The sequence below is a fragment of the Paenibacillus intestini genome, assembly GCF_030803945.1.
In the GTDB taxonomy this organism is placed as follows: Bacteria; Bacillota; Bacilli; order Paenibacillales; family Paenibacillaceae; genus Paenibacillus; species Paenibacillus polysaccharolyticus.
On record NZ_JAURUN010000001.1, the window covers coordinates 1,095,546 to 1,210,888 of the forward strand.

General features: G+C 45.1%; 81 protein-coding genes, 1 riboswitch and 1 other annotated feature (2 of these 83 cut by a window edge). Of the genes, 17 read left to right on the top strand and 64 right to left on the bottom strand.

The window, feature by feature from the left end; translation table 11 throughout:
• The 3 genes from J2T16_RS04685 to J2T16_RS04695 all read right to left on the bottom strand — a co-directional run.
• Positions 1–337 carry the 5' portion of a sulfite exporter TauE/SafE family protein gene (locus J2T16_RS04685; protein WP_154984141.1) on the bottom strand. Its footprint begins 461 nt before the window's first position, so the window shows 337 of its 798 coding nt (coding positions 1–337); it begins with the start codon at positions 335–337; its stop codon lies off the left edge, out of view.
• A gap of 489 nt (positions 338–826) precedes the next feature.
• On the bottom strand, positions 827–1,582 hold the full coding sequence (locus J2T16_RS04690; RefSeq protein ID WP_154889381.1) for an SDR family NAD(P)-dependent oxidoreductase: 756 nt from the start codon (positions 1,580–1,582) through the stop codon (positions 827–829).
• A 365-nt stretch (positions 1,583–1,947) separates the two neighbouring features.
• Positions 1,948–2,388, bottom strand: a complete 441-nt coding sequence (locus J2T16_RS04695) for a DUF6376 family protein (RefSeq protein ID WP_090924035.1) — start codon at positions 2,386–2,388, stop codon at positions 1,948–1,950.
• A gap of 172 nt (positions 2,389–2,560) precedes the next feature.
• On the opposite strand from J2T16_RS04695, the gene J2T16_RS04700 reads away from it, so the two are divergent.
• Entirely contained in the window at positions 2,561–3,529 is a 969-nt protein-coding gene (locus tag J2T16_RS04700; protein ID WP_221788606.1) for a bile acid:sodium symporter family protein, read from the top strand.
• A 100-nt stretch (positions 3,530–3,629) separates the two neighbouring features.
• Here the strand turns inward: J2T16_RS04700 and asd are convergent, their stop codons facing one another.
• The 4 genes from asd to J2T16_RS04720 form a co-directional block, all read right to left on the bottom strand.
• Positions 3,630–4,715 (bottom strand): aspartate-semialdehyde dehydrogenase, encoded by a 1,086-nt coding sequence (gene asd, locus J2T16_RS04705; RefSeq protein ID WP_221788604.1) that lies wholly within the window; start codon positions 4,713–4,715, stop codon positions 3,630–3,632.
• 164 nt (positions 4,716–4,879) lie between these two features.
• Positions 4,880–5,175: a binding site (T-box leader), on the bottom strand.
• A gap of 157 nt (positions 5,176–5,332) precedes the next feature.
• A complete protein-coding gene (locus J2T16_RS04710; protein ID WP_154958700.1) occupies positions 5,333–5,632 on the bottom strand; it encodes a hypothetical protein in 300 nt (99 codons plus the stop codon).
• A 144-nt stretch (positions 5,633–5,776) separates the two neighbouring features.
• A complete protein-coding gene (locus J2T16_RS04715) occupies positions 5,777–7,585 on the bottom strand; it encodes an ATP-binding cassette domain-containing protein (RefSeq protein WP_499017900.1) in 1,809 nt (602 codons plus the stop codon).
• Positions 7,582–8,439, bottom strand: a complete 858-nt coding sequence (locus tag J2T16_RS04720) for an energy-coupling factor ABC transporter ATP-binding protein (RefSeq protein ID WP_336122601.1) — start codon at positions 8,437–8,439, stop codon at positions 7,582–7,584. The genes J2T16_RS04715 and J2T16_RS04720 overlap by 4 nt, the downstream gene beginning before the upstream one ends.
• Positions 8,440–8,552: 113 nt before the next feature.
• On the opposite strand from J2T16_RS04720, the gene J2T16_RS04725 reads away from it, so the two are divergent.
• Complete coding sequence (locus tag J2T16_RS04725) at positions 8,553–9,140, top strand: biotin transporter BioY (RefSeq protein WP_221788598.1); 588 nt, start codon at positions 8,553–8,555, stop codon at positions 9,138–9,140.
• A gap of 152 nt (positions 9,141–9,292) precedes the next feature.
• Here the strand turns inward: J2T16_RS04725 and J2T16_RS04730 are convergent, their stop codons facing one another.
• From J2T16_RS04730 to J2T16_RS04745, 4 genes are all read right to left on the bottom strand, one after another.
• A complete protein-coding gene (locus J2T16_RS04730; protein ID WP_336122600.1) occupies positions 9,293–11,218 on the bottom strand; it encodes a beta-glucoside-specific PTS transporter subunit IIABC in 1,926 nt (641 codons plus the stop codon).
• 210 nt (positions 11,219–11,428) lie between these two features.
• Positions 11,429–12,259: a BglG family transcription antiterminator LicT gene (licT, locus tag J2T16_RS04735; RefSeq protein WP_090924027.1), complete on the bottom strand. Its 831-nt coding sequence runs from the start codon at positions 12,257–12,259 to the stop codon at positions 11,429–11,431.
• 294 nt (positions 12,260–12,553) lie between these two features.
• On the bottom strand, positions 12,554–13,996 hold the full coding sequence (locus tag J2T16_RS04740) for a 6-phospho-beta-glucosidase (RefSeq protein ID WP_221788594.1): 1,443 nt from the start codon (positions 13,994–13,996) through the stop codon (positions 12,554–12,556).
• Positions 13,997–14,285: 289 nt separating this feature from the next.
• On the bottom strand, positions 14,286–15,116 hold the full coding sequence (locus tag J2T16_RS04745) for an amidohydrolase family protein (RefSeq protein WP_260510863.1): 831 nt from the start codon (positions 15,114–15,116) through the stop codon (positions 14,286–14,288).
• Positions 15,117–15,327: 211 nt separating this feature from the next.
• On the opposite strand from J2T16_RS04745, the gene J2T16_RS04750 reads away from it, so the two are divergent.
• A complete protein-coding gene (locus J2T16_RS04750) occupies positions 15,328–17,055 on the top strand; it encodes a cellulase family glycosylhydrolase (protein WP_418792751.1) in 1,728 nt (575 codons plus the stop codon).
• Positions 17,056–17,113: 58 nt separating this feature from the next.
• Positions 17,114–18,013, top strand: coding sequence for a manganese catalase family protein (locus J2T16_RS04755; RefSeq protein WP_090924024.1), 900 nt, complete (start codon positions 17,114–17,116; stop codon positions 18,011–18,013).
• 161 nt (positions 18,014–18,174) lie between these two features.
• On the opposite strand, the gene J2T16_RS04760 is transcribed toward J2T16_RS04755, so the two are convergent.
• The 19 genes from J2T16_RS04760 to J2T16_RS04850 form a co-directional block, all read right to left on the bottom strand.
• Positions 18,175–20,163, bottom strand: coding sequence for a sucrose-specific PTS transporter subunit IIBC (locus J2T16_RS04760; protein WP_336122598.1), 1,989 nt, complete (start codon positions 20,161–20,163; stop codon positions 18,175–18,177).
• Between the two features lie 26 nt (positions 20,164–20,189).
• Positions 20,190–21,680, bottom strand: a complete 1,491-nt coding sequence (locus tag J2T16_RS04765) for a glycoside hydrolase family 32 protein (RefSeq protein ID WP_221788588.1) — start codon at positions 21,678–21,680, stop codon at positions 20,190–20,192.
• Between the two features lie 176 nt (positions 21,681–21,856).
• Positions 21,857–22,840 (bottom strand): LacI family DNA-binding transcriptional regulator, encoded by a 984-nt coding sequence (locus tag J2T16_RS04770; RefSeq protein WP_221788586.1) that lies wholly within the window; start codon positions 22,838–22,840, stop codon positions 21,857–21,859.
• A 233-nt stretch (positions 22,841–23,073) separates the two neighbouring features.
• Entirely contained in the window at positions 23,074–24,747 is a 1,674-nt protein-coding gene (locus tag J2T16_RS04775) for a ribonuclease J (protein ID WP_221788585.1), read from the bottom strand.
• A 161-nt stretch (positions 24,748–24,908) separates the two neighbouring features.
• Positions 24,909–26,168, bottom strand: a complete 1,260-nt coding sequence (gene rhaA, locus J2T16_RS04780; RefSeq protein ID WP_499017857.1) for an L-rhamnose isomerase — start codon at positions 26,166–26,168, stop codon at positions 24,909–24,911.
• Positions 26,169–26,182: 14 nt separating this feature from the next.
• Positions 26,183–28,252, bottom strand: coding sequence for a bifunctional aldolase/short-chain dehydrogenase (locus J2T16_RS04785; RefSeq protein ID WP_341180827.1), 2,070 nt, complete (start codon positions 28,250–28,252; stop codon positions 26,183–26,185).
• A 244-nt stretch (positions 28,253–28,496) separates the two neighbouring features.
• Positions 28,497–29,432 carry a glycoside hydrolase family 5 protein gene (locus tag J2T16_RS04790; RefSeq protein WP_260510882.1) on the bottom strand — a complete coding sequence of 312 codons (936 nt, stop codon included), beginning with the start codon at positions 29,430–29,432 and terminating at the stop codon, positions 28,497–28,499.
• 354 nt (positions 29,433–29,786) lie between these two features.
• Positions 29,787–32,162, bottom strand: a complete 2,376-nt coding sequence (locus J2T16_RS04795; protein ID WP_341180826.1) for a beta-galactosidase — start codon at positions 32,160–32,162, stop codon at positions 29,787–29,789.
• Between the two features lie 61 nt (positions 32,163–32,223).
• Positions 32,224–35,547 (bottom strand): DUF5107 domain-containing protein, encoded by a 3,324-nt coding sequence (locus tag J2T16_RS04800; RefSeq protein ID WP_499017858.1) that lies wholly within the window; start codon positions 35,545–35,547, stop codon positions 32,224–32,226.
• A 236-nt stretch (positions 35,548–35,783) separates the two neighbouring features.
• Positions 35,784–36,494, bottom strand: a complete 711-nt coding sequence (treR, locus tag J2T16_RS04805) for a trehalose operon repressor (protein ID WP_154889417.1) — start codon at positions 36,492–36,494, stop codon at positions 35,784–35,786.
• Between the two features lie 57 nt (positions 36,495–36,551).
• Positions 36,552–44,057 carry a fibronectin type III domain-containing protein gene (locus J2T16_RS04810; RefSeq protein ID WP_499017859.1) on the bottom strand — a complete coding sequence of 2,502 codons (7,506 nt, stop codon included), beginning with the start codon at positions 44,055–44,057 and terminating at the stop codon, positions 36,552–36,554.
• A gap of 176 nt (positions 44,058–44,233) precedes the next feature.
• Positions 44,234–45,256 (bottom strand): SDR family oxidoreductase, encoded by a 1,023-nt coding sequence (locus tag J2T16_RS04815; protein WP_154958717.1) that lies wholly within the window; start codon positions 45,254–45,256, stop codon positions 44,234–44,236.
• Positions 45,257–45,403: 147 nt separating this feature from the next.
• Positions 45,404–45,829 carry a cupredoxin domain-containing protein gene (locus J2T16_RS04820; RefSeq protein WP_154984154.1) on the bottom strand — a complete coding sequence of 142 codons (426 nt, stop codon included), beginning with the start codon at positions 45,827–45,829 and terminating at the stop codon, positions 45,404–45,406.
• A 102-nt stretch (positions 45,830–45,931) separates the two neighbouring features.
• Entirely contained in the window at positions 45,932–46,897 is a 966-nt protein-coding gene (locus J2T16_RS04825; protein WP_499017861.1) for an EamA family transporter, read from the bottom strand.
• Between the two features lie 105 nt (positions 46,898–47,002).
• Positions 47,003–47,113, bottom strand: a riboswitch (purine riboswitch).
• A gap of 135 nt (positions 47,114–47,248) precedes the next feature.
• Complete coding sequence (locus tag J2T16_RS04830) at positions 47,249–49,456, bottom strand: DEAD/DEAH box helicase (protein WP_154984156.1); 2,208 nt, start codon at positions 49,454–49,456, stop codon at positions 47,249–47,251.
• Complete coding sequence (locus J2T16_RS04835) at positions 49,453–50,844, bottom strand: ATP-binding protein (RefSeq protein WP_499017862.1); 1,392 nt, start codon at positions 50,842–50,844, stop codon at positions 49,453–49,455. The genes J2T16_RS04830 and J2T16_RS04835 overlap by 4 nt, the downstream gene beginning before the upstream one ends.
• Positions 50,845–50,849: 5 nt before the next feature.
• Positions 50,850–52,430, bottom strand: a complete 1,581-nt coding sequence (locus J2T16_RS04840; protein ID WP_499017863.1) for a TerB N-terminal domain-containing protein — start codon at positions 52,428–52,430, stop codon at positions 50,850–50,852.
• Positions 52,431–52,647: 217 nt separating this feature from the next.
• Positions 52,648–55,188 (bottom strand): diguanylate cyclase domain-containing protein, encoded by a 2,541-nt coding sequence (locus tag J2T16_RS04845; RefSeq protein WP_499017864.1) that lies wholly within the window; start codon positions 55,186–55,188, stop codon positions 52,648–52,650.
• An 87-nt stretch (positions 55,189–55,275) separates the two neighbouring features.
• Entirely contained in the window at positions 55,276–55,872 is a 597-nt protein-coding gene (locus J2T16_RS04850) for a biliverdin-producing heme oxygenase (RefSeq protein WP_499017865.1), read from the bottom strand.
• A 381-nt stretch (positions 55,873–56,253) separates the two neighbouring features.
• Here J2T16_RS04850 and J2T16_RS04855 point away from each other — a divergent pair, with 381 nt between their 5' ends.
• The 4 genes from J2T16_RS04855 (at position 56,254) to J2T16_RS04870 (ending at position 59,106) form a co-directional block, all read left to right on the top strand.
• Positions 56,254–57,078 carry a Nif3-like dinuclear metal center hexameric protein gene (locus tag J2T16_RS04855; protein ID WP_260510859.1) on the top strand — a complete coding sequence of 275 codons (825 nt, stop codon included), beginning with the start codon at positions 56,254–56,256 and terminating at the stop codon, positions 57,076–57,078.
• 357 nt (positions 57,079–57,435) lie between these two features.
• The gene (locus J2T16_RS04860; RefSeq protein ID WP_090924008.1) at positions 57,436–57,861 is read left to right on the top strand and encodes a DMT family transporter; all 426 of its coding nucleotides are present in this window, start codon (positions 57,436–57,438) and stop codon (positions 57,859–57,861) included.
• A gap of 33 nt (positions 57,862–57,894) precedes the next feature.
• Positions 57,895–58,593, top strand: a complete 699-nt coding sequence (locus J2T16_RS04865; protein ID WP_499017866.1) for a Crp/Fnr family transcriptional regulator — start codon at positions 57,895–57,897, stop codon at positions 58,591–58,593.
• Between the two features lie 15 nt (positions 58,594–58,608).
• A complete protein-coding gene (locus J2T16_RS04870) occupies positions 58,609–59,106 on the top strand; it encodes a DMT family transporter (RefSeq protein ID WP_499017867.1) in 498 nt (165 codons plus the stop codon).
• A gap of 228 nt (positions 59,107–59,334) precedes the next feature.
• On the opposite strand, the gene J2T16_RS04875 is transcribed toward J2T16_RS04870, so the two are convergent.
• The 6 genes from J2T16_RS04875 to J2T16_RS04900 all read right to left on the bottom strand — a co-directional run bounded on the left by J2T16_RS04875 (position 59,335) and on the right by J2T16_RS04900 (position 73,462).
• On the bottom strand, positions 59,335–60,816 hold the full coding sequence (locus J2T16_RS04875) for a hypothetical protein (protein ID WP_499017868.1): 1,482 nt from the start codon (positions 60,814–60,816) through the stop codon (positions 59,335–59,337).
• 682 nt (positions 60,817–61,498) lie between these two features.
• Positions 61,499–62,215, bottom strand: a complete 717-nt coding sequence (locus tag J2T16_RS04880) for a YebC/PmpR family DNA-binding transcriptional regulator (protein WP_090924069.1) — start codon at positions 62,213–62,215, stop codon at positions 61,499–61,501.
• 152 nt (positions 62,216–62,367) lie between these two features.
• Positions 62,368–64,089, bottom strand: coding sequence for an assimilatory sulfite reductase (NADPH) hemoprotein subunit (gene cysI, locus J2T16_RS04885; protein WP_221788567.1), 1,722 nt, complete (start codon positions 64,087–64,089; stop codon positions 62,368–62,370).
• Positions 64,090–64,142: 53 nt separating this feature from the next.
• Positions 64,143–65,972, bottom strand: a complete 1,830-nt coding sequence (locus J2T16_RS04890; protein ID WP_499017869.1) for an assimilatory sulfite reductase (NADPH) flavoprotein subunit — start codon at positions 65,970–65,972, stop codon at positions 64,143–64,145.
• 273 nt (positions 65,973–66,245) lie between these two features.
• Complete coding sequence (locus J2T16_RS04895; protein WP_499017870.1) at positions 66,246–71,498, bottom strand: S-layer homology domain-containing protein; 5,253 nt, start codon at positions 71,496–71,498, stop codon at positions 66,246–66,248.
• A 407-nt stretch (positions 71,499–71,905) separates the two neighbouring features.
• On the bottom strand, positions 71,906–73,462 hold the full coding sequence (locus J2T16_RS04900) for an ABC-F family ATP-binding cassette domain-containing protein (protein ID WP_090924001.1): 1,557 nt from the start codon (positions 73,460–73,462) through the stop codon (positions 71,906–71,908).
• Positions 73,463–73,655: 193 nt separating this feature from the next.
• On the opposite strand from J2T16_RS04900, the gene J2T16_RS04905 reads away from it, so the two are divergent.
• Positions 73,656–74,111: an SET domain-containing protein gene (locus J2T16_RS04905; protein ID WP_090924000.1), complete on the top strand. Its 456-nt coding sequence runs from the start codon at positions 73,656–73,658 to the stop codon at positions 74,109–74,111.
• A gap of 357 nt (positions 74,112–74,468) precedes the next feature.
• On the opposite strand, the gene J2T16_RS04910 is transcribed toward J2T16_RS04905, so the two are convergent.
• The 5 genes from J2T16_RS04910 to J2T16_RS04930 form a co-directional block, all read right to left on the bottom strand.
• Positions 74,469–75,383 carry a phosphotransferase gene (locus J2T16_RS04910; RefSeq protein WP_499017871.1) on the bottom strand — a complete coding sequence of 305 codons (915 nt, stop codon included), beginning with the start codon at positions 75,381–75,383 and terminating at the stop codon, positions 74,469–74,471.
• A 193-nt stretch (positions 75,384–75,576) separates the two neighbouring features.
• Positions 75,577–76,185 carry a DUF1349 domain-containing protein gene (locus J2T16_RS04915; protein ID WP_499017872.1) on the bottom strand — a complete coding sequence of 203 codons (609 nt, stop codon included), beginning with the start codon at positions 76,183–76,185 and terminating at the stop codon, positions 75,577–75,579.
• A gap of 184 nt (positions 76,186–76,369) precedes the next feature.
• On the bottom strand, positions 76,370–77,224 hold the full coding sequence (locus J2T16_RS04920) for an NmrA family NAD(P)-binding protein (RefSeq protein WP_499017873.1): 855 nt from the start codon (positions 77,222–77,224) through the stop codon (positions 76,370–76,372).
• On the bottom strand, positions 77,214–77,660 hold the full coding sequence (locus J2T16_RS04925; protein ID WP_499017874.1) for a nuclear transport factor 2 family protein: 447 nt from the start codon (positions 77,658–77,660) through the stop codon (positions 77,214–77,216). The genes J2T16_RS04920 and J2T16_RS04925 overlap by 11 nt, the downstream gene beginning before the upstream one ends.
• An 80-nt stretch (positions 77,661–77,740) precedes the next feature.
• Positions 77,741–78,325 carry a TetR/AcrR family transcriptional regulator gene (locus J2T16_RS04930; RefSeq protein ID WP_154958734.1) on the bottom strand — a complete coding sequence of 195 codons (585 nt, stop codon included), beginning with the start codon at positions 78,323–78,325 and terminating at the stop codon, positions 77,741–77,743.
• A gap of 164 nt (positions 78,326–78,489) precedes the next feature.
• Here J2T16_RS04930 and J2T16_RS04935 point away from each other — a divergent pair, with 164 nt between their 5' ends.
• Complete coding sequence (locus J2T16_RS04935; protein ID WP_499017875.1) at positions 78,490–78,855, top strand: iron-sulfur cluster biosynthesis family protein; 366 nt, start codon at positions 78,490–78,492, stop codon at positions 78,853–78,855.
• A 642-nt stretch (positions 78,856–79,497) separates the two neighbouring features.
• Positions 79,498–80,274 carry a M15 family metallopeptidase gene (locus J2T16_RS04940; protein WP_499017876.1) on the top strand — a complete coding sequence of 259 codons (777 nt, stop codon included), beginning with the start codon at positions 79,498–79,500 and terminating at the stop codon, positions 80,272–80,274.
• A 207-nt stretch (positions 80,275–80,481) separates the two neighbouring features.
• Here the strand turns inward: J2T16_RS04940 and J2T16_RS04945 are convergent, their stop codons facing one another.
• Positions 80,482–80,721, bottom strand: a complete 240-nt coding sequence (locus tag J2T16_RS04945; protein WP_154889456.1) for a hypothetical protein — start codon at positions 80,719–80,721, stop codon at positions 80,482–80,484.
• A 137-nt stretch (positions 80,722–80,858) separates the two neighbouring features.
• Between J2T16_RS04945 and J2T16_RS04950 the strand changes: the two genes are divergently transcribed.
• Positions 80,859–81,491 carry a nitroreductase family protein gene (locus tag J2T16_RS04950; RefSeq protein ID WP_339838571.1) on the top strand — a complete coding sequence of 211 codons (633 nt, stop codon included), beginning with the start codon at positions 80,859–80,861 and terminating at the stop codon, positions 81,489–81,491.
• Between the two features lie 129 nt (positions 81,492–81,620).
• Here J2T16_RS04950 and J2T16_RS04955 read toward each other — a convergent pair whose 3' ends face one another.
• Positions 81,621–82,799 (bottom strand): leucine-rich repeat domain-containing protein, encoded by a 1,179-nt coding sequence (locus tag J2T16_RS04955; RefSeq protein ID WP_499017877.1) that lies wholly within the window; start codon positions 82,797–82,799, stop codon positions 81,621–81,623.
• Between the two features lie 228 nt (positions 82,800–83,027).
• Between J2T16_RS04955 and J2T16_RS04960 the strand changes: the two genes are divergently transcribed.
• Positions 83,028–83,504, top strand: coding sequence for an AraC family transcriptional regulator (locus J2T16_RS04960; RefSeq protein WP_260511151.1), 477 nt, complete (start codon positions 83,028–83,030; stop codon positions 83,502–83,504).
• A 178-nt stretch (positions 83,505–83,682) separates the two neighbouring features.
• Here the strand turns inward: J2T16_RS04960 and J2T16_RS04965 are convergent, their stop codons facing one another.
• From J2T16_RS04965 to J2T16_RS04975, 3 genes are all read right to left on the bottom strand, one after another.
• Complete coding sequence (locus tag J2T16_RS04965) at positions 83,683–84,927, bottom strand: aminopeptidase (protein WP_336122572.1); 1,245 nt, start codon at positions 84,925–84,927, stop codon at positions 83,683–83,685.
• A 114-nt stretch (positions 84,928–85,041) separates the two neighbouring features.
• Entirely contained in the window at positions 85,042–86,583 is a 1,542-nt protein-coding gene (locus J2T16_RS04970; RefSeq protein ID WP_434349242.1) for an acetate--CoA ligase, read from the bottom strand.
• Positions 86,584–87,183: 600 nt separating this feature from the next.
• Positions 87,184–88,188, bottom strand: coding sequence for an aldo/keto reductase (locus tag J2T16_RS04975; RefSeq protein ID WP_336122570.1), 1,005 nt, complete (start codon positions 88,186–88,188; stop codon positions 87,184–87,186).
• A 213-nt stretch (positions 88,189–88,401) separates the two neighbouring features.
• Here J2T16_RS04975 and J2T16_RS04980 point away from each other — a divergent pair, with 213 nt between their 5' ends.
• Positions 88,402–89,238: an AraC family transcriptional regulator gene (locus J2T16_RS04980; RefSeq protein WP_336122569.1), complete on the top strand. Its 837-nt coding sequence runs from the start codon at positions 88,402–88,404 to the stop codon at positions 89,236–89,238.
• Between the two features lie 44 nt (positions 89,239–89,282).
• Here the strand turns inward: J2T16_RS04980 and J2T16_RS04985 are convergent, their stop codons facing one another.
• From J2T16_RS04985 to J2T16_RS05025, 9 genes are all read right to left on the bottom strand, one after another.
• Positions 89,283–89,681: an Asp23/Gls24 family envelope stress response protein gene (locus J2T16_RS04985; protein WP_090923986.1), complete on the bottom strand. Its 399-nt coding sequence runs from the start codon at positions 89,679–89,681 to the stop codon at positions 89,283–89,285.
• A gap of 373 nt (positions 89,682–90,054) precedes the next feature.
• Positions 90,055–92,019: an FtsX-like permease family protein gene (locus J2T16_RS04990; protein ID WP_336122568.1), complete on the bottom strand. Its 1,965-nt coding sequence runs from the start codon at positions 92,017–92,019 to the stop codon at positions 90,055–90,057.
• Positions 91,994–92,764 carry an ABC transporter ATP-binding protein gene (locus J2T16_RS04995; RefSeq protein ID WP_090923984.1) on the bottom strand — a complete coding sequence of 257 codons (771 nt, stop codon included), beginning with the start codon at positions 92,762–92,764 and terminating at the stop codon, positions 91,994–91,996. Before J2T16_RS04995 ends, J2T16_RS04990 begins: the two co-directional genes overlap by 26 nt.
• Before the next feature lie 274 nt (positions 92,765–93,038).
• On the bottom strand, positions 93,039–94,022 hold the full coding sequence (locus tag J2T16_RS05000) for a sensor histidine kinase (protein ID WP_221791180.1): 984 nt from the start codon (positions 94,020–94,022) through the stop codon (positions 93,039–93,041).
• Entirely contained in the window at positions 94,019–94,723 is a 705-nt protein-coding gene (locus J2T16_RS05005) for a response regulator transcription factor (protein WP_221791178.1), read from the bottom strand. The genes J2T16_RS05000 and J2T16_RS05005 overlap by 4 nt, the downstream gene beginning before the upstream one ends.
• A 75-nt stretch (positions 94,724–94,798) precedes the next feature.
• The gene (gene nagZ, locus J2T16_RS05010; protein ID WP_260511154.1) at positions 94,799–96,133 is read right to left on the bottom strand and encodes a beta-N-acetylhexosaminidase; all 1,335 of its coding nucleotides are present in this window, start codon (positions 96,131–96,133) and stop codon (positions 94,799–94,801) included.
• Between the two features lie 437 nt (positions 96,134–96,570).
• Positions 96,571–97,674 carry an NADH:flavin oxidoreductase gene (locus tag J2T16_RS05015; RefSeq protein WP_221791176.1) on the bottom strand — a complete coding sequence of 368 codons (1,104 nt, stop codon included), beginning with the start codon at positions 97,672–97,674 and terminating at the stop codon, positions 96,571–96,573.
• 324 nt (positions 97,675–97,998) lie between these two features.
• Positions 97,999–99,312, bottom strand: a complete 1,314-nt coding sequence (locus tag J2T16_RS05020) for a Kelch repeat-containing protein (RefSeq protein ID WP_221791173.1) — start codon at positions 99,310–99,312, stop codon at positions 97,999–98,001.
• Between the two features lie 171 nt (positions 99,313–99,483).
• On the bottom strand, positions 99,484–100,533 hold the full coding sequence (locus J2T16_RS05025) for a 2,3-butanediol dehydrogenase (protein ID WP_499017878.1): 1,050 nt from the start codon (positions 100,531–100,533) through the stop codon (positions 99,484–99,486).
• A gap of 372 nt (positions 100,534–100,905) precedes the next feature.
• Between J2T16_RS05025 and J2T16_RS05030 the strand changes: the two genes are divergently transcribed.
• A complete protein-coding gene (locus tag J2T16_RS05030; protein ID WP_499017879.1) occupies positions 100,906–101,949 on the top strand; it encodes a LacI family DNA-binding transcriptional regulator in 1,044 nt (347 codons plus the stop codon).
• A 60-nt stretch (positions 101,950–102,009) separates the two neighbouring features.
• Here J2T16_RS05030 and J2T16_RS05035 read toward each other — a convergent pair whose 3' ends face one another.
• Positions 102,010–102,627 carry a TetR/AcrR family transcriptional regulator gene (locus J2T16_RS05035; RefSeq protein WP_221791167.1) on the bottom strand — a complete coding sequence of 206 codons (618 nt, stop codon included), beginning with the start codon at positions 102,625–102,627 and terminating at the stop codon, positions 102,010–102,012.
• Between the two features lie 250 nt (positions 102,628–102,877).
• Here J2T16_RS05035 and J2T16_RS05040 point away from each other — a divergent pair, with 250 nt between their 5' ends.
• On the top strand, positions 102,878–104,107 hold the full coding sequence (locus J2T16_RS05040) for an MFS transporter (RefSeq protein ID WP_221791165.1): 1,230 nt from the start codon (positions 102,878–102,880) through the stop codon (positions 104,105–104,107).
• Positions 104,108–104,194: 87 nt separating this feature from the next.
• On the opposite strand, the gene J2T16_RS05045 is transcribed toward J2T16_RS05040, so the two are convergent.
• The 4 genes from J2T16_RS05045 to J2T16_RS05060 all read right to left on the bottom strand — a co-directional run bounded on the left by J2T16_RS05045 (position 104,195) and on the right by J2T16_RS05060 (position 111,147).
• Positions 104,195–105,307 carry an HD-GYP domain-containing protein gene (locus J2T16_RS05045; protein WP_090923975.1) on the bottom strand — a complete coding sequence of 371 codons (1,113 nt, stop codon included), beginning with the start codon at positions 105,305–105,307 and terminating at the stop codon, positions 104,195–104,197.
• Between the two features lie 321 nt (positions 105,308–105,628).
• Positions 105,629–107,464: a UbiD family decarboxylase gene (locus J2T16_RS05050; RefSeq protein ID WP_499017880.1), complete on the bottom strand. Its 1,836-nt coding sequence runs from the start codon at positions 107,462–107,464 to the stop codon at positions 105,629–105,631.
• A gap of 287 nt (positions 107,465–107,751) precedes the next feature.
• Entirely contained in the window at positions 107,752–109,686 is a 1,935-nt protein-coding gene (locus J2T16_RS05055; protein WP_336122566.1) for an S-layer homology domain-containing protein, read from the bottom strand.
• A 66-nt stretch (positions 109,687–109,752) separates the two neighbouring features.
• Positions 109,753–111,147, bottom strand: coding sequence for an Ig-like domain-containing protein (locus J2T16_RS05060; protein WP_221791156.1), 1,395 nt, complete (start codon positions 111,145–111,147; stop codon positions 109,753–109,755).
• Between the two features lie 487 nt (positions 111,148–111,634).
• Here J2T16_RS05060 and J2T16_RS05065 point away from each other — a divergent pair, with 487 nt between their 5' ends.
• Complete coding sequence (locus J2T16_RS05065) at positions 111,635–112,057, top strand: hypothetical protein (protein ID WP_499017881.1); 423 nt, start codon at positions 111,635–111,637, stop codon at positions 112,055–112,057.
• Positions 112,058–112,107: 50 nt separating this feature from the next.
• Here the strand turns inward: J2T16_RS05065 and J2T16_RS05070 are convergent, their stop codons facing one another.
• The 4 genes from J2T16_RS05070 to J2T16_RS05085 all read right to left on the bottom strand — a co-directional run.
• Positions 112,108–113,400, bottom strand: a complete 1,293-nt coding sequence (locus tag J2T16_RS05070) for an amidohydrolase (RefSeq protein WP_336122564.1) — start codon at positions 113,398–113,400, stop codon at positions 112,108–112,110.
• A 72-nt stretch (positions 113,401–113,472) separates the two neighbouring features.
• A complete protein-coding gene (locus J2T16_RS05075; RefSeq protein ID WP_090923969.1) occupies positions 113,473–113,766 on the bottom strand; it encodes a hypothetical protein in 294 nt (97 codons plus the stop codon).
• 126 nt (positions 113,767–113,892) lie between these two features.
• Positions 113,893–114,999 carry a saccharopine dehydrogenase family protein gene (locus tag J2T16_RS05080; protein ID WP_336122563.1) on the bottom strand — a complete coding sequence of 369 codons (1,107 nt, stop codon included), beginning with the start codon at positions 114,997–114,999 and terminating at the stop codon, positions 113,893–113,895.
• Positions 114,983–115,343: the end of a class I SAM-dependent methyltransferase gene (locus tag J2T16_RS05085; protein ID WP_336122562.1), read on the bottom strand. 407 nt of this gene lie beyond the right edge of the window; 361 of the gene's 768 nt are visible here — the last part of the coding sequence; its start codon lies beyond the right edge, outside the window; it ends in the stop codon at positions 114,983–114,985. Before J2T16_RS05085 ends, J2T16_RS05080 begins: the two co-directional genes overlap by 17 nt.

Below are 115,343 nucleotides of genomic sequence, written 5' to 3' on the forward strand. Positions count from 1 at the left end.
CAGCCAGCATGCCTGAGATAAAACCACCAATTAAACTGCCCACCAGAATACTGCTTCCCATGTACAGTACCAGTTTGGAATCGATCACAGCGCCGCTAGTTTTGCCTGCTTTTGCTTTTCTGCGAAATGCAACTACGCCCGCAAGCGAAGCAAAGAACACTTGAAACATGCTGATGGCTGACACCTGATGAGCCGTGAACGGTTCGAGCCCTGCCATTTCCGGCACATACAGCAGGAGAGGGAAATTGATGATCGCCCCACCAATGCCAAGCAATCCGGAGAAAAATGAACCGATTAGACCCAGTATAAACATGATGAAGAACAGCAAAAGATCCATCGGCTATAACCTTCCTTTCATGAAGATAATACGAAGATACGAAATCAAAAAAAAGATAAAATTTCATTCCAAAAAACATATACAGGACACTTGGATTCGGGTATAATACTTTAAAACCAAGTAATTTAATCAGAAATGAGTGATTAAGCATGTTGAATGTGTTGAAGGCACTTTTTGTGAATACATGTCCTCGCTGTAACGAAAAATTACAAACACATCATGATGAATTATGCTCAGTCAAAACCTGCACTCATTGTCACTATAAAGAAGAAAGTTATGGCTCACTCGGAGTCCGTATTGTGTACGACACCACAAATGGATAAAACGAGCAGCCCTTATATTGTATCATGAACTCCTAAATTTCGGGATGATTCGACACTATTGTATGATGAATTTATTACAAGAGTGAACATGAAAAGGCACAGGATGATTACATCCTGTGCCTTTGGTTCATTTTAAATGCAATATGATTTAGAGTTAGATAACCCGTTATTTCGTTTTGAAACTCAGGAAGCCATCATCAACTGCCACTGTTGTACCGTTCATTGCATTCGCGGCATCACTGAACAGGAAGGTCACCACACTTGCTACTTTTTCCGGCTGGATCAACTCTCCGCGCATATGTTGAGTGGCCAATGCATCCTTCATGGCTTTGTCATTTCCCAGAATGGGAGTTTCGATGAACCCAGGCGCCACACCCAACACGCGAATTCCATGCTCGGCCAGTTCAAGTGCACCCGATTTGGACATCATCACTACTGCTGCTTTCGCCGCATTGTAGTTGAAGCTACCTACAGCTGCCACGCTTCCATAGATCGATGCTGTATTAACAATTGTGCCCCGTACGTTTAATTCAACCATTTTCTTCGCGCCATAATACATACCGTAGTATACGCTGTGTTGGTCTACATCAATAACTTTGTGATAGGATTCCGGGTCCATCTCCAGAAACGGCTTTACAAGACCGATCCCAGCGTTATTGAAAATTCCGTTGAATGTTCCATACTTTTCGACAGTCCAGTCAATCAAAGCTTTAATCTCATCACCTTTGGATACATCTACTTTATAAGCTCCGGCTGTGCCACCGGTTGCTTCAATCTCGGTCGCAACCTGTTTGGCTCCTTCTTCGTTAAAATCCGCGACAACGATTGTTGCTCCCTGTGCAGATAGTTGCAGTGCTGTTTCTTTTCCGATCCCGCTTGCTCCACCTGTGATAACAATGACTTTTCCCGTATGTTCGGACATAACATAGATCTCCTTTGCTAAATAAAATTGGTTTCAATTTACTGAACTAATGTTAGTTACTAAATAAACGTTTATATAATAACCATACTAGTCTATCATTCATTTGTCAAATGGGTCGATCATACGATGGGATTACGATAGACCGCATGTTATCCAACAAACAATTAATCACTATCATGGTATTCCTGATTGATACACGGCCAGCATTTTGGATCTTTGTCGTGATCCATATAGTTTTTCTTTCTTCAAAATAAATATGCAGAAAAGACGAGTAACCCTTCCAGATCACCCGTCTTCTGTAACTTTCCTGTTCAAATGCTCCTTAAGGAGAAGGAAAGATTATTCTTATATTTGAATTAAACCGATTATTCCGTTTGTAATCCACTCAGTGGTTCCTTCAAGCTGTTGATGTTGTTGATCAATTCCGGAATACCTGTTTTTTCCCAATTCTCTGCGGTAATCCCTTGCTCCGCAATGGATGTTTCAAATTGGTTCATTACCTCTGTCAGCTGATTATTATAACTAACCAGATTCTCATGAATGTTTTCTCCAATAGCAGGCGCACTCATCTCCGAAAATTCTGCGGCTTCTGCTTGAATCAGATCAATCTTCTCTTGAATCTGACCCGTTACATCTGGGTTGTTGATGGCATCCGTTGCAAGTTGTTGTAACTCGGTTCCAGCACTCGATACCTGATTAATATAATCCGTAGCACCGCTTACATAACTCAAACTTTGATTGGCTTGCTCTACAATCGAACAAGCGGATAGCATCAACATACTGGAGGCCACAATGGCTGTGATCATCGTCCTGTGTCTTCTTTTTCGCCTTCGCATGATTATCTTCCTTTCTTCATCTCAGAATGATGGTACCTTACTTCATGATACTTGTTCACAAAGCTACATTGCAAATCAGCCTGCATAGCCGGACATTCCGATGTATAATAGGAGAATCACACAATAAAGGGATGTCGACATTATGCTTCAGGCCTTGAATCAACGCTTGAACCGCATCATGCCACTGATTACCCCCGCTAGTATTATCATTGGTGTTTTATGCGGCAGTTTTTTATCTTCTTACACGTATTTGTCGCCTTGGCTATTTGCCTTCATGACGTTCGCGGGCAGTATTAGTCTGAGCGTACGAGACTTTGTAAATGTCTTAAAAAAGCCTTTTCCGCTGTTTGTTTGCCTTCTGATCTTGCATTTGGCCATGCCTCTTATTGCGCTGGGCATGGGTCATCTTGTGTTTCCAACCGATGCTTATACTATCACAGGACTTGTTCTCGCTGCGGTCATTCCGACGGGTATTAGCAGTTTTATATGGGTAAGCATCTACAGGGGGAATATTGCGCTTACGCTTTCGATTATTCTGATTGATACCTTGCTGGCTCCGTTTGTTGTGCCCGGCGTGTTATCCCTGCTTGTTGGCACAAGCGTCACACTGGATACGGCAGCGATGATGAGCAGCCTATTCTGGATGATTGTTTTCCCTTCACTGCTGGGTATGCTCCTGAATGAATGGACTAAAGGTGGGATCGTTCCTGTATGGGGACCTCGGCTTAATCCATTATCCAAATTGTTTATGGCTTCGGTCGTTGCCATTAATGGCTCGGTTGTCGCACCCTATCTGGCTGACTTCAACTGGCGCTTGGCTGGGCTGGCGGTAATTATCGTTTTTCTGGCATCCTTCGGCTATGCACTCAGTTATTTCATTGCGAGATGGCTAGGTTGGAATGAAGCGGATCAAGTGGCTCTTGTTTTTAACGGAGGAATGCGTAACATTAGCGCTGGTGCCGTTCTTGCAGTTACTTATTTTCCGCCGCCCGTTGCTGTCCCCGTCGTACTTGGGATGGTATTTCAGCAAATGCTTGCTTCCCTTTCAGGGTACTTACTCGGCAGACGTTCTCAGCTATTGCGCAACACGGATAAAACCTCAGCAGCTTGATATCGATTTCACTTGCAGAAAATGGAATAAAAAAGGCTCCTGAACTGTCACTTGGAGACGACAGATTCAAGAGCCTTTTCACATTATATAAAAAAATCGCTTATTTCGGTTGAATATATCCTTCTGCTTTGAGCAGTTCAGCAATCAATACGGCTCCACCAGCTGCTCCGCGCAGTGTGTTGTGGGACAACCCAACAAATTTATAGTCATAGAGTGAGTCTTCACGCAAACGGCCTGTAGAAACGCCCATGCCACGCTCGATATCACGATCCAGCTGAGTCTGCGGTCTGTTCTCTTCCTCAAAGTACGTAATGAACTGCTTCGGCGCGCTTGGCAGAGCCAGCTCTTGAGGACGGCCTTTAAACTGAGACCAACGCTCCAGAATTTCATCTTTGCTCGGTTTTTTCTCGAAGTTCACAAAAACCGTTGCCAAGTGTCCGTCTGTTACCGGCACACGAATGCATTGTGTTGTAATCAATGGTGCAGATGCTTTAACAATCTGATTATTGTCTACACTACCCCAGATGCGAAGTGGCTCCTGCTCACTTTTTTCTTCTTCGCCACCAATGTAAGGAATTACGTTATCCAGCATTTCAGGCCAGTCCGTAAAGTTTTTGCCTGCTCCAGAAATCGCTTGATATGTGGAAGCTACAACCTGTGTCGGGTTAAACTCACGCAATGCATGTAGAGCCGGCACATAACTTTGGATGGAACAGTTTGGTTTTACAGCGATAAAACCTGTCGTTGTACCCAGACGTTTTTTCTGAGCTTCAATAACCGCCAAGTGACCTGGATTAATCTCAGGAATAACCATGGGCACGTCTGCTGTCCAGCGGTGTGCGGAGTTGTTGGACACGACAGGTGTACCTGTTTTGGCATAAGCCTCTTCCAGCGCCTGAATTTCATTCTTTTTCATATCCACCGCACAGAAAATAAAATCAACCTGGCTTGCAAAAGCTTCAACCTGAGATGCATCTTGCACCACAATGTTTTTCACAGGCTCAGGGATTGGAACCGCTAGTTTCCATCTTCCCTTTACAGACTCTTCATACGTTTTACCTGCCGAGTTGGCACTTGCTGAAATCGCTGTTACCTCAAACCACGGATGTTGATCCAGCAGGTCTACGAAACGTTGACCTACCATTCCTGTTCCTCCGACAATACCGACTTTTAATTTTGCTGACATGGAATCATCATTTCCTTTCAATTTAAGTTAGATCATCTGTTACTGTCATCGTACATGGGATATTTGAAACTTGATTACCCTATCATTCACACTATTCAGGTCCATCCAAAGCGTGTAATCCCAGCTCCGGAAAAACCAAAAAATCCCATCCCCAAGACAAAAGTCTCAGGGACGAGATTGAACACTCGTGGTACCACCCAGATTCGCAAATATGTCGCCATATTCACCTCTTCAAGTATGTGAAGGATGACCAGATCACATCTTAGAAAGATGCTGTCTTCATTCGTTTATACTCTAGCTCTATAACAGGAGCGCCTGTCACACCATCCTTCAGCGTAAGCCGATTCCGATGTGCTGCTCAGAGTCTTTATTCGATAAAAGGTTCTTTGCTCCTTTTCAGCTACCGGAGCTCTCTGATGAAAGAATGATTTTTATCTACTCGTCTCGTCGTTGCATTTGATATTGCGATTATAATATCAAAATTCCAGTACGGAAGTAAACACATTTTTTAAATTTGCTTGAATTGGATGTAATAAGACAGAATGAAAAACAGCCCTCGCACGAACCGTTCACGCCGAAGGCTGCGTATATGGATTTCAATTGGACAAAAAACGTTATTACATTTTACCCGGGTATTGAGGTTCGTGCACATCATCTGGCACCGTTTCGTCAAAGACATCCTGACCCGGATAATCCCGTTCTTCACCCTCGTGCAACTCATGGTTCTCATAGTCAAAACGGTGTGCAGTTCTCTGATCTGCTCGCCACGGAGAGCTCTTCCCAAGCGACTCAGACAGCAAGGTTGAACCGTAAGGACCCTCCGGAAATTCTTCAAGCGTAATGTCATTCCGCTGCGACTCTACAGTGGACACGTCTGTGTATTCTCGTCTATCTTCCTGCAAAAACTTCTCTTCCATCACTCGTCCCTCCTGATCGTCTTGAGATGATCAACGCACCTTTAAGGTGAGCGAAACGTGAAGTTTTTATGCATTTTTTCAATGGAAAACACTACGTTTCTGCTGCTGATACGACAGCGAAATCAGCACCTTCATCTACGCCACTTACCAATGGCGCAACGATACCAGCACAACAAACACAAGCAGTCCAAGGATACTGATCCAGGTATCCCGCCTGCTCCAGGACAGAAGTGAGGAACGAGCGCCAAGCGCGCCGTTTTCTCTCACCTTGCGCATCTCCATCGCAATGGTCATGTCCTCAGCGCGCTGGAACAACGCCATGATCAGAGGAATAACCATAGGTCCTAAATCTCGTACCCGAACCGTATTTGGCTTCAAAGCCGCTTTTCCGCGTGCCCTTACGATCAGTGAGAACCGTTGCCACTCACTCCAAATCATTGGAATAAATCTAAAAACCAAGGATACAGCCAGTGCAAACGAAGCTACAGGTAGCTTGATTTTTCGCCCGTAAGCCAGCACCCAGTTCAGTCCTTCAACCATGCGTCCATATGGCGTCGTAAGTGAGAACCACAGACTTGCAAGGGTTACGATGAACAAGCGGTAGAGATTAAGTAATGTTCCCTCGGCCTGAGTCAAGGAAAAGCCCAGTTGAATCCCGGTTTCTCCTGTCGTCAGGGTACTGCCCGATAACGCTGTAGAAAGAACAAAAAACAAAACAAGTGGTTTCATCAACTTGATACATCCTATCAGCATCTGACGAGGCAAGATTGCCAAAGCACCAGCCACAGGAATCAGAGTTAACGTTAGTCCTCCCCAATGATGCTGAAGCATCGCCGCTGTAACAAGCAACATATACAATATCCATTTCAGACGCGGGTCCATTATGCTTTTCAGACGGCTGGAAGAACTGAAAGAACTCGAAGAAGGGACTGTACTTTCAATACCGTTCAACAAAGAATCTGTTACGGCAGAAACAACAGACCCACGTCCATCTGCTTTGGAATTAACCGTTCCAGATGTCCTTGTACATGTCTCTTGTGTCATCGCAACGGTGTCATGGCCACTCTCCGCGTTGAGAGAAGCATCCTTCATCTTCAACTCCATCCCGGATCGTAAAATGGATTCTGCCATCTCTTCAGGAGTCATGGGTTGAGAACTAATCGGTATGCCTGCCTCCCTCAGCTGCGCCGCTAGTCGCATGGATGGAGGCAGACCGATTCCCGCTTGCACTAATATCTCCGGCTGCTGATGCAGTTCCAGCGGCGTCAGGTCTGCTTCCAAACGCCCTTCCCTTAATAAAAGTACACGATCTGCATGCGGCAGGAATGTATCCAGGTCGTGCGTCGCAATGACCGCTCCTCCGCCTTCCACACGATGCTCATGCAATGAATCAAGCAGCAACTTGATACTCTGTGCCTCAAGCCCTGCGCTAGGTTCATCTAACAAAAGCCAGTCTGGCTGGGTCACATAACCAAGTGCAAGTCCTAATCTACGCTTTTCTCCACCACTAAGTGCAAAGGGCGACCTGTCCAAGTGAAAACGTCGCTCTGCATCATCTCCTCTATGCGGGTCCCAGTGTGCCAAGGTTGCTTCGATCCGCTGTTCTTGCTCAGCTTCACTCAAACGATAAGGGCGAAGGGAATATAACAGCTCTCGCTTAATATTTCGGGCAAACAATTGTTGCTCTGGAAACTGGAACACAAGTCCCATCTGAAACAAAACGGACTTAGGTACCTTGCCGTCATGCCACATCGGCTCTCCTGCAAGCGTAATGTCCCCGGAATCCGGCTGCTTAAGACCAGCTATCGTCTGCAGTAGCGTTGTCTTGCCAGAGCCAGTGCAGCCCAGAAGCAGTGTGATTTCACTACGGTTCATTGTTACCGAAATATGATCAAGTAAGGTTCGTTTCGTTTCGTCATGAACTCGCACGTATATATTATTAAGTGCAATCACCAACGCGCAGCCTCCTTCGCAAGCTGCTCAGGCCGGAGGGGGTTAACACCCTTCAGTCTTCCCCGCTGTTTCAAGATCAGGCATGTCTTCACTGTGAAAGGCGGTTCCAGCCCGACCTTTTCACAAGGAGATTCAAGCCTTTCATACGGCTTCGTATCTGATGATGTCTCCATAGCTGTAGCCTCTGGATAAAAAAAAGATTCCGGTATGCCGTCATAGATACATTTCCCCTTACTCATAGCCATAATCCGATCACATAAGGTCGCTTCCTCCAGATGGTGAGTAATCCAGATTACTGCCGTACCGTTCCTCGTGACGGACTGCACAATACGTTCTATGCGGTCTCTCGCATCAGGATCAAGCATCGCTGCAGGTTCATCCATAATCAGTACATCCGGCTTAGCCGCAAGGGCTGTAGCAATATTAAGTAACTGTTTCTGTCCACCGGACAAACGGGCAATCACCATATCCAGCGGATAGTGAAGTCCCACAAGCTGTAGTGCTTCTTGTCTACGTCTAGCTTTCTCCTCGCTCGATATATGTAAATGCGATAAAGCAAAATGAAATTCTTCTTCAATCGTATCTCCCAGCACCTGTGCATTGGGCTGCTGTAACACACCTCGAATGGTCAGGTTTGCAGGCATATTTCGCTCTCCAGCGGATAAGGGAATGAAACCAAGCAGCAATCCGGCTAACGTGCTTTTCCCACTGCCATTAGCGCCCACGATACTTAACCACTCTCCCGCTTTGAGATTAAGCGAGACACCGTCCAGTGCCTTTTTAACTTCACCGCCTTCAGTAGCGTAGTGAACACGGACATCTAGCAATGAAATGATAGGTAACTTGTCTTGCATTTCGAAATTAGTCCTTTCACATTCTGAAATTATATGATAATATCCTAATCGTCAACCACATTCATTTATTTGGTTAACAATAATTCTATCAAAATCGAAAGGATTGTACAAACATGAAATTATCTTTGCGAGGCATTGTATTTAGTGCACTTATGGCTGCCATTCTCGTTATTTTCGGATACATAAGCATTCCTCTTGGCTTTTCACCTGTACCCATCACATTACAAACTTTAGCCGTAATGTTGGCTGGTGGACTGCTCGGGCCACTCTATGGCTTTCTCAGTATAGCCCTTGTCGTTGTTCTTACAGGACTTGGTTTCCCTCTATTACACGGTACAGGCGGTCTTGGTGTACTACTGGGACCAACCGGGGGATACGTAATGATGTGGCCGTTTGCCGCATTGCTCATGGGTCTATTCCTCTCCAAAGTGCAAATCCGGGGATTTAAAGGATTTTTGTTTGCTTTTATCATCATTGAGTTGTTTGGTTCCCTGTTAATCTATGTTACAGGTGTTCCTTGGCTGGCTTATCGATTCAGCATGTCGTTATCGGATGCGATGATTCAAGGTTTCTACCCTTATATTATCGGAGATCTGATCAAAGCCATCTTCGCCACAATCATCATTGCTCCAGTTCGCATCGTATATCCGCCTTCGCGGCTGACAGGTCATATGCACTCTAATGTAGTAAAAGCAAGTTAACAGCAAGCTTCCTTCCCTAACCAACTATTTATTATGAACGAACCACAAACAACCGCTACATTTTTCTTGAGCGGTTGTTTGTTTAATATGAAGATAAATTATTGCAATTCTTCCATTAGTGAATCATCGAAATGTGTATCGTTAAGCTAGACTTAGGCTTTACTTGCTTCTGTTCCGACAATTTTCAAAAGCATATCCTTGTTGCTTACTTGTCCAGTAACTTGCGGAAGAACATCATTGTAATCTGCCGAATTCGTTACAATAATCGGTGTTACGGTATGATAACCAGCCGCTTTAATTTGTTCAATATCGAATTCCAGCAGCAGATCACCTGCCTTCACTCTGTCGCCTTCCTCAATGTAAGAGATAAAATGCTGCCCATCAAGTTTGACCGTGTCCACACCTACATGCACCAAAATCTCAGCACCTGAATCCGAAACAACAGCAAGCGCATGTTTCTTTTTAAAAGCAACGGTTACCGTTCCATCAAAAGGAGCAACAACCCGTCCTGTTGACGGCTCAATTGCAATCCCTTTACCCATTGCGCCTGAAGCAAACGCCGGATCTGGAACCTCGGCCAAATCAACAATTTTACCTTCAATCGGGCTTAATACCTCTTGATCGGAAGTAGCTGTAGCCTGAGCAGATGATTTCGAAGAAGTATCTTTACTAGGTGTAGCCGCTGCTACAGCGGATGGTACGGATTCTGCCTTTGTCTCTTCATCATCGACAGGGTCTTTGAAGCCCATGATATACGTTAATACTGCGGAAACAATGAAAGATGCGACGATACCCATAATCAAGCCTGGAAAACCTTGACCACCCGGTCCGTAAAAGATTGGTAAAGTCAGCAATCCAGGCGCACCGGAAGCAAAAGCCTGCGTACCTGCCTGACCGATAATGGCACCACCGACGGCACCACCGATAACCCCTGCAATAAACGGACGTTTTAGCGGCAACGTTACACCGTAAATGGCCGGTTCTGTAATCCCGAACAGAGCTGTAAGTGTTGAAGAACCAGCGAGTGTTTTCAATTTTTTATTTTTTGTTTTGAGCATGACACCAAATGCTGCACCCGTTTGAGCAAAGACAGAAGCTGTCGCTGCTGGCTTCACACCGTCCTGACCGTGTACGGCAATGTTATTAATAAATACAGGCACCAGACCCCAGTGTACACCGAAGATCACGAGCAGTTGCCAGCTTGCACCCATTACCGCTCCGGCAAGTAGCGGGCTGAATCCGAATGCAGCCACCATCGCGGATGCAATGCCGTTACCGACATATACACCGAATGGTCCGAAGACAAGCAGTGTGAGCGGCACCATAATAACAAGCAAAAATAGCGGTGTAATAAAGTTTTTGAGACTTTCATGAAGAAGCTTGTTGAAGAATTTCTCCAGCTTGCTCATCACAATAACGGCTAGAATAATAGGAATAACAGTCGAAGCATAACTCATCAGGACTACGGGAATACCGAAAAAGTCTGTTGGCGTTCCGTCCGTTTTCAACTGAATAATCGTTGGATAGATCAATGCACCTGCTATGGTCAATGCAACAAATGCATTACCTTGGAACTTACGTGCTGTTGTAACCGCTAACAGCAACGGCAAGAAGTAGAACAAACTATCTGCTGCAGCATACAGAATGATATAGGTCGTGTCTGTCTTTTCAAGCCAACCGACATTGTTGGCAATCAGCAACAGCCCTTTTAAAATACCGGCTCCCGCCATTACACCAAGGAGCGGTGCGAAGATGCTGGAGATGACGTCAATGATACCGCCTAACCCTTTAACCTTTTTGCTGCTTTTTTCTTTACTCGATGAATCATCCAAAATATTGCTGATTTGACCAATCGCCTGGTAGACTTCAGGAACCTTGTTCCCCACGACAACCTGGAATTGTCCACCGTTCTCCTTAACGGCAATGACACCTTCTGTTCTCTCCAAACCTGCTTTGTCAGCCTTGGAGTCATCCTTCAATACAAACCGCAACCGAGTTGCACAGTGTACCAGTGATTGTACGTTTTTCTCACCGCCAACCCGTTCAACAATCTCTCTAGCCAATTTCTCTTGACTCATGATATGCCCCCTACGTTTAGTCTAACAGGCTTTTTACCGATTTTTTTGCACACAAAAAACCTAAGCCTTGCGTAAATGGACATAAAATGCCGAAATACACATGACTTAGGTTTTGCCTGCATAACCAGTAACAATCCCAGTTAAATCGTATTCAATTCCTGTTACAAACATAATATTATAATATACCCATTTATGTCAATAATTAAAATGTTAACGGTTCACAACACGTTCGATGTGTACCGTAAGATATAACTTTTCCTCATTGGTGAGTTCATGATCATATTCTTTTTTGACAAACAATGCGATTTTCTCTACACATGCTGCTGCTTCGGGATGTTTCTCCTTAATCATGTCGTAAAAATGATCATAATTGTTGTCATAATGCGTCCCACTAAGCACTCGCTGGGAGAAAAACTTCAGATGAGTGATAAAACGGAAGTAGCTGAGAGACTCCTCATCAAACTCCATTTTGAAATGATACTTGGCGATATTAATAATCTGCTGGATAAACTTCGTAATATTCATCGTCGTAATCACTTCTTCGTTCATTTCCGCATTCACAATATGTAGCGCAATAAAAGCCGCTTCATCTGGTGGTAGCTCGATATTCATCCTACTATTGATCTGCTCCAGCATGCGAAGTCCCAACCCGAATTCCGCTTTGTACAATTGCTTGATCTCCCACATCAAGGCATTTTTAATTTCGATTCCCTCATGATAACGCTCGATGGCAAAATGAATATGATCTGTAAGCGAGACATAGATGTTCTCGTTCAATTTCCTCCCCAAATTGTCACGCGCATGGGCAATCATTTCCTCCACAATCTCAACAAGTTCCATCGGAACTTCACGCAAAAGCGTTTTGAAATTATCGGATGTCTGTTTGTTTTTCAAGGCAAATACTTTTTGAATGCGGGTCTCGTCTACTTTATCTCCCGGCTTCTTCTTAAAGGCAATCCCACGTCCCATCACCACAAGCTCTGCCCCGTCGGCCTGATAGATGCTAATGACGTTATTGTTGATAACCTTTGCTATTTTCACTTCAATCCCCCCGTCACGTTCCACTCTCTAGTCGCCAAGATATATCCAATTATGGGCATGCAAAAAAAACCTGGAGCATCACAAAATAAACAAGACGTGGCGGTCTGCTTTTTTTGGTGCTCAGGTTTTGCCTACGCGTGTGATGTAGTAACAATCCCAGTAACGATATATTTGCGTCAAGTATAGCGTTAACTGCGTTATATGTCAACGCTTTCAACGGTCAGACATGAGGAAGTTGCATGTATCCTGCAACTTCCTCATCCTTGGAGACAGCTGTTTTAAAAAACAATGAGATTAATTGTCTCCCAGGTCTGTACCGCCAGACGCAATGACATTTTTATACCATTCGAAGCTTTTCTTTTTGATCCGAGTCAATTCGCCCTTACCTTCATTGTCACGATCCACATAGATGTAACCGTAACGTTTTCTCATCTCCCCAGAAGAGGCACTGACGATATCGATAGGCCCCCAGCTGGTATAACCGATGATGTTACATCCATCCTGAATGGCTTCACCCATCTCAGCTACATGGCGTTTCAAATAATCAATTCGGTACGAGTCATCGATTTCACCCTCAGCATTCACCTCATCATGTGCACCAAAGCCATTTTCCACCACAAACAGCGGCTTCTGATAACGGTCATGTAGCTGATTTGCCGTAATACGGAAACCTTTGGGATCAACCGTCCATCCCCATTCCGATTTGGCCAAGTATGGATTCGCTATGGAACCGAACACGTTGCCACTGGTCATATTTTTGTTCACTTCTGGGTCAGTACTGGTTGTCCGACTTGAATAATAGCTGAAGCCGATATAGTCTACCGTGTGATTTCGCAAAATGTCTGCATCCTGCGGCTCCATCACAATGTTCAAATTGTGATCCTTGAAGAAACGTTTGGCATAACCCGGGTACTCCCCGCGTGATTGCACGTCAATGAAGAAATAGGACTCTCTGTCCTTCTCCATCCCCTGGAATACATCTTCCGGGTTACATGTGTACGGGTAGAAGCTACCTGCTGCGAGCATGCAGCCAATCATGGCATCAGGAATGATCTTGTGGCAAGCTTTAACGGCAAGTGCACTCGCAACGAGTTGGTGATGTGCAGCCTGGTACTGAATTTCTTTAATGTTGTCACCTTCATTAAACGCCAGTCCAGCACCAAGAAAAGGAAGATGAAGCAACATGTTGATCTCGTTGAACGTCATCCAGTATTTCACCTTGTCTTTGTAACGAGTAAATACCGTTTTGGCGTAGTTCTCAAACAAATCCACCAGTTTGCGACTTCTCCAGCTGCCATATTTCTCAATCAGATGTACAGGCACATCGAAGTGAGCAAGCGTAACCACCGGCTCGATGCCATGTTTCAAAAGTTCATCGAACAGATCATCGTAAAATTGTAAACCCGCTTCATTCGGCTCTGCGTCCTCACCTGTCGGGAAAATCCGTGCCCAGGCGATCGATACACGTAATGCTTTGAACCCCATTTCGGCAAAAAGAGCAATATCTTGCGGGTATCTATGATAGAAATCAATCGCTTCATGTGATGGGTAAAACTCGCTAGCGAGCGGTGTAAACGCTGGAACGTTGCCTTTCATAATGCTTCTACGGTTTTCTCCCGTTGGCAACAGGTCAACGATGCTCAGCCCTTTACCACCTTCAAGGTATGCTCCCTCTGCCTGATTGGCCGCAATCGCTCCCCCCCACAGAAAGTTTTCAGGAAATTTAAATGTTGTCATTTTTATTCTCCTTTCAAATATGTAACTCCATGATCCGCCCCTTTTCTGCCCTCCAGATCTGCCACTTGGAAAATAGAAAAAACCCGAACCAGCCTGTATACACGATTGCGTGTATCACAAGCCAGCTCAGGTTATGCCCGTATTCGGTAACATTCCCAGAAAACATTATGCGGATTAGATAAAACATTACCAAGAAACAGGAAATATGTCAACGCGCGCATTTTAATTAGACATATCTGTTGGCTCATCAAAGGTTTACTTTTTTATGTCAGCCCCGTTTCTCAAATGCTTATAATTTGTAAAATGTAGCACAGTTATCACCAAAAATCAGCTGCCGCTCCGCTTCTGGCAAGCTCTGAACATGCGTTTGCAACAGATTGAAGACCTGTGCGTATGTACCAGCTACGGTACATACCGGCCAGTCTGATCCATACATCACTCGCTTTGGTCCAAAGGCTTGAAGCACGGTATTTATATAAGGCGCAAAGTCTTCCTGTGTCCACTGGTTCCAATCCGCTTCGGTGACCATGCCAGACAATTTGCAATAGACATTTGGATATGCCGCAATCGCTTCCATGGTTTCCTTCCAAGGCGAACCGATTCCAGCCTTAATGTCCGGTTTAGCCAGATGGTCAATGACAAAGCGCTGCTGTGGGAACTTTTGAACCAATTCTACCGCATAAGGAAGTTGCTCCTTCGATACGAGCAAATCGTAGGCTAGATCGTGCTGTTCCAGTAGGGCAATGCCTCGTTGGAAGTCCTCACGCAACACGAACTTTACATCAGGCTCGTCCTGAATGACATGACGAACCCCCTTCAGCCACGGGTTAGCCGCAAACTTTTCCAGTTGAGATGAGGCTTCCTCAGAGCGTAGATCTACCCAGCCAACTACGCCTTTAATGAAACCATGCTTGTCCGCAAGTTCGAGAAGCCACTCGGTTTCTTCAAGAGTTTGGCGCGCTTGAACAGCTACACAGCCCGAGACGCCGGAATCCGTAAGTATTGGCTCTAGGTCTTCTGGCAGAAATGAACGCTGAAGCACACTCATCTCTTCACCGATCCATCCATAATCACGAATGTTATAATTCCAAAAATGTTGATGTGCATCGAGTTTCATCATAAGTGCCCTCCTGTATTGTCCACGTTAGTTCAGTGTACTACATTCATATAAATATAAATCAAATGCAGCAGATAAGCACTAATTATCGAATGAATTTTATTCCAATTGTAATGGTATTTCCTTCCTGTTAACTGTGATATATTTACTGTTCAGAAAACGCTTTCAGTATTTTAGGTTCATCATCTTGATTTTAAAAAAGGAGATGTTATTGATGCCAAAAAAACGAAAGTCCATCCTCTCGATCACCGTTGTTGCCGCCTTGGTTCTGTCTATGTTCTCCACGGCCATGGCCTCTGCTGCAACAAGCTCCCACGAACCCGACAGTAAACCAGCCCCCGTAAGTAAAATGCAAACTTATGTTAATGCAATGGAACCAGGCTGGAATCTGGGTAACTCGCTGGATGCAGTCGGGGATGATGAGACGGCTTGGGGCAACCCGCGCATTACGAAAGAGCTGATACAATCGATTGCCGATCAAGGGTACAAAAGCATTCGTATACCCGTTACCTGGGAAGCGCACATCGGTGACAAACCGGATTACAACATTGACGCGTCTTACATAAATCGGGTTCAGGAGGTCGTAGGCTGGGCGCTTGATGCCGAACTCTATGTCATGATCAATCTGCATCATGATTCCTGGCGCTGGATCAGCACCATGGAGAAAGACTATGATCACGTTCTTGCGCGTTACAATGCCATTTGGACGCAGATTGCAAACAAGTTCAAGGATGCACCCGAGAAACTGATGTTCGAGAGTGTCAATGAACCCCGCTTCACCGAAGGTGGCACTACGAATGCAGATACCGGATACCGCATGCTGGATACGTTAAATACTTCTTTTCATCATATCGTAAGATCGTCCGGCGGTAACAATGATACCCGTCCACTTGTATTACCCACTATGCATACTTCATCGGCTCAGCCTGATCTGGATGCGTTGAGTCGGACGATTCAAAAGCTGGATGATCCTAATCTCATCGCTACCGTACATTATTACGGGTTCTGGCCTTTCAGCGTGAACATTGCGGGATTTACCAAATTCAACGACGAAGTACAAAAGGACGTTACCGACACGTTCGACCGTGTGCACGATGCCTTTACAGCCAAAGGTATTCCAGTCATCATCGGTGAGTACGGTTTGCTCGGATTTGACCAGCATACAGGTGTGATTGAACAAGGTGAAAAATTAAAGTTTTTTGAATTCGTTGGACATTATTCCCGGCAAAAACAGATGACCACCATGCTTTGGGACAACGGACAACATTTTGGACGCACTAGCTATACTTGGTCAGATCAACAACTGTTTGATATGATCCGGGCGAGCTGGAATGGACGTTCCTCCACCGCAGAGACCGATCAGGTTTATCTAAAACAACATGAACCCGTTCAGGAGGTGAAAATTAATCTCCATTTGAATGGAAATCGCTTCTTTTCTCTGAAGAATGGCTCAACTGCACTTCTACGAGGTAAAGATTACTCGATTCGAAACGGTGTACTCACTTTAAAATCAAGCCTGCTAACCCGATTAACCGCTGAAAGCAAGCTGGGGGTAAATGCCACACTGACAGCCGGGTTCAGTGCAGGTGCAGACTGGACGTTGAATATTATTCAATACAACACACCTGTTTTAAATGACGCGCAGGGTACAACCAGTGCTTTCGCTATTCCTGTCACATTTGGTGGCGATCAGCTCGCAACGATGGAAGCGACCTATGCCAATGGAGAAAATGCCGGCCCTCAGAATTGGACGTCATTTAAGGAATTCGCCTATACGTTTAGCCCGGATTATGATCGTAACGTCATTGAACTGAAACCTAACTTTTTTAACGAAACCAAAGATGGCGAAATCCAGCTCAAGTTCCATTTCTGGAGTGGTACTGTCATTGAATATACCCTTACGAAAAAAGGCTCCATCGTAGAGGGCGTAACATTAGATTGAATAACGTACAAGTCAACCTTCATACCTTGATTGTAATGAGGATTGAGGAGGAATTGACATGTTTAAACGTGTAGATCGTCTTGCCATTGAATTGCCTATATCGAATAATCCCGACCCCAACGGAGCCAGTGCCGTACAGGAATTGCTCGGTGGAAAATATGGCGAGATGTCAACGCTGAACAATTACATGTATCAGTCGTTTAACTTCAGAGGCAGATCCAAGCTACGTCCCTTCTATGACATTGTTGCCAGTATTACAGCAGAAGAATTCGGTCATGTCGAACTTGTCGCGAACACGATTAATTTGATGCTTGAAGGTTCAACGTCACCTGGCGAACCAGACTCCACACCGCTTCGCATAGCTAAGGATTTACGTATGACTTCGCATTTTATTGAATCCGCGCAGACGGCACTGCCCTATGATTCCATGGGAAGACCTTGGAATGGCTCGTATGTTTTTAGCAGTGGTAACTTGATTTTGGATCTGCTGCATAATTTCTTTTTGGAATGTGGTGCAAGAACACACAAAATGAGAGTGTACGAAATGACCGACAACAATACTGCTCGTGAGATGACAGGTTATCTGCTTGTCCGGGGCGGTGTGCACATTCTGGCATACGCCAAAGCGCTGGAGATTGCGACCGGGGTTGATGTGACGAAGCTGATTCCCATCCCCTCTCTTGACAACAAAGCGTTTGAGACCACCCGCAAATGGGAAGCGATGGGTGAACAAAGACGATTGTACACGTTCAGTGACAAGGATTATCAGCAGATTGCCCAGATATGGAAGGGTGTGCATCCTACCGACGGAGGTAAACTGGAGGCCTTTGCAGGTTTACCGGGTTACGGAGGGCCCATTCCCGAGCTTCCTGATCTACCGGAAGAATTTGCTCCTGGAATATCACCGGAGGACTTTCTTCAGATTGCTGAACGACTTAAACGGAATGCCGGACTGTAATAACATTAGAAAAAGGGAAACCCGTGGAGGATGTCTCCAACCGGTTTCCCTTGATTTTTGTAATTCTTTTCTTATAAAACTGAATACAATTCTTATTATATATTCATCCGAGAATGTTCTCATGGTAATATAACGGTTAAGCTGCTATCCGAGACATTTACTTATTGCGGCTCCGTAAACTCCGCCGTCAGTACCTTTTTCTCATTCGCCTGCACGATACCACTTGTTATCGCTCTCACAGAAGCAATAAACTCATTCCCGCTCGGGATCAGCACAGGAGTAATCAACGGCAGTCCAGCCTCCTCGATGATATCCATATCAAATTCAATGAGTAGTTGTCCAGCAAGTACGGAATCCCCGCTTTTTACATGAGTAACAAAGCCTTTTCCTTTCAGACCGACGGTATTGATACCGATATGAACCAGCAGTTGAACTCCTGTCTCGTGCTCTAAAATAACCGCATGTTTACTCTTATCCATGACATGGGCAACAACGCCATCAAACGGAGCATATACTTTGCCTTCGGAAGGCTCGATGGCGAAGCCCTCTCCCATATGTTTTTCCGCAAATGCCGGATCAGGTACCTGCTCCAGTTCAACGAGTGTACCATGGATCGGGGATGCAATCTCAAGTAGTTTCACTTTGGGACGAGATGCGGTGTTGACCGATTCCGTTACCGATGTAGAAGTAGATGAAGTTACGTTCGATGCGGATGACTCAGTCGTTGATTCCATATTTTTCGAACCAGTGTCGGAAGTTGTCTCAACAGATTGATCTTTATAACCAAAGAACCATGTCAGTGCAAAAGCAATCGCCATTGCCGTTACGTTGGACACAATGTACAAAGGCAATTGACTATTCAGATATAGCAGTGTCCCGGGAATTACCGTTACTGCCATACCCGTACCTTGCAGATGAAAGAGTGAAGCGATGAAACCACCAACGGCTCCCCCGATCAGGCCCATTACAAATGGTTTCATATAACGCAGATTCACACCAAAGATGGCGGGTTCAGTGATACCAAGGAATGCAGATAACGATGAAGGAAGCGCGAGTGCTTTGAGCTTCATATTTTTAGTTTTCAGACCCACCGCAAGACATGCCGCTCCTTGTGCAGCCATTGCACATGTAATAATCGCGTTAAACGGATTGAAGCCCGTTTTTTCAAGCAATTGAATCTCCAGAAAGTTAAAGATATGATGTACACCCGTAACCACAATGATCTGATGGAAGAAACCGATAATAATGCCTGCGATTCCGTAAGGCAGATCGAGTACAGCCGTTGTTCCATGTAGAACCCACTCTTCAAGTGAGTGAAATACAGGACCAATAGCGAATAGTCCAAGTGTAATCATCACCGTTAGCGTAATGAATGGAGTCAAAATCAAATCCAGTGCCTCAGGCACACGTCTACGCAGTACTTTTTCAAACTTTGCACCGAGTAAACCTACAAAAAAGGCAGGCAGTACCGATCCCTGATACCCTACGACGGGGATAAACCCGAACATATGCAAGGGTTGCGCCGAGCCATCGGCTACAGCATAAGCATTCGGCAGCGCTGGATTCACCAGCATCAGACCAAGTACAATCCCGAGCACGGGGCTCCCGCCGAATACGCGGAATGCAGACCAGGCAACAAGTGCAGGCAGAAATGCAAAAGCCGTATCCGTTAGAATCTGCGTGAACAGCAAAAAGTTTGGCGATATGTCATCAGGCGTTGCGCCGAACCATGCCAGAATTTCATTTTGCGTAAGCAGACCGCGCAGACCCATGAATAGCCCTGTCGCTACCAGTACAGGAATAATCGGAACAAAGACATCACCAAATGTGCGAATAGCCCGCTGGAATGCATTGCCTTCCTTTTTCCCCTGACTCTTCACATCTTCTTTCGATGTCCCTTCAATCCCCTGCTTCTCAACCTCTTCAAAAATTCGGTTGACCGTACCTGTGCCGAAAATAATCTGATATTGGCCCGAGTTGAAAAAGGCACCCTTCACCTTGTCAATATTCTCAACTTGTTTCTGATCAATCTGCTCTTTATCCTTCACCATGATGCGAAGCCGCGTTGCACAATGTGCAAAGGAGGCGATATTGTCTTTTCCCCCGACAGCCTGGATGACCTCTTTAGCAATACGCTGATTATCCGACATGTTGTCTCATCCCTCTCTCATTCAATCTAAACATTCCACATAACCGCTCTGAAATCCGCCTTGCCTCCGTGTGCAAAAAATCGAATATCCGTACTGTCCCGGCTTGGGAAGATTCGGCTAGTGAAGACTTCCTGTCCATCGTTGACAAATATCTCAACCGAGGACGAATCCACGAACATATGCAGCTTAATAACAGCATCTACATCTATATCTTCATTTAAAGTACAGGTGCGAATGGTACCACTCGCTTCGGATAGTGCCGCACCAGACTGACTGCGATCCAATATAAGTTTGCGCTGAAGGCGATCATACTGAATGACCGTTTTCTCCGTATCGCTCGCCCGGAACTCAATGCCCACAAGGTCTGCATCGTTCTGGCTAATCTCACATTGGAGTTCGTAAGCGATACCATTAAAGCCTGCAAAGGATCGGCTTTCATTGCTAAGCGAGTCCTGAATCCGAATACCTTGCTGATCCTTGCGCAGCTGAGCCATTTCAGGAACGGGTTGCTGAATAAGCTTGCCGCCTTGAATCGATAATTGCCGTGGAATCGTTAAACAATGGGCCCAGCCACTGTCATCTGTGGGATACGCCAGATCAGGAAGTCCCATCCATGCAACCATGATTCGTCTTCCGTCTGGGGAATGCATCGTTTGCGGCGCATAAAAGTCAAATCCACGATCCAGTTCCTCAAACTCCCCATGTGTGAATTCTCTCGTCTCCAGGTTCAGTGGTTCACCAATGAGGTATCCCGATTGATAGATGTTTTGGTATCGGTCTGATTCGGCCGGAATGCCTTGTGGTGAGAAGATGAGTACTCCTTGGCCTTCCAGCTCCAGATAGTCGGGGCATTCCCACATGTAACCGAAGGAAGACAATGTTGTGCCGATCTCACCAAGAAACTGCCAATGTTTCAAATCTTCCGAGCAATACAGTACCGTGCATCCTGTCTCATCCGTACGCTGGGCTCCAATGACACCATAATAGACATCTTCGTGCAGCCACACCTTCGGATCTCGGAAATGCTCGGTATATCCAGTCGGTACGTCAGAAATGACAGGATGCTCGAATTTTGTGATTACATTCTGCTCATCCATGAACGCCAAGCACTGAAACGGATGTCTTATCCAATTCTCATCTCGCGTATTGCCTGTATAGATCAGGTTTAACTTGCCATCTTTTTCAATCGCACTTCCGGAATACGCTCCATGAGAGTCATAAGGAGTTCCGGGTTCAATCGCAATACCAACATTCTCCCAAGTCACCAAATTTTTCGAACGGGTATGATACCAGTATTTCATGCCGTGCTCTGTTCCAAGAGGGAACCATTGATAAAATAGATGGTAGTAACCTTCATAAAAGGAAAATCCGTTCGGATCGTTAAGCAAACCGGTTACGGGCTGAATATGGTAACCCTGTCTCCATGGACATGCAGCGATCTTAGCTTCCAGTGCGGCAATCTCTCCCGGTTCAGCTTGCTCAATCCGCCGATAGAGCTGCTCTCTTGTCATTTTCATACGTCATATCAATCTCCAATCATGATGCAAAATCAGAAGTTCAACTTTTAGAGGAACCGGTTCCAAATTAGACAAAAAAATAATTCCATACAACCATTGTTGCTGACCGGTGTCATCATTCTCGAACTAAACACTAGAATGGAACCGGTTCGATGGAATTATCATAAAGGATCGATTTATATTTTGTCAACGCTTTCTCGGGGAATTAATTCAACATCCATAACGGTGTACTGACTTACACTCTCCCCTTTAACAAGCTTGCTAATATGACTTGCGGCGAGTTTTCCGGCCTGCAAATAATGATATTTTACCGTAGTCAATGTCGGATGAATCATTTCCGTGATATCGTATCCGCCGAACCCGGCTACTGACATTTGCTGCGGGATGCGGACTTTTTGAAAGGACGCGGTTTTCATGACGCCCATCGCAATATTATCTGTCGCTGCAACGATAAGAGAGGGCCTGTTTTCTTGCAAAATCTCCGCTGCCGTAAGCACTGCCTCTGACATTTTGAAGCTCGTTTCATAATACCTCACCGTGCAATCACTGCACTCTTCAATGGCACGTTTAAACCCTTGTTTACGATGGATACCTACAGCCTGGTCCTTCTCGCTTACCCCCATGTACACGATGTCCCGGTGTCCTTGTTCCACAACATATTTGCCCATCAGATACCCGGCTTGTTCGTCGTTGTGAATGAGACTATGCAGTAACTCATGCTGCTGTCCTACCAGTAACACGGGAAGCTGGATGTCTTCTATGGCCTTCAGATGTGCATCCGTTATTTCAGCGGCAAGCAGAATGATCCCGGACACTTTTTGTCTGGCAAAATCATAAATAGCATCTATCTCACGCTGCATATCCTGACTCGTATTGGCAATGAGCATCTGATATTGCAGCCCTCTTAGCTCCTCATCAATGCCGATTAGCGTCTGTGATGTCGCATAGGAATCCAGCCTTGGAACCACTGTACCGATAATGCTGGTCTTTTTTGCTTTGAGACTCTGCGCAAAGGTATTCGGAACATAATTATATTCTTTAATAATACGCTCAATCTTCTGACGGGTATCCTCACTGACCGAACCGCCATTCAGGAAACGAGATACGGTACTCTTCGCCACGCCTGCCATTTGAGCAATATCTGAAATCGTTTTATTCATAAGAAACTCCTCTAGTGTCAATAAAATCATTCATTTATGTATTATAACGCAAATCGCAAAGCTCATCGAATATGGGCAGGATAACATAGCAAAAAAGCCCGGTTCACGCAGAAGCACACGACGTCGTGTGCTCCATACGAATCGAACCGAGCTTGGCAAAGTCATTTTGTAAACACATACGTATAAAGAGATCAGGAACGGATAGCCTTCCGTTCTGCCAGCAAACATTGAGTTCAAACCTCAATAATAATCGGTAAAATCATCGGTCTGCGCTTGGTTTGTGCATAAATGTAATGACCGATCTCATCCTTCAGCTTCCGTTTGATCACATTCCACTGATTGACCCCGGCACCCGTTAATTCATCCATGCGGTTAACGACCCGTTCGTGAATCTCCTTCATGAATTGTTCTGAGTCCTTCACAAAAACAAAACCTCTAGAGATGATCTCCGGGGAGGCAACCATTTGTTTTTCTGTTTTGCTAAGCGTGGTTACAATGACTAGCATCCCATCCGATGATAGCTGCCTGCGATCCCGAAGCACAACATTGCCAACGTCACCGATAATAAGCCCGTCCACCAAGCTGTTACCTGAGGCAATCTTCGGACCCAATGAAGCTGTTCCGTCTCTGTATTCCACCATATCTCCATTATTGACGATAAACACATGACTTTGCTCAATTCCTACAGATTCCGCAAGCAATCTGTGCTGGTACAGCATCCGGAATTCGCCGTGAATCGGTACCAAATAATCCGGTTTCATCAGTGTAAGCATCAGTTTCAGCTCTTCCTGACTTCCATGACCGGATACGTGCATACCCGCCGCTCCGCTGGAGCCATAAATTACGCGAGCGCCCAGAACATACAGGTTGTCGATGACATGGGCAAGGTTTCTTTCGTTGCCAGGTATGGCTCCTGCTGCAATAATAACCGTATCTCCAGATTCAATGCTAACTTGAGGATGTTTACCCGCAGCTAACCGGGACAAAGCCGCCATCGCCTCTCCCTGGCTTCCCGTACATAGCACAACCACCTGCTCCCGCGGAAACTGTCCTGAATCAGCGGCCTCAATCAACAGTCCATCCGGAACGTCGAGATAACCGAGTTCACTTGCAACATTCACGACGTTAATCATGCTTCGTCCAAGCAGTGCAAGCTTGCGACCAGTCTGAAATGCAGCATTCACGATCTGCTGAACTCTGCTGATATTGGATGCGAAGGTAGAGATAAACACTTTTTGCTTCGCACGAATAAAGGCATCCAGAATATGATCTCCGACTACACGTTCTGAAGGAGTGAAACCCGGTCTTTCGGCATTGGTACTCTCGGAAAGAAGCACATGCACCCCTTGTTTCCCAATCTCAGCCATGCGGTGTAAATCCGGGAAAGGGCCGTTTACAGGGGACATATCAAATTTGAAATCGCCCGTGTGAACCACATTGCCTGCCGGCGTCTGAAAGAAAATACCCAGACAGTCCGGAATACTGTGACTCGTTGCGAAAAATGAGACGGCGATACTCCCAAGCGTGATCTGAGAGTTTGCGTCAATGGTGTGCAGGTCAGATTGGCGCAACAAGTTATGCTCTCTTAATTTCAACTCAATTAGACCTCGTGTAAGCCTGGAAGCGTAGACCGGAATATTGATTTGTTTTAAAAGATACGGAATTCCGCCAATATGGTCTTCATGTCCATGCGTGACAACAAGGGCCTTTACTTTGTCCTGATTTTCGAGCAAATACGTCACATCCGGCACGATGAGATCAATGCCCGGCATCGTTTCATCGGGAAACTTCGAACCACAGTCAATCACAATGATGTCTTGATCATATTGAATCAAATACATGTTTTTACCGATTTCATTCACGCCGCCAAGTGCAGCTATATATAGTTTGTTATGAGCAAGTTTCAAAATGCTTTCACGCTCCTCTGTATAGTGATTCTCAATTTCTTTATGTGTATTCCTAGTATGGAAATAAACGCTTTGGTTATGCATAACAGCGGATATACGCAAAAAAACCACGTACGGAACGTTCGTTCCGACGTGGTCTATGAGATTCCATCATATAACAATTATGTTCTTTGCAAAAGAACGTCCTGCTCGTAGGATTTAACTTCTTTAATCCACTGTTCACGGACAGGCACACCTTGCTGAGCACAATAGTAGTCCCATACTGCGCCAAATGGATAGGATTTGAACTCCTCCGTCAAAGCCAGGCGTGTCGTGTAATCTCCATCCAGTTCCGCCTGTTTTAAAGCGTCTACCGGTTCCAGCATAGCTCGCAGCAAAGCTTTAATTGTATTACGGGTGCCGACCACCCATGCTGCCACACGATTAATACTGGCGTCAAAGAAGTCCAGTCCGATATGGGTTGTGCCGAGAAGCTCATGACGTACCAATTCACGGGCAATTTCAAGCAATTCGTCATCCATAATAACGACATGATCGCTATCCCAGCGCATCGGACGACTAACGTGAAGCAGAATACCACTCGTAAACAATGCCAGAGAGGACAGCTTGTTAGATATCACTTCTGTTGGATGAAAATGACCAGCATCCAGGCAGATTAACGTATCATTTTGCAAACCGTATCCCATATAAAACTCATGTGAGCCGACAACGTAAGCTTCAGAACCAAGACCAAACAGCTTGCTTTCAACCGCATCCAGATTATGCTTCGGATTCAGTGGTTCTGCAAATACTTCGTCCAAGGATTCCTTCAAACGTTTGCGGGGAGCCATCCGGTCAACAGGGGTGTCCTTGAATCCATCCGGTACCCATACGTTGGTCACACAGGTTTGGCCCAATTGTTCGCCGAAATACGCACCAATTCGCCGTGAAGCTTTGCAGTGATCAATCCAGAATTTGCGAATCTCCGGATCAGGATGACTAAGTGTGAAGCCGTCGCTTGATTTTTCATGTGAGAAACACGTTGGGTTGAAGTCCAGTCCAAGCCCGTGCTCTTTCGCCCACTTTACCCAATTTTCGTAATGTCTTGGCTCGATCTGATCCAGTTCCACTTGTTCGTCTGTATCCGCATAGATCGCGTGCAAATTGACTTTATGTTTACCGGGAATGAGAGCAAAAGCTTTCTCCAGATCCGCACGAAGCTCCGCAGGGGTTGTTGCTGCGCCCGGATAGTTTCCCGTAACCGATATACCACCCGTCAGTTCACCTTCCTGGTTGAGGAAACCTCTGACATCATCTCCTTGCCAGCAGTGTACGGATACTTTAATATCTGCAAGCTTATTTAATACATCGTCTGTATTGATGCCGTGTTGTGCATACAAAGTCTTCGCAGCTTGATACGCTTGTTCCACTTGATTTTGCATCAATCTAACCTCCCTTAACGTGTAAATGCTGCTGGTACACCACCATCAATGGTCAGCATACAACCTGTTGTTTTCTCCGATTTCGATGAAGCGAAGAAGGCGATACCTTCCGCGATATCTCTCGGATAGATGTTAACGAGCAATGTCGTGCGTTTGCGATAATATTCTTCCAATTGATCCGGTTCAATGCCATATGCGGCCGCACGCTCGTTTCTCCATGAACCGTTCCAGATCGCGGAACCTTGCAAAATGGCATCCGGCAGAATAGTGTTGACACGAATACCATATTCACCGCCTTCTGCTGCAATACAGCGCGCCAGATGGGCTTCGAGTGCTTTCGCTGAGCTGTAAGCAGAGGCACTTTTACCTGCATATACCGAGTTTTTGGAGCCGATGAAGACCATGCTTCCACCGATGCTCTGCTCTTTCATTAATTTGAACGCTTCGCGAGCGACCAGGAAATAACCTGTGCCCAGCACACTCATATTCAGATTCCATTCCTTCAATGAAGTTTCGTCAAATGGACTGGATGTGGCCAGGCCCGCATTATTCACGATGATATCCACACCACCGTATTGCAGAGCCGTTTCTGCATAAGCTGCCTGTACCGCTTCTTCATCTGTCACGTCCATCTTGAGCGCGTATGCACGATTGGCACCATATTGATCGTTAATTTCCTGTGCTACCTTCTGCGCGCCTTCCAAATTCAAATCTGCAAGCACAACATGGGCGCCTTCCGAAACGAGTCTGCGTGCTGTTTCACTACCGATACCACCTGCACCACCCGTAATAAACGCTACTTTGCGAGAAAACTCCGTCTCTGCAGGAGCCAGCGACAATTTATATAACTCCAGCGGCCAGTATTCCACATTGTAAGATTCATTCGCACTGAGCGAAACGAATTTACCGAGGCTTGTTGCCCCACGCATAACTGCAATTGCCCGATGGTACAGCGCACCGCTTACTTGTGACAACGCCCAGCTTTTGCCGGTATTAATCATCCCTACGCCCGGAATGAGAATAACGCGAGGAGCGGCTTCGAACATTACGTCGCCTTCATTTTTATTCTCCTCAAAATATTGCTTGTATTGCTCTTTGTACGTAGCAATGCCTTCCGCCAGCTTGGCTTTCAGTCCGTCAATATCATCCGCATTCGGCGTCCAGTCAATGAACAGCGGCACCACTTTGGTATGCACCAGATGATCCGGACAAGCCGCGCCAACCTGAGACAACTGTGGAGAATCCGTTCCACCTGCAAAAGCAAGCACATCATCCTGATCGTCAAAGGACAAAATCATTTTTTTGCTGTCCGACACCGCTCCGCGAATGACAGGCATCACCCGAGCAGCAATCTGACGACGAACTTCAGCAGGAAGTGCAGGATGCTTCACGCCGCCAAACAGATTAGCTTCATTGACACGTGCCTCGATGAATGCTTCCGCTTCATTAATGATTTTGATCGTCTGAGCGTAACATTCCTCAGAGGTCTCTCCCCAAGTCACCAGACCATGTTTCTCCATAAGTACAAGCTCGGCATTCGGATTGGCGAATACGCTTTCAGCAATCATCTTGGACAGTGTAAAACCTGGGCGCACATAAGGAACCCATACAAAACGATCGCCATATATTTCACGTGCCAGCTCTTTCCCGTTATCCGCACAGCAGAGGCTGATAATTGCATCCGGGTGTGTATGATCCACATGTTTGTACGGAAGGAACCCATGTAACAACGTTTCAATGGAAGCTCGCGGATGTTTCGCATCAATCATGCAATGCCCAAGGTATTCAACCATCTCTTCATCCGACATCGAGTCACGTTCCATGAGGGGGCCGATATCTTCAAGCGCCAGTCCGGTAAAATGTTTTGCTTCCATGGAACCGAGATCCGATCCGCTCCCCTTCACATACATCACTTCGACATCACGACCACGAAAATCCTTTACTGTTGTTTTAGTAGATGTGTTACCCCCATAAATATTGCAGACCCGACGATCTGCTCCGATCAGATTAGAGCGGTAGACTAATTGTTCAAGCCCTGTTGTTTTCTCTGATGCCTTCGCTGCATTCCATAAACTCTGTACCATTTGTTCCCCTCCGATAATGTTTGTTTTCTTCCTAAAACGAGTTTATCATCTTTGTTTTGTTTTGAAAACAAAAACTTTATCAGGAAAAACAAAAATATACAAAGAATCTAAATAGATATCTCCTTCAACGGTGTTCCTTCTTTAGAAATGTGCAAAAAACAAACAGGACATCGCACTATAGTTCATGCTTTGTCCTGTTCTTTGCCGATCACATTTTGTTTTATTTTTTCATTAAATTTGTTATCTATTGAAATATCCCTGCTTTTTGGGACGTATTTTTGATTCCGTATGTGTCATTAACTACCGTATTGCCATAACTTGTGAGACTTCCGTTCGGACCGGTAGCCAGATCCAGATAACCCAGACCGGAACTGTTGCCGTACCATGACCATGCAAGCCAGCCTACACCCTTCTCTTGTCCATATCTCATAATGGCATATTCATCCACATCACCATTTGTGTGATATCCACCGAACTCACCAATGATTACTGCAAGTCCTTTGTTCAGCACATTCTCCATATTAGCTTTCACCGTTGCCGCATCCTTACCTGCATATTCATACATATGAATGGAAAACACCGTATTTTTGAGCGTATCTGTTGCGAATACGCTTTGACCATAATCGACAATCGATTGTGGATATTGACCCCAGCCTGCAGCATCAACAATCAAGGTATTTTTGATGCCTGCGTTTCTGAGCTTCGGAATAGCCTTTTTGTAACCGTCTGCCCAAGCGCTGCCGTTCCAGGTTCCATACCATTCGTTGGCGATATTAACGATCACTCGATCTTCCTTGCCAATCAACGCTTCTTTGATGCTGATCCAGTAATTCACGGCTGCATCCAGCGAGTTATAATCGTCTTTGCCTGTTGCATCATGAACTTCAAGCACGGCGATCATCTTATTCTGATTGACCAGATTGATTATGTTTTTAACTGAATTCAGATCATCTTTGGTGTACAGTGTTCCATTCGAGAGAACAATTCGTACCGTGTTGGCGCCTGTTTTCGCAATAGCAGGTATGGCTGTATTCAGATCATTTTTGAACCAGGAATGGCCGTGATTGATTCCTCTCATGACAAAAGGCTTGCCCGTCGAGTCATATAACTTGTTCCCGCTTACATAAAAACCGGATGCAGCAGCTGCCTTGGGCGTAACACTCCCCAGAGCCATGAACATGAGCGCAGCAATCAACGTAAAGATCGTACATTTCTTCAGATTGACCATTCGTTTGAAACCTCCTGTTATGTTTTTATTTTAATTCACTTTGCACTAACAAAGCGAATCAAAACCATGAGCGTATTTGCACCTTCGCTGAACAAAATCTTTTCAAATTAACTTTAGAAGCAGAATCAATATAAAGTTTTTAAATTAAAAAAATTACTGTCTAAATAAACTTATCGTTAAAGTAATATATTTATCTTAAAATGAAAACGCTTACCAGTCAATTGTTTTTTCCATTTTCAGGTTTTTGTTTGAACAATAAAAAGACTTTTACTCCATACGGACAGAGTAAAAGTCTTTGGAACACACTCAGGAAAACTTTAGAGCCACTCGGTAATGCGGTACAATTCGAATGTGCTCAAACCTGCCCAGTTCTACACCGTGGAACCTCTCCACATACGCTTGATTCACAAAATGCTCTGTCTTTCCCTTACGAAGAGGTGTTATTAATAATCTCAGAGCGTGGTCATGTAATAAATGCCGGGATTGCTTCAGTCCAATGTTCCAAGTGTGACCATACTGGATATGATCCGTCAATAACTGTTGTTGAATGTAGGCTGCCGCCACATCCCCTTCATAATCAATCTCCACAAACAGGTCATGAACCTGTTCAGGCCAGCAGGTATTTATTTTTAAAGAAGCTGCATGCTCTTTCGGATAATTGATCTCCACTTCCGGCTGATATACAGGTACCTGCAAAGTATAGGTTACAAACCACTGTTGCTGCTGCATCCGGGAGATGATTGTATATTCAGGGGCCGTTATCCTCTCAGGTGCAGGATATATGGAAACCTCGATCTCACTCTGTTCAACAGACGTGCTTATCAACTGCTCATTTTGTTGGTATATATGACTGCTACTGATCACCAATCTTTTTTCTCCACCTAGTTCAAAAAGATAACTTTGCAAGGCTTCCTCACGCGTTAACGTAACGATACGAATCACTTTCCCATCCATCGTGCTAACACTAAAGCCATCATTTTTGCCAGCCACCGGATGAAGGACGTACTTCCCATCCTGTTCACGGACTGTACCTGCTGTCATTTGCACACTTTCTACAGAGGATGCATCAATTACATATTCGGGAGTCATGCCTTCATGAGCATAAAAGACAGCCGTAAGCTCCTCTTTTACCAGAAATTTAGTCAAAGGTTGAACCGTAGCACTTATAAGCTTTATCTCCCCGAGATCCAGATGAAAAGGCAAGATTACTGCTTTGCCAGAATTCAATTGCATGGTGCCCTCTTCATAAGGATACACCGCATATCCTTGAGAGGTAAGAAGCTCCAGTCGAATGTCACGCGCCGGCATATGAATATGATCCTGATAGTTATTTATAAAAAGAAATCCTGCTCCTGACCGCTGGCGGACCGACCAACGCAGATCCATCGTATTTTCTGGCGCAATAGTCAACTGATCCTCAGAAATGACACACCCCATAGGTGCCAACTGCTCCCCATATGCATCCAAGAACATGGACAAACTTCGGATTCGATCATACGATTCTCCGATACGTCCAAACTCTCCAAGGGGTGCTTGATAGTCGTATGTCACCTTCGGTAATCCACGTTCGTTCATGTACGTTTTGCGACCAACGGGATTGGAACCTCCGTGATACATATAATAACCCACCATATTGCTACCATTCGCCAGCTTAACAATAGTCATCGCCTCTACACTGTCTGCATCGACCACAGGGCGGGCATGATAACTAACCTGCATTCCGCCGGCAAGTTCGCAATAGGCCGCTGGGTAGTGTTTACTATCATAATCCACTTCTTCTGCAGGATTCAGATGCAAGTCACGAAACAGATACTCTTTGCTGGGAGGCTGATTAGGTATCCATGGCGTATATGCATATCCTGCAAGCATAGGGAGCGTTCCTTGCTCAGGTACTGCCGCTTTGCCCCATGCTGTTGCTGTGTAGAATATGGGATTCATACCCGCGTTTTCCGCAATACGGCGAAGCAGCTCCATATGTTCTTTTCCATCACGTCCTGAAGAGATATATTTATCCTGCGAATAACTCCACGAATCCATTGGCGCACCAGCATGCATATATTCATTCTCCAGCTGAATACCGATAATCGGCCCGCCATCTTGATAAAAACAGCCTTCAATCTGACGAGTAATCTCCTGATATAACCGTTTCGCATAGAATAAATACCCCTCGTCATTAGAACGGACCTCAAATGCATAGTTGAACAGCCAATCCGGCAAACCGCCATTCCGAACTTCTCCGTGACAGAACGGACCAATCCGAAGAATTAAAGCCAGCTCATGTTTACCACATAACTCCACAAACTGCCGCAAATTCAAGTTACCCGACCAATTAAACTCTCCCTCCTGCTCCTCATGAAAATTCCAAAAGATATAGGTTGCTACGATATGCACTCCCCCTGCTTTCATCTTCAACACTTCTTCTTCCCATTGAAGATAAGCAAATCTTGAGAAATGAAATTCCCCGACGACCGGAATATACGGTTTATCATTATGCATCATATAAAAATTAGTGAAATCATAGGACTCTCCGCGCGTGTTGTAACCTCCATAGCCTTCCATGTGACCCGGTTGGATCAGTTTATCCTCGGCTTCCAATGTGTAGCGAATACAACGATGTGAACAAAACTTGTCGTCTGGTTCGTTGATGTGCTTACACATATCGGCGTTTATCTTATCTTTCATTTTGGGAGATCAACTCTTTCTTCAATAGAATAGGCAGGATGTCACGATGTGAAAATCCAATTTAAATCCCTTTTGCCAAAAGTAAAAATGCCTGCTGATGATTTGCATTGTTTTCCAGCACTCGTTGCAATTCCTGTGAAGCTTCCTGTTTCTTACCCAGACCGAGGAGGCCTAAAGCCCGCATATAATGGCAGTGCTCTTTGTTTCGCTGATCCAGATCATCATCGAATACAAGGAAGTCTGGCAAAGATACGGCAAAATAATCGATCTGAATGGAGTCATGCATATGCCGTTCGGCGTAATCAATCAGTTTGTTAAAACGTCTGTTTGTTTCCTTGATATCGCCCAGTTTCTTCCAGGCAAGTCCCTGATAAAATATAGATTCTGGTGGCTGGTCGTTATAAAACATCGCACTTGCTGGTTCATGCAAACCTGTGCAAGCTCTGCGGAAGCTCTCTTCAGCGGCAGCAGTCTGCTGCATCTGTTCATATGCACAGCCCAGAACATAATAAAGTGCATTGTCTGCACTGCCTTCAAGCTTGCCTTCCCCCAGATTTTCAGGATACTTCTGAGCTCGAAGCAACAATTCTATAGCTTCTTCTGGATGCTTTTCCGTGAGTTTTTGCTTAGCAAGTTCCGTCAGAGCCGTCACATACTGACCCGTAACTTTACCTTCTCCGCCCTCCCATGGATGAAATGTTCTTGTTTGCAGTGCATTGTAAGCCTCCTGATGATGACTTAACATATTCAACAACGTAACCCACTCGATGTATAAGTCATCCCGTTGATGTACCAGCTCCATCTGAGCCTCAAACCGCTGCAATCGTTCTGCTGGAGGGCATCCAAGCTTCTTCTGTAATTGATCCAACTCGTAGAATACACGGGCATCCTGCGGCTCCAGCCGAAATGCTTCCTCCAGCGAGATCAACGCTTTATCAGGCTGATTCATCTTGTTGTAATAAGCCAGACCTAGATTTCGGTGTACCGTAGGGAAGGCCGGGTTTATTTTACAAGACATCTCCCAGTGGTTTATCGCATCCTCGTAACGTTTGTGGTCGTAGAGCCAGTTACCCATATAATAATGTGCATGTGCATCCTCTGGGTCCGCTTCAAGCGCATCTTGAAGAATCATGCATTCGAACGGTGTATTCGGAAAACAATACTCCGTCTCTGCGGCACTCGCCTGTGCCTGACATTGAGATGCCTGATCCAGTTGATCCAACTGCCGATACAGATATGCCTGAGCATAACCAAGCATCGGGTATGGTCTAGTCAAATCGGATTCAATTGTGGAAAGTACACTTCGTGCTTCCTCCCACATGCCACTCTCTGCATAATCTGCAGCCAAGTGCAAGTAATTGTGAACATCCCCGCTCATCATCCGCAAGAAATACTCCTTCGCCTGCTCCGCAGACAATAACATCAGTTCATATGCCGTGCCATATTCCATCGGGTCTATATCCAGTGTTTCACGAGCAAACGAAATGGCTTGTGAGTTACACCCCCTTTTTCGAAGCAATGATGTCTTCAAGTGACGTGCTTTGAGATTTCTACTGTTTCGAATTAGCGCACATTCAATGTGTTCGAGTGCCTGTGCATACTGATCCTGAGCTACATCAATCTGGGCGAGAGTAAAATATCCGATATCCTGAAACTGTGCCGACCAAACGGATTTATATATTGCATCATAGGCTTCTTTCATCTTTCCTTGAAGCTTCAAACTCAAACCAAGCTGGTAATAAGCCTCACTATCATACGGATTGGTGTTTTTCCATGTGAGGGACTGAACGGCCTGTCTAAAATGAGTCTCTGCCTCCTGAAATAGGCATCTTCGTAAGAGTAAAGTCCCATATGCAACATTCAAGCGGATGTCAGTACGATCACGTTTCAGTCCTTCTAGATAATATAATTCCGGTTCATAGGTTGCATGTCGATACTGCTCCAGATGAAGACCTGCGAGATAGAGCTGTTCGTTGGTCTGGATCTCTGAGGGGAGCGGTAGCGGCTTCGCAGGATCAGGCACTTCCTGAATGCGCGTCTGTTCTGGCTGATACGCCACAAGTACTCTTCCCTCTTTTGTACATACACTCAGTTTTAATTGATGCCATTCTTCCTCTTCATTCCATGGGAATGTACCTGTATAAGATTGTGTTGGCGAGATATCGCATATGTCTTCAAAATAATTCCCTGCAGCACCCTTTACTTTAATAGAGACTTTCTCATAATTAGCTGTCGCGTAAACCAGAATCTTGGCCGTTCCCGTCTGCTTATCCAGCGCCAGATTAACCGCTGCGTCAATCGTTGCATTTTTTACTACACCGACATCTTTGTAAGGCATGAAATATTGAGTAAAAGACTTGCTTTCATATGGCTGTAGCCAACTAAAATCAGGCTGATTATCCGTAAAAATGCCTGTCATCAGTTCAATATACGGCCCATCTTCATCCGTCAATTGCCTGTCCCATGCTTTGCCGAAATCCCCATTACCCCAGGTCCATTGTTTCTTGCCTGGAGAGATATGATGATTGGCAACATGTAACAGCCCTGCCTGTAAACGATGATCATATCCACCTACAAAGTTATATTCGGACTTGTATGCCATGTAGGAAGTAGGCACCGGAATATTCTTGTACCGCGAAATATCCACCCCCTCCGAATAATCCATCTTATAATACGTTCCTGTAGCAATGGGAAATCGGGAAACATCACGTTTACCATGATCCAGTACGGCGTTTACATCTGGTGGAAACACAGATTGCGTATCATCGTTCACAGCGACCGCTGGATTAGCCCACCATAGAAACGTCTGGGGTTCACTTGTCCGATTGTATACTTGGGAATGAATCTCCAGGTAAGCTCTCCCGGGATACAAAGTAAAACCCGTCGTCACCTTGGTACCGTACATCCGATCGATCTCACTTACCCATACAGTAGCGCTTCCGTCCTTATTGCTACTATACGTACAATCTACCTTGCCAAATGTGTTTGGCCTATGGTGCTGTGGCCAGTTGAATTCAATGCCTCCTGATATCCAAGGCCCTGCAAGACCAACCAAAGCAGGTTTGATCACTCGGTTGTAATAGACGAAATCATACTGGTTTGTCAGATCCTGCGCACGATAGATGCGGCCACCGAGTTCTGGCATGATCTCAATGCGGACATATTCGTTTTCAAGAATAATCAATCGATACGATTGCAGTTTCGCCTCATTCTCGATTCGATCAATGACGGGATAAGGATATACCTTGCCCGAACTGCCCTGATAGATTCGTTTTTCAAGAAACATTGGATTTTTATCGGGTTTACCTGTGCTATAGGTTGGAATGTCTCTATTCTCTTCCCAGATCCGAACGGACGTCTCTGCACTAACCTGCTTCAATTCCAAATTCGCTCACTCCTTGCTTCGAGATAGGATGATCATACGCTTAGATAAGCAAGACTGACATTGACATTTAACGGTTATTGATGGACGATCTTCGGATCATGACTGGAATGCCGCAAGCCAAAAAGAGTACCCGATCACCTCTGATTACAGTGACCTGATACTCTTTTCTTGTCGACATTAGGTTATGCGTTCAATTACTGAATTCGCATTACATATATTCTACCTTTCTACCCCGTTTACTTGCGTCTGGCAAAGTCCACAAATGTGAACTTGTCCGGTCGATGCCGTGATTCCGTATACTGGAACTGGCTAGTATCTTCTAGATACACCTGACTTCTCACGACAACAACATTGTGAAAACCGTCAAGATCAAGTAACTCGCGATCCTCAGCCGTAGGCTCCTCCACCAAAATTTCTTTCTTGGCATAAGAAATCGATAGCCCAAGCTTCTGTTCAATATACTCATAGATGGAGTCATTACAGATTTCCTGGTTCAGCCCCGGAATTAAGCGCTGACTGATGTAGTCTTTGTCCAGAATGACATGTTCTCCATCCACAATGCGAACACGATTGATCTGCCACACTTGTTCATTCAGACCAAAGCTGGTCTTTTGGCTGAGCGTCTGATCAATCCCTTGTTCCTCAAACAGCTTCACAACCGTTTGTGCGCGGTGTCCCATCTTTTGTGCGAGCTCCTTAAAGCTAACGAGACCTGACACGGGAAAATCAATTTTACGGATATCCAGTACAATGGAACCCTTACCTTGAATCTTCTGAATATAACCTTCTTCATATAGCATTTTCAGTGCTTTACGTATCGTTTCTCTGGATGTTTGATATCGTTCTGATAAATCCAGTTCTGATTGAAGCAGTGTGCCCGCTTCAATGTCTCCGTTCCGAATACGTCCAGCGATATCTTCGTATATTCGGATAAATTTATTATTCATTTTTCATCACCATAATTCATTACCTTTTTTGAAACCAATCATAACATTAAAACCAATTCAAAGGGAATCTGCGTCGCTGGCAATAACCTGCATCAGTTTATTCAAACGGAATATTAACGCGGCCGCTTCAGCTCTACTCAACGCTTGTAATGGGCGGAAACTGCCGTCCTCGTATCCGTTAATCATATAAATACCTGCTAACTCCGCGACCTCCTCCTTAGCCCAGTTGGAGACATCGACCTGGTCAGTGAATGTCTTATGTGAGGTGATCGGCTCGCTTCTAATCTGATGAACCACATTGGCTATAATTTTGGAGGCTTGCTCGCGAGTCACCAGAGCATGTGGAGCAAATTTTCCATTCCCCATACCTTGTACAACATCACGCTCGGCTGCTGTGTTGATCTCAGGTGCAAACCAATCCGTGTCATTCACATCCTGAAAAACATGTGATGGTTTCAACGAGATATCCAGCCTCATTAAACGCACAATAAGTGCTGTAAACTCTGCTCGAGTAATGGGGCGACGCGGTTCGTAACGCGTTGAGCTTACCCCCTGTATAATATTGTGCTCAGCAAGCCAAGTAATCTGGTCTTTATTAAAGGTTTGGTCAATATCCAAAAAAGCAACTCGCTGACTTGTTATTCCTCCAGACTGAGTATTCGTTGTATCCTTATTTTGTTCCTCATCCTTGTTCTTGGAATTTTCATCCTGATCTTTTGAATTAGTTGTATTGGTGTTATTTCCTGCACTTCCACCGTTCGATGAAACTACTGGAACCGAAATGGTTACTGCTGCTGCGCTTTTCTTCTCACTTGCCTCACCAGCCGTATTTTCTGTCCACGCTGAAATCTCATAATGACGTTCTGCATCTAAGCCTTTCCAGACATATTCTCGCTCTTGACCGCGATAAATCTCCTGATCCTTATAAGCAATTACAACAATCTCATTTTGGGTTTCCAATCTCCACGTAAGCAGGATATGATCAGGCCCTTTTGCGGTGGTTGTAATCGATTCAAGCAACGAGGGTAACGTTTCAAATTCCCGCACCTTCATGCCTTCACCTTCACCGGCCTCATTATAAGGAATAATACTAAAATCATCATATTTTGCAGCACTATTCAATCCGGAGATTTGAAGTGACGTTTCAGCTGTTGTTCCGACTACTTCTTTATTTTGATAAATCCGATAACCCTCTGCACCGGGTACAAGTTCCCAAACGAGCGTCGCACCAGATACGGAACGGTCCTGCACAATTGGCGGTACATTTAACTTACCAGGTAAAGTCACAGCTTGCAGCATAAATCCGTCATCACTTGTGCCCGAAGCGTTGATCGCTCGAATAACATAGTTGTATCGTGTTCCGCGCTCAAGATCCGTATCTTCATACCTTGTCTCCTTAGCGCTAATACGGGCAATCTCCAGACCATTCCTTTCAATTGAAAACTGCTCGGCACCAGCCGCACGTGTTTCTTCCAATAGAAGATGTACTTGATCCTTGGTGGCTTTATATGCAACTTTTATCGGGGAACCCGGCTTGGTTAAGAAGGAATAGCTTCTTTTGTCCGATGCAGTCTGCTCACCATTTTCCGTGTATACCTCAAGCTGATATTGTTTGCCCGCGTCCAGTCCATCAACTACATATTCTTGATTCCGTCCCCGATATCGCTCCACACCATCCAATACAATCACAAACGTTTCGTTAGGATAGGAAAAGTCCCACTCCAGTTTGATATGATCAGATTCTGGAAAGACTCTCATATCGAGCGAATCAATGCGAGGCAATGTATAAAAAGGGGCAACCACAATTGCGGCGCCTTCTCCTGCCGAGTTGATCGGAATGACTTTAATTTTGTCGTACACGTCCGCACTACTCAAATTCGTTAACCTGAACTCAGTCGTGTTCGCGTCATCTAATCTAGTAACTTCCTCATTATTAATGCGAACAATGTAGCCTTCTGCCCCCTGTATCTTAGGCCAGACCAGTACTGCATCTTCTTCCCCAATCTCTTGTGCACTCAACACTTCATCCACCGTTGCTGGCAAGGTTCTCACATCAAGGTTAAATCCGGTTTCACTCTCACCCGATGTATTAAATGTATGAATGGAATAAGTATAGTGCTCTCCAGGGACGAGCCCACTGTCTTCAAACTGCTTCTGATCTGTCTGATTTGCAGAAATTCTGGCAATCTCGACACCATCCCGCCGAATGATAAATTGCTCCACACCTCGAACAAAAATTTCTGATAAATCCAGCTTGACTGACCGATCTGTGAACTGCTCTACACTGGCAGTCTGCGGCGCTAAAGGCTTCGTTAACGTTTCAATCTGAACAGGTTTGGAGCGCTGTCCCTGCTCATTTACAGCCACAATTTCTAATCGATACAACGTGCCGTCCTCCATACTCACGAGATGTGCATGAGGATCAGATACACTTGTGACCTCACCTGTGGCCTGGTTTCGAATTTCATAGGCAACAGCCCCAGTGACCGCTTCCCAGCTTATGTCTTGTGAATAGGTTCCTGAAATCACTTCAATCGTGTCTGTTGTGAGCGGTAGCGTTTGTGTCATCGTTCTGATCGTCAACGGTGCACCGGTACCGCTTGCATTCACTGCACGGATAACGTAAGTGTACATTGTGCCCGGTTTCAAATGTTCTTCTACAAACTGAGTTTCGCTTGCTTCCATACGAGCCACTTCTCGCCCATTACGTTCAATGATATATTGATCAGCTCCACGTACACCCGTATGAGTAAAATCGAGTGAAAGCCCATTCTCGGTTACGTCACGTACATCCACCTTCTCCGGTTTAATAGGCAATGTCAGAAACGATACTTCTGCTGCTTCAGAACGGGAGGACTGCCTGTTGACCGCGAATAGCCTATAATGATGCCATCGCCCAGCTTCAAGCCCTGTAATTACGGCATCTGTATCCATGCCTCTGTATACTTCTTTATCCTCTTGCAATATGACATATTCAGAAGCTCCCGGAACGGCAGACCATGACAAGCGGGTGACATGTACATCTGGTTGCATCGTAATGTTCGTTGGACGACGTGGTTTGGACAATCGCACAAGCTCTGCTTGTGCACCAGCACCCGCTGCGTTTACCGCTTGCACCTGCAACGTGTATTCTTGGCCGGGTAACAATCCCTCCGCCCTATATTCGAGATCGGACGTTCTGCCTGTCTCTGCACCATTAATCATAACGATATACATCTCCGCTGTAGGAACAGCTTGCCAGCGAATACCGATCTGCGTTTCTTCCGTTAAGCTGACCTGTAATCCTTCCGGCCTCCTTGGCAGCGTCAGAACAGTGCTCGTTACGCCCTCACTATACCCCGCAGCATTCCCTGCTTGCACTTCATACGTATACAGATTGCTACCTGACAGGTTCTTAACAGTCAGCTCTGTACCCGACATCTCGTATGTTTGCCCATCAATGGTCACGCGGTATTTGTCTGCTCCAGCCACAGCTTCCCAACTCAACGTCGCTCCCTGTTCCGTAGCCCTTACAACGTGAAGTCCTATTGGACTTTTGGGAATAGTTAGTCCCGTTATTGAACTACTCATTCCATGCCCAGCTCTGTTTACCGCCCGAACTTGCAGTTGGTACGCCGATCCCGGATTCAGATTCGTCAGTGTCCATGCATTCTTGTCAGCTGTAATCTCGCCCACTTTCTCTCCATTACTCCATACCTCATAAGCTTCTGCTCCACGAACGGTTTCCCAGTTCAGATGCAAACTTGAGTGCGAGGCATCCGTGACGTGTAAACCCGTCACCTGCGCAGGCAACGTTCTTAGCAATGGTAAACTCGCATAAGGACCTGAGCCTGTTTCATTTTCTGCAACAACGGTATAACTGTAATCTGTTCCACTTTCAAGTCCAGCATCTTTGTAGGAGAGTCCCCCTCCCTCGTAGATCATATCCCCGTTACGTGCAAGTGCATAATACGTAGCCGATGTTACGGTCTCCCACGTCATGGAGATATCATGCTCACGAATCTGCACTGCAGCGAACTCACCCGGAGCGGCAGGTAGACTCATAAATGCGGCTACACAACTTGCACCAGCACCACTCGCATTCATAGGCGTAACAGATATCGTATGAACCATTCCGGGAGCAAGATTGCTAATGTAAGGAAGACTTTCCGGATCAGAGATGGTTTCTTCAAAAACGATTCTTCCGTTAGAATCCGTAGCCGTCACCCGATATGCTGTGGCTCCTTGTACGTGATCAAAGTCTACTTTAGCCAGACTTGGCTCTGCGTCCACTTTTTGTATGCGCACCTCAGTTGGAGATGGCGGTAAAGTTAAAACACTCACAATCGCCGGCTCACTTACACCCGTATGATTTCTTGCTCTCACTTCATACTCATAAACTCGCCCTCCGCTCAATGTGTCATTAACTAGACTATTGTTCGGATATTGCAGTGTCCAGGATTGCCCGGTCGTTCTATTTTTGATTTCATATTGGTAACCTGAAGTGTAAGTTTCACCTGAAGGTAAATCAGCTGTTAATGTTACCGATGTTTCACCAACCGCACTCCACTGGACTTGAGTTGGTTGATTAGGCTTCCGTTGAATTCGATAAGGAGAAGATGTCACCTGAACGGTATTGCCTGCTCTGTCAGCGGCCTTGGCGTGGAGATACCAAGTACCTTCAGACGATATGGATATGCTCTGCTGATCGGATTCAGCCTCCAGCCAGTCTCCTTGAGCTTCTGCCTGAGCTGTGATCTGATAGAAACGTTGTGTTCCATCTATGCCAGAATGGCTGTCTGCGAATTGTACGGTAGCCGTTATATTTTCATCTGTCCAAGCCGCTCCCTCAGGAGTAAAGCTAATATTCGGTAGAGTTTTATCCACATACACCGTCCTGCTGACTTCTCTGCTCACATTACCGACTGCATCTTTGGCCCGAGCATAGATTACAGTTGCTCCATCGGTATTGACCGTACCTTTATTTCCGGTCGTATATGGCTCATTTTCCAATCGATATTCATATGTAATTTCTCGATCATCCACACTTCCAGCGATCGTAAACTGTACAGCTTCTTTACTCCAGCCGGTTTGGCTCAACGAGATCTCCGGTTCTGTCGGAGCCGTCTTGTCGATCCGAGCCGTGGCTTGCGCCAACATACTTACATTGCCTACGCGGTCAAATGTACGAGCATAAACTACGGTTTCACCTTCATCTTTAATCGTGACCTCACCTAAATAATCTAACCAAGGCCCATGCTCTGTTAACTGATACTGCGTTTTGCTTGTCCCGCTTCCTTCATCTGTACCACTTGTAATGACAAAAGATACATCCTCTCTCGTCCAGTCGGCTTCACTTAATTGGATCACAGGTTGTTCAGGTGCTGTTTTGTCAATTCGGGCAACGGTTGACGTCACTGCACTTACGTTCGACGCCCGATCTAAACTACGTGCGTAAATTTCGGTTACGCCCTCATCTTTCAGAATGAACGGTGTTTTGTAATCGATCCATTGCGCACTCTCACCAACTTTATATTGTGTTAAGGCGATACCACTTGCATCATCCGTACCTTCCGTCAAGGTAACGACAACCGATTCCTTCGTCCATTCCGCTGGATTCAAGGAAATCAACGGCGGGGTTGGAGCCGTCCGGTCAACTCGTGCAGTCACACGGCTTTCCTGACCCAAGTTCCCGAATGCATCCACGCTCCGTACTTTGATTGTTGTACTTCCCTCATCGTTCATCGTGAATGGCCCGGTATATTCTCTCCATTCACCAGTGAGGCCAATCTTCACTTCCGTCTTCTGTGTTCCACTCCATTGATCCGTCCCCGCTTCAACCGTGACAAGAACCTCTTCTTTTGTCCACGTTGAAGGGGTGAGGGTAATGGAAGGAGCAGAAGGTCCGGTTGTATCTTTCATAATCTGCCCTGCCAAGACAAAGGCTGTCTGAATACCTTCAGCATTCAAAGCTGCTACATGCAGTTCATAACGTCCATCCTCCAGTCCTGTTAAGGCTGTAGTCATCGAGGTAGAAGTTGTCGTTGATGATTGAAGCACTTGTCCATTCACATTGCGGATTTCCGTTTTGTATCTGGTACCGACAGGATTACCGTTTGTGGTCCAGCTGGCTGTTACGTTATTTCCGATTTGTGAAGCAGCAACATCCGCAGGTGGATTCGCAAGTGTGTATTTGGAGGATGTAGCTGAATAGCCCGTATAAGCACCGCTTGAATTTTTCGCGCGTACGGCAAACGAATAACTTGTATTGGGTGTTAGACCCGTCAGCTGTCTCGTGTTGGATGTGCCTGTATCGTAGGTCTGATTCGTTGTCATATTTTTCAGTTCATACGTTACAGAAGCATCATTTACTCTTTTATCCCAGTTCACCGTCAGATTATTATTATTCACCAGGGTATACGTCGGAGTTCCGGGTACGACAAAACTTCTGACCAAGAAGTTAACTGTTCCCGCGGAGGATACTCCGCCCTTATCGTCCATAACCCATACTTGCAAGTAATGAGATCCGTCCGGCAATGTATCAGGCAAGGTATAGCTGGTGTTAAAAGCCTGGTTCGAACCTGTTGCCGTTATTTGCGTCAGAACATTCTCAGGCCCGCCATCAATGGACCACTTGACCGTTAACAGATCGCCTACGTCGTTATCCCGTGTTGTACCTGAAATCTGCAACTGTTCCCCTTTGTAATACGTTTGACCTGATGCAGGTGCTGTTAATGTAAAAGAAGGCGGAACGTTTTGTGGCCCAATGCCTACAATGGTTGAAAATTTCCGTGATCCCTGATTAGCCGTTGATCTCGCATCCCACCAGAACTGAGCTGCAGTATCACTCGCATTCACGATCTGTCCAGGTGTATAGGCTGATGGAGCTGAGCCCCCTGTCAACTGGGCACTATCCGGGCTTTGATATTGTCCCATGAATACACGATCAGCATTAACGACGTTGTACGTGTTGGCATAAAAAGCCGTCACCTGTACGCCTCCGCTATAATTGCGCCACCCGTTCTGAATGACTTCAAAAGGAGAAGCATCGTTGCCGTTCACCATCGTATCCCAATAAAAAGTCCCCCCAAGATTCAGCGCTGAGCCGCTTCGATTTATCGCTTCCAGTTCCACCTTCATATATCCGCCTTGAGATGTCGCATTTACGATGGAGACTCGCAAAATATACTCTACATTGTCTTTTTGTCTGGACATCTCGATGACATTGTTGTTAATTCGATAATAATTCAGCGGCAATGATTTGAAATTGATTGCTGTGCCATGATGGTCAATAATCGTCGATACATTACCGGTGTCACCTCCGTAAAAAACGTTCGTACTTGGTAGTAATACGATTCGGTATTTTCCATCACTGTTCATCTCCACTTTCACTTTGGAGGATTGTACCGCCTTTAATGAGGATGTATCGGATACCACCCCAATATTCTCTACCGTTGCTGCCATTGCCGTGCCCGCTTGGCTCCATTCAGGTATTAATGACTGAGGCGACAATAATGCAAACGCTAGCATCACTTTAGACATTTGCTCCGCTTGCTTTTTCAACCGTTTTCTTGAGTTTTTCAATACCTTGCTCTCCTTTTTATGCACACAAAAAAAAGGAGGCACCCCAACCAAGGAACAATGTCCTGAGTTGGGGTGCCTCCCCTAAAGTGTTATTTTTTATTGATTATAACGATTCGGAAATCGAATGTAAATACCTGGAATGGGGACGTATATAAAAAGTTATTCTCTATCTAGTTTTACTTTCCATCTCTGATTTTCAGCAACGCCTCGTCCAATGTGCTAACAACAAGGTCACACCATTGATCAAACTCAGGGTCCTCCATCTGTAATTCCGGGTGCTCCAGAATATGCTCAATCGTGCTGCGAATGCCCTGGTCAGCCCTTGTTGTAGCTACAAATTCAGGAACCAGTCGTTTCAGTTTGCTGTTGTCAAAAACAACCGTGTTGGCCTTATCTCCAAGCAAACCACCCCTGAAATCCAAATTACTGCTAGCCGCCAAAAAATCCGATGGCACATGAACTGCATGTAACTTGACCCCGAGCACATCAGCAATGATTTCATGAATCTGGTTCCATGTGACAGACTCATCCGAAGTGATATGTACAGCCTCTCCGATGGCGTGGATATTGCCCATTAAGCCGATAAAGCCTTTGGCAAAATCGGTGTTGTGTGTAATCGTCCATAACGAAGTGCCGTCACCGTGAATGATCACTGGTTTATTTTCAAGCATACGCTTCAGAACCTGCCAGCTTCCCTTCTCGCCATGTACACCAAGCGGTACGGACTTATCCCCGTAAGTATGGCTTGGACGAACTATGGTCACGGGAAAACCTTCATCCCGATATAATTTCATCAGGTAGTCTTCACACGCAATTTTATTTCGGGAGTATTCCCAGAATGGATTGGATAATGGCGTTCCTTCGGTAATTCTGTAATCCGACAGCGGCGTTTGATAGGCCGATGCGGAGCTTATAAAGATGAACTGCTTGGTCTTGCCTTGAAACAAACGATAATCTCTCTCCAGCTGAGCGGGTACAAAAGCAATAAAGTCCGCAACGACATCAAATTGTAAATCGGCAATCAGATCGGCTACCCGCTTTTCGTCATTAATGTCGGCTTGAAGAACCTTGACTCCCGCAGGCAAATTGTCATTATGATTCCCGCGATTCATCAAATACAATTCACAGCCTTGCTTGGCAAGCATGTCGGTAATCGCTGTACTTATAGTGCCTGTTCCTCCGATAAATAGCGCTTTCATTGCAACACCTCCAGATCGATTATGTTCCCCGTTCATGATATCATGCAGGTGAAAAAGGAGCAAAGTCCGGTTGCCCAAACTCTGCTCCTCTGTATGAGTTGAACTAATGATATCTGGCGTACATTCCCTATCCGTTACGCTGACTCTTTAAATAACCTTAATCGTACCATAGATCATGTACATCCCGCAGTGAAGCTCGTATTCCCCTGGAGCGACGTTCTGATCAACCGTGTAGTAGTTATCTCCCTTTTGCATATAAAGATCCATGCCTAACTTCTCTGCAGCGACAGATTTGACGTGTGTCACGCTTCGGGTCAGGATAAAATTAATTTTCGTAGGCACTCCAGATTTCACCTCAATGACATTCGGCTCAAATCCATCGTTGCTCACGTTCACATTAATGACCTCATATCCTTTCAAATCCTCCGGTGTCTCGATCTTTGCTGTTACTGAACCGCCTGATCCCGGGGATACGTCCTTACCCATGAAATATACAAAAAATCCACCGAGCAGAGCAACTACAGCCACGCCCAGAGTTAAGAACGGCCACGCTTTTTTAAACCAGCTATTCATATACACACTCCTTATTCCGTTGTCCCATCTTCATTCGTAAGTGGATGGATGTACTCTACAAGCATACCCCATTATGCACTTAATGAAAATGACCCCTCTGGGCTATCCGGAATATACAGGTGTGCTCCGACTTCGCCGTGCCCTCATTTTATACAATTCTGGCAGAGCCACACCAATCAGTACGATAACGACACCGAACCATTGTAGAGCGCTAACATGCTCATGTAGTACGATGGAGGATAATAAGACGGCAACCGGAAGTTCGACCGCACCCAGAATCCCCGCCATATCTCCACCAATATGAGGTACGCCGATGGCGAACAGCACTGGCGGGATAAAAGCTCCAAAGAATCCAAGTAACAATCCAAACACAAGCAGTTGACTCCAGATTAGACCGTTAAAGAGGAACGTCGGCGGGAATAAAATGCAAAGCAAAATCAATCCGCCTGTAACCATCCAAGCACTCCGAAATGCCGGGTGTGCAGAAGGAACTGCTTTACCGCTGAATAGTACAAACAAGGAGTAGCTAACTGCTGCCATTAATCCGAGCGCAATCCCGATCCCACTTACATTACTAATGCCCTGTTCCAGAAAACCTGCTGCCAGCAAGGTTCCCCCAAACAGAATAAAGAGGGTCAGGAACGTGATTTTGTCTGGACGCTGACGTTTGCTAATCGCCTGAATCAGCACACTGATCCATGTAAATTGGAAGAGCAGGATGATTGCAAGCGATGCCGGAATATAACGTAATGATTGATAATACACGAGTCCGGTAATTACCGTTGGCGTTCCAGCCGCCATCAGCATCAAACGCTGTTTCCAAGTTAAACGTATGAAGACGTTTGAAGGACTAGCCGATGTAACCTTTACTTGGCCACCAGCCAGTGCTTTGCGTTTAGCTCTAAAACGCGTGTATAAAGCCAGCATCCACGACAAGATGAAACCGGTAATCAGCTGTGTTCCCACAACCTCACCAAGTTGATATCCCTGGCCATACGCCAGTACAACAATGGTGGACAGAATACCATAACTCATCGCGCCTGCAAGGACTGACAAATAATATTTCATGTGTAATTAACCTCCCGATGATTCAATAATGCGCCCCGTGTCCGGGTTCATGTAAGGTCACAACCACGTATTAAATGCAAAAAATCCTAACTCCGAGCAAGGAATGTGTTGATTCCTTTGCTTCGTAGTTAGGAAGTATAGGCTTCCCGTAGAGACCCTCGCCCTGTGTACACTTTCGGCCTGCGAGGTTATACGAAATGAAGTATGCAATTTAAATATCGCTCATGTGTGACGACTTTTCATATATTACATGGGAGGTCAAGTGGTGTCAACCCATTTCTTTTCAATTTTAAACGTTAAAAAATGAAAGCTTAACATGGCCACTCTCATTTGTTCACTCCAATGTCTCCTCTAGCTGTCCCACTCCAGCGTCTTTTGCAATCCTGATTTCAATCCTTCGAGATCCAGACCATCTACTGCAAAAGCTTCACGAATCAAGGGAGGTGCAATAAACTCATCATATTTGCCAAGATACGGTGCTTCATCCTCAGCAAGCAGATCAGATGCATCCTGGGCCGTTCGACACTCACTCATCATCTCGGCTAACAAGGTTCGTTCGTCCACTTTGCCTGATACTACAAAATAGTATGGTTCCATTGGCACAACGGAACGCAAAGCGAGCCTTTCAGACAAATTATGTTTCATCAAACGCTCCAGCGTGCGAAACGATTTGCTACCCACCCAAGGCAACACATACATGGAATCCCCGCCTGCCGGAATGACAACCTGTTTGAGCAATCCGCTCTCGCGAGCCAAGCGACGTGCACGCTCCAAGCGGTTCACCGCTTGTGGAGACAGATACGGGTAGATCACGGATTCGGACAGCACCTCGCGCATTTTTTGTACAACCGCCGTATGAATATCTCCTCCTGCACCAAGCCACAGTGTATCGACTTTGCCTTTCGCGGACTTCACGTACACGGCCTTATGCTTGTGATCCACTTCTTCTACCTTCCACAGCTTGCCTGCCAGAGAGAAACAATAACCGGGCGGCGGCACGGTCGTGATTGACCCGATCTCTTCCGAGCCGCTCAGCACTTTATGCTCTTCATCGTCCTTGAACACGGCATAGAAGCGGTAGTTGTTTACAATCTTTTCACCCGTGAGTCCGATAATCAGCGTCTGTTCTTCCGTCCATTGCAGATGATCCGTCGCGATCAGGTAATTCAGGAACGTTTGATATTGATCCGGTGTAATCTCTGAAAAAGGCGCCAAGGAGAGGATTGCGGCTGCAAGCTCTCTTGGTTCAGCCTCCCCCATACTTTTCAACATGCTCATCGTCTGGTGATAAAGAACCCCAATAGGCATTTTCCGAGCTTCAAGTGGCTCTACCCATTTGGTTTTAACGTACAGCTCAATCACCGCTATTGCACGCATTAATGTCCATGGCATACGGGCCGGCAGCTGTGCTTCCTCGTCTTCTTCCTCCGGGCATACAAAAAGCATCTCCGATGCCATATCATCACGCCTACCCGAGCGACCCAGCCGCTGAACGAAACTCGAAGCACTATAAGGTGCCCCAAGCTGAACGACACGCTCCAATTCTCCCAGATCAATGCCAAGTTCCAGCGTAACCGTCGCAGCAGCGACAGCCGGACCCGGACCTGTCCGCAAAGCCGCTTCGGTTTCTTCTCTCAGCATGGCCGATATACTTCCATGATGCACATGGAACACATCCCGTTCTTCTCTACGTGCTGCAACACGGCGCATCTCCAGAATCGTGACTTCCGCATCCGTGCGGCTGTTGGTGAAAATCAGAGCCTTTTTGCGATGTGTGCTCTCATAAATGAAGTCGTAATAGGCTTTACGCGCATGATGAAGCTGCTCAGCCTGCTCTTCGTTCTGTGCATCCGGAAATGAAAAATGCTCCACCCTGAGCCGCAGCTTACGTCCGCCCGGGGAGGATACGACATCGACTCCTTGCCGTGTTCCTGCTGCAAGCCAAGCTGTCGCTGCTTCATAATCGCTAAGTGTAGCGGATAATCCAACTCTTCTAGGAGCACAGCCAGCCATGCGTTCAATTCGAGCCAGCTGGCTTAACACCTGAATGCCCCGATCCGCTCCCATAAACGCATGCACTTCATCGATAATGATATAGCGCAGATCATGAAAAAGCGCAGGAATCGCATTCGGTCGATTCATCAACAGCCCTTCCAGCGATTCGGGCGTAATCTGCAGCACACCTGACGGATTTTTCATCAGCTTGGTTTTCTCAGCCTGCGGCACATCCCCATGCCAGTGCCAGACAGGAATATTGCCTTCCGTGAGCAAGTCTTTGAGTCGTTCGAACTGGTCGTTAATCAATGCTTTTAAAGGGCCAATATACAGAATACCCACCGACTTGGAAGGCTGATCATAAAGCTCAGTCAACGCTGGAAAAAAAGCGGCCTCCGTCTTGCCGGAAGCCGTCCCCGCCGCAATCAGCATGTGGTGCGGAGTGTGAAAACAAATGTTACACGCTTCAATCTGCGCAGGACGTAGCGATTCCCATCTTTTTTTATAAATAAATTCCTGCACAAACGGAGCCAGTCTATAAAATGGATTTGGGTTCTCACTCATAGTTCGAACTCCGCAAGAAAATCATCAAGCTCATCGGATTCCTTTTGGGAACCCTTGGCTCCACGAGCCAAACCATCGGAAAGAGCCGCACGCTCACCAAGTAACTGCTCGTAAGTCACATCAGGATTCTGATGTAGCGTATGCAACACATCCATAAAGTCACGCACCACTTCTCGTGTTGTCAAAAGTTCATCCGCACCCAAACGATTCACAGCCATTTGCATAAAACCTACTAATTGTTCATCGCTCAAGCTAGCGGTATATGCAAAATGAAGGGCATGAATCTGGCGTAGCTTTTGTAGCAAAATCAAAATTTCTTCATGCGACAACATCGCGAGTTTGATAATGGGGCCCGTATAATTCGCATACGCACTTGCGGCATAACGACCGTCAATAAGTCTGGATCGAAGCGCTTCATAGCTGTACAAACCACGGCGTTCATCCTCCACAAATTGAGGGGTTCCCCCCACAAAAATGCCCAGATGCTCGGCTTTCCCCTGCATCGTATCATTAAACATCGTTAGTAACTTCTCGTAGTTGCTTTGACGCGAAACGCTGTTTGTAATTTTATACAGATTCACAGCTTCGTCGATAAAGAGTAACAGCCCTTTGTAACCGATACGTGCCGTAAATTCAGACCATAATTTGAAATAATCATACCAGTTATCATCATCGATAATGACACCCACGGAAAGCTCTTTCTTCGCCTCCGTTTTGGTCGCGAATTCACCCCGAAGCCAGCGGAGTGCAGACTGTTTCAGGTCATCATCAGCAAGTTTGTAACCGTTCCAGTAAGAGGCCAGCACTTTGGCAAAATCAAAACCGTGAACCAAGTTCTGCATTTCACCCGTCACGAGGTAAATCTGTTTTTCTACCTCCAGCGGTAACGCAGGATCATCTGGACGTATATTCAACTGGGTCATCGCTGTTTGCTGCAAGCCTGCAATCCATTTTTGCAAAATAGGCTCCAAAGCCCCACCATCCGGGCGTGTTCGTGTAGACAAGCGTGTCATCAGCTCACGATAAGTTGCCAGACCTTGCCCTTTTGTGCCGACAAGTCTACGCTCTGGAGAAAGATCCGCATCCGCAACCACAAACTCACGATCCATCGCATAATTTCGAATCATTTGCAAAAGAAAGCTTTTACCGCTACCATAACGGCCAGTAATCAGTTTAAATGCTGCACCGCCTTCAGCAATGTTATCCAAGTCTCGCAAGATCGCTTCCACTTCCGGCTTTCGCCCTACAGCAATTTGCTCCAGTCCAATCCGTGGCACGACGCCTGCCGTTAATGAATTCACAAGTGCGGTGGTCAAACGTTTTGGAATCTTAAGCTGGTTTGGTTGATGTTCTGTCTTTTGATGTTCATTCACTGTATGCTCAGTCATGTCAATCACCTCTTCACATGTTCAAATACATCAATATAATCAGCAACGATTCGGTCACCATCCACCAGCAGATCTCCGATGGTTTCCATAGCGATATCGTTCATTTCATCTAGCAAAAGAGCTGGCATCGTTCCCGTTTCTTCGGCAAGCCGCATCAAATCACCATCCGGATGTTCACCAAGCAAAGCATGGATGGCTCTTACATGCCGGGCATCCAACCTCTCGGCAAATTCCCGCCACTCCTCTGGTACATGGGCTTCCGCAGCTTCGTCCCATATAAGCACTTCATTCCAACGATCCGAACTCATGGATGGCTGACTCCCGTTGTCTAGGATCGATAGTGAACCACTTTGCTGTTCTTGGAAAAGCGGCTCATCCATTCCGTGTCTTTCATTCTCGTCTGCGTTTTCTTCAAGGTCAGATTTAGCATTATCCGATTCGGAATTTGCGCTATCTTCAATGCTCAACGCCTTACGCACATATTCGCTATCCTTCTGCAAAGAAGCCAGTTTGGCCGTATCAATCTGAATGACTGGCGCAGTTACAGCCTCAGCTTGTTCCATGGCAAACGCTCTTTCCAGATAACGCTCAATCACACTGGCAAGCTCAGGCTCCAGCGTTTTACCTCGCAGACGGCCCCGGAAGCCTAACAGTTCACGCAGCTTATTTTCCGTACAGCGGTAAATCCCGATTAACCTCTCCACAAATTCACGTTCCAATATGAGAGGAACATGAGTGAACGTAACAAATCTGCCGTAAATGGACTCGTCATATACCGCTTTATGAAACAGCGTGCGTTTAACCGTCTGCTCGGCTTTCGATTCAAGCTCAGGCAACAGCCCTCTTTGTTGCGTTCGCTGCAAATACGAATCCATCATAGCCATCACTTTGGGCACATATCGTTCCATTAATTCTTTGCCGCCATCCCGGTAAAAGGCATTTAGCGTAACATCATAGTCAAAATACCATTTCAGCATATCCAGCGTTACCTCAGCGACATTATCCTGTAACACCCGTTCTAATTCCTTGTCCATCAATGATGCTGGCAAATAACCACCCGAGAGCATCATCACATCATGAAGCAATGTATGAAGATCGTGAACCAGAACGTAATCGACCATCCACTCCTGCATATAAACATGAAGCTGAGGAAGCCGCTCTCGGTAATTCAACCATAATTGTTTTAATTGGTGATAACCATCCTCTGGATGTAACCAGCCGATCCCGTTAATCAACTCGTAAACATGAACAAACAGATACGACAGGTCGACATCCAGGTATCTTTCCTGGCGTACCTGCGTTCTCCAGTACAAATACCATTTCAGCTGTGCGTCATTCATCACCCCATACGTCGGCCAGTAACTCATAAATGGAACAGGTGAAGTTTCTTCTCCCGTAACTTCTGCAAGGCGTCTAGCTTCCTCCACAAATCGCTTCTCCGAAGACAATACAGCTCCCTGCGACTTGTGTGGTTGACGAGTCTGGTTCTCTATAGATGAACGATCAGGTATACGAATCGAGGTTGTCTCTGTATCTTCACTTAGATCAATCTCCATGAATTCCAGCTGTTCCGAATGATCTCTCATGGAATTGAATCCACCTCTTTCAGGGCAAAATACGAACACGTGTATCCATACGCAACATTATAACACTTGTCCAGCTTCTATGGGCGGCAAAATCATACTTTCTTTTCACACAAAAAAGAAGGCATCACTGCCCTCTTCTCTATTTTGTATTTCCTATCTATTTTACAGGTAATTGAATCTCTTTTTTTGATACACAGTGCGGACTTATCCGTTCAACTCAAACCACTCGCGTACGATTTTTGCCTTCTTCCTTGGCTTGAGACAGGGCTTGAGTAGCCAGCTCGATCAAATCACTTGCGACAGTATTCTCATCAGGAAGCAGAACCGCCCCGCCAACGCTGACTGTAACCACACCACTCTGACCCGTGAGCTCTCGCTGGATATGCAGAGCAAGCACATGTTGCCTGATCTCCTCAGCCAGTTCCATTAAATGCGCTGACGTTGTGTCTTTTATTTTCAACATAAACGTACCTCCGCGCTGGCGGGAAATGAGAGCATTATGCTGCTCACTAACCACCGTCAGCACCTCTCCAATCCACTGTAAACACAGGTCGCCACCTTGCAGGCCATACGCAGTATTATAAGAACGGAAATCGTCAATATCAATGATCAGCAGCCCCAGACTACAGTTATCCTGCAAGCAATCCTTCCAATCCCCTTCGAGTTGTTGCTTGAACACCGTTTGAACAGGCATATCGGTTAACGGATCGGTGGTCAGGTAATTGCGTAATTGGTTTGTTGTATCGCTGTAATCATCCTGCCCCTGTTGTGATGTTCTGCTGCGAAGCAACAACATGACGGAAGGTTTGCCTGCATGAACAACGGAGGCCATTGTAATCTCAAAGAGCGAAGACATGCCAGAAGCTGTTGTAAAATACAACTGATTGTTCATCAAACTTGTGATGTCGAGCTGCAATTTTTCAAAGTCTTGCCGTATTATGTCCCGTGTATTATCAGGCAAAAAATCGTTAAAACTCTTCCCGATCAGACTGGCTGTATTTTCATATCCAAACAGTTCGGCCGCCATCCTATTACAGTAAATAATCCGCCCTTCGGTAAGTGTGAAAAAGGCAACAGGCGAGAAGTCCATCAATTGCAAATAACGTTGCTCGTTTCGCTTCAAAATACGGGCATTCTGAAAAGCGTGCTCCTCCGCTTGAGCCAGCTGATTTTCCGTCTGACGACGCACAATAGACTTTAGCAAAGGTAATATGCTCAGTTCTCTCGTTGTCCATGGATAGGAGGTCGATTGCACAACCTCCCTCCATTTTTCAAACGATTTCCGCGGAGACAAACGTACACCATCATCCGTCTTCAGCACGGCTTTCGCCGGATCACCAGCCCATTCGACCACCTGAACTACCTCGGGACGGAACCATAACATATAGTTGTGGTGACCCGGTGAGATGGCAACATAAATAACCCCGGAGGCTACATCTTGATATCGCTTGGCTGTCTCGTATTCCAGACTCAGCTTCGACGTGTGATAGCTGTGATCCTCTGCCTGTCCAGCCAGCCATCCGGCCAATTCACGAATCTGTCCATTTGTCGGAGTCTCACCGAATAACAGCAACTTGTCCTGGTAACAAATTGCCGCACCGGATGCATTCATTAACCTAAGAATGGTTTCCTGCTCTCCTTGCAGCTCTTCCACCACTCGCGCCGGGCTTGTATTGCCGATGAAAATGTTAACGATCCGCGTAGCAGCCTCACGGGAGTTGATCTCTGCCTGGTAATCATCCAGCTGTTGACGCTGGAACAATTCATTAGAGAAAAAGGCTCCCAGGAAGTTACACAGATTACGAACACGATGCGGGACGTATCTTGCAGAATAATGATGACACGTAATGAGTCCCCAGAGTTGATTATCATGGATGAGCGAAATGGTCACGGTAGCTCCCACGCCCATATTTTGCAAATATTCAATATGAAGCGGAGATACACTCCGCAACACAGACAGACTTAAATTCAAAGGTTTGCCTGTAAGGGGCTGCAACGTTGGTACGATTTCAACAGGCGTATAATCCACGTTGACAATGGTACGTAGCCAGTTACGAAGATACAGTTCCCTTGCTTGCTTGGGAATGTCCGAGGCCGGATAGTGATGCCCTAGAAATGGTTCGAGTTCCGGTTCGCGCGCTTCCGCAATCACTTTGCCGTTCCATTGCTCGTCAAATTCATAGATCATGACTCTGTCATATCCAAGCATTTCTTTGACTTGTTCAGCCGCAATCTGGCTCGCATCCACGCGGCTGTCCGTGCTTTTGATTCTTCCGAAGAAACGGGATATCCATTCAAAATCGTTCGATTCGATGTTTTCTTTTTCATAATAAGGCTCGATTTCAAGAATTAACAGACCTTCGCTCTCATGCAGGACCGTTGAAAAAACTTTCTCTTCCCCTGCCACTTCTATAATCAGATCCATATAATGCAAGTCTGACGTTACAGCTGCGTTCGAGCGGTTGTTCAGGAGCTTGTTTACATCTTCTTCAGCGATCAAGTCGCTTAGAGGCATACCTAAAATATCTGAGTAATCTATGCCCAGATGATCCTGTGTATTTTGGCTACACTGCACAATGGTTGCTGTCCCTTTGGGATCGATAGCCAGAAGCACGCCATGTGGCTGGATAAAGCCAGGAATATGAATAGGCTCCTTATCGCAGTTATTCAGGTCGATCGGATCATTGGTATATGTCCCTTGCGGGAGTAAGGTGCGGTTAAGCAGACTCATTTCTTGCCTCGACCTAGGTTCAGCCATGAACTTGAATATCCCCTCTCAGCATGTGTTGTTTCATTGTTACAGAACTTACGTCGGGTAGCTAATCGGGTGTTTTTGGCGTAATTCTTACGTATTAATCCACTGATCCAGTAGCCTGAATGTCTCCGAAGCCGTATACAAAACGCTGTCTTCATCCTCGGATGTCTGAATCGATTGTTGTAACAATTCCACAAACTCGCTCCATCTCGTGCGTGTCTGTGTGCCGTATGCGTTGAAATATTGCAGTCCACGATCTGCTTCTATAGGCAAAAATTGTGACAAACGTTTGGTCATGATCTGACCCCCGTTCGTTGAGCCCTCAATGACATAGAGATATCCGAACAGTCGTGCAGGTGTAGAAATGTCGGGTAAATCCTTGTGGCTACATTGTGGAATCTGCTTGATCTGCTCCTCGCTTAAGCCAAGATCCCTCAGATCTTGTTCTAATAAACCAGCCTTGCCTCGTACATCGATATCCAATCCTGTTTCCGCCCAAAAAGACTGCGCTATCGCTTGATCCTCCAAAGGTTTTAGGAAACCGTAGAATTTCTCCAAATACACTCTATATTGTTCAATCGTTATGATCGAATCCATAATTGCTTTCGCATAGGGGTTCTGTTCTACTTGTCTATGATAATGTGCTGTCTCACTCTTCAGGCGTTCCATAATACTAACTGCCGTCATGTCGTTATCCCCTTTCGTATCGTGATGTGAATCCAGGCTATGATTAGCGTAAAAATCTATTGCGAATATAGTAAATTTTACCTGATTCAAAAAAGACTCTATGTAAGTATACGGTTTCTCGTATCAGAAAACTACATGAATTCAAGAGGCTTGTGAGCTGGTTGTAAACTTACGTTGTTAGGTTAACTGCGGAATTGATGGATGTGCTGTAAGCCTGGGTTAAACATAGGGTAGACACGGACCTGAGCATGCCTAGAGCACCGTAGAGTCTATCTGAAAATCGTTCATTTTCAGGGTAATGAAGTATCGTATGTATAGCTGGTTTTTACCTATGAAGATGATACACTAACACTATATCCTTATTTTGGAGGAATGAAGCTAATGGAAATTAAAGATATGACAGGACCTAAGGAACTCACGGTTCAAGAGATTATACTGCACCTCACAGAGGGGATAACACTTCCGGAAAATACAGTGGATCAGCTGATCACGGGTTCACCGAATCAGTTTGTGACTGGCATTGTAGTTGCTTTTATGCCTACACAACAGGTCATTGAACAGGCTATTCAGGTCGGAGCTAATCTGATTATTGCCCATGAATCCCCATTTTATAATCATCACAGTGCGACCGACTGGCTTGTGAACAATTCCGTTTATACGGATAAAAGAACATTGATCGACCAAGCAGGCATTGCTCTTTTTCGTTGCCATGATATAATCCACCGTTTCGAGCCAGATGGCATTACAGATGGACTCATTCAGGAGCTTGGCTGGATTACATATCTGAGCGGGCGAACGGCAGAGTCGGATATAGTTACATTTCCAGAAGGAATGACCGTTCAGGAAATTGCTCAACATTTAAAGCAACGTCTGGGTATTGACTATGTCCGCATTGCGGGCAATTCTGAAATCGTTTGCAGACGCGCTGCCGTTCTGGTTGGATTTCGTGGAAATGGACCCGTCACGATACCTCTTCTTCAGAATGAACAGGTGGATCTGATTATCGCAGGGGAAGGATTTGAATGGGAAACGCCTGAATATGTTCGTGATGCTGTACAGCAAGGTAAATCCAAAGCACTCATCATGGTTGGACATGCCGAAAGTGAGGCCCCGGGAATGAAGCTTTTGGCGGACAGACTGAAGGAGTCTTTTCCAGAGACCAAAATTACTTTTGTGAAGGAACAGCCTGTATTTAAGGTGTTTTAACGTTAGGCTAGGTTGGAGAACATATTGAACTACAGCTGACATACCTTTTTACGTAACTTGTCTCATTTATAAACCTGACGATCCTCAGTGAAGCTATCTCCTCCATTTTTCCACATATCCAGCGTTTTGACCTCGTTTGGTGGAATAGCGTTCCTGGGATCGTTAATCCACTTCTTTCTTCCTCCCCTTCCTACCTTCCATAGCTACTTCTTCCCTTGCTTTCTGGAATATTCTGAAGCTCTAGTGTACGCTAGAAGCTGTAAATTTCAGACTCAGGACATTTGTCCTTGGCTGTTTGGAGATATTTATCATTTAATAGAAGTCGAAGTCATGCATTGAAGGAGTGTACGGAGAAAGATGAGAGGGATTATTTTTGCCTTGCTGGGCGGAGCCTGCATTACGCTACAAGGGGTTGCTAACACCAGAATCAGCACAGATATAGGCACATGGCAGGCCGCCTCGATCACCCAGTTAACGGGATTTATACTCGCGGCGATCATCCTGATGTTTGTGCGGGACACCAATCTTCAGGGAATTAAACAGGTTAAACCGATGTATCTTGCCGGAGGCGCATTTGGGGCAGTTATTATTTTCAGTGAAGTCTCTGCGATTCAGCAAATTGGCGTCACTTTTACGATCTCGGCATTGTTGATTGCCCAATTGTTTCTAACTTTTTTGATCGACAGCAATGGATGGTTTGGCGTGCTTAAACAAAAAATGAAACTGCCGCAATTCCTAGGCATTGCTCTAATGATCGCCGGTGTCATCATTATGAAGCTGTAGTTTCATTACAATTAACGCAGAGGTGAGAACCGCATGGAAGAGATTCATCAATCCCAGCAAATTATGGACTATTTGAAACAGTATCAATTGGAGGCGGTTTTTCACGAACACCTACGTCCTCATATGACCCTATGTCAATTTGAAAAATGTGAGCTCATCTGCCGCGAAGGCGAAGCTTCCGAATACTTATATGTCCTGGTAGAGGGGAAAATTAAAATTTTCACCACCTCTCCACAAGACAAAACACTCGTGCTCTGTTTCAAAACACCCCTTGAAGTGGTGGGAGATATCGAATATGTGCGTGAAAGTAACATCGTTAACACCGTTCAGGCGGTGTCCCCTGTTGTAATGCTCCGTATTCATTACCGCTGGCTTACTGAGCTTGCCAGTGATTACGCGCCATTACTGCAATTTTTGCTAAAAATAATCTCACACAAGTTTTACATCGATTCGAACTTTTCGAACTTTAATCTGATGTATCCGGTGGATGTTCGCTTAGCCAGTTATCTGTTATCCATCTCAACGGATGAAGGCGGAACCGTAATGCATGAGGAACTCGACGCTTTTAACCTGACGGACATCGCCAACCTGATCGGCACCAGCTATCGTCATTTGAATCGGGTGATTCAGAAGCTATGTGCTGACGGTTACATCCAACGGGATCAAGGATTAATCCGCATTAAAAATCGTGCAGGCCTTAGGCACATTGCGGGACATAACATTTATGAATAAGGAGTTAGGACACGCATGATCATTACAGGTATTTTACTTGCGCTACTGGCTGGTTCACTGGTCAGTCTGCAAACGATATTTAATAGTAAAGTCAATGAACGCACCGGTTCATGGTCGACCACAACGATGGTGTTATTTACCGGATTTATTGCTTCTTTTGTAATCTCCTTACTCGTTGAAGGAAAAAATACATTTAGCATTCAGCACATGCAGTCGTGGTACTGGCTGAGTGGTGCGATTGGTGTAGGCGTCGTCTTCTGTCTCGTTCAAGGCATGAAGTTACTTGGCCCAACCTATGCGATTTCCATCGTATTAACCTCTCAGTTAAGCTTCGCTTTACTATTTGATTCGATGGGTTGGCTCGGTCTGGAGCAAATTCCGTTCTCATGGAACCAACTTATTGGTGTGCTTGTCATTGTAGGTGGCATCGTGCTCTTCAAATTTGGCGGACTGAAAAAAGAAACATCCGATTCATCGGATAAGCAAGCCCACACTGTTCCGACTAAATCTTAATATAAATCAAAAGAGACTTCCAATATGTCATGTTAGACATATTGGAAGTCCTTCATTTTCAATACTATAAAATTATCTCCTATTCTCATCAAGGGTAACTACCTGAAATTTTTACCACATAGAAATAAAAAAGTCATGCCCATCAGGCATGACTTCATCTCTTTTCATAATCTAATTTGTTTGACATTTGGTTATATAAACCCCTCATTCAATATGCAAGGGCTGGTTTTATTCAGTCTTCAGACTACCATCAATATCGATAAATGAAACAACCTTATCGTTGTTATTGAAGTTAATAGTGTTAGCTCCGTACTGCCAGCTGTTATCATATAAGATGGCTGAAGGTGTTCCCATAGCCTTAATAACATCTTCTTTGCTAGAACCAATTGTCAGGTCTGGAGCGTTAGGCTCTTTATATCCTAAAGTAACCTTTAGAAAATGATTATGGTTTCTCCATGCCTTAACTTCTCCTTTTGAATCGAAACAAATATAAGACAGTTTATCATCATAAAACCACCATACTTCATTACCAATAGTAATTTCTCTACCTTTACCCTTTTCACCCATTAGTGATAGAACTTCTTCTTTAGATGAACCAATAGTAAAGTATTGAAATGGATCAAATGTATTAACGAATTCCGTTGTATTAAAGTTGAATAAGTACTCCTCTGTGCCATTCACTACTATTATCTCGTTTATTCCCGCCTTAAGCCAGAAAGTATAGGAGACCTTATCATCATTCCAATTATGATTTTGTCCCTCTAATAGTTCTCCATTCCAAAATCCGTAAATAAATTCACCATTAGGTTTATAAATTGTTAGGACGAGTTCATCTCCTTCAACTAGATCTTCAACTGTTTCCCCATCCTTTATGCTGAATACATCGTTACTTCCACGTCTAGGCAAATAGTATTCGGCTTTCAGTTCAAAAATGTGCGTAGATTGTTGTATTTTTGGCTCATCATTTTCGTTTTGTGTTGAAGCTGATGAGGAATTCTCAACATTACTACTTACAGCATCAAATCCACTCTGTCCGCTATTTCCGAATCCTGCTTGGCCTGAGCTATCCTTAACTTGCGGTGAATCTGGTACTGATTTACTACTGGAATTACCACCAAAAACACCACCTGAACTGATTGTATTTGAGTTCGTAGCAGTGATAGTTTCTTTTCCATCACTGAAAAATATCAGCCAAATGAAAGAAGCTATTATAATGAATCCATATATTGTTGAAAAATTCTCACGTTCTTTAATAAAGTTCCAAAATCCATCAAAAAAGAATCCAACCTTATCAAGGAAAGTTACAGTTGTCTCTGGAATCGGTTCATCCAAGAACCAACTTTTGTACTTACGTTTACTATACATGTGACCATGAGTATAATCACGATTCAATTGCAATCTTGCTTCTCTACCAATGGAGGCAGCATAACTTGATGATGAGGTTTGTCGAACATATTGGTCGAACAAAGCATTATGGGGATAGACATTACCTAATTCATCTGGTTTCTGTTCTTCTGTTGCCAAAGATAAAAATGCTTTTAAAGAATCATTTCGAGCAATTGCCCGAAGTGCTATTTCTTTTAAGTGACGCTTCGAGTACCGATTTAAGTTCTTATACTCTTCAATTATTAGCTCGTTCAACTCGATCTCTTTCCTCATTGCTTCTCTTACGTCAAGCTTCGCTATTTCCAATAAACTTTCTTTGAGCATTATATATATTCCCCTTGAGATCGTCGATGAGACAACTCTTTTATTGAATGATTAGATAAACTTTTACTCATTTAATAAATCTAACTAGTATAGACGGAAGCTAATCCTCCCATCTCACCAATATAACATCAATATTTATAAGATCAGATGATAGCAGATGTATGAGATGGGGAAATAACTACATGCCTATATCTCTTTTTATTAGAAAATATCGTTGCAATCAAATGACTGTTAAGCCACTTGAACAAAGAGTTTAGTGATGTTAGCACCAATTTTATCAGCCTAAGGAGTATTTAGTTTTCCATTCTAGCCTTATGACATATGTACATTTTATTTAAAGCTTCTTTAGTTCAATAGTCAACTCCTTCAAGGAAGTAAGAATATTCTTATTGAATAATTCAGATTTCTATTTTTCGTATTGGTTATTAATATCATATTTGTTATTTGTCAGTTTAGTTACTAAACTTCAAATCAAAAAAACTCACTTTTTGTGTAATAGTTTCACACAAAAAGTGAGTTTTTTGAACAACAGGAATACGAAAAATTAATGTTAATCATCCTAATCCCCGCCAAAAAACTTATTGTACATCATCGCTAACAACTAATTGGTAAACAATAAGCCGTTTATTGAGTACAGAAATGATACATAAATGCTAAATATTTAATAGGTTTTATTCAATCCTTACACAAACTCCACGTTATGATATACCTGCTGCACATCTTCCAGGTCTTCGAGCGCATCGATCAGCTTCTCGAACTGAACTTGTGCATCTGCAGGCAGTTCAATGTGGTTTTGTGCCAGCATCGTCAGCTCGGCTACCGTGAACTCGTTCACGCCAGCAGCTTTAAATGCTTCTTGTACTGCGTGGAATTGGTCTGGTTCTGCGTATACGATAACCGCTTCATCTTCATCCACGATATCACGCACATCCACATCTGCTTCCAACATGATTTCCAGCACTTCTTCCGCATTTTTACCTTCAACGCCGATGACTGCTGTAGGATCAAACATGTAAGCAACAGAACCACTCACACCCATGTTGCCCCCGTTTTTGTTAAACGCAGAACGCACTTCAGGTGCTGTACGGTTTACGTTATTCGTGAGCGCATCCACGATGACCATCGCACCGTTTGGTCCGAAGCCTTCGTAACGCAACTCTTCATAGTTCTCATCGCCGCTGCCTTTTGCTTTTTCCATTGCACGGTCAATGATGGCTTTAGGTACGTTATACGTTTTGGCACGCTCCAGAACGACCTTCAGTGCACGGTTCGCTTCAGGGTCCGGTTCGCCCTTCTTCGCCGCTACATAGATCTCAACGCCAAATTTCGCGTAGACCCGGCTTGTGTTTGCGTCTTTTGACGCTTTCTTTTCCTTAATATTATTCCACTTACGACCCATATCGTTTCCGCTCACTTTCAACATGTAATCTGCTTTCTACTTTGTCATTATATCGTGTTGCGCTTGGTTCAACAAGTTCATCTCATCAAACGATTCTGCATCGAAGAAACAAAAAGCACTCCGTAAGGAATGCTTTTTGAGTATGCATCAAGTTACGCGTGGAACTGTCTTCCGTCCAGCACTTCAGGTACATAACCCGCACGGATCACGAAATCTCCGAAATGCTCGCCTTCGTTGCGCTCTTTGGCATATTGATTAATCATCGGTGTCAGTGTGTCCAGAATCTCATTTTCACCGATATTTTCGCGGTACAATTTGTTCAGACGATGACCTGTAAAACTACCACCGAGATAGAAATTGTACTTGCCTGGTGCCTTTCCGATAAAAGCAATCTCTGCCAGCATCGGTCTGGCGCACCCATTCGGGCAACCTGTCATACGAATGACAATCTCTTCATCCCTCAAACCCGCTTCATCCAGTACAGGCTCCAATTTGTCGATCAAGGACGGCAGGTAACGCTCGGACTCAGCCATGGCAAGACCACAGGTTGGGAGTGCGACACAAGCCATGGAACTTCTGCGAAGTGCTGAATAATGCGCGCCATCCGTCAGATTGTATTGTTGCATCAATGCTTCAATCTTTTTCTTTTTCTGACTGCTAATGTTACCGATAATCAGGTTTTGGTTCGCCGTCAGACGGAAATCTCCGGTGTGTATTTTGGCAATTTCACGCAAACCCGTCATGAGCGGATAACCCTCTACATCTTTTACCCGTCCATTCTGAATGAACAACGTGTAATGCCATTTGCCATTACTGCCTTTCACCCAGCCATAACGATCCCCATTATGGTCAAAATGATATGCACGTGCCGCTTCCAGACTCCAGCCAAGACGACTCGTTAACTCATCAACAAACCACTCCAGACCATGGTCATCGATTGTATATTTGAAACGCGCATGTTTACGAACCGCACGATCCCCGTAGTCACGCTGAATCATAACCGTTTTCTCTGCAACATCAATCATCTGCTCCGGCGTGCAGAAACCAATGACTTTGGATACTTGAGGATATGTCTTCGAATCTCCGTGAGACATGCCCATTCCTCCGCCAACAGATACGTTAAATCCTTGCAGTTTGCCGTTCTCTACAATGGCGATAAAACCGAGATCCTGTGAAAATACATCCACATCATTGGACGGCGGTACCGCGATACCAATTTTGAACTTACGTGGCAAGTATACCTTGCCGTAGATGGGTTCAACTTCTTCGTCCGAATCTTGGGAGTCAATGATCTTCTCCCCATCGAGCCACAGTTCATGATATGCACGAGTTCGCGGATCGAGATGATTACTCACCTGACAAGCCCATTCATACACTTCAGCATGAACTTCAGACTGATTCGGATTCGGGTTGCACATCACGTTACGGTTAACGTCTCCACATGCAGCGAGTGTACTTAGCAAAGAGTCATTGACCTCACGAATCGTATTTTTGAGATCCCATTTCAACACCCCGTGCAACTGAAACGATTGACGAGTGGTCAGACGGATCGTCTGGTTCGCATATTTATGGGCAACACGGTCCATCATCAGCCACTGCTCCGGCGTTACGATTCCCCCGGAAGCACGCACACGTAGCATGAACTGATAAGCAGGCTCCAGCTTGGATTTATTGCGCTCATTGCGCAGGTCACGATCATCCTGCATGTAGCTGCCATGATGTTTCATCAGCCGGTTATCATCTTCGGGAATTGAGCCAGTAATGCGATCGGCCAGTGTCTCCGTGAGACTTCCACGCAAGTAATTGCTCTTGATCTTTATATCTTCCACATCGCTGTTGGTACGTTGCGGATTAAGTAAGTTATTATAAGCCATGCCGCTTTCTCCTCTCGTTTCTGCGGAATATAACCTTTCGGCTTAGCCTTGGATTAATACACATCCCGCTGATAACGTTTCTCCTGTTGTAACCGTGTCATGTATTCCACAGCCTGCTCGGATGACAGGCCGCCTTCCTGCTGTAGAATCGTAATCAGCGCCGCATGTACATCATGAGCCATTTTTTTCTCATCGCCGCAAATATACACGCTTGCTCCATCCTGAAGCCATTGGTACAATTCCTTGCTATGTTCCAGCATACGGTGCTGTACATATACTTTCTGTTCCGTATCACGAGAGAAGGCAACATCCATTTTCGTCAGAACGCCATCTTTGAGCCAACGCTGCCACTCCGTTTGGTAAAGGAAGTCTGTTGAGAAGTGCTGGTCCCCGTAGAAGAGCCATGTTTTTCCTTCTGCACCCGTTTCTTCTCTTTCGCCAAGGAAAGAGCGGAATGGAGCAACCCCTGTTCCAGGTCCAACCATAATGATGGGTGTATCCGGATTCTCGGGTAATTTGAAGTTGGGATTATGCTGAATATATACTGGCAAAGTGTCACCAGCTTCGATACGTTCAGCGAGATGTACCGAGCATACGCCATAACGTTGTCTGCCACGTGCTTCATAACGTACAGTCCGAACCGTTAGATGAACCTCGTCCGGGAAAGACTTCGAGCTGCTTGCAATGGAATACAGACGTGCTGGTATTTTCCGAAGAACCGCTAGAAACTGAGCGGCTGGAATGCCCTTCAGTGCGTAGTCCTGAACCACATCTAGCAGATCGGAGCTATTCATGACGTTACGGAATTCGGAATCATTGGCGAGTAATGCTGTTAATTCGTTTCCTGAACTCAACTTGGCGAGTTGCTCTGCCACCGGTTTGGTTACTGCTGTAATCTCGTAATGACGCAGCAGTGCTTCGTAAACCGATACCTGATCTCCATTTTTGTTCACCGTAACCCGTTCGTCTGCGTTCCACCCCATAGCTGCAATTAATTCATCCACGAGGCGCGGATGGTTTTCCGGGAAAACACCCAGGCTATCGCCCGGCTCATAATCCAGATTGGAACCTTCCAAAGATAGCTCAATATGGCGTGTCTCACGATCTGATCCGCGGCCATTCAAGTTGAGATTTTCCAGCACCTCTGCCTTGAACGGGTTGGTACGGTTATATTCCGATTCTCCACCACTTACCGCGGCTGTAATCGCTTCACTGGTTACCGCACCCGCAGTAGCTACTGTACTGCTAAGCGATGCAAGTACATCGTTCATCCACGTTGCAGCTGGCTCATCAAAATCAACATCACAGTCTACTCGTGGAACCAAAGCTGTTGCGCCCAGTTCCTGTAGTCGTTTATCAAAATCCTTACCCGTTTGACAGAAGAACTCATAAGAGGTATCTCCAAGTGCCAATACGGAATAACGAAGTCCGTCCAGCTTTGGAGCACGTTTGCTATTCAAAAACTCATGAAAAGGAATTGCATTATCCGGCGGTTCGCCTTCTCCATGTGTGCTGACCACAATCAGAAGATTTTCAATTTTCTTCAGTCCGTTCGGTTTGAAATCTCCCATGGATGACAAGGTTACTTGCAGTCCCTGTTCTTCCAGCTTCTTACCGAGTTTTTTCGATAATCCAATGGAATTCCCTGTCTGGGAACCGTACAGCACCGTAACTTCACGGGAAACGGCAGGAGCACTGACCGGCGCTGCTACCGGATTTTGTCCAACTTGCCCAATAGTCTGTGCTGTTGCCACACCTGCTTGATACGCTGCAATATACCCACCAAGCCAGAGTCTTTGTCCGTCCGTTAATGTAGGAATAAGTCGATTGAGCAATTCTACCTGCTCTTGATTAAAAGGACTATTTGTCACTTGAAGTTCCACCATCTGCCACCTCACGCATTACTTCGATTTTAATTCCTACTAAAATGATCATATTAATTTCTTCTCTCTAGAACCTAACACACCGGGGGGTGAGGGTCAATTTCAATGATTTTATACCATTTATCAGTTTCACTGATAAAGGAACAAAACGTGAAAATCACCTCGTTGCAAATACATCAACAACAATCGACAATGAACAGCAAAAAAAGCTTGCTTTGACCTGACTTCAGGTGAAAACAAGCTTCTTTCTATTTTATAAGTTACAGTGATTCATCACTTTTTCCAGACCAGCTTGCTCATCATTGCATAGATCAGCGTAGCAGATTCGGCTCGGCTGGCTTCAGCCGCAGGTTTTACTTCACCGTTGTAACCACCTACGATGCCCAGGTTCACAAGCGCAGCTACACTTTCTCTTGCATACGAGTTGATCTGAACTGCGTCCCGGAAACGGGCAAGATCAGTTGCGGAAGAATTCTGTGCTTCATCATCAATGAGTCCAGCCGAAACAAGCGCTCTTACTGTTAAGGTCATCATCTCCTGACGAGTAATCGTGGACTCTGGCTTGAAACGTCCATCTCCAGCCCCATCCGTAATACCGAGTGATCGTGCTATGTTAACGGCCTTATAATAAGAAGATTGTTCATTCACATCCTTGAATGGTTCAGTAGAACTCCCGTTTAGGCCGAGCGAAGCTACAAGCCACTGCACATATTGCCCGCGTGTCATATCTTGCTTTGGATGAAGCTGTCTGGTGTCCTCACTACCTGTTGCATCCACCACGCCCCGAACAGCGAGTGCCTCCATCGCTTTTTGTGCCCATGGTACTCCGGCTAGATCCGAAAAGTTCTCTTCCATAGATAAGGCAGCATATGCACCAGTCAAGGATAAAGCATTTGCAGAAAATATAATCTCACCGCGTTGCGGATCGTAATAACTCTGTGGCAGCGGTTTGATTTCCCCGCTTGCTCCAATTTGCACAGCAATCACTTTATCAGCGACGGTATCTTTCGAAGAGGTATACGGTAATTCAATTGAAATCTCTCTATCAGGCATGAAGTTCTGATGATTAAGGCTAAATTCGATTTGCACACCATGTCCTGCTCCCAAACGATCCGTTATCCCTTGCGAAAGCGGTGTGCGGATCAATCGAATAATTGCCGTACCCTCATTGGTTCCCTCTTTTGGCAGCAAATCAGCGGGAAGCTCAACCGTCGCAAACGCAGACACGATACGGAAAACATCGGATTTCTTCTGCTCCAGCAGGGATGAAACTGGCAGGGCCAGCTCATATGCAGCCGCTTCCGGAACAGACTTCAAGCGAAATTCAACCAGACGTTGACCTGTGCCTGTAAGAGGTGCGGCTTTGACCGCAGCTTCAATCGCTGAAGCATCCACTTTGGACTGTGCATTTCCTTCTGGAGCCGAAGAGGCTTGCAGTTCAAGAACAGCGCGGTCCTTTTCTGTGACAGGTTGAGTTGACGACTGCGATTGAGTTGTGCCTGAGGTACCATTATTGTTGCCTATCTGACCACCGTTGCCCGGGTTTGAACCATTTCCATTATTGCCGCCTGAGCTATTCCCTGATCCTCCGCCAGAATTCCCTCCTGAATCATTGCCGCCTGGAGATGTTGTACGTGCAGGCACTTTAATGATCAGAGGCGTCGTTATCGCTTTGCTCCCATCAGAGGTTCGTGTGATGGCAAGTTCAATCCAGACCGTCGTCTCACTCGCTGGTAAAATAATGCTTCCGTCCAGTTGCACTACAGTCGGAGCTGTGCTTGAATGAACGGATGCCATGAAACCTTGAGGCAACACTGGCAGTTTAATTTTTGCAGAAGCCGTCGTTGGCTGTTCGAGTGTTGTAATGCCTGAAGCCACGTCAGCAGCCGTCTGGCGAGTTGTTGTGATTTGATAAGGATCAGACAATCCTTTGATGGATTGGCTTGCATCGTCCAGTGCCTCGACTTTGTAATAGTAAACCGTATCTTCACTCAGCCCAGAATCCGTATACTCTGGAAGCGCGCCGGAATAAACTATTTCGTAAGTTCCTTCTTCTTGATTCGAACGATACAGCTTATAGGTTGCCGCACCGTGTAATGTATCCCAGCCAAGTTTTACACTTGAAGGCGTGGCGGAAACAGAGTGCAGCCCCCCGCTACCGTAACCAGGAGACGATATATCAGGTTTTACAATCATGATCCAGCTGATCAGCGGGTCCTGGGAAGCAGTATTACGCACCGTGATATCCAGTTTACCGTCTGACACTTGAATACCCTTTTGCGCCCGAACACTTGCAGGGATATAGGTAACCGCCCCGGTATTCGTACCGTTAATTAACAAATCCGCACGGCGTGAAGTATTCGTCCACGGATCATTGAATCCCGCATACACATCATACTCACCGTTTGGTACATCAAAGCTATAGGTCAAATCCTTGCCTTTAGGCGAGTTGCTGACATTGCCGCCATTCAGATAACGTACGGTCGAGAAAATATCACCGCCGTTCGAACCGGAAGGCAGCGCATCGGCACTAACATATCCCCAGGATTGACCATTAGCCGGAGCATACATCTGATCTATAATTCCCGGATGCATGAGCGTATCTTGCATATAACCACTCATCAGCTTGTAATCTGCCGTATCATAACCACCGCTGTTCACAAAGTATAATGTATTCTCGGGAATGACAAACACACGAACTGCCTGTGTTTTGTTGTTATACTCAGGGGTTGTAATCTGTAGCGTAAGCGGTCCAGGCTTGGAAAAATCCTCCGCTGTCATCGCACGATGATTAATCGTCCAGACGGCTGGCGTTGACACGAGATTATTTCCATCACGCACCTTTACCGTGGAAGGAAGCACTGGAACTTCGCCAAGCTTCACCGCTTCAGGCAGTTTATCTGCGATATCTACCTTACCCATGGAATTCAACAGATCGGGTGTCCAGCTGTTATACCACTTGATCGCAATGTCTGACCCTATACCGAATTCGATTGGCAAAAACACGTACTTGGCTGCATCGTTGGCGAAATTGCCTCCGTTCCACATATCTCCTACATAAATAAACTTGCCCTTTTCCGGATCAACCGGGATGATTGAAGTTGCCTGTGTACCAAATGCCTTCCCGGGATCAGGATCACTCGGCAGTGTGCGGACAAACGGATTTGTCATCGCCGACCAAGGTCCGAAGATATGATCCGCGACCGTAACTTTGTTTTCATTAGGAGCCCAGCCCGTTGCACCCGATGTTATAATATAGTATTTGCCCTGATACTTGAACATGGCCGGTGCTTCACGCTGTCCACCCGGGAATACCCGGACATAGTCTACGCCGTATTCCGCCTGATACACGCTATCGCGGACAGGATTGCCTTTATCATCCTTAAGACCTTGCTTATGCCAGCCTGTGACGTCACTGTAATCCTCGGTGAGCTTGGAAATGTATAACGTCAGATTTTCTTCGCTGGAGTAGATCAGGTAACCCGTGCCGTCATCATCCTTAAATAGCGTCATGTCACGGGCCATTCCTCTGTCACTTGGGAAATAGTCCTTCTCGCCTTCAGGGGCCATGTCCATACGGTAACTTTTCTGATATATAAAAGGTCCAGCAGGTGAGTCACTGATTGCATAACCGGCCTTCGCTTTACCGTAATTCGCATTATTGTTGTAAGGGTCCTTGTCTCCATCCATATGAGCCCACATGACATATTTTTTCGTTTTATCATTGTAAATGACCTTTGGCCGTTCGATAATCCGTCCTTTGCGAATATCGGCCCAGATGTCCACACGATCCTCGCGACCTGCATAGAGTTCCTTGATTAACGGGTTTGTGTCAAAATCATCCATCGATTGCAGCATCGTCAATGCCATGCCTTCGTCTGTCCAGTTCATCAGGTCTTTGGAAGAATAGGCACGCACACCCGCAGCAGGCCACCCCCCCGTATGATATTCGCCATACCAGTAATATTTTTCTGTTTTTTCATCGTAAAAGAAACCTGCGCCATGAGCATCAATCGGTTTGCCGTTTTGATCCGGCCACATTTGTCCTGGCGTAATACTTGTGCGCACCGTGGATACACCAAGCGGTGCAGATACAGGAGTGTCCATTCCGTCCACTTTGGCCTGAATTGTATAAAAGTATCCCGTGCCCATCGTCAAACCTGTATCGTCTAACGAAGTAGACTTCCCTGTGTAGACTTGCTGATACGTCCCCGAAGCGCTTGTGGCCTTCGAAACCGTGTAGGAGACTTCCGATCCGGGCAGTGCAGCCCATCCTAAGGAAATGGACGTATCCGTTATAGCAGTAACACCAAATCCTGAAGGAGAATCTACCGTGTACGTCTGCGCTTCCGCTGTACTAAATGCCGATTCACCCGCAGCATTGTACGCCGTCACCCGATAACTGTAATTCTTTCCAGGCTCAAGTGCCTGATCTGTAAAAGACAATAGGTTGCCGTCATATACCTGTTCATAATCTTCCGTTCCTTGCTCGGCGCGAACGACACGATAACCATTCGCCTTACTGACCGTATTCCAGCTCAATTTGACACTTGTCGCTGTCAACGCTGTCGCCTTCAAGTCCCCCGGTGCCTGTGGTGCCTCGGCAGCCGTTTTGGCTTCAAGCGGGACAGACCACTGTGACTCGGTTAATGCCCCGTAGTCATAGGCAAGTCTGTAATAATAGGCTGTATCCGAGCTTAGTCCTTCATCCACATAACTTGTTGATGACATCTGACTTACATAAGAGTAGCCGCCTTCCTCTGTGTTCGAGCGATACAGACGGTAACCCGTTGCCCCTTCAATATCCGGCCAATGCAATGAAATTGAAGATGCCGTCTCTCCATCCTTTGCAAGCACAGCTTCATTCATTCGAGGCGGCTCCGCAATCATTACATCATCAATATGTACGGTCTGCCACTTATTTCGAATGCCAACGGTACCGGTTGCAATAGATGTATCGTTCAGATCAAAAACCAATCGGTCCATCCCATTTTCGACGATATAACCGCGGATGGAGGTCCCCGATACCGACACTTTAAGCGTATACCATGTATTTTTACTGAATGCATACTCCACCGATTTTAGCGTGGTATCTGCGCCATTTACTCTTTTGCTGAAAACGAGTTTGTTGCCGGGCACCTGCATTTGGAAATAGTAGTAGTTGCTCTTGTCTTGAAACCGCGGCAAAATACCGGGAAATCCCTCACCCGCTCCTGTATAAAAACGCATCGACACTGTTTTATCCGGTACGGGCTCCCCCGTTGTGATAAAACCTTCATCGGTCCCATTTTGAAAAAGAACCTGGTTGGCTGCGTCCGTCGGATCTGATGTCACTTGCCACTGGCCTGAGATCACATGCCATTCTGGTGAAACGGTATAGTCCCCATCGGAAAAATCGTCTTGAATTAACAATGCGGGAATAAGAGCTCCATCTGCAAGAACCTTGTTCGGGTACATCAACGGTCCTGAAGATAACATCAGTGCAGCGGATAATAGAATTGCAACCGGTTTTCTCAGTTTATCCAATCTCGATTCGCTCCTTTGCGCCTGAAAATATAAGCAGGTTCCTTACATATTCAGCGTAGTGGTTAAACACGCCCTAGTACACATGAATCAGTCCATTGGGCCTCAGACCATGCTTCTTCCGCTGATCACACCTCCCCATTCAATGAAACCGGTTTCATTCAAGAGCAAAAAAAGCCCCGTTTACTCAGGCAGGTGCAATCATGCACGTTACGGAGAACCGAGAACCGTTTCTTTTTTGCCCATGTCGTCAAACAGGTTTCTTAAACACAAAATGTAACCGCTTTCTAGAATTAGAATATCGTTTGCTTTTAAGGCTGTCAACCATTCTTTTGTCCTATTTCATCCTCCGCCTAATATGACAAAAAACGCGTATTCCACATGCTCTATGCAAGTGAAATACGCGCCTTTTAGAATACTTTGGTCGTCCAGGATTCACAGTTCCATGTGTCTGTCACGACGTCACGGTAAAATTCAGGTTCGTGTGAAATCAGCAAAATGCTGCCTTTGTACGCTTGAAGCGCACGTTTTAACTCATCCTTCGCATCCACGTCCAAGTGGTTCGTCGGCTCGTCAAGCACAAGCAGGTTGGTCTCATTGTTGATCAGCTTGCAAAGACGCACTTTCGCTTTCTCTCCACCACTGAGAACTGCGACCTTACTCTCGATATGTTTCGTTGTCAGTCCGCATTTGGCAAGTGCGGCACGAACTTCAAACTGGGTATAGGAAGGGAACTCCTGCCAGATCTCTTCAATACACGTATTGTAGTTGGCATCCTTCATCTCTTGCTGGAAGTATCCGATCTCCAGATGTTCTCCGCGCTGGACATTGCCTTCCAAAGGCTGAATTTCACCCAAAATGCTACGCATCAGGGTAGTTTTACCGATACCGTTCGCACCAACAAGCGCAATTTTCTGGCCGCGCTCCATACGCAGATCAAGCGGTCTGGACAACGGTTCGTTATAACCAATAACCAGGCCTTTCGTTTCAAAAATAAGCTTGCCTGACGTTCTCGCATCGCGGAAGTTGAACTGTGGCTTCGGTTTCTCCTTGGCCATCTCGATAACATCCATTTTGTCGAGTTTCTTCTGTCTGGACATCGCCATATTCCGAGTGGCAACGCTGGCTTTGTTACGTGCTACGAAGTCTTTCAGGTCTGCAATCTCTTGCTGCTGACGCTTGTACGCCGATTCCAGCTGTTGTTTCTTCATCTCGTAGACTTCCTGGAAGTGGTTGTAATCGCCCACATAACGCGTCAGGTCTTGATTTTCCATGTGGTAAATGAGGTTGATTACGCTGTTCAGGAACGGAATATCATGCGAGATGAGAATAAAGGCATTCTCATATTCCTGCAGATAACGTTTCAGCCATTCAATATGCTGTTCATCCAGATAGTTCGTCGGCTCGTCGAGGAGCAGAATATCCGGTTTTTCCAGCAATAGTTTGGCGAGCAATACTTTGGTCCGTTGTCCACCGCTCAGGTCATTAACGTCCTTGTCCAGACCAATGTCGGTCAAGCCCAGACCACGCGCAGTTTCGTCGACTTTGGCATCGATCATGTAAAAGTCCTGGTTTGTCAGTGTATCCTGAATTGTACCTACATCCTCAAGCAACTGCTCCAGTTCCTCTGGCGTAACGTCGCCCATCTTGCCGTACATGTCATTCATTTCCTGTTCCATGTCAAACAGGTATTGGAATGCGCTGCGCAGCACATCGCGAATCGATTGTCCTTTGCTGAGTACCGCATGCTGGTCGAGATAACCTACACGCATACGTTTGGACCATTCCACTTTACCTTCGTCTGGCTGTAGCTTACCTGTAATAATATTCATGAAGGTCGATTTACCTTCTCCATTCGCCCCGATCAGACCAATGTGTTCGCCTTTAAGCAAGCGGAATGAAACGTTGTTAAAGATAGCACGATCACCAAAACCGTGACTTAATTTTTCTACATTTAATATGCTCATTCATGACACCTTTTCTATATAGACTTAATTCTTTGTATATTATAAGCGTTATCTGCCGCACAACTCAACGCCCTATTTAAAAAATGTGATGTTCGATTTGCCTTATCCCGGCGTATGCGGTAAAATTTTGCCTTAAACGAATTACAACCATTATATAGAACGGAGCTCTCAGCGAGAGCATCAGGTGAATGTCATGATTGAAGTAAAACAGTCCAAGCTGGGTGACGGCGGTGAGTTTAATCGCGGGGTATTTGCTACAGTGGATATTGCAAAAGGTCAACTGATCCATCAGGCCCCTGTGGTGCCTTATCCAAATGAAGATCACGAGCATATTGAGAAAACAATTCTGGAGGATTACGTCTTCGAATACGGTGCCAATCATACGGCGATCCTGTTAGGATACGGCAGTCTGATTAATCATTCCTACGAGCCTAATGCCACGTATGATATCAACTTCGAAAATCACACCTTTGATTTCTATGCTTATAAAGACATCAAGGCTGGCGAAGAAATCCTCATTAACTATAACGGCGAAGAAGATAATATGGACCCGCTATGGTTTCTGGACGATTACGAAGAACGTATGCGCGAAATGCAGGACAAGGAAGAACAAGACGACGAGCTCACTCAAGAACCAGAACAGAAGTGACCAGACCAGTGCAGAGGCAAATTTATTCTAAAATGTAATATAGTGCTACCTCTAATCGCTCATCGAGCCATCCTATGAACGTACTTGAGCATTCTCACCCAGAATACAATTTTTCGCTAGCTGCCTCATGAAGCATTCATTGAATGTAATGTTGATATTTGACCATAAGAAAACCGCCTTTGTTGAAAAGGCGGTTTATTACAATCGTGTCCCGTTAGCGCAACGACTTACTCTGTTGAATTCCGTGTTCGTAGATGTAAAGCGGCGTCTGAGAAGGCGGATCGTACCTTATCGCGACTATAAACGCCAAAATGGTGTTGATAGCCATAGCCTCTTAGCCGGAACGAAATAATGAACCTAATCCGACAGTGCCCGCATGATGTTGGATTTCGCTTCTGCCGCAATCGTTTCATTCCCGTCATCGATCGCTTGCATTAAGATCAGTATAGGTATGTATACAGCGATCAGACGCGCCAGCAACTTCGTTTCCTCGTCCGCTCCTCCGTACGTTTCAAAAAACACGCCGCGAGCGTATGGTGGTAAAAAGCTATAAGCAATGCTCAAATCGCAAGCCGGATGACCTACGCTCAGATCACCCCAATCAATGATTCCGGAAACGATCCCGTTCTCATTCACAAGCATATTTTTGAAATGAAGATCTCCATGTAGCACTTTATTCACGGCCTCGACACGGTCCTGTGGCAGACTGCCAATATATGCTTCGATCACACCGAACTCTTCCGGAGACAAGTGTTCAACTACCTTCGACAGAAAACCCTCCATTTTCACTTTGCGCGATGCAATGTCCGTCAAGTTTCGATGATCTTGCTGAACTCCGCACTCCAGCGCCGCCTGCACCGGAAACTCATGTAATCTTCGCAAAAATTTCGCCAGCGTCTCTGCCGATAAAGCCCGGTGTTCTTCTGCCAAACCGATTGGGAAATCTCCTGGCACGTGGGCATAGCCGAGAAATGGTGCCGGGTATTCGTCACTTGCTTCGCCATAGAATAACGGTTTCGGATAAGGGATGGTCAAATATGCATCCAGCTTCGGTAGCAGCTTCCCTTCCATACGAATCGCACCAACTGCAAACGTCCTTCTTGGAAACCGGAATACATACTCGTTACCGATGAGAAAAACCGTATTGTCCCAACCCCAGCCCAATCGCTTCACTTGCTTTGATGACAGCTGAGGGAATTGTCTGCCGATCAGCGTCCGCGCTTGCTCTTCGTTAACCTCCCACTCCGCATCCCATACATTTGTTTCTCCCATGAATTGTCTGCCTCCTCGTTTCTTACATTCCCTGAAAGTTACGCATAACTGCCCTTTAGCTTAACAAGAAGAAGCAGAAAACCGAAGTTTTTTTATTCTTACAATCGAAGCAATCCTTCCATTTCTTCAATTGGCTGTGGTAGCTGTTTACATTTTGATTCACTGATTCCCTTACAGAATCTATTCTCTGCGTTTACCCGCTAATTGGTGGATCGGTATGCAAGTCTGCATCTGGTGCGGTGTATATCCATCTTGTAAAAGCAACCTCAAAGCCTGCCCGTTTAGGCGAGCAAAGGAACGGTCCTGCCTGCTTATCGGTTGGATAAGCAAATCTCGCCACCCGAATCGTACGCCACGGATGTTCATCTGTACGCGCACGAATGACAACGGATTCCTGGTGATACGATGCACGAATGGTAACGATTCGTCCCCCCCACTCCGGTACAGGTGAGAGTGACCAATCTGAAAATTGATCTGTGACAACAGCGCCCACATGCACAATGCCATCATTGACTTCAACCCCGGCTTTAATCCACTGATGTTCTCCATGCCACAGCATTAATCCCGCCTGATCATATAATTCGGTGAAAGAACTTAGATCAAACGAAACTTCAACAGCTTGTTCCCCATCCCACGGCGCAAGCAAGGCATGACCATTTCGGTGACAGAAACCATAGAACGTCTCTTCCCAAAAATCGCTACCCTCCTGAGCCTGTACAATCAACCTCTCTCCATCATGTTGGGTATGAACAGGCTCGGTTGTCCAGCTTCCTCGTTCAAGGTTTGTAAAGTTGACGGACATCTTCATTCCCATCCTTTCTGCTTCGTCTATACGTGTACCAATTCGACATACTCTGTACATTTACCTTGTAAACTACCTCATAATCTACCTTATATGCTTCAGTTATGCTCTTATCCCTTGTATGAATAGATCATGCATGGATCTAATACCCACAAAGATTTCCTCATCAATTTTCTCATCTATGCTACTCCACCAACTGTTTTGAAAACAAGCGCTCGATGGATAGCGGGAGCTTACCCGTTATGCGTAAAACGGTATCCGTAACCTGATCTTCTCTCCCTTCCTCTCTAATATGAGTATCCAGACCTACAAGCATCGTCGCATATTCCTCTGGCATCCCTGCTTGAATCATCTGGTTCCTTAAAGTCTCCTCCGATAACGATTCATGCTGGATCGGCTGATTTAAAATTTCACTGGCTTTCAGCGCCACCTCTGCATAGGATAACGATTCCGGTCCCGTTATGATGTGCTCTGTATTATGGGGAAAAGCATCGGTCAGGGCACGGAAGGCAGCCGCTGCTATATCGTCCGCACTTACAAAACCGATTCTCCCCTCACCCGTTGCACTATATATTTTGCGAAACTGGGCAATCGACTGTCGATGAGGACCCTCCGTGAAATTTTCCATAAAATAAGAAGGACGTAACACAGCCCACTCTGGCGCAAGCTTTTTCAAGGCTTGATGTACTTTGCCAAAAACGGGCCCTTCTTCATCGACAGATGCACTTCCCAGCAACACAAAACGCTTCACTCCACTCCATATCGCTTCCTGAATGAAAGGAACCATCACTTTCTCTGGATTTATATCCATCTGTGGCACAACAAGATAAATTTGATTAATACCCTTTAGTGCTGCGCCATATGTCGCAGGATCATACCAGTCAAAGTAGACATGATTCCCACGAGAATCTGTGGACGACGGAAGCTTTCTTCCAGCCAAACGTACCGGATAACCTTGTTTCTGTAGCTGTGCAGCCACTCGACTTCCTGTCTTGCCATTCGCTCCGGTAATGAGTGTAAGAGGTTTCTCATTGCTCATCTACAACACCTCCCATTTCCGATTCCATTACGATAAGAGGATTCCAATAGTCTCTGTAATGCGTAATTTTGTCATAATCATAGCTGACGACAGAAATATATGTTTGATTGTATGGCTTCCCTGTACTCAGAAATACGCCTTCACAAGTGAATTCTGCTACAAATCGTTGTTGGTCTGGATCGATTAAAATGGTCGGTTCGCTAAATTGATGAATTTTGAGAAATTTAAACAACGCAATCACATGATTGAAAATGGCTGATTTCCCTTCCAGCCGCTGCGGATAACCCGGAGGTGAATAAGGAAATTCAAAAATGGCATCAATGGTAAACAGCTCTGCCCACTCATCGAATTTCCCATCAAGCAGAAGCCCAGTGAAGTGTTGCATGATTTGCTTGGGTACATTTTGCTCATTGTCCACCTGTTGTTGTTCTTTCATTTTAAACCCTCTCCTTTTCAGACTGACCAGTCTAGAATGGATAAAAAAATAAACGCTTAAGGCGTTCATTTATAAAACGTTTAATCCAAAACCTTCAAAGTCGTTTGCACAAGTTCCCGCATTTCTTCCTCACTAGCACCACTCTTCGCCGTATATGTGAACGAAAGCCTTGAATAGTTAAGAAACCGTGCGATACGATGCAGTTCTTCTTCTTGTAACTGTAACTCTCCCGTATTGCACCCTCGTAAAAGTGCTGTGTAAAATACGTTCTCCATCCAGCGATTATTCGCCTGTATAAATGCAGCGATCTCATGTTGCTGAGGTGCCTGTTCTATCGCGCTGTTAATGATAAAACATTCGTTGCGCCGATCCGGATCGGCTAACACGTTCACCACCTCTTCAAACAATTGTTGCATACCCTCACGTACACTGCCGCTTTGTTCTAACAGTTGTGTCGATGCTTCTGTTTTCTGCTGCACATAAAATTTCAGAGCAGAGACAAACAAATCATGTTTTGTTCCGTAGGTGTCATAGAGGCTTTGCCGGGCAATGCCGAGTTCATTAAGTAATACCGTTAACGAGGTCCCTTCATAACCATAAGCGCCAAAAACAGAAGTCGCTTTTCGTAATACTTGTTCTGTGTCAAACTCTTTCGCTCTTCCCAACTGGTGTCCCCACCTCCTCTTCGTTAAACACATCTTACACTTTCCAGACTGATCAGTCAAGAAAATGAATGATTTAATTTTCGACAAAGTGGTATAATGGCATTACAGGCTGAATGTTCCTTAACCATTTATGACGATGTCAATATATAGAGGAGTGAAGCGAAATGCATATGCAAATTACAGATCTGGCAGCACAACGTTTAACAACAAGTTTGAATGATCAACCGGGTTATTTCAAAGTATTTTACGATATGGAAGGTTGCGGATGTAACGGTGTTATCGTGTTACTGATTGTTGATGAACTGGGTGCGCTGGATGAGCAGATTGAAACCAACTTTGTTCCATTCTACGTGGATCCCAAACACCAGCTTAACCTGGAATCAAGCATGAAACTGGATGCACAAGAAAACTATCCCGCATTTACCCTCAGCAGCGACTCTGGTGTAATCAGTAGTAACCTCCGGCTTCGTGATGCACGCGCTGCCGCTGTAGGTACACCTAGTGCTGAAAACGCTTGTACACTATCCTAAACAGCAGGTACGCAGCGTATTACCACCCTTGTAGGGAAAGCATGCAAAGATGATTTTTCCAGCTTTCTCAAGCACCAGATGCTTTGAGCAACTTCTAATGATCATGAGGAACCTTATTTAGCTCCAAAATAGTAAATTGAAAATCTAACGATCACCAGTAACGTTATTTAACCTGAAAGCAGTATTTGATTATAAAAATGGGCTTTTTTCGTAGAATAAGCACTCTGGTGATCGTTAGATTTTTTACAGCTTGCTTGATAAAAGCCTGGAGTTACTCGCTTAAATTGTTTTACTTGCTTGTGCCTTGAATTTACTGATGAATAACTTGGCCCTCCCTGTTTATTCCCTTTATGCTCTTTACTTTGTGCTCTTTAAGTTCTTTATGTCTTTACTCACTTTCATCTTTTTCCTTACTCCCCCACCGTTTACATTTCTCCTTCCAGCTTCTTTTGCCCGGTAGCAACCGATTTTCTAGGACCTTCATCCTGAAATATGCGATATTCGAACTTTCATCTAATTTTCCAATAAAATAGATTCTAGCAAACTTTGTTTACAAGTCGGAAACATTTGGAGAACCTATGGACATAATCCTCCAGTATACTTGGTTTATAGATTAATATATTCCAAGGAGGAATTCCCATCATGTCATCACTTACTCGCAAATCCATCATATCGACACTTCTGGTTGGCTCAGTGCTTGCAAGCACAGCGTTTACTACACTTCCAATCAACCAAATCTTTAACCCGGTTGCCTCTGCAGCAAGCTCAACCTTCTCTCAATTTCTGAAAGATAATGCTCCAAGCCGTACCATTACGACATCTAGCAAAGGCGTTGCTACCGTGACTAATCTATCCAGCACCGTTGTGCTTGTGAATAAAAAAAGAAACTTACCATCCACTTACGAGCCGAAAGATCTGGTCGTTCCTAATATCCCATTCAGCTTCTCCGGCTCAAGTCCGAAGAAACAGATGCGTAAAGTCGCAGCGTCAGCAATGGAGAAATTGTTTGCCGCCGCAAAAAAAGACGGTATCGATATCAAAGCCGTTTCGGGCTACCGTTCATATGCTACGCAGAAAGCAATCTTTGACCGTAATGCCAGCATCAAAGGCGAAGCTGTTGCTAACAAAACAAGTGCTCGTCCAGGACAGAGCGAACATCAAACCGGACTCGCCATGGACATTTCCAGCGCTTCGGCAGGTTATGATCTTCAGCAAAGTTTTGGCAACACCAAAGAAGGCAAATGGCTGAAAGCCAATGCCCACAAATACGGTTTTATTATCCGTTATGGCAAAGATCAAGAGAAGTTAACCGGATATTCATATGAGCCTTGGCATGTCCGTTATGTTGGTGTCTACATTGCTGGCGAGATTACTAGCCAAAAATTAACTTTGGAGCAATATTTGGAACGTGCAAAATAAGCTCTCGGTCGGCAAGCAGCTTAGTAACTCAACCTCTTCATTTGCAGATCGATACCTGGAGAACGGGGCACACTCGCCCCTTCTCCATATAAATTACAAGATAGCTATAGTTCCAGGAAAGCATCTGTGCACCAATGTATTCTGAGAAAGTGTTCTTGATTGCAGTCACGTATCCCACACGGTTACAGATCAACTATTCAACATTTTTTAGACTCCAGCAATACGCCGAATCAAAACAGGCAACCGTTTTACACCTTCGGTACCCGCCCAGGAACTTGCCCCTGCCAGTAAATCGTTGTGGCTCAGATAAAAGGCTGTTTTGTATACAATGTAACCCAGTATGATCTCCACCACCACAAACTTTTTAAGGGCAGAGGATTCAAAGACATAAACCTGGAACTCACGATGCCGCCAAGCTGATTTTAATCTGAGGATGAATGATCTCATGACTCACCTCTGCTGTTTTCTACTAGCGTATGGCGAGCATATCTTGTCTTATTCAAAAATAATACTTACATAAAGTAATTAAGTATGTTATATTCACTTTATAAGCAAGCAAACTATACATAAGTGAGGTAAACAACATGAGCGAACTGGACCAATTGATTAAAAACCGAAGATCTGCTGTTATTTTTGAAGAGGGAATTGAAATTTCAGAGTCCGAACTGGAAGAAATGTTTGCTTTGAACAAATTTGCGCCATCCGCGTTTAACCTGCAACACACTCATTATCTTGTATTGACCGATGAAGCTCAGAAAGAGAAAGTATATCAGGCTTCTCAGCAGTATAAAGTGAAAACAGCTTCTGCGGTCATTATCGTGTTAGGGGATGTCAATGCTCATCATCATATTCGCACGATTAACGAAGGACTGCTTAACTTAGGCGCACTCACGCCTTTTCAATACGAGCAGGAATCACAAAGTGTTATCGAATTCTACGAAACTCGCGGCAGATTTTTCCAACGTGAGGATGCCATCCGTAACGCCAGCCTGTCAGCGATGCAATTCATGCTGATCGCTCAGGATCGTGGCTGGGATACTTGTCCGATGATTGGATTTAACGCTGAGGAACTGCAGCAAAGTCTTAACATTCCGGATCATTATGTAACTGCGATGATGATTACCATTGGCAAAAAATCAGAATCCAAACAACGTCCACGCGGGTATCGTAAACCCATTCATGAATATGTTAGCTTTAATAAAATGAATGCCGAATAACTGTTATCCGATCTTTTTCCTAAAATAAAAGTGCTTTAAAAGCCACGACTTCGACTTCGTGGCTTTTTCGTGTGTAGAACTTAATCAAGTTACTGACTGCCTTAATAGCCTTCTTAACATTCCGTTGTTTCAATACGTTTCATATATTAACTCATCCGAGATCTGGAGATCGCTATCGAATTCCGCATAGATATAGAGCTGCCCGGCTGGCGTATCGCCAGCATCAAATCCCAACTTTAAAATGCCATCTGCTTGAAATTCTACATCTGCCAGCGCCAAAGTATTTACATCCTCGTCTGGATGAGCGTTACCAATCATATGAAGCGCCCGTTCTCGCAGGACATGCCATTGTTCCCAAGCAGCTTCGAAAGAAGCGGACAATGCATCCATACCGGCCTTCGTTGAAATTTGTGCCGTAACTCGCAGTTCTCTTCCTTCCTCCTGCAAATTCATATGATATATCGTCGTTTCATTATCATATTGAAATGTACCCATGCCTGGGACTTCATGATCCGGTTCAATGATGAGATTATCACCGTACTGCATGCGCTCCATCTTGGAATTACAGCTTACGTCAAGTGATTTTAACTTATTTTCAGAACAATATAGTTCCACAAGTTCGGTATTATTACGTAAATCCAGTTCACGAATATGATTATTGAAACAACGCACACTTTCCAGACGGTAATTGGAACGGAGATCCAGACTTTTAAGTTGATTGTGATGACAGCGAAGCTCCAGTAAAGCAGGACAGCCAGTGACATCAAGCTCAATAAGATCATTGCTCGAACAATCCAAATAAGTTAGGTGCTCATTACTTACCATATCCAGTGAGAAAAGTGTGTTGTAGCTGCATGCGAGTCTTTGCAATTGCTTTAGATGCCCTACTTTCAGTTCAGAGAGCAAATTCCAGTTACATTCAATCGTTATCAGCTTATGATTCTGCGAAAGTTCCAGTTTACGCAAACAATTAAAGCTACAATCTAATGTGTCAAGCTCTGTATTGGAGTTCAACTTCAGCTCAACAATTTGATTTTCTCTGCATAATAACGTTCTCAACTTCAGATTATGTTCAACATTCAGACTGATCAACGCATTATATGTGCAATCGAGCACCTTGAGTTCCGTGAAATATTCAATGCCTTGAAGATTTTTCATACCTACTCTGGGAAGCTCCAGGGTCTCCACTTCACTCACATCCTGTGCCCGAATATAACCCCGTTGATCACAATAATTCGCTAATATGTATTGCTTGAAAAGTTCATCTGTAAAGGCGTTTGTAATATCCATTCCATCCATATTCATCATCCATTCTCCTCCCTAGTCAATTTCACACGTTCACTATGTAAATGTCGTATCATGCCTATTTTATGAGTTCTTTGGGTGGTTTACAATGCTACCAGACTATCATTTCTGTGCTGAGTCCTCTACTGAATCAATGTTATATCAAATTTGCCGAAAAATATTATGTATTTTTTTTTATAACATGTTAGCATACTTCAAGTAAGCAATATATTGAAAAAGGAGATAATGATTATGGAAAAGAAAAACATGTGTCTAGAACATCTTGCCCCCGTCAGTATTGCTTATGTACGTCAAACTGGACCTTATGGCCCCTCGAACATCCAGACAATGGAAAAGCTGAAACAATGGGCCGCGCAGAAAGAACTACTGAAAGAAGACGCCGTTCTGTATGGTATTCCTCAAGATAATCCTGAATCAACACCTCCGGAGCATTGTAGATACGATGCGTGCATTGTAATTAGGGATGATTTTAAACTTGAAAAAGAACCTCATCTCAACATTAGCTTAGGAAGCTTCCAGGGTGGAAACTACCTCATAATCACGATTCCACATACGGCTGAGGATATTCAGAAAGCTTGGAATGAAATAATCTCGCAATTACAATTGCAGGGCTATCGTATGGATACCAAACCTGTTTTCGAAAGATATCGTCCTCAACTGCTGGCTCAACATTTATGCGAGCTATGTATTCCTCTAACAACAGATTAAGGTAATTTACACTTTACATGTTTTATCCCAGACTTAGTCTTATATGCTCCCTAATGACTGAATATAAACAGAAAAGTGACTTCCATTGAAGTCACTTTTCTACGTTGCATCTGTTATTGATTTGACTACACTAGAATTGCACTTATACTTTCATCGTTAACAGACTATGCATTTCATATTAAAATGCCCAGTTTCCTTTGCGGAATACCGGCTCAATCGTACCGTCCTGTAACTCCCCGTCGATGTCCAGTTCCGCAGAACCAATCATGAAATCGACATGTGTCAGGCTTACATTGCATTCATGTTTCAACAGTTCTTCATTCGACATCGATGTGCCACCCTTCATGTTGAACGGATACGCACTTCCGACAGCCAGATGACAGGATGCATTCTCATCAATGCCCGTATTATAGAAAATACGATTCAGATTCGAGATTGGCGAATCATGCGGCACGAGCGCCACTTCTCCCAAGTAACGAGCCCCCTCGTCTGTCGCAAACAGGTTCTTCAGATGCTCTTCGCCAGAAGCCGCTGTATACGCAACAACCTGACCATCTTTAAATGTAATTCGCATCTGATCTACCAGCTGTCCGTTCAGATTCAGCGGCATCGTGCTACTAACATAACCGTTCACACCGCTGCGCTTCGGCATCGTAAATACCTCTTCTGTCGGCATATTCGCGACGGTGTAGACCCCTTGTTTGTTTTCACTGCCGCCACCGCCCCAGATGTGGTTGTCTACCAGTTCAATTTTCAGATCCGTACCTGGTGCACGATAGTGCAAACTCTTATAATTTTTCTGATTGAGTAACTCACTCATTTTGTTCAACGTCTCAATATGCTCTTTCCAGTTCTGTACAGCATCTCCGCCGTCCACACGATTCATCTTGAAGATGGTATCCCACATCACGTTGATGCGATCTTCCTCAGGAATGTCGGCAAACACTTTATTGGCCCAAGCTTTGGTTGGCGCTTTGATCAGACACCAGCTGATGTCATGGTTACGTGTATATTTGGAATATCCTTTGCGTGCCTCTGCTGCCGCTTTGGTTGCACGGGATACTTTGGTCGCTTCGATTCCGTTGTACAAGTCTGGGTCAGGAACTTTAATCGTCAGTGTTGCTCCTCCAGCTTCGGCGAACCGTTCCATCATGTCGCCTTTCCACTTCGGATAATAGTCAAAGCTATCATCCGAGCCATGCTCAAACCGGCTACGTGTAATTTTATCGTCCTCAAAATCGACTTGTACATAGTTGGCTCCGGCTGCGTATGCTTTTTGGGCGATTAGACGTGTAAACTCCAATGTTTCAATCGGTGCTGTTACCAGTAGGTCTTGTCCCTTCTGGATATTCACACCAACCTTGATGACCAGTTCAGCGTATTGTTCCAATGATGTTGCAAAAGATTGTTCAAACGAGCTCATGTTGGGTTCACTCCTGCTTCGGTAAGATTTCAAATTGCTGTATTCTCAAACTTCATCAATCAAAAATGTTATTTCATTTTTAGCCTCTACATCGCTCTATACACAGTCCGCAAACTAACCGTTGCGTTTTTCCTGTTCACGGAGTTCAATGCGGCGAATTTTACCTGAGTTGGTCTTGGGTAGATCCGTTACAAATTCAATTTTGCGTGGATATTTGTAAGGTGCTGTCCATTCCTTCACATGTCTTTGCAGTTCATGAGCGAGTTCCGATGAAGCCTGGGAAGGGTCTCGGAGCACAACAAAGGCTTTGACAATGTTACCCCGAATTTCATCCGGACTTGCAACGACAGCACACTCTTTCACACTCGCATGTTTCATGAGCGCTTCTTCCACCTCAAACGGCCCAATGGTATATCCCGAACTGATGATAATATCATCACTGCGGCCTTCAAACCAGAAGTACCCTTCTTCGTCTTTGCTTGCCCGGTCACCTGTGACAAAATATTCCCCGCGCTGGTTCGCTTCCTTGCGACCCTCGTCCTGATAATAAGCACGGAACAGCGCTGGCATGTCTTGATGCACAGCAATATCTCCAACCTCCCCAGCAGGTAGAGGTTGTCCATCTTCACCGATAATCTCGATCAATCCCGGGGTAATGGACTGACCCATCGAACCTATGCGCACAGGCGCATCCTTCAAACTGCCAATTAACAGCGTGCTTTCCGTCTGTCCGTAACCATCGCGGATGGTGAGATCGAAATGGCGCTGGAAGATTTCAATGACTTCCTGATTCAGCGGTTCTCCCGCCGATACAGCGCTACGAAGATGGGATAAATCATAATGTCCGAGATCATCCGTTTTTGCCATCAGGCGGTATTCCGTCGGTGTACAGCAGAGCACGTTAATCTGATGCGCCTGCATCAACTCCAGGTAACGCTTTGGCTGGAATGAGCCGTTGTATACCAAACCTGTTGCCCCTCTTCCGAGTACCGACAGGAACGGGCTCCAGATCCATTTTTGCCATCCAGGTGCTGCTGTTGCCCACACCGTATCCGTCGGCTGAATATCCAGCCATAACGTGGATGCAATCCGCAGATGTGCATAACCCCAACCGTGGCTATGTACAACGCCCTTTGGATTACCCGTCGTGCCCGAAGTATACGCAAGAATGGCCATATCATCACGGTGCGTCTGAACAGCAGCCATTTCATCCGGCTGATTCTGCATCAATTGATGTACGTTAACCCAGCCTTCTCCAGGAATAGTATGGTCTTCGTTAGGTGATGCAACGATACGATGGGCAAGTGCTGGCAGGTCGGAATCCATTTTCTCCACTTCTGATGTGGTCTCAGACCATACAATGACTGCCTTCGCCGATGAATGCCGCAGACGGTATTCCAAATCTTTCGCACGTAGCATCTCCGAAGATGGAATCACAGCAATGCCAAGTTTCAGACATGCAATATATATCACATAAGCGATAATCCGGCGTGGTACCATGACCAGCACCCGATCTCCTTTCGCCAAACCAAGTTCACGCAGTCCTCCAGCCAGACGGTTCGCCTGTTTTAACAAATCACCGTACGTAATCTCTTCTACTTCTTGCTGATCGCTGAGCCATCTAAGTGCAATCCGGTCTGACGGGTGATTCTCCATCTCGGATGTCAGGTTATAGTTTTCAGGCGCAATCCACTGTTCAAAATTCAAATGGAGCCTCTCCTTTATCATTCAAATATATATAAATTGAACAGGTTTACACAGACACTCCGATGACAGAATAACCTTCCAATCGCTGTTATCCCCAGATTTTTTTGATTCCCTTTTCTAAAGGGAATATCCGGTGATAAATGCAAGCTTATGCTTACGATGTAGCTTTCTTACAGAAAGCTTTAGCTTCGCTTCTCCAGGTTTTTTCTGTCCTCTCCGTTTATGTGTAAAAAATAGTTCATTTATATAACGTCTTTATATTATACATCAAATCCTAAGACCAGGTACTATGAACAGCAACCTTTTTATCATAAGAACGCGACTTTCTCATTCTATTCGTGATTATTTAAAGGTCACTTTCTTGATCAAATCGATAAAACTCCATGATGCATCTCCCTTTCTTGCTCATTTGATAACCTAATAACGAATCATTCCAGTATAAACCTTAAGCCACTCGATACGCCAGTTCTTCCCTTCTGAACATAAAAAGTACCCCTTCTCTATAGAGAGAAAAGGTACTCAATATAAAACATTACCTATATAAGACGTTTACCAAGGAATATTTCCGATGCCGTCCAAAATCGTATCGATCTCACTCAGGTCTGCGGCTGTTAATTCAGGAGCCTTGAGTGCAGCAACATTTTCTTCAATCTGCGATACTCGGCTGGCTCCGATCAATGCGGACGTTACACGGTTACCACGTAATACCCAGTTGAGTGCAAGTTGTGAAATCGTCTGTCCTCTTCGTTCTGCCACGGCTTGTAGCGCTTCAAATTTCGCGATACGTTCGTCGGTATAGGATTCCTTTTTCAAATTACCTGTAGGATTGGCCCGTTCCGCTTTAATTTTGTCCACGTATTTGTTCGTCAACTGACCTCGACCGAGTGGGCAAAACGCGATAGAACCTACACCCTGCTCGTCCAGCACATCTTGCAGACCCTCTTCAATCCAGCGATTCAGCATGGAATAATTCGGCTGGTGAACAAGACAAGGTGTTCCGAGCCCGCGCAGAATCGTCACTGCTTCCTGCGTCTGTTGTGCATTGTAGTTGGACAAGCCCACATATAACGCCTTACCTTGCCTTACGATGTGATCCAGCGCTGTCATCGTTTCTTCCAGTGGCGTGTCTGGATCTGGACGATGATGATAGAAAATGTCTACATAGTCCAGTCCCATTCGGCTCAAGCTCTGGTCGAGACTGGCAATCAAATTTTTACGGGAACCCCACTCGCCGTAAGGGCCGCTCCACATATGGTACCCTGCCTTAGAAGAGATCAGCAGCTCATCCCGGTAAGGACGCAGATGTTTGTGGTAGATCACGCCAAAGTTCTCTTCTGCTGACCCTGGAGGTGGCCCATAGTTATTCGCCAGATCAAAATGGTTAATACCGAGATCGAACGCGCGTAAAATCATTTCTTCCTGAATATCCAGCGTGCGATTGCCGCCAAAATTCTGCCATAATCCCAGTGCAATCTGTGGAAGCTTAATTCCCGATTTGCCTGAGCGAGAATAGCTCATATCATCATAACGTTGTTCATTTGCAATATAAGGCATCGTGAATTCACTCTTTTCTGTAAAGTAGGTTAAGCCCAGCCGTTAATACTCTTTTATCTTAGTCACTTTTCTGCATAAACGATATGGTTTATCACTACATTGATATGTAAAAATGATCGTTATAGCTAAACTTATACTTCAATTTAAGTACCAATTACAATTCTATATATGTTAAAATGCAAGAATCAATTGATTCTCACAGGAGTGGACGTAATGATTACGTATATGTTCAAAAACACGCATTTTCAGGAGTTGCAGCTCCTTCATTATGGTACTGAAGCCTGCACGCCCGGGCACCACTTCGGCCCAGCAATGAGGGATTACTATAAAATCCATTATGTCCTGAACGGCAAAGGCACGTTTGAAGTTGCAGGGAAGACTTATCAACTACGTAAGGGGCAAGGCTTCCTGATCGTGCCACATTCCGTGGTACATTATAAAGCTGATCAAGATGATCCATGGGAGTATAGCTGGGTTGCATTTCAGGGCACGCATAGTGCTTCCTTTTTACAACAAGCCTCTTTATCGGAACAACAACCCATCTTTGATCTCGGTGACGAAGACGATGAGATGCGCTCATGTCTGCACCGCATAATCCATTCTCGCACGGCTTATAAAGGCTGGGAGATTAGTATGACCGGATGGCTCTATCAGTTTTTTGCCATTCTGATTGATCATTCGCATGACGAGAACGTTCAGCCCACTGCAGAATACGGCAAAGAAACATATGTAACCCAAGTGATTGATTTTATCGAGATGAACTATGCCAACGCCATTACAGTGCAGTCCATCGCCTCCCACATCGGCTTGCAGCGAAGTTATCTGTGTTCACTCTTCAAAGATCAGATCGGAAGCAGCATTCAATCTTATCTCGTCCATTATCGTATGCGCAGAGCAGCCGAGCTGACGCTCGATCTTAGCCTGAGTATCGGGGATATTGCCCGTTCCGTCGGATATACAGACCAACTTCTTTTCTCCAAAATGTTCAAAAAAGTGCTGGGTGAAGCTCCCACCTTCTATCGCAAACACAAAACAGCACCTTCCCCATGAACCCATCTTAGGAAGGTGCTTACCTATTAAAAAAATTATACGATTTACACGTTCTCAGGCATGGCAATGCCGACAACCTGCACTTTAACTTCTTTCACGATTACGCCTGCCATCTGCTCCACCGCTTGCTGTACGTTATGTTGCAGTTCCTGGCAGACCTCGTGCATCTTGCGGCCATATTGCACATTAATGCGCAATTGAATGGACGCTTCATCATTCTGAATATGAACGTCAATTCCTTTTTGCAGACTTTTACCGCTGATGCTCTTGGCGAGACCTTCCGTCAGCCCAACAGACATGGAAGACACTCCTGGAGTGGTTTGCGCGGCCATGCCCACAATTTTGGACACGACATCGTTAGAAATATGAATGGTTCCAAGCTGAATCGCTGGAGGTGCAATATATTCCGCTTCGGTTACAGTTTTTTCAATGATTTCAGACATAAGTTCCTCTCCTTATGATCTTTTTTTGTTGTTCTAAGTATGGATGTTATCCCTTCTATTCTACCACGGTTTACGCACAGTTACATTTCTGCCCTCTAGGCGTGCTCACACAGGATAATAAATAGATATTAACCAAAATCAGGGCCAGTGCAATGCTGAACCGGACAAATGCATTACCTTTAAACAATAGATTTATCGCCGTTCTTCAGCTTTGAATTATTCTTTTCTCTATATATTAATATTTACTATATATCAAATCCCTTCATTCCTGCTAATTCCTCTATCTTAAATCTTTCTTAACTAAAAAAGAAAACCCTGACCTACAGGCCAAGGCTGATAAAATGCAGTGAAATGTATAAGGTGCACTGCTAATTTACACGAGCTTCGAATACATATGACGCAGATAGCGCCAGCGTACTATGGCAAAGAAGATAAGTTGCATCGTGACAAACACCATAAATACGCCAAGGCTATGATCTAGAATCGAAAACTGAACCATCTGATACAGCGCCGTAAATGCAACTGTACTGTGAATCAAAGCCACGAGAAGCGGCAGGAAAAACATCAGCACGAGCTGTCTTGTTACAATTTTGCGTAGCTCCGGGCGGCTAAGTCCCATTTTACCAATCATGCGATACTGTGCCTCATCTCGCTCCAGATCTGCATACAGCCTGAAATAGGTGAAGCTCGCCGCGAAGGTGAAAAACACAATACCGATCAATCCGCTTACGATGAGAATGATGCCATTGGTTTGTTTATTATTCAGCCAGTCTACGACTAGAGAATTGAAATCAACATATCCCTTCTCCGGACGGTCTTTCTCAATCGTATCCAGCAATTCCGAAGCAAAACTGCGTGTCGACATCCAGTCTTTTACCACAAAAAATGTCGTCTGATCAGAGTAAAAATCAACATCCATCTTAATCTCTGCAATGTATGCTTCTCGAATCTTGGAATACAGGTCATCAGAAACAACGTAGACGCCCGCCTCACCCTCCATCGGAATCACGATATCGGTTGCCGGTGGCAACATCTGCATTTGTAAATGCTGCTGTTCACCAACATACAAGTCAGCGGAGTATGGGTAACTGTCCTTTTTCGTATCTAACAGTTTATTGCGTGCAGTAATATTGGGTGCTGTATTAAACGCCAGATCATTGCGATCCAGCGCCCGTTCTTCATAACCAAGTGCTTTGGCAAGACGGTTATATGAACTCAGTTTTACGATGTAGTTGTTATTGTTCTCATAGAGAGGCTGGTAACTACCTTTTACATATGGAACTTCGCGATTAACCAGCGTCTCTTCAATTTTTTGGATCTGACGATCAACGACCGCAGAATCCGTAAAGCCTGAATTTGTATACGTAAAAGCATATGGATTCGTCATGGAAGACAGCCTTGGATCACCTATAGTCAGCATGCTGCCAATGCCCGTAAACGCAGAAGCCGAGATAACACTGACCATAAAAAACATCACGGCGTTATCTTTCATGCGATAGGTAAGCTCGGACAGAAAGAGCAGATTGGTCTTGCGGTAAAACAATCCTTCTTTCTTTTTCAATGCCCGAATGACATATACACTCAGCTGAGTGAACAGAAGATACGTACCTGCAATTACGCTGAGCACACTGCCAAACAATAAAGGGAAAATATATGATCCCCACGCGAAGATAAATACACCTGTATACCCTCCACCAATCAGTACAACCGAGAGCAGCGAGAGCAGCGGGGATGCCTTAGGTTCAGGTTTTGGTTTTTCCTCTGACTTCACGAGCTCAATCAACGTTCCCTTACGAATAAGCAATGAGGAAGACAGAGCAATCACCACAAAAAGCACCAGAAACGCTCCGGCTGTCAGCAGAATGCCTTTGAGCGGAAAATAAAATCTCAGACTGTTCTCCACCGCAAGCATGGAACCGCAAATGAGCAAAACTAATTTACCGAAGATCAGTCCAAGTCCTATCCCCGCCACGATGGAAGCTACGCCGATACACATATTTTCCATAAATAAAAGTCGGTTCATCTGCTTACGAGTCATGCCGATGATCAGGAAGATACCAAACTCCTTCTTCCGAGTCTTCAGAAATGAACCGACCGAATACAGCAGAAACAGGAAAGAGAATATGAAAATGATGATTTCAGCAATCATCAGGCCTTGGTTGGCAAGCACCGTCACCGTCTGGGAAGAACCTTTCAAACCATCTTGTAAATCCGGGTGGAACAGCAGCAACGCATAGATAAAAAAGATCATAACCGAGAACGTACTGCTTAGAAAATGAGCCAGATAAATTCGTTTGTTTCGAACAACGTTATTAATGGCGAACTGGCGAAAATTCATGTCCAGAGCCTCCCATCAGGGATAATACGTTTATAATCTTTTGATAGAAGGCCGCGCGGTTATCACCGTAATGAATTTCGTTATATAACTGACCATCCTTAATGAAGACCACTCGGCTACAGTAACTAGCTGCCACAGCATCGTGGGTTACGAGCAACATCGTCGCCTGATCCTCTCGATTGCGCTGTTCAAGAATCTCCATCACATCCTTGGCAGCCTTGGAATCCAGATTACCCGTCGGCTCATCCGCCAGAATCAGCTTGGGAGAATGGATTAACGCTCGAGCGATCGCTGTCCGCTGTGCCTGTCCGCCCGATATTTCATACGTGCGTTTGTTTAAAATGCCTTCAATGCCTAATTTGTTAGCAAGCTCCACAACTCGCGCATTCATCTCCCGAACGGAAATACCGTCTAGTGTTAATGGGAGCACGATATTTTCCTTCACCGTCAGTGTGTTAAGCAGGTTGAAGGATTGAAAGACAAAGCCTAATTCTCTACGCCGGAACAAAGCCAGCTGATCTGCTCCCAGATCAAATGGATTCTGACCCGCAATTCGCAATTCTCCTGATGTCGGATGATCAATGGTTGAAATCATGTTCAGCAATGTTGTTTTGCCACTACCGGACGGCCCCATAATACCCACAAACTCTCCCTCTTGGATACTAAGATCAATCCCTGACAAGGCTTCATAGGATACAATCCCTTTATAAATTTTACTGATCTGTTTGACAGAACATATCTCCATACGTACAACTCCTTTAACGATTAACGTCTAATTTTAACTTCTAAGTACTTATCTTCTTCGCTAACCTTCTGACTACAGTCTACCCGAAACTTCACTCATTCTCCTATGGGTTAACCTTTCACCAACATGACAATATTGTAAGGTTCCGTCCCCCTCAGAAATCGCAAGAAAAAGACGCCTTCCTCCCAGCACGGCAAAAGGCGTCGTTATTTCACATGTAATTCATATTCAACTTCATATATAAAATCAGGTCTAATTATTCATTATCTTGCGTTCAAACCGAAAAGGTAATTCGGACTGTCGTTCCTTCCCCATATACCGATTCAAGCTCAATCTGATGATTCATACGTGTCAGCACTTCTTTTGAGATGTAAAGCCCCATGCCAGTAGATTCCTTAAAATGCCTTCCGTTCTCCCCAGTGAAAAAGGGTCTAAACACCCGGTTTAGGTCTGATTTGGGTATGCCAATCCCATGATCCTGAACTTCCAGTATGACGTTCTGCTCCGCTTCGTAGGCGCGAAGATGCACTTTCTGTCCACTGCCTGCAGCATACTTGATGGCATTGGATAACAGCTGTACTAGCACAAATCGAACCCACTTTGCATCAGATTGCACCACCAGCGAAGCATCAATCTGCATCTCGGGATACACATGGTTACGAATGAAAAATCGTTTCAACTCATGAATCGCTTCTTCACCTACCGCTCGCAGTTCAACCGGTTCCACGCTGAAGTCCTGCTCGAAGGTATCCAGCCTTGCGACATATAGGACCGTTTCCAATCCACGTCGCATCTGATCTGCTTCCTCACGAATACTGCGAAAACGAGCATCATCGTCCTCTTCTTCTTCCACGGTCAGCTCAATGACCGATAACGGTGTTTTCATCTGATGTACCCATTGGTTCATAAACGTAAGATATTCCTGTTGCTTTTGTTCGAGCCGGCTCAGATGTGCGTGATATTGGCCGTACTGGGAATCCAGCAGTTTTTCCAAAGAGGCTGATAACGGCGCCGTTTCATGTAATGCTACCAATTCATTCAGCGAATTCACGGGCTGTGTCATACGGGTGTAAAAGGCTCGATGTGACATGTAACGATACACCAGATAACCGACATACAAAAACAAGCCCAGCCCTACGGCATATAGCGCCGTCTTCCAATGATCGTATCCATCGTACCAAAATACAGCGACCACGGTGAACATCATCGCAAACACCCAGCACGTCAGAGCGATATGTTCTCGAATAAACAACTTCATAACGATGATGTCGCTTTCCAGTTATTAATCAGCCTGTATCCGGAGCCTCTCACCGTTTCCAGCGCATCGGTAATGCCTAGTTCGGCAAGACGTTTCCGTACCCGGGTAATATTAACGCTAAGGGTATTATCATCCACAAACGAGTCATCCCATAACTTCTCCAAAATGGTTTCCCGACTGACCAGCTTTGGACTGCGACGCATCAGCGTTTCCAGTAGAATCGTTTCCTTTTTGGTGAGTTGCACTTTCCGATCGCCGAGTTCAATCTCAAGCCTTTCCAAGTACACCACGAGTCCGTTCAGTTCGACCTTACGTTCTTCATCTCGGGCAGCATAATCTCCATACACCCGGCGCAGCTGACTACGTATTTTAGCCATAACAATCTCATGTTCAAACGGCTTGGTAATATAATCATCAGCCCCGTTCTCCAGCGCCATAACCTGATCCATCTTGCCACTTCTCGCGGAAATAAACAGGATCGGACATGTCGATATCGTTCGGATCTGCCTGCACCAGTAAAACCCGTCATAGCTCGGCAAGTTGATATCCAGTAATACAACATGAGGCTGAAGCTGTTTGAATTGTTCCGTCACATTCTCAAAATCCTCAACGGATACAGCTCGGTCCCCATAACGCTCGATATGTGATTTCAGCAGTCCCGCAATTTTGGGATCATCTTCAATAATCATAATGGTATACATGAAAAGCTCTCTCCTCTAACCTGTTATGATGGCAAATGTCTCTCTATTTATAGCCAAATCATAACACAGGATAGATCAGCGGGCATCGACTTGCTTGCGCCAGCTTCGAATATCTGCGTTTAACTGCTTCACATCTCCAGTAGCCTTTTGGTCGTCAGACAACTTGAAATGCTGTTTCAATGCAAGAATACGATACACACTCTCGTCAATACGAGACTCCTTGATTTTGCCTGACTTCACTGCGCTAATTAAAGTATCAAAAATCGTTCTGGCACTTTCATAACTATGAGCCACCAGCAAAATATCACTTCCGGCCTGAACCGTTGCGATTGCAGCCTTGTTCAATGGGTAGTTTTTCGAGATCGCTCCCATGCTCAGATCATCAGTGATCACTACACCGTCATACTTGAACTTTCCGCGCAGATGATCCCCGATAATCACTTCTGATAGGGATGCCGGGTAATTCGGGTCCAGCTTGGGAAACAAAATATGAGCAACCATTACCGCCTCGGCCTGTTGTTTTACCGCCGCCTGAAATGGAATCCACTCCAGCTCTGCAAGCTGTTTCTCCGATTTGTTCACCACAGGCAAGTCTAGATGAGAATCGACGGAAGTATCACCGTGGCCTGGAAAATGTTTCACCACCGGGATGACCCCTTCACTACGAAGTCCTTTCATCTCGGCGATCCCCATACGTGTAACCAGGTCAGCAGTAGTGCCGAAGGAACGATCTCCAATGACTGGATTTTTGGGATTACTGTTAATATCCAGCACGGGTGCAAAATCAACATTAAAACCGGCAAGCTTGATCTGTCTCGCCAGCAATGCGCCCATCTCCTCAGCAAGCTTCGTATCATTGGTTTTGCCTACTTTTCGATTGGACGGGATCGACTCAACCGCCTCTGGCATGCGACTTACCTTACCGCCCTCTTGATCCACACTCATTAGAATGGGAACCGGGTTTTGCTGATTCGCCTCTTTAATCGATTGCACAAAAGCAGCCGTTCCCTGAAGCGTTGTTACGTTGCTGGCATAAAAAATAATGCCTCCGATCTTCTGGTCAGCAATCATTCGTTTCGCCTGTTCATCCAATGCTGTTCCTTGCACACCAGCAAGAATCATCTGGCCTACTTTTTCCTCCAGCGTTAGTTGCTGAAGCTGTTCCTTTACCGGATCAATCTCTTCCTGTGTTTCATCCTGAGGTTCTTCATGTACTTCATCTTGAGGTGCAGCGGCGTTATTCCCAGATGGTAATTGATTTTGGCCCGATGCTGTTCCATTATTGTTACCTGTTGCAGTTGAAGGCTTTGGAGCTTGTCCGCATGCGGCCAGTACAAGGCTCAGAGTTGCAATCACAGACAGCACCAGCACAAATCTGAAATTCCGCTTCAAACGCAGGTTTCTATTCATGTTCAAGGATGTTCTTCCTCCTTATGTCTTATCGGTTCTGAAAATTTTGGAATTCGTTCAGGCTAACCTTACCATAAGGTAAATGATTTTCAAAATAGGTCTTAGATGTGAAAAGTATTCTTGCTTTTTGTAGCTGAATGTGGCATGAATAGCTGTTTTAACAGTGGGCGGGAGTAAGCATAGTGGATACGTTCTGTGTATATGCGGATTTCCGTTTTCTATTGTGAATTTTTCATATGATGAATTATTTATTTCTGGCGAATGGTAGGTATTAAGTTCGTTGTTTAAGAGAATGATTGTTGGGGAAAAAAATTATTAACAAAAAAGCCGCCTTGCGGCGGCTCTGCTGTTGATTTTAAACACCTTTTTATCCCGTTGTTATGGATGTAATCACATGTTAAGTATTACTATTTTGAATTTTTCATATAATGAAATTCTCAGTGCAACTTGGACAATACTTCACTTGTAAAAGGAATGATATCAGCATTATGTCCCTCTTGCACTTTAAGCGGCCATTCGGGATCACTTAGTAGCACACGTCCAAGTGCAATTAGATCGAATTCCCCATTCTTCATCTTATCATCCAGCAAGTCAAGATGAGCATCTCCTGTTTCTTGCTTTTCACTGCCACGTTCAACAAACTCTGCCTCTAAACCTACTGAACCAACCGAAATCGCAGGTTTGCCTGTTATTTTCTGAGTCCAGCCGGCAAGATTGAGATCAGAACCTTCAAACTCCGGGAGCCAGAAACGGCGTGTGGAACAATGGAAAATATCTACCCCCGCTGCACTGAGCGGTTCCAAAAACTGTTTCAGCTCCTCTGGCGATTCGACCAGTTTTGCCTCGTAACTGCCCATTTTCCATTGCGAGAAGCGAAGTACAATTGGAAAATCAGGCCCCACCGCAGCACGGCATGCTTCGATCACTTCGACTGCAAACTGTGTCCGGCGTACTAAATCTCCGCCATACTTGTCAGATCTACGATTCGTCTGCGCCCAGAAAAATTGATCAATTAAATATCCATGCGCACCATGTAACTCAATTCCATCAAAACCGATACGCTTCGCATCAGCCGCTGCTTCTGCATAGGCTTGTATAAGCTCTTGGATCTCCTCTTCCGTTAATGGTTCGTAAGCCGCTTCACCAGCCATGCTTATTCCGGACGGACTAACCGGGTGAGCCTCTGCATTAGGTAAATCTCCAGAGCGCCGTGCAGTGCCAACATGCCAGAGCTGAGGCATTATTTTCCCGCCGGCATCGTGAACAGCCTTGACCACATTCGCCCATCCTTGCAGCGCTTCTTCTCCATAAAAAAGTGGAATGTTCTCACCACTTACTGAGGATGGATGGTTGATCCCTGTGCCTTCTGTAATAATAAGTCCCACGCCGCCAGCCGCTCTAAGGCGGTAATAGTCAGCCACATCGGGCCCTGGCACACCGCTCGGTGAAAATCCCCGCGTCATCGGTGCCATAACAATTCGATTGGGCAAGGTAAGTTTGTCAGATGTGAACGGTTTAAACAATGATGAAGGTACGTTCATGATTTAGTCTCCTTTGCAATGGGAAGTTTACATTTCGCACTTACCTTGAGATGTGACATGCTTTGGATACATCAAGCAGTGGTCATACGCCTGTGGACTGTCATGAATATTTCTCTTTATCCATTTTATAGATTCTTATTTTTATTTTCAAACAAATTTCTCACACGAAACTGAACCACAAAAAAAAGAACAGCTTCGGAAGAGCCGCTGTCCGTTGACTCGGGTGCTGCAGATTGTTCTGCACGATGAATATCATCAGCACATCGCCGGGTCACCAACAATGTGGATGCAGCATAGTATATAATCCATAATCTTCCTTATATTTTAATTTGAATTCACAGGAATATCCACTCGATTCACTCGTAATATTTTTCCAGATGAGGGCGATAGGACGTCCGGGTCTGTACCCAATCCAAAATAAAAATCACCATCAAGCTCCTCAAATGACTTGGCATAAGTGTCCTGTGTAAAGCGCAAAATTTCATTCCATGTTGTCAGATCATTGGTTTGATAGACCCTGCTCACGTAGACATTGGCCTGCTTGCGAGTATACGTTAACACATAAACTTTATCATCACGCACAAGCAGGTCTGTTGGTAACGCATTCGCATCTGCCAGACTGACACGTCTCGCCTGATTGATATCCGTCATCACACTCAATGACTTAGGCAACAGTTGACTATCATTGAAGACACCACCAGCAATATACACCAGCTTATTGTTAAAATTAATATTTTTACCGATTTTATTGTACGGAACCGTACCTTGTTGATAGGTCAACCCGGGTAACATTTTGTTACCGTAGATAGCTACGTCTCTCTTTTCCAAACGTTCATTAATCTCCAGTATATTCGTTTTGTCATTCCATATTTTATTGGCGGGGTACATCATTCCGGAGGCATACAATTTCCCCTGGATTTCGAATAGCGTATATGCTCTAAAGCCAAATGTGTTGATTGTTGCAAACTGCTGCCAACTTTGCCCATCATTATGTGAGATTAAGACGGTGGGTTTGGTTTCTGTGCCAAGTGCAGCAAACAGCTTGCCTTGATAATATGCGAGATCATAGACATGAACGCCCTTGGGCAGATTGCGATATTTGGTCCACGTCCCTTCGTCCAAGCGGTAGAAGTTGCCAAAGTCCCAGCTTTCACCATCGGAATCATGACCAGGAATATACAGTTTTCCATTTAACACCTTATAGAGATCAATCTGCTCTTCATCCACGTACATTTTTGTTGAGGGTATAATGCTCGGATTACTGTTTGTCACCGCCTGTGTCTGAAACTCGGCATTCGTTGCATCATAGTACACGACAGGAATCGGCCCCGCATTTTGTGCAGGCCCCGTATTGCTGCTATTTCCATGACCCAGATAGATTTTACCGTTGTATTGTTGCATGTCCCATACGTTGTTGGCATAAGGGGATTTGTTAAAAGCCCTCCCCAACAATTCCAGTTTGCTTGTCACATCAACGGATTGAATCGGGGCATTTGACACTTGCACACCCCCACGCTCTGTAGCCACAGGTCTTATGGCCGGAGTGTTCGTCTTGGGTTTGGCGTTTCCCATCAGCATCCAGCCTGCTCCGGCGACAAGAGCCAGCCCAATTGCTGCCCAGGTTACTTTCCTTTGCATATCCGCATCCTCCTTCAACATAATCACTTTTCATACGTCCAAAAAAGATACAAATTGTATCTTTTTATAGTATGTAAAAGGTGCGTACACTGCAACAAATTTCGCCCTTTTCAGCAAAAAAAGTAGACGCTCGTATCCGTGGATAAGAGGTCTACTATAAGGTTTCAAGAACTATTCTGCTTTAACCAAAATTTTCACCTGATTTTTTTCTTTAAGCAACGCTTCAAAACCGTGTTCTACAACCTCATCCAGCACAATTCGTTTGGTCACCAGCTTGTCGGCCGGGAAAAATCCTTTCTCCATCAAACGGATGACCGCCGGGAACACATCGCGATAACCGATGATTCCGTTTACTGTGCGCTCTTTCATCACAATGGAGTTCGGTTGCATTGGCGCTTCTTGTTCAAAAATGCTTACAATCATCAGTTCGCCACCAATACTCGTTGAGTCAATCGCTTGTTGCAGCACACGAGGTACACCTGTTACTTCGTAGGCTACATCGACTCCCCCTTGCGTACGCTGGTGAATCTCTTCAACCACTTGAACCTCGGTCGGATCAATCACAATTGCACCCAGTTCTTTCGCTTTTGCTTTACGCTCCGGCGACAGTTCCACAACATAAATATCCGATGCTCCGGATGCCTTGAGCGCTTCAATCACCAGCAGTCCAATCGGCCCTGCACCAAATACCGCTGCCGTATCCCCGACGTTCAGTTTACTCTGGCGTACAGCGTGCAGAGCTACTGCAGAAGGTTCAACCAGAGCACCTTGCTCATAGGAGATGGAATCAGGAATGGCATGAACCATCTTCTCATCTGCTGTTACATACTCGGAGAATCCCCCTCCGCCCCCGGCCAGACCTAGAAATCCCATCTTGTCACATAAATTGTATCTGCCCTGTTTACAAGCTTCGCAATGACCGCATGCATAAATGGGCTCTACAACCACACGATCACCTGCCTGAAAACGAGTCACCCCTTCGCCCACTTCAACCACTTGTCCAGAAAACTCATGTCCCATAACCACAGGTGCTTTTTCCCCTGTTAGCGGATGCGGAGCCTGAACTGGTATAAAAATCGGTCCAGCTGTGTATTCATGTAGATCGCTACCACAGATCCCGCACCATTCCACTTTTATTTTCACTTTACCCTGTTCAATCTGAGGTTCAGAAATATGTTCCAGACGAAGATCTTTGACACCATGCCAACGCAATGCTTTCATTTCATTCATCTCCCAAATGATTAATTCATATAATATCGGAAACGTTTCCGTAAATTAAATATGTCACATTAGAGATAACCTGTCAAACCTCTTTCTCCATAAATATGTCGATCTCGTGAGTAAATTCGTCGATTAATCTGTAATTTTATGCTGATAAAGAAAATAAACGCGATGATCAGTCTAAGATTTCGTTTGTTTTTAATCATGAATTAGAAAATTAAACATAAAGATGCATAAATTTACATCCATTTCTGTTTGTTTACGGGATACTATAATGTTGCAATGGTATAATCAAGTTATATGCATACTTTGCAATACATACATAAGCCTAAAATACGGAATCGTTTCCGATGAAGTGAGGTCAATGATAAAGTGAGTAAAGAGCAGAAAATCACGATTAAGGATGTCGCTGAACGCGCTGGTGTAGGGATTGCTACCGTATCGCGGGCTATTAACAATTCGGATGGAATCAGCAGTGCAACACGAGAAAAGGTTATGCGTGCCATAGAAGATTTAGGATTTGTGCCCAACACTTCTGCACAGAGTCTCAAAATCAGGCAAACGTATCAGATTGCACTTGTTGTTCCGGATATCCGCAACGCCATCATTCCCGAAATCTCCTGGTCCGTTGAGCAGACCGCGAAGCAGCACGGGTACCATGTTGTGCAGATTAACACAGCTGGCAATGCCAGAACAGAACTTGAAACAATACGTAATGTGAAGAAATTACACGTTGATGGTCTCATTTTCATGCCACTTGCCTATCCAAAAACACTGCCCGGGCTCATTGACAAAGCCCTTCTTCCCATCTCGATTATTAACTACGGAAAAAAATTGGAGCCTGGCATTCAAGCAGACATCGTCTCCTTGTCGCAACCTGAGGGAAAACTGGTTATGGAGCATCTGTTTAAGATTGGAAGAACCCGGATTGCTTATGCCGGAGCCCCCAAAGATATTATCGAGGAGCGTTATCGTGCTTACGAGCAGGCTGTCGGACATGTGGATATTTCCCTCGTTTACTTCGGTGAGGACTTCTCACTTGCTACGGGAGCAAGTGCAGCGGATTACTTCTACGGTTTGACCCATATGCCGGATGCAGTCTATGCAATCAATGATATGGTTGCCATCGGACTTGTGAACCGCTTTAAAGAGCTCGGCGTACGGGTACCCGAGGATGTTGCTGTGGTGGGCGTGGATAACAATCAATGGACAACCGTGTCGTCGCCTCAGATCAGTTCCGTCTCCATCATGGGTGAGGAGGTCGCTCGGCTCGCAACGGAGTTATTGCTTAAACGGATTCGTGAGATGAGTACTTCAGAGTACGAACATATCCAGTTCGAACCGCGGTTGATTGTCCGCGAGTCCAGTGTAGCTATGATTCGCTCGTCAAACCCGATAAACAATACCCATTCCTAAAAATGAGGATAAACGGATTTGTACACAATTATCGCCGTATCCATTCAAAAAACGAGCTTCTTATTTTAAAATAAGAGGCTCGTTTCTATGATCGCTGTTATTCAATACAGATAGCGTCGCCTCAATGCTTTGCTCGATGAACGAACGATCCGGTGCCGCCTTCATTAGCACAGTTAACCCAATCATCGAAACAACTAAACTTTGTGCCACAAGTCCGGCGTTTAACTCCTCTGGTAACTCTCCATTCTGTTGACCTTTTTCGAGTGTTTCTCTGAAAATAACCGCCAGATACATCTGATGCTCACGTGTTAACACTGCAAATTTGGGATCATGGGGAGCCAGTTCAACCATGGTGTTGATACAAAAACAACCGTGACTGGCATTAACTTTCTTCTTCCCAGATGTAATCCAGTCAAAAACAGCGCGAAAAGCTTCTCTGACGGACTCCCCATGCCCTAGCATAGATCTGATCTGCGCGGCATGTGAATTGGTGTATCTACGAAGCACATGTTCAAACAGCTCCATTTTATCTCCAAAGGCTGCATACAAACTGGGACGCTGAATCCCCATTGCCGTTGTTAAATCCGTTAGTGAGGTTGCCTCGAACCCTTTAAGCCAAAATACATGCATAGCAGCATCCAGTGCTTCTTCTGTGTTAAACTCTCGTTTTCTAACCACAATACCCCTCCATTATTTATCGAACAGTATAGTTATATACTAACGCAGTGATTCGAAATGTCAAAATGTATTTAAATCATCAATCCTCCATCCCCCACAATAAACATAGCATCTCAATCAATTAATAACCATTTCCTCTTTTTCTAATCAGGAGCCCTATTGACATTCAGAAAGATAAAATATATGGTTAATCCCATCAATAATATACCAACCAGTACAAAATAGAAAACAAGAAAGGAATGCGTCATAAATGCAACATTCTATTCAAAAAGTAAACAAGGAATCTTCTACAAAACAGAGCATGACAGGAGCATTAGCATGGGTATTTGCTGTGTGTAGCGGTCTATCCGTAGCGAATATTTACTATGCGCAACCCTTATTGGATTCCATCGCACTCGAATTTCATCTATCCACTGCAACCATTGGTCTCGTGATTACCATTACTCAGATTTGTTACGCGCTTGGCCTCTTACTGCTTGTTCCACTGGGAGACCTCGTCAACCGCCGAAAACTGATCCTGATCCAGATGATTTTATCCGCATCCGCTCTAATCGTTGTAGGAACTTCTGCTTCATCATCCATTTTATTCGCAGCTATTGCAATGGTTGGGTTATTAGCCGTTATCACACAAACCTTTGTTGCTTATGCGGCTCATTTGTCAGCCGATTCCCAGCGAGGGAGCATCGTAGGCCGGGTAACCAGCGGAATTGTCATCGGCATCTTGCTTGCGCGATCTGTGGCCGGCTTGATGAATGACTGGTTGGGCTGGAGATCTGTATATTTATTTTCAGCCAGTCTCACTCTGATTAGTGTATTTGTGCTGGGGCGTATGCTCCCTCAAGGATCGTTCAAACAATCCAAGCTTGGCTACTTGCAACTGCTTGCTTCCACCCTGCGACTATATAAAGAGTTACATGTACTTCGAATCCGCGGGATACTAGCCATGTTCATTTTTATGGCCTTCAGCATATTGTGGACTGCCATTGTGTTACCACTCAGTGCACCCCCAATATCGTTATCCCACGCTGCTATAGGCGCTTTTGGCTTGGCAGGCCTTGCTGGAGCACTTGCTGCCGCCAAAGCAGGCAAACTGGCCGATCATGGTTCTGGACAGAAAACAACCGGCATTTCTCTCATCATTTTAGTGTTGTCCTGGATTCCTACCAGCCTGTTACATACTTCATTATGGTTTCTGGTTGTGGGTGTGATCCTGCTTGATCTTGCCGTGCAAGCTGTACATGTGACCAATCAAAGTCTGATTTATCAAGTCCGTCCGGAAGCTCAGAGCCGATTAACTGCATCGTATATGATCTTCTATTCCATCGGCAGCGCAGTTGGTTCCATTATTTCTACACAAGTGTACGCCTGGTCAGGCTGGAGGGGAGTATGTTTGTTAGGTGCGGGCGTCAGTATCACGGCTTTGCTGGTATGGATCGTGGATCGTCTTTCGGAACGGTTCGTTTCAGCGAGGCGTGATTGATAGCAATGGTTGAGATTGTTTCATTAAAAAAACGAGCTTCTCATCCAATGATAAGAAGCTCGTTTTGCCTGTTTTCTTTTTTACCGCTTAAATCAGCAATTCGTTAATGGAAAGAGTGCGCTCTTTGGACAGATCACGATACTGTTCGGATTCCACTTTAATCAGCGGTTTGAAAATATCGGACGCATTGTTCATGACAATAACACCTTTCTCACCATTGCTGAGAAGTACTTGTTTACCGATAAAGTTAGGCAGCAAATGCTGCATTAACGCTTGAACCGCCTTTTCATTCAATTTACCAAATCCCATGCCATAGATATCTCTGAGATTGTTAATCAGGTTCGGATTGCTCGCTCCATGTTTACCGGTCCGCATACCAATGTAGATATCAGCTACAGACACAATCTGAGTATACGGATGAATCTCACCTTTTCCAAGTTGCATTGGATACCCTGATCCATCTTCACGCTCATGATGCTGTAAAGCGACCAGAGCCGTAGCTTCATCTGTCATAGAGTTCTTAATGATTTCATGTCCATAGATCGTATGACGCTGCAATTCGAGTTGCTCTTCTGCCGTCAACGGTTCTGTTTTGTTTCGAATTCGAAGTGAAACCTTACACTTGCCGATATCGTGCAAGTACCCGCCCCGGCTGATTTTGTAACATTCTTCCTGAGAATATCCTAGCCAGCTCGCAATATAGAAGGATAATAGACCTACCTGTATGGAATGGGTGTAGTTGTTAACGTCATCGCGTTCCAGCATCATCAGGAGATGTACAACGTCCTTTTGCTCATCAAGTCCATCCACCATAGGTTGCAGGGCATCATCTACCATCGTCGCATTAAACTTGCCTACCGTCAGCGCTTCCAGAAATGCATTCTGATAATTATGTACAGTCTGAAGGAATTGAGACTTCATCTCTTCTTCAGGAGGTTGTTCACCAGTGCTCGTCCCGCTAGAACTGCTGTTACTTCTGGATTCTGATGCGTGTTTCATCGAAGCTGCGAAAAACTCTGCTTCGGTAATTCCTTCTTCACGCAATTCAATGTCTACGTAATCTACCCGATGTTGCATAAGCAAGGTAATATCCTCGCTTCGAATGACAGTCCCCTTTCCGAGAATGTGCAGTCCTGCATCACTAAACGTATCCGCTGTCAGACGGTCCCCGTCTTGCAGGTTCATAATATGGATTCTCAATCGGAACTCCCCCTGAACAAATGATTATAGTTAACAACCCCGAATGATCGGGGCCGAGACATACTTATACATCTTATATCGTTTGAATCCAACATTTTCAACATAGTCCAAACGACCTTAATCATATGGACAAAAATGAACGTCTAAGACTTTATCCTCATAGGCAATAAGGTATTATCCCGGTTTTTAATTTCGTGTATGCGAGATTTAATAACTTTTTCACGTGTTTCCAAGCGAATGAAACGAAACCAACGTAATGAAAAAGGAGCCCTAACACATGGTTTGGACTCCTGATTCATGAGCAATTCATTACAATGCGACTTAAAGTTTAATGGATTCCAGACTTGCACCTTTTACGAAAAAACGTTCAATGCTCTTCTCCACCGATGCATCAGGAATAAGCGGCGGCGCCTGATGTGGTTTCACCCGCGCATCAATAATCAGCTGGTCACAGCCCCAGTGCTTGTGATTATAACTGCTGTTCACTCCGTACATGTCATGTGAAGGGTTGCTGCGCGTAAACGTAGCCCATAAGAAGTTACTGAGGTTTGCACTCGTGAACGAGCTGTCATCACACACGATAATCAACGGGCATGATTCCAGTCCCCCACGCTCTTGCAGCAGATCTGTGAACTCTCTCATCTCCCGCGCAGTATCTTCATACGTAGTGAAGGCAGATGTCTGGATGGAAACCATGCCCGGCATGATCAGTTGCGGATTGTCGTAACCGCAAATATTCTTCAACGATTCCGGCACTTCTTTGCACAATTCACGAATCTTGTCGCCGTATGCCGCCATAACCACCTTGCTACCACTGTTGAGCCCCGTACCTGAGTAGTCGAGTGTATCAATCGTAGTATGCGTATGAAAATGAATATCCCTTTGCAGATCCATCCGTTCCAAAATATAAGTCAAAAATTCAACTTCTTTATGCGTATCCAGTGGTTGCTGATCCTCCGCCGTAATAAACAGATACTTCGCCAAGCTGAGTTGGCCTGTTCCTAAAATTCGATTGGCAATCGTCAACAATTCGGTTGGTTGCTTCACATCGGTATAAGGCGTATAACGCTCACTGCCGATGGCGAATAACAAAGGATGCACCCCTGCAGCATCCACAGCATGCACTTCTTTCACACCCGGAATTTCCTGTTTGATGGCATCTCCCGTAATTTCATGAATAAGATCACCAAATGCCGTATCTTCTTGCGGCGGACGCCCTACAACCGTAAATGGCCAGATCGCGTTTGGTTTAGCATATACTTTATGAACACGCATAAGCGGGAATTCGTGAGTCAGGCTATAGTAACCCAAATGGTCCCCAAAAGGACCTTCCGGCTTGGTCTCGCCAGGATAAATCTCCCCCGTAATGACAAAATCCGCGTCATTGCTAATGCAGTACCCATCCTTGTAGCTATATCTGAAGCGGCGTCCGGCAAGCAGGCCCGCAAAGGTCATCTCACTTAATCCTTCTGGCAGCGGCATGACTGCTGATAACGTATGAGCTGGTGGGCCGCCGATGAAAATGCTAACTTTCAGCGGTTCGCCTTTTTTCACCGCTTTGGCTTGATGGATTCCGATTCCACGGTGAATTTGATAATGTAATCCAATCTCTTTATTCATCTCGTAGTCGTTACCACTCAGCTGCACACGATACATACCCAGATTGGAATTCATAATGCCCGGTTTGTCCGGGTCTTCCGAATACACTTGAGGCAATGTGACAAACGCTCCTCCATCCATCGGCCAGTGTTTGATGAGCGGCAGATCGGAAATCTGAATCTCCTGCGCCGATACCGGAAGGCTGATGGATTTTTGCTTCGGCAATGCCTGCCAAGCGGCAAGTCCTGTGCGAACATGCTTAAATGGTGTCTTGAGAGCCTTCATAGGGTCATCCCGCACATCCATAACGCGCTGTACACCTTCCAGTGTCTCGCGGAACATGAACTTACTGCGTTCAACGGTGCCGAACAGATTCGACACGGCTTTGAACTTGGAACCTTTTACATTTTCAAATAACAGCGCCGGGCCCTTAGCCTCATGCACCTTCATGTGAATCGCAGCCATCTCCAGATTCGGATCAACCTCTTCCTTAACCCTGATCAGATGACCATGCTGCTCCAGATCGTTAATACAATCTTCCATATTGCGATATTTCATCGGATGGCTCCATTCTGTGTATAATAAAATCGCTAGATTATGTTCATATATTCACATAGACGCACGACAAGGCTCACAGTAAAGGATCTAAAAATGTGCCAATATACTTTTTCTATTAAAAGTGTGCTGAGGCGTCCCTTCTATTTTATCAAATGATCCGCCGCTAAACAAAGCTTTCGTTTGAAATAAAAAACACCTGTCTTTCATTCAACGATAACGTTAAACGAGAGGCAGGTGTTCTATTGTTGTTAGGATTACATTTTAATGAACAATCATTTGAAAATAAATTAGATCAATCCGGCTTTTGCCAGCAAACGTTTCACAATAGCTGCTGTCTGAGCACGGCTAATGTCTGCATCTGCCATCAATTTCCCGTCAGCCCCTTGAACCAGACCTTGCTTAATTGCTGAAGCTACAGGCTCTGCGGCCCATGCTTGGACTTTGTTACCGTCACTATACGCACCAAGCAGATTCGCCGTCTCGGAAGCATCCGCTTTAGCCAAGTCTACCAATTTCATGGCACGCGCAACGATGGTCATCGCTTCAGCACGGGATATTTCCTCGTTCGGACGGAAACTGTTATCCGTGTAACCGGAGATCAATCCGTAGGAAATGGCGGTTTGCACTTCATTCTCATACCAGCTATCTGCTTTCACGTCTGTAAATGTTGTCGTTACAGCACTTTCAGGAGAATGCAGACCAAGACCTCTGAGTAATACGGCTGTGAACTCTGCGCGCGTAATGCTACGATCCGGTGCAAAGGTATTATCTCCTGCACCTTCCACAACTAGACGCGAAGCCAGATCCTCAACATCCGTGCGACTCCAGTGATTGGAGATATCTGAGAACGTTGCCGGGTGGTAAATCAAAGCATACGTACTGTTTGTCAAGCTGTTAATCACCGCAGCATCATTTGTTGTTCCTTTGATTACTTTGGTTGGCACATGTAGCATTGTACCGTCCGCTTGAAGCACAACACCTGTGGTGATTTTGGAGCCGTCGGTGTCTTTAGGCAAAGTGATCGTGCGCTCTACATAAGCATTGAAGCGATTCACATCCACCTGCTGACCTTTGTAAACAGCTTTCACTTCAAAATCAACCGGAGCCGCGATCACCGTTGTATTATTCATTTTGCTTGCTGCCGCTGCTATCGCTGCTTTCTTTGCATCATTACTTGGTGTAATCGCAATCTGGAACTTAACATCTTCCAAAGGTGCTGAACCGCCAAGCTGTTTAACCACCTGATCTATCTTGATTTGACTGGCTGGAAGGGTATACGTTCCTGTATCCGTTTGAATAACAACTTGTGCATTACTGCCTTCCATCGTCTTCACGAGTCTGCCGTTCAGTTCACCGACAACCGAATTAGTACCCGTGCCTGTAACCGGAAGTAACAGTGTACGAAGTCCGTTCCCCACCTGATTGATCACTTTGTTGTTATCCACTTGAATCGTTGTAGTCACTTTATTATCAATCGTGGATGTTGATGCCGTTGCAGACTGCTCCTGCTTCTGTCCATTCACGTAAATGTCTACACCTTTAGTTGCCACTGGAGTGGAAGATGTGGTTGGCACAGATGGTGCAGGAGATGGTGCCGCTCCCCCTCCACCTGATGAACCCGTTGAAGGCGTACTGGAGTTACCGCCTGAGCTAGCTGCTGTAATGGTAATGGTTCCTCCAGACAATTGGGCATTAGCACCATAGTCTACATTTTCGAAATGGAAGTGTTCTGAGTCATCCTGATTCACTTTGAGCTGTTTTTGTCCTGGAGTAGCAGTGGATTTAGCTTTAAATTCGATATCGAACATTTGGTCACCTGTATCGATCCAATGCTCAACTTCACTAAGATCCATCCAGATAATCCGCACCCATCCTTCCTCGTTATTAATAACGTACTGGAAATCGGATGGAGTATTTAATTCTGGGGATGAAGTGATTGTATTGATCGTTCTTGGAGTGATTCGTACAATCTCCAACGCTGTTGTATCATAATCAACTTGCATATTATAAGCTTTGATCGGAAGTTCCGTCGCTTTCATAACAACAGGCACATGAACGGTTTGACCTGCCTGTACACTGACATTCGCCAATTCCACTTGTGATGATTGAGAAGGTGTAGCTCCTGCGGAGCCCGGCAAAACAAGTGACGAAAATAATGTCAACATAATCAGACCTGACATTGTTTTTCTCATTTTAATACGTTTCTTTTTCAGTTGAAGCATGGTATAACCTCCATGTCTGAATCAATAATGGGTAGATATCATTTTTGAGCAAGCTAGAATTTTAAATTATTGTGGTATCCGTGTTGTAAATGTCCATTGAACACCATTTTGTTCTACGACAGTCCCTTGCATATAAGCATTATCATCCGGATCCGCAGCTATGAAGGCATCATTCGGGATTTCAATGGAATAATTAGCTCCATATCTCAAACCGTTGTTTCTGATATATACTTTATTGCCCATTATATAGAAATTACCTCCATCACTAATCATGTAGGAAGCCTCCACCTCGTCAGCTGTCAGATTCTTAATGACAATACTGGAATTGCTGTAATTATTTACTCTAACATTTTGACGATACGTAATGACTAAAGGTTCATCGATTCTAACTTCCGTAGAACCATTCGATGGCGAAAGACTTACGATATCCTCCTGTTTTACCGCAACAGTTGACTCACTACGAAGGACTACCGGTTTTCCTTGAGGACGATCAGATGAATAAGATTCAGGTGTAATCTGTAAAAAGAGATATTTCTCTTGCTCGGCATCAGTAATCTTATATACTGCATCAGTAGCTCCTATGATTTCTGTTTTACCTTCTCCACTTGCTTCGGAGCCCCGATACCATTGATAGTGCATCGTTCTAAGTCTATCGCCGTCAGGGTCAAAGAATTCGGTGTTACTTGTTAACGTAGCGCCCACTTTCAAATCCCCATTTAACTTGCCATTCAACACATATGGAGCGTCATCGACTTGCTTGAAAGTTAATACATAGCTATTATCTTTAGCTCCAAGAGATTGGTTAGCGTAACCACTTAGCAAAGCATTCATATCTGCCAATTCAGGTTCACCGTTTCGATCTACATCTGCTTGGTTCATCTCTACAAAAGAGAAGCCACGACGGGTTACCATGTTACGAAGGTAATTGTATAGCTGAACTGCATCCGCAGAATCAACTTTGTCGTCACCGTTTAGATCTCCTTTTTTGCTGATGTAGAGCTCTATATTGTCTCTAATCATTTCCCCTTCTGGGGATAGTGCATTTTTAGCCTGCAATTGAATGTTGATCTTGCCGCTACGATAAGGAACAACAATAAGTTTATTGTCGTTAGTTACATAAGTGCGAGCTACATTCGTATTCTCTGAAATCGCACCGAGTTGAATGAACTTCTCAGAAGGAAAATGAGTACTCAAATCAATAATGATCGTATTATTATCAACTCCGATTGGGGTAGAAGGCATAATAGGCAGTGCATCCACTTGCTCGGACGAATGGCTTAGCCAATAAATATCATCATTAAGTACTGGGCGTGAAATGTTAATGTTGGTCGGCTCAAGTGCTCCCGCCAGAGCGTGAGGAAGTGAACCGGCTACAGGCAAGGCAATACCAAGACTAAGTGCGGCCAACATGCTTTTTTTCATGATCGGCTTTAATTTATTGTGTTTATTTTTCCCCTTCAATTCATGTTCCTCCTCGTGTTTATCTGATTTTTAATATAGATACATAGCAAGTATAACGACCTATTCTGAACGGATTCTGAACAGGTCCATAGAACTATTACCAGTTAATATTCGACAAAAAACGCCATGGGATAAGCTCCCATAGCGTTTTAATCATCAAAAAATTTCCATTTTCGATTGAATTTTCGAAAAAAATATTTTTAAATATCCGCAAGTTTCTATTTTGAGTTTATCATAAACGCGAATAACCCCACTTATATATACCGATAAATTATTTATTTTCCAGTATATTACATGTTATAATTTGTATCAGCATACCAAATTACAGTGCCCACAGTTATTTTTATTTTTGGATATTTCAATGACTATGAACATGTAAACAGAATTGTTCTTAGGATAGGTCATTTACGTTACTCACTCATAGAGAGGCGGTCATATTATCAAGAATTTAATTGCTGTAATTGTTGGTGTCGTTAGTCTTTTTATCGTGATGCTTATATTTTATAAATTACCTTATGACATTGAGCAAAAATACATAGCTAGTACATTAGATGGAGAAACAATCGAGATTCAAATAACTACGAAAGGTTATCGGGATTTTTTCAGACCTACTACCTTTAAAGGAAAAATGCTTATCGACGACAAAGTATATGATGTTTTTGAACCTGAAAGGCCGGATCGTTTCATAACTAAAATGAAGAAAAAAATGAATGGTGATCGATATTTCCCCATTATTGCAAATGAAAACCGAACTGATCTCGACGATTATTATATGATTCAGTGGGCTGACGATAAATTCAATACATTATATTTCATTCATGCAAAAAATAACTCTCGGTATGTCGCACCAGCACAAAACGCTGTGGAAGCCAATAAAATATGGGGAGAAATACAGCACTTTTTAAGATGAAATTAGAGATTGCCTTTTGAATTAATCGATTAAACGAAAACATAATATTTTTAAACGCCTTCCACAATCCGCTTCGCGCGAGTGTTTACTTCCCGATATAACTCATCCTCATCTATGGTAAGCAACTTTCTGTCCTGCATCAGGATCTGCCCATCTACAATGGTGGTGTGCACATCCGCCCTATTCACGCTATAGGCCAACAGCGACTCTACATTATGAATGGGCTGCAGGTGAGGTTTGGCAAGGTCAATCAGAATGAGATCCGCTTTGTATCCAGGTGCAAGCATCCCCACTTCATTTTGCAATGATAACAATTTTGCACTCCCACGGGTTGCCATATCAAGTACTTGACGTGCCGGAAGCCGGGTTGGATCACCGTAGTCCAGCTTTTGCAGCCAGCATGCAGCCTTGATTTCTTCGAACATATCCAGTGTTGTTGCGCTCCCTGCTCCATCTGTCCCGATTCCTACCGTGATCCCCTCGAATATCATCGCCTCTACTGGAGCAATGCCACAACCGAGCTTCAGGTTGCTCACCGGATTATGGGCGACACCGCCGCGCATGCCCTTCAGCCTGCTGATGTCTTGAGGGTTCAGATGTACTCCGTGAGCCAGTAGCACATGCGCCCGCTCGAACATACCTGATTCCTCCAAATATTCCGTGGGTGTCATATCATAGCGGCTACGAATCTTCTCTACTTCTTCCTTCGTTTCCGCCAGATGAATGTGCAGTGGAATCTCGTCCTGAACAGCCATTGCAACGACTTCACGTAACGGTTCCATCGGACAAGTATAAGGAGAATGCGGTCCATACATCGTTGTGATTCGACCATTTGCTTTCCCTGACCAGCGTTGCACCAGATCGATCGCTTCCTGCAGCCTGCGTCCTCCATCATCCTCCATAAAAACCATACCACGAGTCAGCGATGCACGTATGCCTGTTTCCGTGACTGCTTCAGCGATCTCATTCATATGAATGTACATATCGGCAAAAGCCGTTGTTCCTGAACGAATCATCTCTGCAATGCCCAATTTAGCTCCCCAATAAATATCTTCAGGTGTCATCCGTGCTTCGGCAGGCAACATCTTGCGCTCCAGCCAGTCCATCAGCTTCAGATCGTCGGAAAAACCTCGAAGCAGACTCATTGGCGAATGCTGGTGGGCATTCACAAGACCGGGCATCGCCAGTTTATTTCGACCATCAATCACCTCATCCTCAGGTTGAGGCATGATATGACTCGCGATCTGCACAATCTGATTTCCTTCAATCCGTATATCCCCCGTGAAAGGTGCTTCGGCTTCTTGCATCGTTAGAATAGTTACTTGTTGAATCAAAATACTCATGAGATACACTCCTCTGGATTGGATATAATTACTACCCATCCATCGTAAGGCTTCACGTGGCGGCAAGGTCAATCATTTGATTCGAGCAATCGCCACTTGGTGGAATGTCTGGATAAACGGCCTAGGATCTATCTCTACCATATAGGGATATACTCCTGTGCTCGTATGCAGATAGAAAAAACCACCTGCATCCCCCATCCGGCGAAAAGACATATCAAATACTTCCGTAATCCTGAACTCCCTGTACTTGGTCACGATTCGATCCGAATAAAGGGTCATGGTACGGGCATTCCTCTCAATCTCCTGCGAAAGGCCAGTCATCTCTCGTTGTACTCTGTAATAAGGCAGTATGGCAATATAGTCCATGTTCTCCCTCCAATCGTGCTTGATCCGTAGTTTTATCATAGCAGATTGGCGCTTTCAGACAAAACAACCTTTAAGTTGTTTTAAGCCATGAGTCCAACGCATCGCGTCACTTGGATACGGTTCAGATTATGTGATTTTGGTTACCACATTTAACGAGTATTTAAGTTCCTCTTCAATGTCCTTTATGGAGAAACATTGTTCCACATGATACACGCCTGGCTGTTGACCGTTCATATAGACCCTTTTCGCTACAGCTGCAGCTACCTCTGCTGTGAGAACAGCCTCCTTCTCGCCAACAACGAGCTGCTCTATTCCCACCCGCTCTCCATTTTTCCATCCTGTCGCATCTATCTTCACAGCAAACATCGGCTTACCACCTGGAATCGCAGCAAATGCTTTTACTACCAGATCACGAACCCAAGCAAAACGCAGCAGCTTCACTAATCCTGCTTGTCTGGATAACGACAATGCTCTGGTAATCCAACGGGAATCCAAGCACAGTCGGGTTGAAACGGTAGGGATGTGCAGCGTTTGGGCTACAGCCTGTTGGTCTGAAAACGGAAATCGATATGCGATCCGTCTTCCCAGTTGCTCGCCGAAATCAATCCATTTTCCATCGCTCAAACTCTGAACTTTGGTAAACTTTCCATGCTTCTTGACCTCATAAGCCGTATTCATCTGGTCTACCGTCCATTCGATTGCCGCCTTGCCGTGCTTCTCCCCGAGACCAAGCATCACCGTGATGTTCGCCTCCTGCACTTGATCCAAATGCATCGACGCTTCACGAACAAGCAGATTGGTTATGCCGGGCGACAAACCAACGCTAAGAATAGCGGTTGATCCAGAAACTTTCATCACTGAATGCAATCCTTCCACTTGTTTTAAGAAATCACCTTTGGCAGAAATATCGATGTAATCGGCTCCGGCTTTGGCACAACTTTCAACGAACCGGGTGTCATTCTGATCTACACACATGACGACAAGTTTAACGTGTCGCAACATGGCAGGGTCCACCGTTTTCATAATATTCAGTTGCAGTGGTTTAACTACTCCACCCGTCTGGCGACTGAATTGTTCGGCACGTTCCAAGCGTGTACCCGCAGCCCACACTTTGCCGGGATATGCTTGCGCAAGCTGAGTACAGACCATCTGCCCCACTTGGCCATAACCACCAACAACCCAGATCTGATCCTTCATGATGTTGTCTTGTTGTATATTAGTCTCGGATTGCATAATACCCCTCCACCCAGAATGCTGCAAAATAACGGGTTATCCTTGAAAAACCGCACTCCGCAAGCAATCTCACTAAAATTTCAGCAGATACGGGATCGGATGTCTGACCGAGCGATGCGGCGAACCGTTCCCATTCCTCCGTAAGCACTCCCGCCTGCATCATATGTTCCCGCCACGCCTGCATCATGATTGGATAAGCCGGAGAATCCAGATCTGCATTAACAGACGCAAGGATTAGAGGTGCGCCGGGTTTGAGCTTACTGGCGAGATGCATCAGGAAAGACTTTTTTGCTTCCAGTCCCTGAATAAAATGCAGCATCAGCATACTCGTGGCACCATCGTAC

What these genes read in the sequence shown, in the direction of transcription:
- J2T16_RS04690 (WP_154889381.1), bottom strand. Translation starts at nt 1,582, where the DNA reads ATGTCCGAACATACGGGAAAAGTCATTGTTATCACAGGTGGAGCAAGC.
- J2T16_RS04695 (WP_090924035.1), bottom strand. Translation starts at nt 2,388, where the DNA reads ATGATCACAGCCATTGTGGCCTCCAGTATGTTGATGCTATCCGCTTGT.
- J2T16_RS04700 (WP_221788606.1), top strand. Translation starts at nt 2,561, where the DNA reads ATGCTTCAGGCCTTGAATCAACGCTTGAACCGCATCATGCCACTGATT.
- asd (WP_221788604.1), bottom strand. Translation starts at nt 4,715, where the DNA reads ATGTCAGCAAAATTAAAAGTCGGTATTGTCGGAGGAACAGGAATGGTA.
- J2T16_RS04710 (WP_154958700.1), bottom strand. Translation starts at nt 5,632, where the DNA reads ATGGAAGAGAAGTTTTTGCAGGAAGATAGACGAGAATACACAGACGTG.
- J2T16_RS04720 (WP_336122601.1), bottom strand. Translation starts at nt 8,439, where the DNA reads ATGCAAGACAAGTTACCTATCATTTCATTGCTAGATGTCCGTGTTCAC.
- J2T16_RS04725 (WP_221788598.1), top strand. Translation starts at nt 8,553, where the DNA reads ATGAAATTATCTTTGCGAGGCATTGTATTTAGTGCACTTATGGCTGCC.
- J2T16_RS04730 (WP_336122600.1), bottom strand. Translation starts at nt 11,218, where the DNA reads ATGAGTCAAGAGAAATTGGCTAGAGAGATTGTTGAACGGGTTGGCGGT.
- J2T16_RS04740 (WP_221788594.1), bottom strand. Translation starts at nt 13,996, where the DNA reads ATGACAACATTTAAATTTCCTGAAAACTTTCTGTGGGGGGGAGCGATT.
- J2T16_RS04745 (WP_260510863.1), bottom strand. Translation starts at nt 15,116, where the DNA reads ATGATGAAACTCGATGCACATCAACATTTTTGGAATTATAACATTCGT.
- J2T16_RS04750 (WP_418792751.1), top strand. Translation starts at nt 15,328, where the DNA reads ATGCCAAAAAAACGAAAGTCCATCCTCTCGATCACCGTTGTTGCCGCC.
- J2T16_RS04755 (WP_090924024.1), top strand. Translation starts at nt 17,114, where the DNA reads ATGTTTAAACGTGTAGATCGTCTTGCCATTGAATTGCCTATATCGAAT.
- J2T16_RS04760 (WP_336122598.1), bottom strand. Translation starts at nt 20,163, where the DNA reads ATGTCGGATAATCAGCGTATTGCTAAAGAGGTCATCCAGGCTGTCGGG.
- J2T16_RS04765 (WP_221788588.1), bottom strand. Translation starts at nt 21,680, where the DNA reads ATGAAAATGACAAGAGAGCAGCTCTATCGGCGGATTGAGCAAGCTGAA.
- J2T16_RS04770 (WP_221788586.1), bottom strand. Translation starts at nt 22,840, where the DNA reads ATGAATAAAACGATTTCAGATATTGCTCAAATGGCAGGCGTGGCGAAG.
- rhaA (WP_499017857.1), bottom strand. Translation starts at nt 26,168, where the DNA reads ATGCAAAATCAAGTGGAACAAGCGTATCAAGCTGCGAAGACTTTGTAT.
- J2T16_RS04785 (WP_341180827.1), bottom strand. Translation starts at nt 28,252, where the DNA reads ATGGTACAGAGTTTATGGAATGCAGCGAAGGCATCAGAGAAAACAACA.
- J2T16_RS04790 (WP_260510882.1), bottom strand. Translation starts at nt 29,432, where the DNA reads ATGTTCATGGCTCTGGGGAGTGTTACGCCCAAGGCAGCTGCTGCATCC.
- J2T16_RS04795 (WP_341180826.1), bottom strand. Translation starts at nt 32,162, where the DNA reads ATGAAAGATAAGATAAACGCCGATATGTGTAAGCACATCAACGAACCA.
- treR (WP_154889417.1), bottom strand. Translation starts at nt 36,494, where the DNA reads ATGAATAATAAATTTATCCGAATATACGAAGATATCGCTGGACGTATT.
- J2T16_RS04815 (WP_154958717.1), bottom strand. Translation starts at nt 45,256, where the DNA reads ATGAAAGCGCTATTTATCGGAGGAACAGGCACTATAAGTACAGCGATT.
- J2T16_RS04820 (WP_154984154.1), bottom strand. Translation starts at nt 45,829, where the DNA reads ATGAATAGCTGGTTTAAAAAAGCGTGGCCGTTCTTAACTCTGGGCGTG.
- J2T16_RS04825 (WP_499017861.1), bottom strand. Translation starts at nt 46,897, where the DNA reads ATGAAATATTATTTGTCAGTCCTTGCAGGCGCGATGAGTTATGGTATT.
- J2T16_RS04830 (WP_154984156.1), bottom strand. Translation starts at nt 49,456, where the DNA reads ATGAGTGAGAACCCAAATCCATTTTATAGACTGGCTCCGTTTGTGCAG.
- J2T16_RS04835 (WP_499017862.1), bottom strand. Translation starts at nt 50,844, where the DNA reads ATGACTGAGCATACAGTGAATGAACATCAAAAGACAGAACATCAACCA.
- J2T16_RS04840 (WP_499017863.1), bottom strand. Translation starts at nt 52,430, where the DNA reads ATGAGAGATCATTCGGAACAGCTGGAATTCATGGAGATTGATCTAAGT.
- J2T16_RS04845 (WP_499017864.1), bottom strand. Translation starts at nt 55,188, where the DNA reads ATGGCTGAACCTAGGTCGAGGCAAGAAATGAGTCTGCTTAACCGCACC.
- J2T16_RS04850 (WP_499017865.1), bottom strand. Translation starts at nt 55,872, where the DNA reads ATGACGGCAGTTAGTATTATGGAACGCCTGAAGAGTGAGACAGCACAT.
- J2T16_RS04855 (WP_260510859.1), top strand. Translation starts at nt 56,254, where the DNA reads ATGGAAATTAAAGATATGACAGGACCTAAGGAACTCACGGTTCAAGAG.
- J2T16_RS04860 (WP_090924008.1), top strand. Translation starts at nt 57,436, where the DNA reads ATGAGAGGGATTATTTTTGCCTTGCTGGGCGGAGCCTGCATTACGCTA.
- J2T16_RS04865 (WP_499017866.1), top strand. Translation starts at nt 57,895, where the DNA reads ATGGAAGAGATTCATCAATCCCAGCAAATTATGGACTATTTGAAACAG.
- J2T16_RS04870 (WP_499017867.1), top strand. Translation starts at nt 58,609, where the DNA reads ATGATCATTACAGGTATTTTACTTGCGCTACTGGCTGGTTCACTGGTC.
- J2T16_RS04875 (WP_499017868.1), bottom strand. Translation starts at nt 60,816, where the DNA reads ATGCTCAAAGAAAGTTTATTGGAAATAGCGAAGCTTGACGTAAGAGAA.
- J2T16_RS04880 (WP_090924069.1), bottom strand. Translation starts at nt 62,215, where the DNA reads ATGGGTCGTAAGTGGAATAATATTAAGGAAAAGAAAGCGTCAAAAGAC.
- cysI (WP_221788567.1), bottom strand. Translation starts at nt 64,089, where the DNA reads ATGGCTTATAATAACTTACTTAATCCGCAACGTACCAACAGCGATGTG.
- J2T16_RS04900 (WP_090924001.1), bottom strand. Translation starts at nt 73,462, where the DNA reads ATGAGCATATTAAATGTAGAAAAATTAAGTCACGGTTTTGGTGATCGT.
- J2T16_RS04905 (WP_090924000.1), top strand. Translation starts at nt 73,656, where the DNA reads ATGATTGAAGTAAAACAGTCCAAGCTGGGTGACGGCGGTGAGTTTAAT.
- J2T16_RS04910 (WP_499017871.1), bottom strand. Translation starts at nt 75,383, where the DNA reads ATGGGAGAAACAAATGTATGGGATGCGGAGTGGGAGGTTAACGAAGAG.
- J2T16_RS04915 (WP_499017872.1), bottom strand. Translation starts at nt 76,185, where the DNA reads ATGTCCGTCAACTTTACAAACCTTGAACGAGGAAGCTGGACAACCGAG.
- J2T16_RS04920 (WP_499017873.1), bottom strand. Translation starts at nt 77,224, where the DNA reads ATGAGCAATGAGAAACCTCTTACACTCATTACCGGAGCGAATGGCAAG.
- J2T16_RS04925 (WP_499017874.1), bottom strand. Translation starts at nt 77,660, where the DNA reads ATGAAAGAACAACAACAGGTGGACAATGAGCAAAATGTACCCAAGCAA.
- J2T16_RS04935 (WP_499017875.1), top strand. Translation starts at nt 78,490, where the DNA reads ATGCATATGCAAATTACAGATCTGGCAGCACAACGTTTAACAACAAGT.
- J2T16_RS04940 (WP_499017876.1), top strand. Translation starts at nt 79,498, where the DNA reads ATGTCATCACTTACTCGCAAATCCATCATATCGACACTTCTGGTTGGC.
- J2T16_RS04945 (WP_154889456.1), bottom strand. Translation starts at nt 80,721, where the DNA reads ATGAGATCATTCATCCTCAGATTAAAATCAGCTTGGCGGCATCGTGAG.
- J2T16_RS04950 (WP_339838571.1), top strand. Translation starts at nt 80,859, where the DNA reads ATGAGCGAACTGGACCAATTGATTAAAAACCGAAGATCTGCTGTTATT.
- J2T16_RS04955 (WP_499017877.1), bottom strand. Translation starts at nt 82,799, where the DNA reads ATGATGAATATGGATGGAATGGATATTACAAACGCCTTTACAGATGAA.
- J2T16_RS04960 (WP_260511151.1), top strand. Translation starts at nt 83,028, where the DNA reads ATGGAAAAGAAAAACATGTGTCTAGAACATCTTGCCCCCGTCAGTATT.
- J2T16_RS04965 (WP_336122572.1), bottom strand. Translation starts at nt 84,927, where the DNA reads ATGAGCTCGTTTGAACAATCTTTTGCAACATCATTGGAACAATACGCT.
- J2T16_RS04970 (WP_434349242.1), bottom strand. Translation starts at nt 86,583, where the DNA reads ATGGAGAATCACCCGTCAGACCGGATTGCACTTAGATGGCTCAGCGAT.
- J2T16_RS04975 (WP_336122570.1), bottom strand. Translation starts at nt 88,188, where the DNA reads ATGCCTTATATTGCAAATGAACAACGTTATGATGATATGAGCTATTCT.
- J2T16_RS04980 (WP_336122569.1), top strand. Translation starts at nt 88,402, where the DNA reads ATGATTACGTATATGTTCAAAAACACGCATTTTCAGGAGTTGCAGCTC.
- J2T16_RS04985 (WP_090923986.1), bottom strand. Translation starts at nt 89,681, where the DNA reads ATGTCTGAAATCATTGAAAAAACTGTAACCGAAGCGGAATATATTGCA.
- J2T16_RS04990 (WP_336122568.1), bottom strand. Translation starts at nt 92,019, where the DNA reads ATGAATTTTCGCCAGTTCGCCATTAATAACGTTGTTCGAAACAAACGA.
- J2T16_RS04995 (WP_090923984.1), bottom strand. Translation starts at nt 92,764, where the DNA reads ATGGAGATATGTTCTGTCAAACAGATCAGTAAAATTTATAAAGGGATT.
- J2T16_RS05000 (WP_221791180.1), bottom strand. Translation starts at nt 94,022, where the DNA reads ATGAAGTTGTTTATTCGAGAACATATCGCTCTGACGTGCTGGGTGTTT.
- J2T16_RS05005 (WP_221791178.1), bottom strand. Translation starts at nt 94,723, where the DNA reads ATGTATACCATTATGATTATTGAAGATGATCCCAAAATTGCGGGACTG.
- nagZ (WP_260511154.1), bottom strand. Translation starts at nt 96,133, where the DNA reads ATGAATAGAAACCTGCGTTTGAAGCGGAATTTCAGATTTGTGCTGGTG.
- J2T16_RS05015 (WP_221791176.1), bottom strand. Translation starts at nt 97,674, where the DNA reads ATGAACGTACCTTCATCATTGTTTAAACCGTTCACATCTGACAAACTT.
- J2T16_RS05020 (WP_221791173.1), bottom strand. Translation starts at nt 99,312, where the DNA reads ATGCAAAGGAAAGTAACCTGGGCAGCAATTGGGCTGGCTCTTGTCGCC.
- J2T16_RS05025 (WP_499017878.1), bottom strand. Translation starts at nt 100,533, where the DNA reads ATGAAAGCATTGCGTTGGCATGGTGTCAAAGATCTTCGTCTGGAACAT.
- J2T16_RS05040 (WP_221791165.1), top strand. Translation starts at nt 102,878, where the DNA reads ATGCAACATTCTATTCAAAAAGTAAACAAGGAATCTTCTACAAAACAG.
- J2T16_RS05050 (WP_499017880.1), bottom strand. Translation starts at nt 107,464, where the DNA reads ATGAAATATCGCAATATGGAAGATTGTATTAACGATCTGGAGCAGCAT.
- J2T16_RS05055 (WP_336122566.1), bottom strand. Translation starts at nt 109,686, where the DNA reads ATGCTTCAACTGAAAAAGAAACGTATTAAAATGAGAAAAACAATGTCA.
- J2T16_RS05070 (WP_336122564.1), bottom strand. Translation starts at nt 113,400, where the DNA reads ATGAGTATTTTGATTCAACAAGTAACTATTCTAACGATGCAAGAAGCC.
- J2T16_RS05075 (WP_090923969.1), bottom strand. Translation starts at nt 113,766, where the DNA reads ATGGACTATATTGCCATACTGCCTTATTACAGAGTACAACGAGAGATG.
- J2T16_RS05080 (WP_336122563.1), bottom strand. Translation starts at nt 114,999, where the DNA reads ATGCAATCCGAGACTAATATACAACAAGACAACATCATGAAGGATCAG.